The sequence below is a fragment of the Brevibacillus sp. AG genome (genome assembly GCF_028369215.1).
Taxonomy (GTDB): Bacteria; Bacillota; Bacilli; order Brevibacillales; family Brevibacillaceae; genus Brevibacillus; species Brevibacillus porteri.
Window position 1 is genome coordinate 115,344 of record NZ_JAQMYO010000006.1, and the last position, 112,466, is coordinate 227,809.

Consider the following 112,466-nt stretch of genomic DNA (forward strand, 5'->3'; position numbering starts at 1 on the left):
CATTGCGAATCCAGAGTCCTAAAAAGACTAGTGCTGCACTCAACAGAAACGGAACTCGCCAGCCCCAAGACATGAATTGATCATCGGGAAGCGCACTCATCAAAGAAATGGCCAACGTACCAAGCAGCATGCCGATGGTTACACCCATTTGCGGGATACTTCCAAAAAAGCCGCGTCTGCCTTTGCCGGAATACTCTACGGCGAGAAGCAATGCCCCTCCCCATTCACCGCCGATCCCCAAGCCTTGAATCAAGCGCATCAGAACGAGAAGAATCGGAGCCCAGATGCCAATGGCATTGTAATCAGGCAGCAAACCGATCAAGACGGTAGCGCCTCCCATCAGAGACAATGTCAAGACCAGTGTTTTTTTACGACCGATTTTGTCCCCGATATGACTGAAGATCACGCCACCCAATGGCCGGATGAAAAAGGGAAGACCAAATGACAGATAAGAGAGCAGTAAGCCTACACTTGGATCAGAAGAAGGAAAAAATAGCTTGTTGAATACGAGCGATGCCATGGTTCCATACAGAAAAAAGTCAAACCACTCAATGGAGCTGCCAATAAGGCTCGCGACCAACGCTTTGTTTTGAACCTTTTTGGAAACGCCCGCTTGTGTTTGTAATGCCATCGGGTAATCCTCCTTTGTTGGTAAATATTGAAGTGTCACTTCAATTTATGAGTGAAGTAGCACTTCAATTTTCAGGAATGAAGCGATTACAAATCTGATAATAATAAAGATTATAAAATGCAATACAATTTGCAGCAATAGTAAAAATGGATACTTATGCTAACTTTACAACTTTTTTCGAGAAAGAGTATGATAGACCTATCCTTTTTACGGCGAGGTATGCAAATGGAACCTACCATTGGTGTATTAATCAAATCGCTTCGTGTCGGCAAAAAGAAGACACTCAAACAAATTGCAGAAAAAACGCAGCTGTCGATCAGCTTTTTGTCCCAAGTAGAGCGTGGGAAGTCTTCTATTACGCTGGAGTCATTGAAAAAAATTTCAGAAGCCTTGGGAGTGAGCCCAGGCTATTTCTTTTCGGGTGAGTCGAGTGGAGGGAATGGGCAGGTACGCAGGGCGAGCAAAGAGCGATCTGGGCTTTTGCATGCGCCTTTTGTGTATGAGGACCTGTCCGGTGATTTGGAAAATCCGTCACTGGTACCGATTCTTGTCACGCTCTCACCGCATGGAGAAAAAGGCACGCCTTTTGTACATAAGGGTCAAGAGTTTATTTACGTCCTCGAGGGTGTGCTGACTCTTTTGCTGGGGGAAGAGGAGCATGATTTGTTCCCTGGCGACAGTATTCACATGGATTCATCCGTACCGCACAACTGGGTGAACCGTACAGGTGAAGTCACCCGATTCCTTTGTGTCAATTCGCATGACAGCGACATGATTCCGACCGCTCCTTATTAATTAACCGAGAGCGTTTAGCGAAGTCATGTTTTCTACTATAATAGAGGAACGCGTACAAAAGAGCGGTAAAGAGGTGAAAGTGTGCCCGTAGAGCCTAACTATTTTCAACAGTATCAGCATGCTGATATCGACGAATTAGCTGATGTCATTGGAGAACTTTTGCAAAATCCGATAACGGTTGAAGATGCCGATCATAAATTGATTGCTTACAGCTCACACGGAGAAAGCACAGATGAAGCGCGCTGGTCTACCATCATGGGGCGACGGGTACCGGAAAAAGTGCTGACGCGCCTCTGGAAGGACGGCGTATTCCAGGAGCTGTTAACGCAAGACGACCCCGTACATATCCCGGCCAAGGACGAAATTGGCTTGGGTAAGCGTGTGGCGATTGCTATTCGCAGAGGGAGCGACGTGCTCGGTTACATTTGGGCACAAGAGGTGAATCGACCGATTACCCGGGAAGATGATGAAATTCTTCGTCAGGCAGCACGCGTAGCCGTCTCGCGTCTCATTCAGCGGCAGGGAAAACGCAAGGCGGAGGAGCAGCGACGCAAGGAATTTCTGTGGGAGCTGTTGCTGGGGAATCACAGCAGTGAGGCTGTCATTCGCCAAAAAGCAGACACCTTGCAGATGCAGCTTCCGACCTCTTATTTAATTTGTATTATTGAAGCGGCAGGAGCGCGTCTGGACCAATACTTGTATCCGTTATTAATGCGTGACAAACTGCTCTGGGTTGTCGACGGCTCGCAAATCATCTTATTGATCGGTCTGTCCGAAGCGAAAAAAGACAAGAGTGACGTGCTCATTCGCAAGGTGGAACAGTTCCTCGCAGACTCGCTCGGCAAGCTCGAAGCACATGTCACGGAAGGACGCCAGGTGATTGCCGGGTACGGGAGAGATTACAAGTCTTATACGGATATTGTGAAAAGCTACAGGGAAGCGCTGCATGCGCTCAAGATCAAGAAGCTGTTTCCACAGGAAAATGAGGGGATTCACGGGTACCACGAGCTGGGGATTTATCGCTATCTACTACAACTGAAGCAGTGGGAAGAGGAGCAGGGCTATCAGAATGAACGGCTGGAAAAGCTCAGACAGTACGATCGCGACAACCAGACCACGCTCTTGACGACATTGGAGACGTTTTTGGATGCCGCTGGCAAAGTTAACAAGACAGCAGAGCGCCTGCATATCCACATTAATACGTTGAGCTACCGACTGAGACGAATTGAGGAGATCATGCGTGTCGATCTCGACAATATGAATCAGCGGGCTGCCTTATATTTAGAGTTGAAAATAGCCAAATTAGATGGGGAACAGTAGTTTGTTTGTGAATTTTCACAAATGAAAAGACGCTAAAATTAAAGGAATCTCCAAGGAGTATGCCGGAAGATACGCTGTACAATAATAGTAACCGCAAAGAAATTGGCGTTTCCAAGGAGGACATACTTATCATGATCGTTGGAATTCCAAAAGAAATTAAAAATAATGAGAACCGCGTAGCCATTACTCCAGCAGGTGTAGCTGCTCTGGTACAAAACGGACATTCGGTTCGTGTAGAAACAAGTGCAGGGCAAGGCAGCGGTTTTACCAATGAAGATTACAAGGCAGTAGGCGCTGAGATCGTAGAAACAGCAGCAGAGGCATGGGCGTCTGACATGGTGATGAAAGTAAAAGAACCACTCCCTGCTGAATATGGATTTTTCCGCGAGGGTCTGATTCTGTTCACGTATTTGCATCTTGCACCAGAGCCTGAATTGACTCGTGAATTGATCGATAAAAAAGTGATTGCAATCGCTTACGAAACCATCCAGCTCGACAATGGCGCACTGCCACTGTTGATGCCGATGTCTGAAGTAGCTGGGCGCATGTCCGTTCAAATCGGTGCGCAATTCTTGGAAAAGCAATACGGTGGAAAAGGCGTTCTGCTCGGTGGCGTACCTGGCGTACCAAAAGGCGAGGTAGTCGTAATCGGCGGCGGGATCGTAGGGACAAACGCAGCGAAAATGGCGCTTGGACTGGGTGCAAATGTAACGATTATCGATGTAAACGCAGACCGTCTGCGCCAACTGGATGACCTGTTCCAAGGCCGTGTTCAGACGTTGATGTCCAATTCCTTCAACATCGCAAACGCTGTGAAAAAAGCAGATTTGCTGGTAGGCGCTGTACTCATTCCAGGTGCTCGTGCTCCACGTCTGGTAACAGAAGATATGGTAAAAGACATGTCACCTGGTTCTGTGATCGTAGACGTTGCGATTGACCAAGGTGGATCGATTGAAACCGTAGATCGCATCACGACTCATGACAAGCCAACCTATGAGAAGCACGGTGTGATTCACTACGCGGTAGCCAACATGCCTGGTGCAGTCGCTCGTACATCTACATTGGCCCTGACCAACGTAACCGTTCCTTATGCGGTACAATTGGCGAACAAAGGCTACGCACAAGCAATTCGTGACAACAAAGCATTGGCAAAAGGCGTAAACGTCATCGACGGCAAAGTAGCTTACAAAGCTGTTGCTGATGCGCATAACCTGCCGTATGCTTCTATCGAAGAAGTTTTGCTGGTGAAAAACTAGCTTCTACGGTAAATAGAAAGAAGAAACTGCTTGTCCGTTCTTACGGCAAGCAGTTTTTTTCATTCATTCGGCCCAAGCGGGTCAGGGTATTTGGCCGAACCCATCTTCATTTTTCCAGAATCACTTAAGTACATATTCACCTGGATTTGGGCCAGGGAATCAGGTGTGAGCTTATTGCGCTTGCGTGTTTCGTATTTTCGCCAAGCCTGATAGTCTTTTTTAAACAAACGTTCCTCCAAGCTATACAGATCAATCCCTGCTTTGACTCCTTTTAGAAACGTCCCGCGAATTTGCTCGGCTACCTGTTCTTCGGAGTTTTTCCGTACGAAAGCAGGCGTAACCGCACTCATCATTTCACGAACGAACCCCTTTAGTCGGACATTGACCTGATAACGAGGATGCTCTCCAGTGGTAATCGGAGTAATGTCCAATTCAACATGCTCAATGCGCATTGTCGCTTTGGGAGTGTTGTTTTGTCGCACAATGAGGCCAGCAAATTTCGTGTCACTATTCATCCACCGAATCCCCATTAAATCACGATTGGGGAAGTAACCCTGCCAATTTCCACGATGAATAGCGTGGATGCCATCGATGGAGAGGCGAGAAATAAAATGATTATTTTCTTTCCAGGATCGCTCGTACAGCGTGATGTTTGGCAATAACACGGTGTTTGATGGCTCCCAAAAGCTCGAGATAAACCGAAAAAATTGGATCGGCTCGATAAACGAACGCTGCTCGTAAACATCCTTTGGCTGATGCAAGAGAGAGTCCAATGGAGAAAATCCGACCAAAGAATGAGAGCTTAACACTTTGTCAATCGGCTCCCGCGTTCCGAATACCCACTTGGTGTAACGAATCAGACCGTATCTGTTCATAATATCGTGGGAGGTGATGACGCCCTTTTTCAAGAGGCGCTCATGAAATACGAGGGAGGATACAAAGCCTAGAAACACAGGTACCTGTGCGTTTTTTTGCAGGTTATCAAAGGCAGACTGAAGTGTATTCCCTTTCCCAATCGAAATGGTCGCTGGTGGCGATTGAAGAGTGGTTGATGACTCCTGCTTCGCGACGGTAGACAGATCGGTGGATTGGGCGTACATAACATACTCATTGTTGACGTAATCAATGCCCATGGCAGATAAATAGCGAAGGTCCTGAATCGATTTCTGGTCCCAGCAGCCGCTAAGAAGAGTCGTTGCCAACAGCAGCATAGCAGAAGCAATCCGCATGCCCTTCATTTGTTATCGCCACCCTTAGCAGCTCTCGTCCGAAAAAAACTGGTCATGGACTTGAACAAGACAATGAACAGTGTGGACAAGGAGTTGGATGAACCCATCAAAATATACGATCTGCCAAAGGAGGTCAAGGTGGACAAGTAGTATACGATGGCAATCATCCCGAGGATAAAGCCGTACATACCAATGGTTGCGGAAAGGAAGAAAACGGTGAAACGAGCAACTGTTACCGCGCCGCTTAATGACTGATTGACCAGTGTGAAGGAGGCAACGACTGTAAGGGAGCCGATAAACAACATCGAAGGCGAAGTCAGGCCTGCACGAATGGAAGCATCCCCGATAATCAGTGCACCGACCAGTGCCAGTGTTTGCCCGACGTTTTTGGGCAGACGGGCGCCTGCCTCACGCAGAAACTCAAAAATGAACAAGATGAGAAATAGCTCCATCGGCGCGGAAAAGGGCAACCCTTTTCTTCCCTGCGTAACGGTTGCGAGTAATTGAAAAGGATATTGCTCTACATTATAGGCGGATAGTGCAATCCAGAAGCCAGGCAGAAAGATTGCGATCCAAAATCCACCTAGGCGCAGCATGCGTTCCAGCCATACATAGGTAACAGGGTACTGATCGTCTTCAGGAGATTTGATTAGTTCGAGTAAGGTTACAGGTGCCACGAGTGCCAAGGGTGAGCCGTCTACCAACACGACGACCTTACCTTGCAGCAGCATGTAAATGACATAGTCAGGGCGTCCAGTATAATCAACCAATGGAAACAGGGAGTGAGTGTTGTCGCTCAGTATCTTTTCCAGAATGGCGCTGTTCACAATTTTTTTTGAGGTACATTTGTGTATTCTCTCACGCATCATCTCTACCAGATCTTCAGATACCCCATCTGTGATATACATCATACCGATTCTTGTGCGCGAGCGCGTTCCGAGAATAAAAGGCTCATAGGCCAGAGTAATCGTTCGCATGCGCTTGCGAATGAGAGCAACGTTCGTGGAGAGATCCTCGACGAAGCCGTCCCGAGGACCTTTGATCGAAATCTCTGTATTGGATTCTTCAGGAGTGCGCTCTGGACGATTGGAGATGTCCCAGGCAAACGGAGGAGAGTCACCAATAAAAATCAGCAAATCTCCTGCAAACAGTCTCTCAACCCACAACTCTGGGTTCGTGAAGAGCGGGAAAAGAGGCAGAGAACGCAAATCACCAATAGCCAGGAATCGCTCCAATTGCGGCAATGCCGTATCTTGTAATTGACGAACGTCTGCCAGTCCTTCGCAATAAAGCATCAATACAGGCTGGTCCTCGGATGTGACCGTGCGCATAAAAACGACGTCCGCACAATGCGCGAATTTTTCCCGCAGTTCCTCTTCAAGGGTCATGGCCTATTCCCTCCTGTTTGGATGGCTTGCGTAAAGTAACCAGCATGAGTGCGAGAGTAATCACAACGATAATGGCTAAGTAAAGCGGATAGTATACGTGCGTCAGAAAGGATACAAACTGTATGTCACTGTAGGGGAGGCTGGTAAAGGCGATCATGCTTCCACCTAGAAATATCATCATGAAGTTGCGCTGTTTTCGGTTACGGATCGTGAGTAAATCTCCCAAGAGCAACAAGCAAATGGTGATGCGTATAAAAGCCCCAGCGAGCCATTGAAAAATGGAGAAAAACTCCATGTTCTCGATGTCTTTTCCAATTGTGAGCAGCCGCCATTGCTCAAATGCCGGAAAGCGTTGGCGCGCAGACTCCACAGGTCCAAATTCCGCAATAGCTCCTGTCAACGGACTGAGTGTCAGCACAAGCGTGATGCCGAGCATGACCAAAAAGTGTACGAGGCGCAATGGCTTACGTACGTGAGGTTGGAGCAATAGTAGCAGGAACATCTCTGAAATGCCGCCACCTACATAGAGCATCCCGTGAAAAAGAGGACGATACCCATGCTGGAAAAGTGGCATCAAAAGACTATAATTCTTTTTAGGAATATTGCCAAAAGCGACGAAAAATCCGAGCATAACCACGACGGGCAGCAAGATTCCTGCTGTGATTCCTACAGAGGTTATTCCACCAATTGCAGCGAGTATACATAGTCCCATTAAGGCTAAGGCGGTCACCCACTCTGGTGTTCGAGGCAAGTAGTTGACGGTCGTCCATGTCTGGGTATCGATCAGATTGGTTAGGGCCATCATGTACAGGCAGACCATGATGGGGATGAGTAACAGATGGCTGACGATTTTTCCAGAGCGTTGGGCGAGCCATTCATGCAAAGAACGTTGCTTCATATTTCGATTAACCACAAACAGCAAGTACGCCCAGAAGGAAAAAGGAATACCAGCAAGCAACACGCTCAACCAAGCATCTCTTCCGGCTTTACTCAATAAGAGGGGGATGACGGTTACGTGGTTCGTAATGCCGATCGTCAGCATCATCACCATAATGGCTTGACCAATCCCGATTTTTCCGTCCACTTTCATGAAGACTTATCCCCCTGTACGTGGTGGTGCTGTTAGGATTTGCCTGCTTGCTTGGAAATATGTATCAACGTATAAAGGTTACATCCGCCCGAAAAAGTATGGTATTCTACTATGAGGTAAAAAGGTAGAAACGGAGTAAGGAGTGCAGCCGATGTATCAGCTCATAAGAAAATATCTGTTCCAGCATGATGCGGAAGAGATTCATGAAAAGACAATTGGTGCCTTAAGGCTGGTGGAGGATTCTGCTCCAGGCAAAAGCATCCTGAAGATGATCTATCAGGTAAAAGACCAGCGGTTGGAGAATAAGCTGTGGGGAATGACGTTTCCGAATCCAGTCGGACTTGCAGCCGGTTTTGATAAAAATGCGGAAGTCTATCACGCGTTGGGTGCTCTTGGTTTTGGGTTTGTGGAAATCGGGACGTTGACACCGCAGGGGCAGCCAGGCAATCCGAAGCCGCGTTTGTTCCGATTGCCGGAACATCAAGCTGTCATTAACCGGATGGGCTTCAACAATCACGGTGCGTATTTGGCTTCCCAGCATTTGGTCGATTACGCATACTCAGATGTTCCGATTGGGATTAACATTGGGAAAAACAAAGTAACGCCGAATGAAGAGGCGGCCATCGACTATAGCAAATGTATGGACATGCTCTATGCATACGGTCACTATTTCGTCATTAACATCAGCTCTCCGAATACCCCGAATCTGCGTGACTTGCAGGAGACAGAGAGCTTGCGTCATTTGGTGCGTGCAGTAAGGGAAAAGGCAACCGAAATGGAAGCACGTTCCATCAAGAAAAAGCCGATTTTGCTGAAAGTAGCACCAGACATGTCGGATGAGCACATGCGCGATGTTGTTCACGCTGCTGTTGAAGAAGGCATTGCCGGAATTATCGCTACCAATACGACACTGTCACGCGAGGCGGTTTCCGGACATCGATTTGCCGAGGAAGCGGGCGGCTTGAGCGGAAGACCTCTTACGGAGCGTTCCACTGCTTGGGTGAAGGAGATTTATCAAGAAGTAGGAGACAAGGTACCCATCATCGGTGTCGGGGGCATTTATAACGGCGAAGACGCCTACGCGAAAATCCGAGCAGGAGCCAGTCTCGTTCAGGTGTATACGGGGATGATTTATCAAGGCCCAGGTATCGCCAAGCAAATTAACAAAAAGCTACTCAAGCTCATGCAGCGCGATGGTTTTAAACATATTAGTGAAGTAATTGGCGTAGACGCAAAAGAATAGATAGAACAAGTACGCATAGGTCGATGGCTCCGTTTGTAGAGGGTCATCGGCTTATGCGTTTTTGCTTATATTCTTCCGATTTATGTAGTGATCCGTTATAATGATGTGGGACAAACATGAATTGTCTGTCAACTCTATATGATCGGCGTTAGGTGCCTTTATGTGACGCATAAAGGGTAACAGGGAATCGGGTGAAAGTCCCGAGCGGTCCCGCCACTGTAACCAGGGAGCTCTCTTTGAGAAGGAAACCACTCATTTTCGTATGGGGAAGGACAAAGAGCGCATGGATCTGGAAGCCAGGAGACCTACCTAGTAGCCACACCCAGAAAACCTTCGCGGAAAGGAGCGGTGAATACGAGGCAATGAGGCTGTATAGTCAGTCTGTTGTTTTGTGTGCACATCTCGTCCATTGATGGATGGGATTTTTTTGTTTGTAGGAAAAGAACGAAAGTCAGTGAAGGAGGAAGGAACATGAATCGATCTCGTCTCGTATCTACTTGTTTGATGATCGCGGGCTTTGTCCTGTATTTCCTGCTCAATGAACCAGAGACAGGACATGCGATGCACATCATGGAAGGGTATTTGCCATTATCCTGGGCCTTATTTTGGTGGGCTGTCTTCTTGCCATTTTTTATTCTTGGGATTCGCTCGATTAACAAGATTGTAAAAGAACATCCCGAAATGAAGCTCCTTATTGGTGTTGCAGGAGCGTTTGCATTTGTTTTATCTGCACTGAAAATCCCTTCAGTTACAGGCAGCAGCTCTCACCCGACTGGAACGGGCCTTGGCGCCATTATGTTTGGGCCTTTTGCGATGTCTGTGTTAGGGAGCATGGTGCTCTTGTTTCAAGCCTTGCTTTTGGCACATGGAGGTTTGACTACGCTAGGGGCAAATGCTGTATCCATGGCAGTAGTAGGACCACTGGTGGCATACGGAATCTATCGGGTGATCATGAAAGTGCGCGGAAGCCAGCGTCTGGCTGTTTTTGCGGCGGCTGCCTTGGCTGACCTCGCTACCTATGTGGTGACTTCGATTCAACTGGCACTCGCATTTCCAGCTGAATCTGGTGGAGTGTTGGCCTCGTTTGCCAAATTTGCAGGAATTTTTGCATTCACGCAAGTTCCGCTCGCAATCAGTGAAGGTCTGTTGACCGTTCTTGTTTGGAACTGGTTGTTATCTTACAACGCAAAAGAGCTTACACAGCTTCGTTTGCTCAAACGGGAGGAATCGCTGTGAAAAAAGGATGGAACTGGCTATTACTCTTGGGGGTAATCGTACTGGCGATTGTCCCACTGTTGCTGGTGCAGGATTCGGAATTTGGCGGCGCAGACGGCGTGGCGGAGGAAGCGATTAAGGAAATTGCTCCGAACTACGAACCGTGGTTCCAGCCGCTGATAGAACCGCCAGGGGGAGAGACGGAGAGCCTATTGTTTGCGGTGCAGGCGGCGTTGGGAGCGGGAGTGGTTGGATACGCCGTGGGCTTGTACAAAGGTCGGTTGGATAAGCGGAAAAAATGAACGGGCTGCAGCTTGATTCTCTCTCTTATCAAAACAGGCTGAAACGTCTGCCGCCAGCTCATAAGCTCTTGCTGGCGAGTGCATTGTTACTGCTCGTCTTGGTGGGACATGTATGGATGCAGATGGCCGTCGTTGTTTGGATGACGGTATGGGTAGTGGTGTATGCCCGTATACCTGTCCGTATCTATTGTGCCTTTATGATCGTGTCGCTCTCGTTTTTCGCGGCGGGGCTCCCTGCCCTATTGGTAGAAGGGGCGAAAGCAGGCGAAGTACAGGTCCAGGTCGCGGCAGCATGGGAGTTGGGGTCGTATGTGCTCTATGTGCCGACGTCATCATTCAGTAAAGTTTGGATCTTATTTTGGCGTACCATGGCGAGCTTATCTTGCTTTGCCTTCATTTTGTTTACCGTGCCGTTTGCCGAAATCTTGCAGGTGTTTCGCCGACTTCGTATGCCTGTCCTTGTGACTGATTTATTAATGATCATGTATCGGTTTATTTTTGTGTTAATAACGATTTCTCACCAGCTCTGGATTGCCCAACGTTCGCGTGGAGGTCATCGCGGCTTCCGAGCGACGCTTCGGGATGCAGGGGTTCTCGTTGCGCAATTGTTTGTCAGAGCGATGCGCAAATACGAAGCCTTGCATAAAGGAATGGCGGCTAGAGGCTTCGGGGAGAGCATGCAGGTGCTCGCGTTTCATACCCATGCTCGTTCGCGACGTTATGAATGGGAGTCAATCGCAGGCTGTATGCTGCTGGTGCTGCTTGAGTGGTGGACAGGAGGTTGGTAGTTATGACATCACGGTTGTTGGAGTTCATTGATTTGCAGTACACCTATCCAGGAGGGCGGGGACCCGTCCTGTCTGGGCTGTCCTTATGGATTCCAGAGGGGAAAAAATGTGTCCTTTTGGGACGAAACGGCTGTGGGAAGTCTACCTTGTTCTTGCATGGGAACGGGATCATCGAGCCACAGCAGGGACAGGTGCTGTGGAAGGGGAAACCGCTAGTCTACAAACGAGCCGCACTGCAAGAAATGACGCAAAAGGTAGGCTTGGTCTTTCAAGATCCCGAGCATCAGCTGATCGCAAGTACGGTCGCAGAAGATATATCCTACGGTTTATGCAATCAGAATCTGCCTACGGAAGTCATCCGGGCAAAGGTAGAAAAAGTGCTGGATGCATTCGGATTGAGAGAGCTGGCAGAAGCTCCGATTCATCATTTGAGCCTGGGACAAAAACGGCGTCTGGCACTCGCGGGGGTCATGGTCATGGAGCCAGAGCTTTTGCTGTTGGACGAGCCTACTGCGTATCTGGATCGTTATCAGACTAAAAATTTGCTGCGGGAGCTCGATGCGATTCACCGGCAAGGAACGACTGTTTTGATGGCGACACATGATATGGATATCGCGTTTGAATGGGCAGAGTGGATTTGCATCATGGATGAAGGCAGGCTTGTTTTCGCGGGAGATCCGCAGGAGGCATTGGAAAATAGAACTATGCTGGAGAGTCTTCATCTGGGTATGCCGTTGCTCGTTGATGTGTGGGAGGCACTGCCTGAGCAGTGGAAGCGTGAACTTGGCGGAAATATTCCACGCTCGGTCGACGAGCTGCGAAAAATGCTCAGTGTTCAACGGGTGTGGTGAATGGAGTGGCGGCTTTCGGGCAAGCTAACCCCAAAAAGCCATGGAGGTACGCTGGTATGGAACAAGACTCTGTCATGAGTACATCGGTCCCGAATCACCAGGAAAAAGGAATTTCACGTAAGGTGAAGGATGAACTGATGTATCAAGTATTGGAGAAAGAGATGACTACCGTCGAGCAGGAAAAGAAGATAAAAGATGATTATTTAAAGGGAAAGGCGTAAGTTCGCGCCAAGAAGCCCTTCTCGCCACAATCAAGGCGTGAAGGGCTTTTTTCATGGAATGATCCCCGTACCCACCCTCGACCCTGCCGGAATTTTCAACATGAACCCTGTTGAAGGGGGAGGTGTTCGCCTTTTGCAGACAGACTACCGACTTCCATGCCTCTTACGTATGTAAAATTTGATTCTCGAAGAAAAAGTAAGAAGATTGTGCGGATTTTGTAGGGATATGTCCATTCATCACGAATAACGTAAAGAAGGCACTTACTTACAATGGGGGAAGTGATGAGGTTGTGATTTCAACTTTGAATAAGACGCTATGCGTTCAGCAACTCGTAGAAAAATTAAGAGACAAGCAGCTTCTTCATGTACCGATCGCTGATCTTCAAGAATCCAATAAAGCATTGTATGAATACGTCAATCAGCTCAATGACTCGATTGCGATCATTCCGACCACGATTAATTCTGTCATTACCGGCGTCATCCGCTTCCAGGAAGGGTACTTTATTACCTTGGGCATGCTCATTTGGAAAGACGCTAACAAAAAAGGGGCGTTCAAAGAAGGGACATTTCTTTTTTATAAGCATGACGCTCATGATTCGATTGAGGATTGCGTCCACATTACCAATTCCATCGAAAATCACAATCTGATGGAAAGCTTGTTCTTTGCGTGCTGCGAGAGCAAGGATGGCGATTCCGTACTTTCCTATTCGCATATCGAGCATGCGATTACATACGGAGAGCTGTATCGTGACATGAAGACCAAAATCAAAAAAGGGTTTGCGTAATCGCTGCAAAACGAGAGGCGGAAAAACTTTACATGACATGTTACGAGTGATATACTGCTATAAATTTTAAAAATTTCCAATTGAAGAGGAGTTTACCTATATCATGATGATGAAGAAGTAACGTCTTGCCATCCACCAGTTGGCCCGACCCCCTCCATGTAAATGGTTTTGTCTACCCACAAATAAAAACCACTTACAACAAAATGGAGGAATATCACGATGAGTAAACCTGAAATGAATGTTGCCTTAGTAATTGGTCCGGATACGGATCTGGACAGCCAAGCAATCCGGAATACACTTGAGTATTTTGGAGCGCGAGTCTTTACGTACTGGATTGGTCGACCGAGCGATTTGATTGATGTATTGAATGGTAGCGACCTCTACCCAAATACCGACATGATTGTTCTGAATTTCCATGGGGATGAGGGAAGCCTCATCATGCCAGAGCTGGGCGAGGACGTATACGAGGAAGGAGAACCAAAGGGTGATTTTGGTCCTGACGACGTTAGACGTTTTGCCAAGCTAGATGGAAAAATCGTGTTAGGTAACGGATGCTCGCTTGGTGATCCTGAATTAGCGAAGGCCTTTATGGACAGTGGTTGCCATACGTATATCGGGCCAGATGATTACCCGGACGGAAATTCTGCGCTGATGTTCGCCCTGCGCTTTTTCTACGAGGTAATTCAAAACAAGAAAAGCGTGGAAGAAGCTTTTCGAATCGCAAAAGCAACGGATGAAGAAACCGAGATGTATCAGCTTTATGTAAAAGAGTAATGTCAACGCAAAGGGAGCCTTTTTAAGGCTCTTTTTGCATTATTATGCCCGAAAAGATTCGTCTTTGTCGAGAAATGTCAGGTTGTTATTCTTGTTGAGAGGAATATTTTGAATTATGGTAGGGGGGATTCATTTTAGTTAAGGGGGTCCTTTTTCATTGATGAAAATGTCTTTTTTCATAGTGGCTTTCGCTATCATGTTGGCTGGATGTAGCTCCGGGCCATCAACGGATACGGCAGCAACACCAGCTTCACCTACACCAGAAGCGACTGCTCCTGCGGCGACGGAGAAAGCAACGATCACGAAGAGTGAATTTGAACAGATTGAAAATGGGATGAGCTTTGAGGAAGTAAAAAAAATAGTGGGCGGGGAAGGTGAACTGCTCGCTGAGGTTGGTAAAGCAGGAGAGGAAGGACACACGATCGTCTACATGTATGAGGGAGAAGGGACGATTGGAGCAAATGCGAATTTTTCTTTCCGAGGCGGAATTCTGCAAGTTAAATCGCAAATCGGACTGCAATAGGGTGAAAAAGGGCGTAGGCAAATGCTTGCGTCCTTTTTCTATTAGGTGAGTGTACAGGCAAATCATGAGAAATGTGCATACAGTAGGGTGTCTAAGGAAAGGGGGAGGCAGAATGGGTTTCTTTAATGGCTTTGATGACTTTGCTCTGATCCTAGTTCTGTTTGTTTTGCTTGTCATTGTCGGATGTGATTGTGATTAGGAAATGGGTTTAAGCAAAAGAGTAATGCAAAGGGACATACGATCCCTTTGCATTATTCATTTATGAAACGAGGTGAGAGTGAAAAGTGGCTAGACAAATGAATGGCTTTAGCCCTGAATTTGCAGATTGGCTGAAATCAAATAAGGTCTCGATCAGAAAGCTACAGAAAAATCCTGAATCCCTTGGGCAGTATTATCAAGAGTGGGCAAAAACGAGCCGTCGGCCGAGAAAAGAGTCTCGACCACCACGGCTTTCTAATCTAAATCTTGATATAGGCACAATCCTCAATGGTGTAAAAGTAGCAAACGAGGTATTCAAAACTTTCCAAGGAACGAATGGGATTGGAAGTATGTTTAGAAGGTTTATGTAGTGGAAATACGAACTGTGCCAGGATTTATTCCGCTAATCCCAACTCTTCATAAACCTTGCTTGATACAACACCGTTTGGCTTTAATTTTCGATCCCGTTGAAATTTCTTTAGAGCTGTAGTTGTCGAGGATCGAAACTTGCCATCGCATACCCCGTGAAAATAACCAGCGCTCTTTAATCGAGATTGGATGAGCTGTACATCTCCACCAACGTCGCCTTCCGCTAAATTTCTAGGATCATGGCTTGGGTCCCCTAATATATGCCCATAAATCGTTACTTTTGTTCCGAGTGGAGTCATCTTGAATAATTCGATTACGTCTTTGTTTCTCATACGAATACAACCGTGGCTCAAATGCTGGCCGATTGAATGAGGCTTGTTTGTGCCGTGGATGCCATATATTCCCCATGGGACGTTTAAACCCAGCCATCTCGGACCAAATGAGGGTCCCCAATCTTTTCCTTTTGCTATGATTTTATATTCTCCAACAGGTGTAGGTGTAGAGGGATTGCCAACTGCAACCACATAGGTTTTCAATACTTTCCCATGCTTTCGGATGATCAGCTGATGTTTTCTCGGATAGACCTCAATTGAATATATAGCTTGATCGCTTATGATTGGTAACGAGTGATCGGCGTAAGCCATTTTCTGACCGATAGCGGCTGACATGCTTATGGTCAGAAGAAGAATGGCAGACCCTTGTATGAGAGAGCGAGTTATCTTTTGAATCAACATAATCAATGCGCATCCCATCATCTGTTTTTAGCAATACGCTTTTAATTTGTGATGGGGAGTGGCCTTTTATTCGAATGCATAAGAAAGCCCTCCTCATCAGAGAAGGGCTTTTTCCTGCAACTTATAGGTCGTAATACAGCTCATACTCCTTTGGATTCACAGTCCGTTCCACTTGCTCAATCTCACCGCGTTTTTGTGCAATCCAACCTTCAATTACTTCTTTTGTAAAGACATCCCCTTCGAGCAAGAAGTCATGGTCTTGTTCAAGTGCGACAAGTGCTTCTGCGAGAGAGCCGGGAGCGCTCTTGATTTCGTGTTTTTCCGCATCGGACAAGTCGTAGATGTTTTTATCCAATGGTCCAAAGCCCAGTTCACGCGGGTCGAGCTTGCGCTTGATACCATCGAGGCCAGCCATCAGCATGGCAGCGAAAGCCAAGTACGGGTTAGCCGTAGAGTCCGGGGTGCGGAACTCAATACGGGACGCTTTTGGCGTAACGGCAGCAATCGGAATCCGAACGGCAGCAGAGCGATTTCCTTTGGAGAAGACCAAATTCACGGGTGCTTCGTAGCCGGGAACCAGACGCTTGAACGAGTTGGTGCTTGGGTTCGTCAAAGCGATCAGTGCAGGGGCGTGGTGCAAAATGCCACCAATGTAGTGCAGCGCAGTCTCACTTAGGTTTGCGTAACCGCCTTGCTCATGGAACAACGGGGTATCGCCGTTAAACAAGCTTTGGTGAACGTGCATCCCTGATCCGTTGTCTCCAACGATTGGTTTTGGCATGAAGGTAGCAGTTTTGCCGTGTTTGGCTGCTACGTTGCGCACGATATATTTGAACAGCAATAAATTGTCTGCTGTACGAGTCAGTGTATCAAAGCGGAAATTAATCTCACCTTGACCGGCTGTTGCCACCTCATGGTGATGGCGCTCTACATACATGCCGCATTTCGTCATCAACGTGCACATTTCATTGCGGATATCCATTTGGGAGTCGGTTGGTTGAACAGGGAAGTATCCACCCTTGTTGCGTACTTTGTAGCCGAGGTTTTGTCCTTCTTTACCTGTGTTCCAGAAAGCTTCTTCTGAATCGATGTGGAAGAAGGAGCCGGATGGACCAGAGGCATAGCGTACGTTGTCAAAGAGGAAGAACTCGGATTCTGGACCAAAGTAAGCAGCGGTAGCGAGGCCGGATTGTTGCAGATAGGCTTCGGCCTTGAGGGCAATGCCGCGAGGATCGCGTGTGTAGACGGTGTTGTCTGGATTGACGATGTTGCAGATGATATTCATGGTTTTGGCTTCTACGAATGGATCGATGAAGGCGGTTGCCGGATCGGGCATCGCTACCATGTCGCTTTCTTCAATGGACTTGTAGCCGATTAGACTGGAGCCGTCAAATGCGACGCCATTGCGGAAAGTTCCTTCATCTACCGCGTAGGCAGGAACGGTGACATGGTGTTGGCGGCCGAGCAGGTCAACGATGCGAAAATCTACATATTCCACTTTTTCTGTGTCAATTGTGGACAAGACTGTTTTCATATCCAACATGATTCACTCCATTCACGAATTAAAGTTATAAATTCATTATCAACGTTCGGTTTTTACTTGATTTCTATATTCCGAATTATATCGACAATTCATATTGTTCGTCAAGAGGTTTTCTTACGTTGAATGTCAGAATTTCTAACATTATATTGTGGGGTTTAGAAAATGGTTACTTTTTAATAAAATGTAGACAAACCATGACTTATAAACGCGGAGGCGATATTAGATGAAGGTTCTCGTACTGGGAGCGGGGGGCATTGGCGGTTATTTTGGTGGCAGGCTGGTTGAGTCGGGGGTAGATGTAACGTTTCTTGTGCGCGAACGTAGATACAAACAGCTGCAGGAGCGAGGCTTGCGCATTCAGAGCATTCATGGGGATTTGCTTTTGGAACAGCCACAACTGATTCAAGCAGGTGAGGAAGCAGGACCTTTTGATGTTGTGCTATTGTCCAACAAAGCTTACACGTTGGAAGATAGCATCGATGCCATCGCTCCGTACATAGGCGAGGACACGGTCGTCATTCCGCTATTGAATGGAATTGCGCATATGGAACTGTTGTGGGATCGTTTTGGTCGGGAGCGTGTGCTCGGGGGTCTTTGTTTCATTGAGACGACGCTGAATGCTGACGGAGATGTCGTGCAGACAAGTCCAATTCATGATACGGTTTTCGGGGAGTGGGAGGGCGGCAAAAGCGAGCGTGTAGAGCGGATCGAGCAAGCCTTTTCCAAGATCAACGGGACGATGCGTGCAAGCGCAAATATTCAACGGGAAGCCTGGCACAAATACTTGTTTATTGCGACGTTTTCCGGTATTACCACGCTGATGAATTCAGCTGTCGGTCCAATCCGGGAATCGGCTTGGGGCGTAGAGTTGACACGGCAACTCGCTGAGGAAATCGTTTCTGTCATGAACGCCTTGGAGGCACCGATCAAGCCAGATATCGTCGACAAGCAGATGGAGACTTTCCAGAATCAGCGTCCTCAAACGAAATCTTCGATGCTGCGTGATATGGAAAAAGGTCTTCCGGTGGAAGCGGATCATCTTCAAGGCTATCTCTTGGAGCGAGCGGAACAAAAAGGCTTGTCCACGCCGCTCTTAAAAGTTGTCTACAATAATCTGAAGGTTTACGAACAGAAGCGTGCAGGAGACAAATAAGGTATAATACGGGGTGAATGTCTTTCGCTCACGCATTATAAAAAGTAGGAGGGGTAAAGATGGAAGTCATCAAGATTTCCCCCCGTGGATATTGTTACGGTGTAGTGGATGCCATGGTTTTGGCACTGCGAACAGCGCAAAACTTTGACTTGCCCCGCCCGATTCACATTTTGGGCATGATCGTACACAATGCTCACGTCGTCGAGGCGTTTGAAAAACAAGGGATAAAAACATTGGATGGAGAGGATCGACTGGCTCTTTTGGATCAGGTCCATGAAGGAACGGTAATCTTCACTGCCCATGGCGTGTCTCCTGAGGTACGCAAGAAAGCGCGCGATAAAGGCTTGACCGTCGTCGACGCGACTTGCCCGGATGTAACGAAGACACATGATTTGATCCGTGAAAAAGTAGCAGAAGGCTACCATGTGCTCTACATCGGCAAAAAAGGACATCCAGAGCCAGAGGGTGCGATGGGGATCGCGCCGGATCACGTACATCTAGTTCAAAAGCTGGAAGAGCTGGACGCGCTCGATCTGCCGACAGACAAGCTGATCGTAACGAACCAGACGACCATGAGCCAATGGGATGTCAAACATCTGATGGACGCCATTCTTCAGCGTTTTCCAGGCGTGGAAGTGCATAATGAAATTTGTCTCGCAACACAGGTTCGTCAGGAAGCTGTAGCGGAGCAAGTTGGAGAGGCAGATTTGTGCCTCGTCGTAGGCGATCCGCGTAGCAACAACTCCAATCGTTTGGCACAGGTCTCAGAAGAAATCGCGAATGTTCCATCTTATCGTATCGCTGATTTGTCTGAGCTGGACATTGAATGGCTGCGTGGAAAGAAAAATGTGGCGGTTACTTCTGGTGCTTCGACGCCGACTCCACTGACGAAGGAAGTCATCTCCTTCCTGGAGCAGTTCGATGAATTCAATCCGGCTACATGGGAGAAAAAACGCACCGTCAACATGACGAAAATATTGCCAACGGTAAAATAAATAATAGAGGCATGCTCTGCGTTATGTTTTCTTACACGGTTAATGAACCTCAAAATAGGAGAGTTATATGCCAGAATCACTTTCCGGTTTAGGGCTGGGGGGCGCAAAAGGCAGATACCTAAGTCTTTGCGCCCTTTATCTTTTTATTTACTACGGGTTTGGCGCTTTTGCTCCGCTCATTACGCAATACTACGAATCCATCCATCTAACTGGGACCCAAATCGGTCTCATCAGTGCAGTCGCGCCGATTGTTTCCATTGTGGCACAGCCGATGTGGGGTATGATCTGTGATCGCTATCAAATTCGCAAAACTGTGCTGATTCTGACATTGATCATCACCGGCTTGGTGGGACTTCTCTTTACGGGTGTTTCCAGCTTTGTTTACGTATTTTTGCTCTACATACTGCTGTCGTTTTTTCAAAGTGCCGTTGTTCCCATCTCAGATAGCTTGGCTCTAGGCTATGCAAAGGGACATGGCATGCAGTTCGGCGACATTCGCTTGTGGGGAGCCATTGGCTTTGCATTAGCGGCATTCATCACAGGTCTTCTCGTTGAGCAGTGGGGGCCACATGCTCTTTTTTACTCGTTTTGCTTGGCGTTTCTGATTGCCATTCTGTTTCTTCAGAAGGTTCCGGAAGAAGTGACAGAGGCTTCGCGGTTTCGCGTCAGTATGCTTGCGGGGATCAGAGATTTGGCGCGAATTCCGCGATTTGCGTTGTTTTTGATCTCATCGTTCTGCATGATGGGCTCTGTAAACGCCAATAATATTTGGTTTTCCCTGTTTTATCAGGATATCGGAGGGACCATTGCCGGAATCGGTCTTGCCTTCTTGTTGTTTGCAGGCAGTGAGGCTCCTTTTATGAAACTGGCGGGTTATATTGTCCGCAGGTGGGGGCTGGAGTTGACACTCTTGCTATCTGCGATTTTTTGCGCGATGCGCTGGTTTTGGTATAGCTCAGCTCCGAGTACCACTGCCGTGATTGCCATGTTCTTTGTGCAAGGGATTTCAGTAGGCTTTTATTTGGCGACAGCAGCCCAATTTGTGCGCGAAAATACGCCCGCATCCCTTCAGGTGACGGCGTTAGCCATCTTCTTTTCAGTAGGAGGCGGGCTTGGTGCGATGTTTTGCAATTTGGTAGCAGGGTGGATCAAAGATTCGTTTTCGGTGCTAGCCATTTATTTGTTTTTTGGAATGATCACCGCGATCGGGATTATTCCTCTGCTCATGATAAAATTCGGACGGTGGAAGCAAATCTCACCAGACGAAGAAGTGCAGGCTAGTCAATGACGAGCATGCCTTGGAAGCCTGTTTCCGGATAGCCAGGTGCGTCTGATACGAAATGATACCGACCGCGTTTGTCGGCTGAAAACTGTAAAAGAGTCGATTGGGTCGGCTTTAGCTCTGTGGATGTAAGGTTCAGATCACGAATGGATAGATTGTGAGGGCGCGTATCGGTGTTGACGATCATCAACGAGACTCGCTCTCCTTCGTGAGCAGTCAATTGATTGGGCAAAAAGCCAGCGCTAGAAATCGTAACGGTATGTGTCCGTGTGGCGATCGCGTACGAAGCGGGCAGGCGATGGTGATGATGTGTCCAAAGTAGCGTTAATGTCACAGCCAAAGCGATGATTGGATAACGAAGCTGCCGATACCAGTGACGAGACATTTTGCTTTCAACTCCTTTGATGACCATAGCTTGGGAAGTTACTATTATCCTGTCCCCGGAGTGAAGGGGATAAACACTTTTTCCCTATTCGATTGATGTACTTTCCCTGTCATGCAAAATAAAAAAGACTGTTGATGATTGATTCAACAGCCTTTTTTTATTTTGTATTTTTTGTAACCTTTTGCTATTTCTTACGATTAATTAATGTTGAAAAAAATACGGGAGGATGTAAATGATGAAAAAGCTGAATAAAGTGATTTTTTCGGTAACAACTGCAACTCTACTTGCTACTACGCCAATCCATCTAACGAATAATGGTCAAGTACTGGCGGAGGAGAGCAAGGCAAAGGAGCTTACACCTGAATGGAAAGTGAAGGTAGAGCTTGCAATCCAAAAGGTAAAGGAAAGGCTGCCATATTTAGCCGATTTTTCTTACAGTACGCTTAAGATTTTAGAAAAAAATGATGGAACGAATCGTATAACCATCATCTTGCAAACGTCCAAGGAGAAGAAGGAACCGTCTTTTGAATTCGGTTTGGATAAACAAGGGAATCCCGATTGGTTTAGCTACAACGAGGAATTTCCCGAAGAAGGAAGGCCGAAGATTGAGCATGACAAGGTAGTCAGCAAAGCAACAGATTTTATGAAGCAATGGTACGGAGCAGATATGGGTGGCTTCAAATATAACCCTAATTATTCGGATCAAAATGAAGCTTTGTTTACGAAACAGGTAAACGGTCTTCCATATTTGAATGTGAATGTTAATCTAACCGTAAACAGCAAGGGGGAAGTCATATCGAAAGGGTCAGGCTTATATAATCTCGGGGGCGATGATGCACCAGCCCTCGAAGATTTGAAGTTTGCTGATCCTAAGGAAGCCATATCCAAGGATCAGGCTGAAAAAGCTTTCGCCAAACACCTGAAGCTCTTTTATTTGAAACAGCCAGTAGAGAGATGGGACGAGAAAACGAAGGAATACTTGTATGGCTCTCCTACCTTACGCTACAAATCGGAATTCTCGCAATTTATCGATGCCAAAACAGGCAAGGAAGTTCCTGATTATGATGGTTTTGGGAGTGCATATAATCCCATTGTCAGAGTGAATCCTGTCGGTAAGGAAGTAACCGTAAAGACGACAGAGGAAGCAGCAGCTATGTTCGCTGCTTTTGGGATCGAGAGCAAAGCTGAAAAAATAAAAGAAGGCATTTCTGAAGATACGAAAGGTAAGGAATATACACATGAAATCAATAAAGACTTTGAGGCTATCATTATAACGGAGGAAGAAACAGGACGATTCATGAGCTACGGTGTGGTTGACAAGAGAAGGGGAGAAAAAGAATCCCCTAAAGAAGATCCAAACGGAAAGAAATGGCTAACGCCAGAAGAATCGATGAAACTAGCTATTGCTGCGCTGGAAAAGTACGGACCAAAGCATTTAAAAGAAGTGATGCCGATTGGGACAGCAGAGTTTCGACAGAGAGGCGCTGAGCAGGGCTTCAAGTTTGTAAATGTGCACGAAGGGATTCCCGTTCTGGATGATGAGATTTATATCAGAATAGACCGTATCACGGGAGAGGTGGTAGGTCTGCGTATGGAGGATGTATCTTGGGAACCACTCATTCTGCCTGACCCCAAAAAGGCTGTATCACATGAGCAGGCGCTAAAGGAATACTTGAAAGTGCGTCCACTGGAGCTGCAATATTTCACACCGGATGCCGATATTGTGTCGGATAACCCAAACTATCAACCCATTCTGGCGTACAGAACAGCCATATCCCTAGACCACCGAGAAATTGATGCCCTAAATGGCAAATTTACTACTACAGGTGAAATTCATTACAATCCGTACTAAGACAGGAGGCTAACCCGTGCAGGAGGATATCGAGCAGCGGATTAGCGCGATCTATCATGCTCACTATCAGGACGTTTACTACTTTCTGCTCCATTTTACCGGCAACCAGAATGATGCCGAGGATTTGACGCAGGAGGTTTTTACGAGAGTGTTAAAAGGGCTCGCCGGATTTGATGGCAGAGTCACTCTGAAAACATGGCTCTTCTCCATTGCCAAGCATGCGGCGATCGACCAGCATCGCAAGCAGAAGGTCAAGTCCTTTTTCTCAGAAAACTGGCTGATGAAGCTGGCGACCAAGGAAGGGAGTCCGGAAAACGTCCTGACCAAGAGGGAAAACGTTCGTGAGCTGAAGCAAGCGATCCAAAAGCTAGCGCCCCATTATCGTCTGGTTCTGATTTTGCGCTGCATCGAGGAATACAGTGTCAAGGAGACGGCAGAAATCCTGGGTGTATCGGAATCCAAGGTGAAAGTAAACACCCATCGGGCATTAAAGCTGGTCAAAGAAATGATGGATGATACGGAGGAAGGGGGCTTTCTAAATGAGTGGGCTAGAGGATGAGAAGCTGACGGTCCAATTGCGAGGGTTAAGAAGGCAAGACCCCCCCCCTCGTCAGGAATTTGTCACCTATTTGGATCAGACGCTGGTTAAACAGGCAAGGCAGATGAAGCAGAGGAAAACAGTGGGCCGTATCTTGTCGATGGCAGGAGGTGCAGCTGCAACTGTCGTACTGGCTCTCTTGGTAGCTGTGCCTGACGGAAAAGAAGCACCAGAGGGGACCAGCAGTGTACGTACAGAGCAGCGTGCAGAGAATGCACCTTCACTGGCAAAAGAGAAGGACATACCGGAGAAAAGGAATATTCCTCTTGTTGCCGAGCAGCGGAAAATAAGCCAGGTGAAAGAACAGCCCAAACAGAAAGAACAGAGTGTCATTACGCAATCACAATCGCTCCCAAAAAGCCAAACACTGCCAAAAACGGCAACCACGGCAAGCAATACGCCAACGCTGTCTGTCGAGCAATATATGAAGCAGAAATTAGGCGATAAGAGTACGCAATATCAACTCGCTTCTAACCATCTGGAAAAAGATACGGCTGTTTTTCAACGCGTCATTAACGGTATACCGTTCGCCGACAGTGTCGTGAAGGTTCACTTGGAGTCAGATGGAACACCAGCGGGTATGGTCATTGAAGAGAATTTTGATGCAGAAGCGGATCTCTCGCTATTTCCCAATCCAGAAAAAGCAATTTCCAAAGAGGAAGCAGTACAAAGGCTGACAGCCAGTTTGAAGCAAGAAGAAGTAGCGACTTTTGCAGGCTATATCAACGCATTGAACGGGGAAGTCCTCGATCGTCGCTTTCAGAGCGTGGTAGCAACTGGTAGCTATAGCCTCATCCCGATTCAGGCACAAGGTAAGCTGCTCATGGCCAACTCAGATGAGGAGATAGCCACTCTGATCCAGAAAGAGTTCGGTGTACGTATCGGAGGGGATAACCGTCCATTATCAACAGAAGAACACGAATCGTACATGGAATATACGTGGAAAATGACAGATGCTACTTATCTCACTGCGAGGTTTGCGAAGAAATCTGGTCAACTGCTGGCGTATCGGATGAAAATAAATACGGAGTCACATACTTCCCCAGAGCTGTCCCAAGCAGAAGCAGCCCAAATCGGTGCCAAAAAACTGGCGTACTATTTGCCAAGACAAATCACACAGCTTGCAATGGAGGGCGCGGCGGTGGAAGACTCAGCAATTAGGCTAGACTTCATTGCCATTACACAAGGAGCAAGAGCGGAGAGTCTCAAGTATAAGGTTTGGGTGGATAGCACCAGCAGACAGGTAGTAGGCCTGGAAGGGAATTTTTCAGAGATAGGCGAGTCATCTACAGAGTCTAACAAGGGGAATAGTCCCTCACTGGAACTGCATTATGTTTGGCCGGAATTAAACGGAAAACAGACGCCAGCACCCTATCTGGTGTACCAGGTGAAACAATAAAACGACTGGGCTGCCTATTTGTTCAAGACCATCTCAACTTTTTGAGTGGTCTTGTTTTTTTGTGTGAGTAGAAGCAATTTAACACATATTACTTTGTCATACATAGTAATATGTGTTATGCTATAGTTGCGAGGTGAACGAGATGAGTGACAGCAGTATCAGCAGTGACATTATCCGCGGTCATATCGATACGATTATTCTCCGTGTCCTGTGTGACGGCGATAACTATGGATACGAAATCATCAAATCCATTTTCAAAAACAGCGGCGGGCGTTACGAACTGAAAGAGCCTTCCTTGTATACCAGTCTGAAAAGATTAGAGTCACACAAGCTGATCGCTTCGTACTGGGGAGATGAGAGCCAGGGGGGCAGACGCAAATATTATCAGGTGACAGAAGCAGGCAGAGAGGCGTACGAAAAAGCGCTGGCATCCTGGAAAGTCGCCAAAGAATTGATTGACCAGCTCATCGAAAGGCGGGAGGAAGTGTGATGGAGAATTTACAGCACTATGTCGATCAATTGTTTCAAAAATATAGAGGAAGTAAACAAATCGAGGAGCTCAAATGGGAAGTATTGAGCAATTTGGAGGCAAAGGTCGCCGACTTGGTTGCAGATGGGCTATCACTGGATGAAGCGGTGAAAAAAGCAAAGGCCAATCTCCCTTCGATTGATTCGATTGTCGGAGAACGCCGCAAAGTCTACATACTTCCACTCCTGCAAGAACTGTTGCAGCTCGGATTGCTGTACACACTCATTGCCTGGATTGTGACTATGCCACTGCGAATTTGGGGCATGGGTATCTTTTTGAACTATGGTCTGTTTGCGATTTGCATACTCATCGGAATCGTCTATTTGATTTTGCTGGGGATCAACCGACCGGCTTCCACGCAAAATTTGACCAGTATGAATGTCCGGTCTGCCTTTTTGCTGCGGAAAACGGGCTGGATGCTTTGGGCGCTTTATATTGTCGGGACACTCGTTTTTACGACTGCGCTCTATTTTGGGAGCCATCTATGGTTTTCAACGCCAGTGAATCTTACTGGACCGTATCAATTCGCTAACATTGCCGTAGCGTATGCGCTGCCTTTTCTCTCCATACTCATACCACTATGGCTCCACGCCATTCCGCGGCTGATTTTGAAATACGATGCAGGGGAAGGTGACATCATTGCGAAATAAAATGATTCTTGCCTTGGTTCTCATCGGGGTTGTCCTGTCCATGGTCATTCAGATCGTAATGATCCCGGAGAACGAAGCGCAATCCGAGCAATATCAATTAGCTCAGCAAAGCCCGCTGACTCACGATTTGGAATCCATTTTGCCATACAAAAACAAGTACATGGGCGCTACTTCGAATCTGGTCATGTTCAATCATCTGCCGTTGAGTCATCTCAAGCGCACCTTTCAGCTCCGTCCGGAGAAGTTTACGATTGAGATTCATTACGAGGACATGACGACCGATGTCGAGGCGAAATTGTTCAAGCAAGCGATGCTGTATAACTCCGTGTCAGCCTTTGCGCTGGTAGACAATTTGCAAACCGTAGAATATCGTTTTTCTGATACGACGATTGTTGCCACACGAGTTGCTATTCAAGGCCTCTTTGGTGAGGATTTGGCATCGCTTTTGACAAAAGAAAAATGGAGTACAAGCGTGCAGGACAAATTGCGGGATGACACGTTTGTAGAAGAAGGCGTAAAGGTTCTTACGAAAAAGTAAAAGGGGAAATGAGCAATGGTATCAGATACGGTAAAAAACCAGGTATTTGCCCGACTCGGTTGTCAGTCATCTGAAGCCAAACTCCTTGGAGGTTATAACCAGCACGTATTTGAGGTAAACCGCGGTGAAAAGCTTGTGGTCAAAATAGAAGAGGAGTCAGCCGCCTCTGAGCAAGGTGTCTTATCTGAATGTGAATGGTTGTCTTATATGCATGAACATGGGCTGCGTGTGGTGAGGCCATTACGCATCACAGCGGATACCTATCTCAACCGAATTTCAGAGGAATGCTTTTTTGTTGTCTATGAAAAGGTAGAGGGGGCTCACGTCAGTCCGCAAGACAAGGACGTGTGGAACCATACCTTGTTCGAACAATGGGGAGAGATGATGGGCAAGATGCACACTCTCGCCAAAACGTTTCAACCTGTTCATGAGCGGCCACAGTGGTTTGCGAATCGGTTGTTTGAAGAAGATAGCCGCAGTGTTGACCCGATCCTGTTGGAAAAGCTGCAACAATACCATCACGCGTTCAAAAGCCTTCCCGTCTCCGACGATCATTTTGGTTTAATCCATGGGGATTTGCATCATCACAATTTTTTGCGGAAAGAGGACGAGTTGACCCTTCTCGATTTTGGAGACAGCGAATACCATTGGTTTGCTTATGATATAGCGATTGCCGTTTATCATACAGCCCAGACAGTACCAAAGGGACCAGCGAGGAAAGAGTTTGTCCACTCCTTTTTCCAATCGTTTATGGAAGGCTATTCACGTGGTAATCCTACTACGGTGTTTCTCTCCCAGATTGATTTCTTCATAGATTACCGCCATCTCTTTTCCTATATCTATCACAGTGTTTATGCAGACATGAGCCAATTAACGGATCAACAGCGCAAGTATTTGGACGAAATGCGATTATCTTTACAGAAGGGAGAGTCTTACTTAGGCTTTCCATTAGAATAAAGAAAAAAGGGGCGAGCCTGGTACTCGTCCCTTTTGCATTTAGATAAATACATGTAGCAACAAATACGTAGCTGCAGCGAGCAAGGCAGATATCGGCAGCGTAATAAACCAGGTGATCACGATGCGTTTGGCGACGCCCCAATTGACGCTTTTCAGCCGTTTGGCTGCGCCGACCCCCATGATCCCGGAAGAGATGACATGGGTAGAGCTGACAGGCAATCCTAGCTGCGTAAAGGTAAAAATGATCGTGGACGAGGTGAGATCGGCAGTTGCACCATTGATTGGTTCGATTTTGGTGATTTTGCCCCCGACCGTCTTGATGATTTTCCAGCCTCCGACAGAGGTTCCCAAGCCCATCGCGAGGGCACAAATGAACTGCACCCAGAAAGGAATGGTGCTTGTATCTGCATGCAGGTCAGCGGCTACGAGAGCAAACACGATAATGCCCATCGCTTTTTGTGCGTCATTGGTTCCATGTGTAAAGGATTGTAGGGCCGCCGTGAAAATCTGAAAGAGGCGAAAACCCCGATTGACCTTGGTAGGGGGGATCATGATCCGACTAAAAATGAAATAAACCAAATTCATCATGAGGTAAGCAGCTACCAGCGCGATAACCGGTGACACAATGAGCGCCTGGAAGATTTTTAAAAAACCAGCCCAGTTGATTTGCGCGCTCCCGGCGGAAGCGAGGACTGCCCCTACGAGTGAGCCGATGAGAGCGTGAGATGAACTGCTGGGGATACCGTACCACCATGTAATCAAATTCCAAAGGATCGCAGACAGGAGAGCAGCCATGACCACAAGCACTCCGAATTCCAGCTTGGCTGGATCGGCGATATCTCCACCGATCGTTTTGGCGACCCCGGTAAATGTCAGGGCACCGATAAAGTTCATGATAGCTGCCAGACCAATGGCAATCTTTGGCGGGAGAGCTTTGGTGGATACGGTGGTTGCAATGGCATTGGCTGTATCGTGAAATCCGTTAATAAAGTCAAAGGAAACAGCCAGGATGATAACCGCAATAACTAGAGGAAGGCTCGTATGCATGAAAGTAGGTCTCCTTGGTTTAAGAGTTGCCCATGATCACAGATTCCATCGCATCCGCGACATCCTCACAATGATCCATGACATCTTCCAGCACTTCGTACACCTCTTTGAGCTGCATGATGTGAATTGGATCGCTCGAGGTTTTGAACAATTGCCGGATGCTCCCCCTCACCAATTCATCCCCTTCACTTTCCAAATCGTTAATGCGGATGATGTACTCCTTCATATCGGACAGCTTTTGCTTTTGGAGCAGCTCGATGGCGAGAAGAATTTGCTTGGTAGCGTCTTCGATGAGTTCCCCAAATCGCACCATCGTTTCATCTGCTTCCATAATGTCGTACATATAGAGCCTCGAAGCACAAAACTCCAATCCGTCCAGTACGTCATCCAGCTTGACGGCAAGGTCCAGGACGTCCTCACGCTCAATGGCGGTAATAAATGTCTTGTTGATTTGCACGATGATTTCATGGATGAGCTTGTCGCCTTTTGTTTCGTACTCTTTCATTTCTGTAGAAAAGGTTTTGACAGTCTCCAATGAAGTAATCTTGTATTCATTAAAATAGATCGCTGTTTGATGCACATTTTTCGCAATCTCATACAAGTCATCCAAGAGTGCGTCCGATTTGGTAAAAAGCATAAACAAACCTCCACTTCGAAAACCCGAATAGGAGTATTTTGAGTGGAGGAGGTGGGGATTATGCACTTTTTCACTAACTCTTTACGTCGTGAGTAATTGGGCTGCCATATAGACGGCCACTCCCCACATAATCACAGCGGAAACCATATTCAGGCCACGCTGCAATTTTCCAGACCGATCCAATCGACCTGCGGTACGACCAGCTACGGAAAGGCCGAAAAACCAGAGGCAGGATACGAGGATGCAGGCAATCGTAAAGCCCCATTTCTCTGTTCCGGTATAGCTAAGTGAGCTGGTGCCGATCACGCCGATCGTATCGAGAATTGCATGCGGGTTCAACAAAGAGACAGAGGCAGCAAACATGATTTGCTTTTTCGCGGAAAAGCGTTCTTTCTCTCCATCCTCCGTATTGGGACGGCTACGCCACGTTAAATATCCCATGTACATCAAAAAGACAAAGCCGACGACATATAGAACCGTTTTTAGCCATGTGACTGTCAATACAACCAAAGAGACTCCTAATACCGCCAATAAAATGAGCAGGGTATCACAGAGTGCCGCAGTCAGTACGACGGGCATGGCGCGAAGTAAGGTAGGTTGTAGAGCCCCTTGATTAAAAACGAAAACATTTTGTGCGCCGAGCGGTAAAATAAGTCCAAAAGCAAGCACAAAGCCGTGCAAAATCGCTTCCAGCATGATCATTTCCTCCCCGTTTCTCTCTGGATGCAAAGGCTATTTGCATTACTGTCATTATTCACGGTTGTGAATCTGTTGTCTCCAGCCAATTGGTTTACATCCAAACCAACCAATTTGTACAATGATAAGACGAGGAGGAATGTGCTTGTGTTGACGATAGACTGGAAGCCTGACAAATCATCTGACATACCGATCTACGCGCAGATCGTGGCTTATATCAAGGGGAAAATCGCAGGCGGTGAGTGGCCGATCAATAGTAAATTGCCAACACAAAGAGCGTTAGCGCAAGCCTTTGATGTAAACCGCAGCACGGTAGTGACGGCGTTGGAAGAGCTAAAAGCGGATGGCTTCATTGAAGCAACAGTGGGCAGTGGTTCCATCGTTAGCAACAATACGTGGTCCTTGCTGACGACCGCCCCTCCCCCGAATTGGCTGGGATACGTTCAGGCAGGGGCGCATCTACCCAACTCGCCGACGATTCAGGATATCAATCGTTATGAGCCAGACCCGAGGTACATTCGCCTGGGGACAGGTGAGCTGTCGCCTAGCTTGATTCCTGTTGCGGAGATGGAAGAGGTCATGGCTAGCTTGCAAGGCAAAATGACACATCTCGGATATTCGGAGCCAAAAGGGCTGTTACCTTTGCGCCAGGCGATCAGCAACCATTTGCGGAGCAGGGGGATTGAAGCTTCTCCAGCTTCTATTTTGGTCGTTTCGGGGGCCCTTCAAGCCTTGCAGTTGATATCGATTGGCATTCTTCACCGTGGATCTGCCATCTTGCTCGAACAGCCTTCGTATTTATTCTCTCTGCCTTTGTTTCAATCATCGGGAATGCGTCTGGTCGGTGTACCGATGGATGCGGAAGGAATCTCTCCCCAAGTGCTTACGAGACAAAAACAGGCGCATAACGCTGCCCTATTCTATACGATTTCGGCTTACCACAATCCGACGGGGATTAGCCTATCAGAGAATCGAAGGGAGGAAGTGCTGGTAGCATGCGAGCGGGAGAGACTGCCTGTGTTGGAAGACGATGTTTATGGAGAATTGTGGTTAGACGAACCGGGGCCATTGCCGTTGAAGGCGAGGGATCAGAGCGGGCTGGTCTTGTATTTGGGCAGCTTGTCCAAAACACTCAGTCCGGGGCTGCGGATTGGCTGGATTGTAGGGCCTGAGCCAGTCATTGAACGCCTCGCGGATGTGAAAATGCAGACGGACTACGGAGCGAGTGCTATTTCCCAATGGGTGGCGACAGAATGGCTCACAAGCGAGAGATATTACCGGCATCTGGATCAGCTAAGAGCGGCACTGCGACACAGAAGGGACAGGATGTGCGAATGGCTTACTCGCTGGTTTGACGATTTGGCAGATTGGCGTATACCACATGGCGGTTTTTATATTTGGCTTCGTCTGCATCAGGCGGTTTCGATGCGCAAGCTTTTTACGGAAGCATTGGCAAAAGGTGTCCTGTTAAATCCGGGCTTTGTTTATGATCAGACGGATAGTCATCATCTTCGCTTGTCCTATGTGTATGCAGAGGAAGCCGATATGGAAAAGGCGTTATTTGTCTTATCTCAGCTCCTCCGTGGCAAGGGTTAATGGAAAGAAGACACCTGCTTGGGCCAGGTGTCTTCTGCTATTTCAATGATAAGGGAACTGCGTGGAGTACCCGCTAAACTGCTGATAAGCTTGCTGCAGTTGTTGCTGTTCAGCAGCCTCCAGCTTGTACCATCCTTTTTGGAACATGAGATTGAAAGCATCGCGTGCTGACTGATGGGTTTCATTCAAAATTTGTACCATGTCATCATAAAGCTGCTGGTGGCTGGCTTCCCGAACGGCGACGTTAAAGTTATCCGTCAAATACTTGCACGTAGCCAGACAGTCGTTAAGGTAGTCACGATCGTTCATTTGTGGACCTTTTACTTGTGGCAGCTGACCGGATTGCGGATTGGCGATCTGGTTTTGGTTTGGCATCCCGATTCCTCCCTTATTGCATTTGATGTTGTGGCTGGGATTGCTGTTGCTGGGACTGTGTCTGCGGAATGGTCGCCATCACTGCGGTGTTGTTGTTTTGCAGGTGACTCAGTAGTTTTTGGTAGTGTCGCTGGTGCATTTGTCCTTGCTGCTCCAAACATTGCTTGACCTGGGGATCAGTAGCTTGTTGTGCGAAAGCATGCAGCTTTTTGAAAGCGATCAGTTCCCATGACAAAGCATCCTTGAGATAGCTCAAGTCCTTTGTCGTAATGACCTTAGGCGGTTCAGGAATTGGAGCTTGTGTAAAGGGTTTGGAAGGCAGGATGGATGGCATCGGGTTGCTCCTTTCAGATGGAATCATGTTTAGGATGAGCAATAAGTCAGGATGTAACCCCTGAGGATTGCAGCCAAAAAAATCCGGTCGCAAAGGACCGGATTAGGATAGCTCCAGCGAAGAAACGACGATGTCGATGCTTGCGGGAGCGATATTGAGACAATATTGAGCTTCTTTGTACAACGTAGATTGAAGGGCATGGATAAGTGCTGGAATATTTGTCATGTAAGGCAGTTGAAGAGCAATCGAAACCTGAAACCGAGGCAAATCCTCAAAGCTGGAGACGATCTTGACCACATGATGGACCTCGTCAAACTGGTCGCAGGTCGCTTCTACGATTTTTCGCAACACCTGGGGATGAATCATGATACGTCCGCCTGAAAACGGAGGATGTACTACGGTTGTTTCCCCAATCACTTCTTTTTTCGAGCTGAAAATCTGTTGGGCAGAGGAGATGAGGCGCTGGAGGAAATCTTTTTCTACCTCGACACGCGGAATTGGTATCGTGTGCTTGCCCATTGTTTCCCGCACGTAGCGGGCAGCCTCGATTTCCTGCGGAGGCTTGATGGATTCAATCGGGATGAAGTCCACCTGCAAAGGCAAATGCAGAGCTTCCACGATGCGACCAATCATCCGCTGAGAAGTTCCTAACACGAGTAGTCGGCTTGGTTGAATCTCGCCGAGACTTCGCCGTACTTCTTCAGCGTGCTCCTTATAATGAAAAATAGCTCGTTTTACCGCCTGAATTTTTGTCTTCTCATATTTGGCAGAGGTTCCGGCCACCTTGCGTCCCTGGTAAATCAGGATGCCATCATCAATAATGGCGTCGATGTTCATTCGGTGAGCAAGTTCTAATGCACTGGTGCTTTTTCCTGTTCCACTGGTGCCGTACAAGGCGTAAATTTCCATGGGACCTCCTTCGTCAATTTCTCGACTATGCTTGATCTTTTTTATTATACATGACAAGGAGGGGGGACAAAACGAATTTACTGGTATTGTGCCCCCATCTCCCGCGATCTTTCCGCAGCGCGCAGGATGGCTGCAGTGACGGCCTCCTGGAATTGATAGGCTTCCAATACTTCCAGTCCAGCCTGGGTCGTTCCACCCGGACTCGTTACTTTTTGGCGGAGAATAGAAGGCTCTTCGCGTGTATCGAGCAGCATATGTGCCGCGCCGATCACGGTTTGCAGCGTTAATTGGCGTGCCATTTCACGATCCAGTCCCGCTGTGGCACCTGCCCCCATCATAGCCTCTACCAAATAGTAAATATAAGCAGGACCGCTTCCAGACAATCCAGTAATGATGTCCAGCTCTTCCTCGGCGACTTCATATACGGTGCCAATTGCTTCGAAAAGTTTGGTAGCTAGCTCGCGGTGCTCTTCCTGGACAAAAGGATTCGCGCACAGTCCTGTAGCAGACAAACCAACCGCAGACGATGTATTGGGCATCGTGCGGATGATCGGGCACTCTGCACCGAGCCACTCTCCGATCAAGCTGGTGGAGACGCCAGCAACCACCGAAATGATCAATTGGTCCGAACGAACAACTCCACGCAAATCCTGCAAAGCCTCTGCTGCATCCTTCGGCTTGATGGCCAAAATCAAAATATCGGAAGAGCGGACTACCTCAAATTTGTCCTGAGTAGCAGTTACCCCGTAGTCATTTGCCAACTGTTCCAAACGCTCCATATTATTGCGGTTGGAGACGGTAATACGCTCAGAAGGGAGTAAGCCTTTCTTTACGATACCGGAAAGCATGGCCTCCACGATCGAGCCTGCACCGAGAAAACCGATCCGCCCTTCTGTAATCATTGTTGCTTGGTTACTCATGGTGATTCCCTCCCTTTGGACTATCGGATTTGGCCGTTTCCGCGTACGACATACTTGTAAGAAGTGAGCGCTGGCAAGCCCATTGGCCCGCGAGCGTGAAGCTTTTGCGTGCTGATGCCTATTTCGGCACCGAAGCCGAATTCTCCACCATCTGTAAAGCGGGTAGAGGCGTTGTGATAAACCGCTGTGGCATCGATCGCAGTCAAAAACTGACGGGCTGCGACTTCATCTTCCGTTACGATTGCCTCTGAATGGCCGGAAGTATGCGCTGTAATATGTTCAATGGCCTCGCTCAGGCTATCAACAGTGCGAACCGAAAGAATCAGCGCAGAGTATTCCGTATCCCAGTCTTCTGCCGTTGCATGGTGCAGTTGAGTGGAGAGGTCGGAATGCAGCTCTATCGTACGCTCACAAGCACGGAGCTCAACGCCCTTCGCCAGTAGCTTTTGGAGCAAGGCTCGTTGATTTTCCTGTGACCAACTGCTGTGCACAAGCAGTGTTTCAGCAGCATTGCATACGGCAGGTCGACTCGTTTTGGCATTGATCACGATGCTTTCAGCCATGTCATACTGAGCTGCTTCATCCACATAAATGTGGCAGTTTCCGACGCCTGTTTCGAGTACAGGTACGCTTGCGATTTGCAGAACTCGCTGGATCAGTCCTGCGCCACCCCGAGGGATGATGACATCGACGAGACCATTGGCGGTGCACAAATAATCGACAGAGGCATGTTCGGCAAAAGGCAAGTACTGCACCGTTTCTGCGTCAAGTCCGGTCGCAGTGAGCGCTTGACGAATGCTAGTCGTCAAAGCGAGATTGCTGTGAACAGCGCTGTGGCTGCCGCGCAAGACGATCGCATTTCCCGTTTTAATAGCGATAGCTGCTGCGTCAACGGTGACGTTCGGTCTGGCTTCGTACACCATTCCAATGACGCCGAGAGGGACGCGGATTTGTTCGATAAAAAGTCCGTTTGGACGTGTCCACGAGTCGATTCGTTCCCCGACCGGATCATCGAGGGATACCAGCTGCGCTAGACTATCCACGAGCTGTGCAATTCGCTTCGGCGTCAACAGGAGACGGTCCAGATAGGAAGCAGGCTGACCATTTGCTTCCGCGAGGGCGAGGTCCTTGGCGTTTTCTGAGAGAATGACGTCCTCATCAGCCAGCAGCTGGTTGCCGATTGCGACGAGCACCTGGTCTTTTTCTTTGCGAGAGAGTATTGCCATTTTTCGTGAGGCCTGTTTGGCCAGGCTCATTTGTGTATGCACTTTTTCCTTCAAGATTTCCATGGTTTCTCCAACTCCTTCTTTCTATCTACATGGATTCGTTTAGATGACAGGCGTCCATTCATCCCGATGTATAACAGTACCGCTGTGTCGCGTTACGTTATCAGGGGAAAGAAAATCACTTAACTGTGCTGCAGTAAATCTGCTGATACCGCGACCGATCAACGTACCCTCAAAGTAAACCTCGATAACCTCACCTTGCTCGAACATGCCGGATACATCGCGGACACCTGCCAAGAGCAAGCTTTTGCTTTTTTCCAAAATCGCTTCCGCTGCACCGCTATCAATCGTGATTTTTCCGCGGGTAGGGGAGTGAAGCGCAATCCATTGCTTGCGTGTAGGAACGCCGTTCGTTGCAGGTGCTTCTGGATGATAGTTGACATAGGTGCCATTCCCGTTGCCAGTAAGGACAGCCAACAAATCAGTGGTATTCGTCAATTTTCCGATAAAGCTCGGAATTCCTAATGATTGGGCGGTTTTTGCTGCGATCAGCTTGGAGCGCATACCGCCTGTTCCCAGTTGGGAAGCTCCGCCTGCAAGTGCCTCGATTTCGTCTGTCACACATTCGAGCCAGCCCATATGTTTGGCATCAGCATGATAACGTGGGTCTTTATCATACAAGCCATTCGTATCAGTCAGGATCGTGTACAAATCAGCATGGATGAGACCAGCGACGAGTGCGCCAAGCATATCATTGTCTCCGAAGGTCAATTCCGCTACGGATACCGTGTCGTTTTCGTTGATGATTGGCAAAATATTTTTATCCAAAAGCAGTGACAATGTGGAAAACGCGTGCTGATACCGTTCCTTGTGAGAAAAGTCACCGCGTGTCAGCAAAATTTGCGCCACGCTGAAGTTATGGGCGCCAAACATTTGCGTATAGGTCTGCATCAACAAGCTTTGCCCGATAGCTGCCGCTGCTTGCTTGGCTGCCAAGGATCGCGGTCGCTGCTGATAGCCGAGACTTTGATAGCCGCTGGCGACAGCTCCCGAGGAGACTAAGACAACCTGATGACCCGCTTCGCGCAATTGGCTGATAGCCGAGACGAGCAGAGACATTTTCGCCGGATCAACACCGCCTGTAGCTGCTGCAATCGAACTGCTTCCCACCTTTACTACCAAACGCAACTTCCCCTTTTTCATGCGTAAAACCCCCTTCTTGCATACAAAAAAGCCCTCTCGTCTCTTTGATAAGGACGAAAGGGCTTGATAACCTCACGCGGTACCACCTTATTTGACGTTTTGGACTGAAGACATACTTCAGCCAGAAACGCCCGGCTCTCTTTCTTTGATAACAGGTGAAAGAAACCTGTCCAGGTCTTCCCTGGATGCTCTGGGGTGGGTTCAAATCGATTCAAGGACGAAACCTCTCAGCCGGTGGATTTCGCTCTCTGGACCTGAAGGGCGGTTTTACTATTCCCCGTCATTGCCGCTCACTATGTGCTTATTAATTCACTATTATTCGCTTGGTCTGCAAGAAATGTCAAGAGGCTTATTGAAATTGTTCATTCCCATAAGCGCCCACCCGTGATTTGATTTCGAACCGTTTGGTCTTTTGATCGCGTACGAGTCGGTAGCGCAGCGTGCGGTCAGAAGCAAAGGAAGAATCGGTTACATCCTCCACGGTCACACTGAGTTCTCCATTGTTTTTTTGAACAGTCGTGTTTCGTACCGAGATCAGAGTCGGATAGTCGACGCGTGGGATTGCTACGTATACTTTTTCCTTCACCAGCTTGGTCGTCATGTTGTCGTACATGGCTTCTGCCAGTGGACGGCTCCAAAAACGGCCGAAGTACCCCGTTATCTTGTCTTTACTGTCGAAGCGCTCAGGCAATTCACGAAAGACGAGACCATCCTCAAACTCAGATTTGCCCTTCGCATTGTCCGCAGCAGCATAATATACATTTTCCAGCTGATGCTCGGCTTGCTTCAAAAAGAGGACCACATCCATTTTGTTATCGCCAAGCTTTTGGATGGCAGACTGCTTGGCAGGCTTACTCTGTGTTTTGGCCTTGTTTTTTGCCTGCTCCTGCTTTACTTGCGTCATGCATCCTGTGACGAGCAAAGAGAGAGCGAGAATAAACATCCAATTTTTCCAGTTGACTTTCATGGCACACCTCACTTGGAAGCAGTCGTTTTACGTTAGCGTGTGTGTCAAAAAAGACAAATAGCCCAGTTAATATATGGATAGGGGTTGTCTGACTCTCGGATTATGTCTATCATGGAGAGAGTTGGACAGATCGAACGATTGAGGTGGAATATATGTTTGGGTTTGGCAAAAAAGCAAAAAAGCCAGATGGTATTGATGTTTTGATAATCAAAACCGAGGAAGCGAAAAATCGCAACTTTTATCAGGTTGCTTTTCCGAGCGTGGTAGCGAATGATATTTTGTCCATGCTGCAAAAATTGGAGAAATCAAAAATGAACAAGCAAGAGTTCCTGGGGGAAATCGGCGGTTTCCGTATCGTAACCCACTTGGAAGCCTTGACTAGTTTTGAAGTTTTGGATGATGCAGATATGGAGGCGCAGCCGATACAGATTCAAGATTTTGCTAACATGCTTTTGCGTCGTTTGGAAGCGTTGGAGGAAAGTGGCAAGTTCGGCGAGAGCGAAGATTTAGCATTCATCATGGGTGAATTGACTATGCTGCGTGATGGCAGCTTTGTACCACAAGACTAAGAAGCTTTAACGAGGGCCGTTGGGATAACCGACGGCTCTTTTTCTTTTCCCGGAACTTTTCTTTGAACCATTCGTAATAAATGGAGTGGAAGTAAATTGGAAAAAATGTTGAAAACGGCGGGGGAGAGGGGAGACACAGCGATGATAGAACTTGTCAATGTGACGAAAAGCTACAACGGCATCATAAAAGCAGTTGATCAAATGAATCTCACAGTGCCCAAAGGAGAAATTTTTGGCTTCCTCGGACCAAATGGAGCTGGCAAGACAACCACGATCAAAATGATCACAGGGATCACACGTCCGGATCACGGTGAGATCACGATCAATGGAAAAAATATTCGATCCGAAGCACTGGAAGCAAAACGCCAATTCGGTTATGTACCGGATAGCCCTGATCTTTTTTTGCGCCTGAAAGGTCTGGAGTATGTCAGCTTCATGGCAGATATTTACGAGGTGCCTCAAGAGGTACGAGGAAAACGGATTTTGCAGTTGGCGGATCGCTTTGACATGAAGAACGCATTGGGGGATCCGATTCAGAGCTATTCGCACGGTATGCGTCAAAAAATCATGATCATGGGTGCGCTCATCCATCAGCCAGAAGTGTGGATTCTCGATGAGCCTTTGACTGGACTCGATCCCAAGTCATCCTTTACGTTAAAAGAAATGATGCGTGAACATGCGGATAGCGGTCGAAGCGTATTCTTTTCCACACACGTACTGGAGGTTGCTGAGAAGCTGTGCGATCGAGTCGGGATCATCAACAAAGGTAAAATTTTGTTCAGTGGAACCTTTGCTGAGCTGCGCGAGCATTTTCAGTCAGACGTATCACTGGAAAGCTTGTTCCTGGAGTTGACCAAGCATGAATAAAGTGCTGATTTTGACGAAGATGATGATGAAAAACGCGGAGCCAGCCTGGAGAGTGGAGAAAGGGAGTGGCTGGAAGACCGCTCTGTTACTCATTGTCATTGCACTAGGCGTTCTTCCCATGATGGCTTCGGCTGTACTGGTAATTTCTGAGTTGTATGACGGATTGGCGCTGATCGGACAGCAGGGGGCTTTACTCGGATTTGGCGTAGCCATGACGTCTCTTGTCATCTTATTATTCGGGATTTTGTATGTCTTGAGTGTTTTCTACTATTCCAAGGATGTTGAGCATTTGTTGCCGATGCCGCTTGCTCCAGGGCATATTCTCGGAGCCAAATTTACTCTTGCACTCGTGTATGAATATTATACAGCAGTGGTTTTCCTGGGGCCTCTGTTCATTACGTTTGGCGTGAAAAGCGGCGCAGGGATCATGTATTATCTACTAGCGATCCTTGTCTTTTTGGTTGTTCCTGTTTTGCCGCTTGTGCTGGCTGCTCTTGTCGTGATGCTGTTCATGCGTTTTACGAACGTCAAAAAATACAAAGAGCGCTTCCGTATCATTGGAGGGCTGATCGGGATTGGAATTGTCGTTGGTTTTCAAGCGCTGTTCCAACGTCAGTCTAGCGGAAGTGAATTTGGTATGGAGCAAATTCAGCAAATGCTGTTGACACAAGAAAATGGGCTGTTGGGCTTTGTCACTCAGCTGTTCCCTGGAAGTAATCTGGCTGCCCTTGCTTTAATAGACAGCGGTACTTGGGGTTCTCTCGGCTATCTGTTTGCTTTCCTTTTCGTGGCGATTACAGGTATAGCCGCCTTTCTCTACGCCGGAGCGTATCTCTACTTTTCGGGTGTGATGGGAATGAGTGAGTCAGTCGCCAAACGAAAAGAAGTTGTCGATACTGCATTTGCCAAGCTTGTCCAAAAACGTCCGGCTATGCTGGCATACGCGCTCAAGGAATGGAGAATGTTATGGCGGACACCGGCATTTCTGATGAACTGTACGTTATCCAGCATTCTGATTCCGATACTCATGTTGATCCCATTACTTAGCCGTCGTGACAGCGGGGAAATGATTTCATTCATTCAAACTGTCATGCAGAAAGGCTCGGTAGCGGGTATGAGCATAGCCATCGCCTTTGCTGCTTTTCTTATCATGGGTGCCATGAATAGCACCTCCGTAACTGCCATATCCAGAGAAGGACAGGGATTCTTTACGAACAAGCTACTGCCTATGCCATATCGCGACATCCTGTTGGCAAAGCTGTTCCCAGGATTGGTGCTAAGTGCAGTGAGTATGTTGCTGCTTCTTGCAGAGGCCGTATGGTTTTTACAGCTTTCGCCTGGCTTTATCATACTTGCCATCGTGAGTGGAATTCCGGGGCTGATTTTTATCAACATGGTCGGAATCTTGGTGGATTTACAGCTGCCTAAGCTGCGTTGGAGCTCCGAACAAGAGGCCATCAAGCAAAATCTCAATCCCCTTTTCCCGCTGGTACTAGGCCTTATGGCAGGAGGACTAGTCGTCCTCGCCAGTTTTTCGCTGGGGACATCTATGTTAGGGACCGCTCTTGGGATTATCGTCCTGTTCACTCTCATTAACATTTTCTTATATCGGTTGGTTGTTACCAAGGGACCAGGCTGGTTAGAGCAGATTGAAGGATAGTCAGCGCATAGAGAAAAAGGATATAATTGGGCCGCTATTACAAAGTGCGGCTCTTTTTCATTTGTTTTGAAAAAGTATAACGAAGTTCCGTTTTCATCCCGATACAAGAAAGGGAGAGATCAGACCCAGGAAAATAGACCAATATGGCAGGAATGGATGCTACTGGGGACGAATTCCAAAAAAAGGGAGTAAGGAAATGATCATGGAAAGAAAGGAGTCATCGTAAGTCATGGTAAAGCGTTTTGCTATCGTTTTTCTCTTGGCACTGCTAGTGGTGCAAAGCGTTTTTTCAGGGAGTGCGAATGCGGCTGCACCTGGCATGTATACGGACATACAGGAACATTGGGCGCGTGAACACATCAACAAAATGGCGGATCTGGGCATCGTAAAGAGGAAGGGATATCAGCCTTTTTACCCAAACAAGCCAATTACTCGAGGCGAAGCTTTGGCTATGCTGAATCGCGTATTTGAGACGGTATATGGACCGATAGAAAAGCCAGAACGCAAGCCAAACCTGGATCATCGCTATCTACTCCGGGGGGAAGTAGATCAACTGCTGAGCAATCTAAAGACCATGATGAAAATCGAAACAGACGATTTGGGCAAGTTTGATCCAGGAGACCGGATGCTGTACTATCTATATTTGGCTGAAACCGGACACCTGATGAAAAAGCAAGAGAAGGAAAATCCGAACTGGTGGATGTCCAGTGCCGGGATGCAGTGGCCATTGACGAAAGAAGAGGCCAGCTTGATGCTGTTTCATATGCTGGCACCCCAAAAATTCCGTACAGCCAATATTAAACCACAAGATACAGTCTCTTTCTTTAACAGCCATTACGAATGGAAGCGCGACCGATTCTATCGGGATACATATTCACCGTACCCACTGGCGATCCGCGAATTCAATCTGTTTCTCACGGACAAGACCTTTTCTCCGAACAAGATCCTGACGCGTGCAGAATACGTTGTCGTGATGGATCGACTGATTGATTATTACCGGATGGATGTAGCTTCGCAGTTCCGTGGTTCACCTGCGAATCAGCAGCATATCGCGCAAGTGTATTTACGAGCAGCGAATTTGGCGTACGAAACAAAAAATCAGAAGCAGCTGTCTGTGCTCTTTACAGACGATGCGCTCAAAAGCATGACAAAGCTGGAGCAAGTGCCCACATATAACGGACCAGTAAAAGTATCGGTCAAGGTAGACGAAAACAATTCGAAAACCCTCTGGGTGATTGCTCATTATCTAGACCCGAAAAACGGAGACTTCCAGATTGAATACCGATTGGAAGGAGACGCGTCCAACGCTTACGGACGCAAGATCACCACGCTGATTTACTCGCAAAAATAGCACAGAAAAAGGGGCACTGGACAACAGGGTGCCCCGTTTCTTTTTTTCTTACAAAGAAGCGACAAGAGACGATTGCAACTGACAGAATTTTCGATTACAATAAAAACTGAACGGTGATTCAGTTGGTGGGAGCGTAACATCTCCGGGCATGTAAGACAGCCAAAACGTGGGATGTCATTTTTTAACCCACATACTGAATGAGCATTCATTCAATAAGAGACATGTGCTGATGTACACAGGAATATCTATAGAGAAAGTAGAAGTTTTAAAAATGCTCCTCTAGTCTGAATATTAGGTATTCACTGTTGCGAGGCCATTCTTTTGACCATGAATAAGCCATGACTAGGTTTTTAAAAAGGAGGATTTGGAGATGGAACGCAAAATTCGCAAGGCGGCAGTTCTCGGTTCAGGCGTCATGGGCGCTGGGATCGCAGCACATTTAGCCAACGTCGGTATTCCCACTTATTTACTGGACATCGTGCCGCGTGAATTGACAGCAGATGAGAGTACAAAAGGACTTACTTTGTCTGATAGCGTGGTGAAAAATCGGATCGCACAAGCGGGCCGTGACCGACTTTTGAAGGAGAAGCCGGCGCCGCTCTACGATAAAAAGAACATCGACCTGATTACAGTTGGTAACTTCGAAGACCATCTTTCTTGCTTGAGCGAGGTCGATTGGATTATTGAGGTAGTCGTCGAGAATATCGAAGTGAAGAAAAGCGTCTTCGCTATGGTAGAAGCGCATCGCAAGCCAGGGACAATCGTGTCTTCCAATACGTCGGGTGTTTCTATCAACGAAATGGCAGAGGGACGCTCTGATGACTTCCGCAAGCATTTCCTCGGCACGCACTTTTTTAACCCACCGCGCTACTTGAAACTGTTGGAGCTGATCCCAGGTCTTGATACAGACCCGCAAGTCATCTCTTTCATGAAGCATTTTGGTGAGCATGTGCTCGGAAAAGGAATGGTCGTTTGCAAGGATACGCCTAACTTCATTGCGAATCGCATCGGTACATATGGATTGCAGGTTTCGATCCACGAAATGGTGCGACTGGGGCTTGGGGTAGATGAGGTAGATGCGTTGACAGGACCGGTCATCGGCCGTCCGAAGAGCGCTACGTTCCGCACACTCGATGTCGTCGGACTGGATACGTACGTACATGTGGCGGGTAACGTCAGGAACAAAAGCACGGATGAACAGGAGCGCTCGGTTTTTGAAGTGCCGGAGTTTGTTCTGCAAATGGTAGAGAAAAGATGGATTGGGCAAAAAGCTGGTCAAGGCTTTTTCAAGCAGGTGAAGACGGAGAAAGGGAAAGAGATCCTGGCACTGTCAGTTGACACGCTGGAATACCGTCCAAGTGTGAGGCCGAAGTTCCCTTCCCTCGAAACAGCTAAAACAGCCAAGACATTGCCTGAGAAGTTGAGAGCGCTCGCTTACGGCAAGGACAAGGGCAGTGAGTTTGTCTGGAGTGTCTTCAAAAAGGTATTGCTGTACTCTGCGGAAAAGGCTCATGAGATCGCGGACGATATCGTCTCTGTTGATCAGGCCATGAAGTGGGGCTTCGGCTGGGAGATGGGACCATTCGAAACATGGGATGCCATTGGTCTCGAAAAGTCAGTGGCAAGAATGCGTGAGGAAAACGAGAAGATTCCGGCACTCGTCGAGGAGCTGCTCGCGAGTGGGAAAACCTCCTTTTATCAACAAGAGCAAGGGAAGCGCAGCGTGTTTTCCATCGGAGGCACCTACAAGGATGTCGAAGAGAGCAAAGAAAACATCAACTTGGTAGCACTTAAGGAGCAAGGCAAGCTGATCAAGAAAAATGCGGGTGCCGCTTTGATCGATTTGGGCGATGGAGTCGCATGTCTGGAATTCACCTCTCCGCATAATGCGCTCGGTATGGATGTCTTGCACATGGCAAGTCAGGCCGCAGAGGAAGTGCAGAAGAACTTTGCCGGTCTGGTCATCGGTAATCAAGGCAAGAACTTCTGCGTCGGGATGAATCTCGCAATGGCGTTGATGGAAGCACAGGATGAGAACTGGCTGGAGCTCGATATGCTCGTCACGAACTTCCACAAAACAGCACGGGCACTGCGCTACATGCATCGTCCAGTCGTCGCAGCACCGTTCGGCATGACGCTGGGCGGCGGTGTCGAGGTGGCCTATCTCGCGGATCGTGTACAGGTATCGGCAGAGACTTACCTTGGACTGGTAGAAGTGGGAGTAGGACTTTTGCCTGGTGGCGGGGGAACGAAGGAGATGCTGTTCCGTGCAATGGAAAACGTTCCAGAGGGAGGCAGCGTGCCAGTTGATCCGTTCCCGTTCGTGGCGAAGGCGTTTGAAGCTATTGCCATGGCAAAGGTATCTACGAGTGGACAGGAAGCTATCAATCTGGGGTACCTGCGACCGACTGATCGCATCAGCGTGAATGCTGATCATCTGTTATACGATGCGAAGCAGCTGGTGCTCACGATGGACAAAGAGGGATACACGCCACCCGCGCCACGCAAAATTCGCGTCATCGGAGAAACGGGTTATGCGAACCTGCGCCAAAATATTTATGCCATGAAGAAGAGTGGATATATTTCCGAGCATGATGAGTTGATCGCAAGCAAAGTTGCTTATGTCATGTCCGGTGGTAACGTGCCAGCGGGTACAGAAGTGACAGAGAGCTACATTCTGGAGCTGGAAAAGCAAGCGTTCCTCGAACTGATCAAGACACCGAAAAGCCAGCAACGGATGCAGCACATGCTGACCAAAAACAAGCCTTTGCGTAACTAGGGAGAGGGAGGGATAACGATGAGAGAAGCAGTTATTGTCGCGGGCGCCCGCACCGCTATCGGTAAATCGAAAAAAGGAAGTCTCAAAGATTTTCACCCAGTCGATATGGGAGCCGCAGTTGTAAGCGACCTGTTGCGCCGCGTGCCACAGCTCGATCCGGCTGATATCGAGGATATCATCATAGGGACGGCTGTACCGGAAGCTGAGCAAGGCATGAATATGGCTCGCTTGATCGGACTGCGTGCCGGATTGCCGACCAATGTATCGGGAATCACGATCAATCGCTTTTGCTCCTCCGGTTTGCAGACGATTGCTTACGCTGCTCAGCAGATCATGGTCGGCAGTTCCGATGTGGTTGTCGCTGGCGGGGTGGAGAGCATGAGTCTTGTGCCGATGCTCGGTCACAAAATCGCACTTAATCCGACTCTGGTAGAAACGAAGCCGGAAGCGTACATGAGCATGGGCCATACGGCTGAAGAAGTAGCGAAGAGGTACAACATTTCTCGTGAGGATCAGGATGCTTTTGCTCTGCAAAGCCATCAGCGTGCGACAGCTGCGATAACTTCAGGAAAATTCCAGGATGAAATCGTACCATTGACAATCAAGCAGCATTTTGTAGATGAAGCTGGCAAGGTTCACGTCCAGGAACGTGTTTTTGACAAGGATGAAGGAGCGCGCTCGGACACGACGCTGGAGGCACTCGCCAAGCTCAGGCCGGTCTTTCATGTGCAAGGCAGCGTAACGGCAGGAAATTCCTCGCAAACGAGCGACGGCGCAGCGGCAGTTCTCGTGATGTCTGCCGAAAAAGCAGCCGAGCTGGGTGTCGAGCCGATGGCAAAGTTCCGTTCTTTTACGGTTGGCGGCGTAGACCCTGATGTCATGGGGATTGGCCCGGTTGTCGCGATTCCAAAAGCATTGAAACTAGCGGGAATCAGCTTGGAGGATGTCGATCTGTTTGAGTTAAATGAAGCTTTTGCTTCTCAATCGATTGCCGTCATTCGCGAGCTGGGACTCAATCCTGAAAAGGTCAATGTAAATGGTGGGGCAATCGCATTAGGGCATCCACTCGGTTGCAGTGGTGCCAAGCTGACCGTCCAGCTTTTGAACGAAATGAAGCGCAGAGGTGGCAAATACGGAGTCGTTACGATGTGTATCGGTGGTGGAATGGGAGCCGCTGGCGTTTTTGAGATGATCTAAATTTAAAATAAGGAGTGGGATAGTAATGGCAGAAACAAAAGATTTGATCCGCGGTGGAAGCTTTTTGATCGATGCAGGTTCAGCTGATGATGTATTCGTGCCAGAAGAATACACCGAAGAGCAAAAGATGATTGCCAAGACGACGGAGGATTTCGTCAATAATGAAGTTCGTCCTCATCTGGAAGAGCTTGAAAACCACCAATTTGATATTTCGGTTCGTCTGTTGAAGGAAGCAGGGGAGCTCGGTCTATTGGCAGGTGACGTTCCAGAGAAATACGAGGGACTGGGGCTGGATAAAGTCAGCACTGCACTCGTCACAGAGAAGTTCTCGCTGGCTCGCGGCTTTGCGCTCAGCTACGGCGCCCACGTCGGTATCGGGTCACTGCCGATCGTGTACTTTGGAAACGAAGAGCAAAAACAGCGCTACCTGCCTGATCTGGCATCTGGAAAACGAATCGCTGCCTACTGCCTGACAGAGCCTGGCTCTGGCTCAGATGCGCTGGGTGCGAAAACGACAGCGACTCTCTCCGCAGATGGCACGCACTATATTCTCAATGGAGAGAAGCAATGGATCACAAACGCTGGCTTTGCTGATGTATTTATCGTATACGCGAAAATCGATGGCGAGAAATTTACTGCCTTTATCGTCGAGCGGACATTCCCAGGTGTTTCGTTTGGGCCGGAAGAGAAGAAGATGGGGATCAAATGCTCCTCAACACGCACGGTCATTTTGCAAGATGTACCTGTGCCGGTAGACAATCTGCTAGGTGAGCCTGGAAGAGGTCACGTGATCGCGTTCAACATCTTGAACGTTGGTCGTTACAAGCTCGCGGTGGGCGCAGTCGGCTCCGCGAAAAAAGCGGTGGAACTCGCGTCGAACTACGCAAAAGAACGCAAGCAGTTCAAAACGCCAATTGCCAACTTTACTTTAATCAAAAACAAGCTGGCGAATATGGCAGTGAAAACGTATGTAGCTGAAAGCTCCGTCTATCGGACAGTGGGTCTGTTCGATACAGCACTGACTCGATTGGGTGAAAAAGCGGATGATGGCGCAGAGGTTGCGAAGGCGATTGCGGATTATGCGATCGAATGCTCGATCAATAAAGTATTTGCCACTGAGGTTTTGGATTACTGCGTGGACGAAGGCGTGCAAATCCATGGTGGATACGGCTTTATGTCCGAGTATGAGATCGAGAATATGTACCGTGACTCGCGGATTAACCGCATTTTCGAAGGAACGAACGAAATCAACCGCATGCTCATCCCGGATACGCTCGTGAAAAAGGCGATGAAAGGCGAACTGCCGCTCATGCAAGCAGCAGGCAGTCTGCAAGCAGAGCTGATGAGCTATTATCCAGAAGAGATTGAAGATGCACCTTTAGCTATGGAGAAGCATCTGATCAACATCACGCGCAAAATCATTTTGATGGTGGCTGGTTCTGCATTGATGAAATACCAACAAGCGATGTCCAAAGAACAGGAACTATTGGCATTCGCGGCTGACATGCTGATCGAGCTATATGCAATGGACAGCATCGTGAAGCGTACAGAGAAAGCATTGGCGGCAAATGGCATCGAAGCCGAGCAGCAAAAGCTGGAAATGACCGCTGTCTATGTGCATGAGGCATTCGATCGTATCGAAGGCTGGGCGAAGGAAGCATTGGCGGCAATGGAAGAGGGCGACGAGCTTCGTCTGCGCCTCTCGATCCTGAAAAAGCTGACCCGCCGCACGCCGATCAATACGGTGGCACTCAAACGTTCGATTGCGGATCGTGTGATCGAAGCGGGAGCATATGTGGTGTAGTTCTAAACAGTAAAGGGAAAAGACGCAAAGATCAAAGAGTGCTACTCAGGCTGTCGAGAAAATCGACAGCCTTTTTAATGTGACTCAGCGGAATTCCTATTACTTAAAAGGGAGGTTAGAAATAGGTGAAAAATCTAGAGTGAAATTCCGAAATAGTATATATAGGAAATAATGGAAAGGATGGAATGCTTTGCTCCCAGATCATCTGAATAGCCAATTACTATCCATGCTGGAACAACATCAGTTAAAAGAAAAACAAGATTTCATACTCGAGCATGCTGAGCCTTTCGTAAATATCGTTGTCGAGGAGGAAGAAAATTACGAGACGACCGGCAACAGTCGGATCGCTGGATACCCAGACTTGCCTCCCGAGCTCGAATGGCCTTGTGTCGATGATGACCATTACTATACATTTATTGCCCAATTCAATATGAGCGAGCTTCCCGCAGATACACTCGATTTCTTCCCCAAGCACGGAATGCTCTATTTCTTCCTTGGGTTGGATGACTCTGCCTCTGATATTGATCATCGAATCTTCTATTACGATGGAGATATGAGCCTTCTAAAACAGAGTCTCCCTCCAGAGGATAAGGAAGAAATCGCAAGTGCCGATCGTGATTTTACTAGTGTGAAAATATCCTTCGAGCCTGGTGTGACAGTGAAATTCGATAGTGATCTGGGGAATTATCTGTCTGAGCAAGACGAAGAGCTGTACGGTAAGCTTTACCACCATGATGACACTATATGGGGACAGGATGAAGCGTTTACCGAAGATTATAGCCTCAATGCTTATTTTTGTAGAAATGGGCTACAACGGCTCGTGTACCAGTACTACAGAACGGAGGAACAGGTCAGAGAGGAAGCGCAGAATATGCGAGAGATGGGTCATGAGTCTTACGCACAAGAGTTGGAGGAAACACTGCCTTTGTTGAATCAATACAAGAATGACGCGTCATTCTATCAGCAGCAAGCCGAGGATTGGCACCAGCTGTTCAAGCTTTCCTCTTTGAATGAGGCGGGTATGTATTGGTGGGATGTTGGGTATCTCCAGTTTTACATCAGCAAAAAGGATCTCGAAAAACGGATTTTTTCCAATACATATGCATGTATCGAATCCAGCTAGATTGAGTATGGGAAAGGGCTATTCCACTTTGAGGGAATAGCCCTTTCCCCGCTAGTTCCCAAGACTTTCTAGACAGTTAGAAGAGCAAAGCTCACGCTTTGCTCCTTTCCCATTCAACGCTCTTGCTTCACCTTCGAAATCCCGCCATCGAAAATCGTTACTTTGACGTTCACCGCCTCCAGAGAGGACGGGTTAAGCGGTAGCGTTTCATTTTGCTGCATTCGTTTCCATTCTTCCGGATATTTGCGATAAAGGGTGTGCCCCAGTTGAAGCGTGTCCATCTGTTGCTTCCGTCCTTTTTCGTATAGCCCCCGAATCTCCTCTTCGATTTTTTTCGCGGCTTCTTTCTCGATTTCCCGAACGGGGCTTATGTGATGGTATAGCGGTATGAAGCCCAGCAGCTCCACATCGATCTGAAACGAGACTTGATTGTCTCGCAGCAGCGGCTGTATCTTTACTTTTGGTTTTTGCAGGACGAGATTTGCCAGAGGTTGTTTGCCCTTTTTTACGGTCAGTAACGATCGATTGGTATGCTCGTCTAGCCAGCGCAATCCGAGCAGCTCAGAGCGCGGCCAGCAACCCTTGACCTCCTTGTTTTGCAGCATGCAGGCACCGGTTGTTTTAAGCTGGGGCAAAGGTTTGTTGTCCTCCGACCAGGTCTTTCTGTTAATGGAGAGCATTGGCAAATAGACGACCTTGTTGGGTTCATCTCTTTTCCTGACAAATTGAAACAGCTTCATCGGATAAATCGCCGAGTTTTGCTTGTGAAGATCCTGTGGATTGGACAATTGCGAGTAAATGGCAGGCTGGTTGAATACTTGCTTGGGCGTAAGAATATCCATCAGTGGTTCTTTGGTCACATACGTCCAGATGGTGTAACGAAATTCGTAAAACCGGTCGAGCTCATCGATGACTTGATCGAGAAGCGGGCGTTTCAATATCTGTTCACTGAGAACCAAGGAACGAATATGACTCCAAGTCATTTGCTCCTGATTCGTGGGATACAGACTAAAAAGGGCGCTCACAAAAGAATCGCCGCTTCCTTTTGCAATGGCCACCCCGCTTGCAGATCGTTCTCCTCCCGCTTCTTGTTTGGCGATGGTAGAGAAGCTCAGCAATTGGGCGTACACCTCGAATTTATTGTCAACATAATCGACCCCAAGTGCATTGACATAAAGCAGATTTTCAATTTCACGTGCGTTCCAGCAGCCACTTAGCAGGAGCGGGAGGAGGAGGATGACGGCCATTACACGGATGCGAGCCATATCAGGAGCCCTTCCTTTTCGAGGGATCATGCAGGAATTCAGGGCTTTTCTCTACTTTTCGCCATGGTGTACGGAACAGTGTTTTATACAAGTCAGGCCAAGAGGTCGGGGCAAGCGGCGACAAATAGTACAAGCCAAAGGAGCGCATGTTGGAAAAGAATAGAACCATTGCTAGAAGCGACATCATGAAGCCAAACATCCCGAGAAGGGAGCATAAGAGCAATATCCCGAACCGAAACAGGGTAACAGACGAGACGATATGTTGATTCGATAACGTAAAGGTAGCCATTACGGAAAGCGCGACAATGACAAGACTGCCTGTAGAGGTCAAACCGGCCGATATCGCTGCTTGTCCAACGATCAGGCCTCCAACAACGGACAGTGTTTGACCAATCGATAGAGGAAGGCGCAAACCAGCCTCTTTAAACAAATCAAACAAGAGCACCATGAGCAAAACTTCCAGTGCAGCTGGCAACGGAACGCCTTGTCGCGACTTCACAATGGTGGCAATCAAGGTGTAGGGAAGCTGTTCCTGATGATAGGTAATAAGCGCGACCCAAAGGCCGGGTAAAAAGAGCGCAATGATCACGCAGGCCATCCGCAGAATACGGACAAACACTACGGAAAAAACAGATGAGCTGGTATCCTCGGCAGCGTTTAGCAGCATGAAAAAGTTAACCGGGCCAATTAATGAAATAGGTGAGCCATCGATCAATATGGCAAATCGACCTTTTAAAAGAGCGTTCACTACATAATCGGGCCTTCCGGTGTACTGAAATTCTGGCAAAAGAGTAAAGGGGGATCGAGATAACCGTTCTTCTACTTGCATACCGCTTACAATGCCCTTGCTATCAAGCGAATCCATTCTGTCGTGAATTTCCTTCAACAAAATCGGATCGATTTGGTCTTGCAAATACAATAAACCAATGCGCGTATGTGTATGGCTCCCGACGATATACGGGACGAATTTTAGTTGATACGTCCGAAGCCTTTTGCGGATCAGACCCAGATTCGTATTGATTTCTTCCGTAAATCCATCGCGCGGGCCGCTAATCGATGCGTCGGTATTGGTTTCCTCAGGTTCGCGTCGGGGGGGATTTCCCGTCTCTACATAATAGGCAGTATGAAAGTCTTCAAACATCATCAACAAATTTCCGGAGAAAACGTGTCTGCATATCCAATCAACATTCGTCGGCTGTGTCAGCTCATTCATGAAAAAGAGCCGTTTTTCAAATAAATCCTCAGCATCTAGGATGTCTTCGTTCACAAAAAGCTGCACGAGCTGCGGCATCAAATACTCGCTGATCTGGTTCAAATCGCACATGCAGTCGGCGTAGATAAAATGCACGCGAGTGGGAGAGTGTCCTGGGCCGAGGGAGTGCGTATCTATGTATATGTCATTGCAGTCTTCAAACAAATCTCGAAATGCCTGTAGCGAAATCGAAGGCAATTCTTTAACGGTTGTTGCTGGCGTGTACCCTTTGACCTTGGCAAACCTACGATTCGTCATGTTGTTTCCTCCTAGAGGCGAAGGCTGTCAAGAGAGCAAAAACGATGGAAAGAGACAGGGCCAGTACGAAAAGACTGGGCAAAAGCTGTTTCGATAACAGGCTGTAAAATTGGATCGCACTTATGGGATAGCGGGAGAGGGCAGATGAGAAGAAAAAGAGCCCGATTAACCACCAAATCCGTTTCTTTCCATACGGAATCATCAGTATTTCGACAATCAGCAAAAGCGAGAGAGAAATGCGCGTAAAGGCACCGCTAAACCATTGGTATATGCTCAGGGTATCGAGATGCTCGATATATAGGCCAATATTGGCGAGTCGCCATTCCTCATAGGCAGGATAGCGCAATTTTCCGGCTTTATCCGGACCGAATTCTACAATAGCACCTAAGGTTGGCCCGAATGTGAGGCCAATCATGACAAACGCCAAAATGAAAAGTTGATAGTACGGCACTCTCGATTGAAGGTGATGCTGCATACATAACAGGAGGATCAGTTCGACAAAGCCTGTGCCCGCATACATCATTCCTCGTAAAACAGGGGCAATCCCGTTTTCCATCATAGGGAGGAGCAGACTGTAATCTTTGTTTGGAAAGTTAGTAGACATCACGAAAAATCCCAAAAGGACGACGAATGGCAAAAGTACAGAAGAGGTCATTGCGATGGAGCGGATTCCAAACATCGCGTTGACGAGACAAAGGACTGCAAACAAGATCGTATGTACCTCCAGCGGTGTCTCTGGAGCAAACGATAAATTGACCCACGTAATCGTATCGGTCATCGTCATGGTGGCGATTGTAAAGCAGTAGACACATGTCAGCAGCGCCAATACGAAATAAAGCGGGAAGCCGTACGTTTTTTTGATCCAGTAAAACAGATGCTCATTCTCTGTTTTTTTATAGACCGAATAGAGTAAACCAGTCCACAACAAGTAAAGCAGCCCAGCTAACAATACCGAGATCCAGGAGTCTCTTTTGGCCGAATCTAGCATCAACGGAATGACGATGACATGGTTCATCAATCCGTTAGTTAAAAGCAGCATGACGACGATTTGTGTAAAAGATAATCCGTTTTTCATGATTTCCCCGCCAAAGTAATCTCGTACTCCCAACAGTATTTGCAGGGCGTTGGGATTTATTCGATCGAGCGGCAGAATGTGCCAAGTCTCATGCATATTTTGGGAAGCTCTCACGAACGCTAATGGAACATACTTCGGAAAAGGGCGGGAGCTGTAGGAGATGGCGATGAGAGGGTGGCTGAGAAGAAAAAAGACATCTGTCAAAGACAGGATGAGCCACTCGAGTGAGCCTATCCGTGTTCGGGAGATCAGTGAGCGATTAAGTGATAACCTTGCGGAGCTGAATGCGATTTTCACGCTGACACCTGATTTGGTCATTCGGACGTTTGCTTGTCAGCATATAGAGGGCATGGTTACACTCGTCTACTTGAACGGCTTGGTTGACAAAAACTCGATTAACAACAATGTGCTTCGTCCACTTTTGTCACATCCAGCGGGTGAGAAATCGAGTATTTTTGACCTGTTATCTGTCGGAAAGGTATCAGTTGCCTACGACTTTCGGAAAGTAGAAACTGAGATTTTGCTTGGGAGCAGTCTTTTATTTATCGAGGGTCGAAAAGAAGTGCTTGTGATTGAAGCGAATGGATGGCCGCAGCGGGCGATAGAAGACCCGCAGTTGGAGGCTGCGCTGAAGGGCGGACACCAAGGGTTTGTCGAAACGGACACGCAGAACATTGCCCTCATTCGCCGCTATATTCCCAACCGTGAAATGAAAATAAAAGAAATGTGGTTAGGAGAACGAGGCCTTACCAAGCTCTCGATCATCTATTTGGCTGATGTGGCGAATCCAGAAATATTACAGGAGTTGGAAGATCGGCTCAAGAGCATCAAGGTTGACTCGATTCTCAATGCGTCCGAACTGGAGGAGTATATCGAGGATAATCCTTACTCTCTGTTTCCGCAGTTTTTGACTTCAGAACGGCCAGATACAGTTGCCTCTCATATCTTGCAAGGGAAGATTGCTGTCGTTGTCGATCGCTCTCCAAGCGTATTAATCGGTCCGGCTACTTTCGTTTCCTTTTTTCAAAATGTTGACGATTACGGTACGCGCTGGCCTGTCGCTACGTTCATCCGATTGCTTCGGTACTTGGCTTTCTTGATTGCTACTTTTTTGCCTGCGATTTATATTGCGGTGATTTCTTTCAATTATGAGGTGATCCCACTCGATTTGATTTTGTCAGTCGGAGAGTCCCGCGAAAAGGTTCCATTCCCTCCCCTGTTAGAGGCATTCATTATGGAGCTCACATTGGAAATGCTTCGGGAATCGGGAATTCGCTTGCCAGCGCCTATCGGACAAACAGTCGGTATCGTAGGGGGTATCGTGATCGGTCAAGCGGTCGTACAAGCGGGGATTGTGAGCAACATTATGGTGATCGTCGTTGCGTTTACAGCGATCTCATCGTTTATTATCCCGAACTACGATATGGCCTCGGCAGTCAGGCTAATTCGATTTTTGATGATGATACTTGCTGCGATGTTTGGGTTCGTTGGAATTATAGTGGGATTAATGACACTGATTGGCCATTTGATTACGCTGGAATCATTAGGTGTTCCTTATGGAAGCCCTCTTTCCCCTGTGCGTTTCGGAGATTGGAAAGATTTGTTTATCCGCCTGCCACTATGGAAAATGAAAGATCGTCCCCTGTCAGCCCACACGATTGAGGAGCAAAGGCAGGGGGATAATCGGCCAAGGGAGGACGGGTGATGAAAAAGTATACGTACAACCAATTGAGCGTTCTCCAGTACATTCTCCTCATTCATGGGGCACAAGTAGGGATCGGAGTATTGACGATTCCCAGAGAATTGGCGGAGAAGGCGAGCACCGATGGATGGATATCGCTTTTGATCGGATGGCTTGCGGCAACGTTAGTCAGTCTCATCATCACGAACATGATGAAGCAGTACCCGGAGAAGACGATTATCGATATATTTCCATTGATCTTGGGCAAGTGGCTCGGTCGTGTCGCTATTGCTTTGATGTCCATTTATTGTGGGATAGCGGCGTTCGTTTTGCTGATAAATGCCACGGGAATCATTAATGTGTGGCTCCTGTCTCAGACACCGGCCTATGTCGTCGTATTCCTTTTTGCTCTGCCGACCTATCTGGTTATCCAGGGAGGGGTTCGCGCGATTGGAAGGTACGCCGAGCTCGTGTTCTATCTTACACTTTGGATACCTTTTGTTCTCACGACAGCTTACCGAGAGGTTCATTGGTTAAACTTGCTGCCAGTAATTAAGGAGGGCTGGCACCCAATATGGGAAGCGAGCAAATCCACGGTGCTCTCATTTCTTGGATTTGAATTTGGTTATTTCGCCTACCCTTTTTTGCAAAAAAAGCAATATGCGTCTCTCGGCATTGTCATTGCGAATACATTGACGATGCTTGTGTATATATCTGTCATCATCGTTTGCTTTACTTATTTTAGCCCCGATGAAATCAAGGAGTATACATGGCCTACGCTCAATCTATGGAAAGCCATCGAGTTCCGTTTTTTGGAACGTGTCGATATTCTATTTCTCTCTAGTTATTTGTTTATATTGTCAACAACTGCATCTCCGTACATCTATTTTTGTGTCTTTTCATCCAGTCAGTTATTCGGCATGAAGGATCACCGCAAGCATTTGCGTCTGTTCCTTCTTTTGGTTCCAGTGGCGCTATGGTTATATACGCCATCCTTTATCGATCTGAAGAAAGCGTCACAAATTTGGAGCTATACAGGATTGTTCTTTGCTTATGCGCTTCCGTTACTGGCTTGGGGACCGATCAGGCTATCGAAACGAGCAGAAGGTGGGAAAAAAGCATGAGGGCATTTCAGATTCTGTTATGTAGCTTCCTGGTAATCATGTTGGCAGGATGCAAGGACCAGATCAATTTGGAGGATACTACTTTAACGCTGATGCTCGGAATCGATTTGAACGAAAAAAACGAGCTTCTCTATTTTATCTCAAGCCCCGTGTTCAATCGGGAGGCAAAGGAAAAATCTGAGCAATACGGTATCCGGTCATCTACAATTAGAGAGGCGAGAATGGGCTTTGATGAGCGAGTGACAGGCTTGACCCAGCCAGGCAAGATTCAGGTGCTTGTAATGGGGAAAAAGCTGCTGGCTCACCCGGACTGGTTTCGGTTGCTGGATGTCGTTTTTCGGGATGCAAAGTTCAGTGTCAACGCCCGCATGGCTGTGCTTGATGGTCCGTTGCATGAGTTGTTTGATTTTAAACCAAAGGACAAGCCTCGTCTGTCCATTCATGTAACAACGCTGATTGACACAGCCAATAACAGAAATCTGACGGTAAAGACGAGGGCGCAGGAGCTCCATCGGCAAATGTATGAAAAAGGGATGACGCCTTCCCTGACTGAGTTGAAGAAAGAAAAGAAGGCGGTCAAGGTAATGGGGACGGCTTTGTTAAAAGAAAATGGAACGTACGCAGGCTCGATAGAACCGCGGGATACGATTCTTTTGCAAATGTTGCTCCATGAAAAACAAGGGGAACTGTCTGTCACCATCCCGATTAAAGAGCCGAACGAACACAATCAAATTGTGAAAGACAGGATCAGTTTTTTTATCAAAGGCGTCCAAAAAAAAGTGAAAACATCCTATCAGAACGGTCGGTTTCATTTTGACGTTCATTTCAAATTGCGAGTGTCTATATCGGAGCGAATGTTTCCGTTCGACATGAAAAAGGACTACAAAAAGATGGAGCGAATGATCAGTGACGAGTTACAGAAGGATTACACGAAGTTAATCAAGAAATGCCAGGAAATCGGTGTAGACCCATTTGGGTTTGGTCTCTATGCGCGTGCCTATGAATATAAGGAATACAAAAAGGTAGAGGATGATTGGACGAAAGCCTTTTCCAATGCCACAGTTGAAATCAAGCCTGACGTATCGATTAAGGGAAATGGCGTCATAAAGTGAAGGGTGAAAGACAAAACCCCCTGGCAATCAGTAAATGCCAAGGGGTTCGTTATTAATAGATCGCTTCCCAGCCTGCAGGAGTGACGAACAGGCGAATCGCCTTGATTTTGCGGTCGTCCATCAGGGTGAAGTAGTGGCGGTAGTTCGGTGGTACGGAGATCAGATCGCCTGGCTCCAGCTCGACGTCGAAGTAGCGATCATCTTTGCCTTTGATGGCGAAAATACCGTGACCATCGACGCAAAAGCGGCACTCATCGTCTGTGTGGTGATGCTCGCCCTTGAATTTCACCAACAGCTCGTCGAGGTTAGGCGTTTTGTCAGAGAGGACGATAATGTCCGCTGTCAAGTAACCGCGACGTTGGCTGATCGCATCGATTTCCGGCTTGAAGGTGTCGAGAATCTCTTGTTTTTCCTCGTCTGTCGGGCTGTAGTTATCACGGTGCTTCGGATCAAGACGATCCACGCCCCATTTTTCGTAAATGATCTCTTGGGTGTCCAGGAAGGAGACAACTTCCTCGGGTGCTGAGATGTACTCATTGTTGTCGTGAAAACGAATTTGTGCCATCGTTTATTCCTCCTTAATTGGTGGTTGTAGTGGACACGACTGCTTGGCGCAATTGCAGCCAGCGGGCGTGATACTCGAATAGGAATTCAAAAGCTTCCAGGTGGCGCTTGGCCTCGAAGTCATTGCCGCCCCACGTGTAGATACCGTGGTTACGGATGAGTACACCGGGAACTTCTGGTGTGATCACTTTTTCAATTTCGGTAGCCAAGGTCGGAATATCGGCAAAGTTCTCAACAATCGGAACAGTAATGCGCGCGTTTTCTTCCCAGATTCCGAGTCCCTTGATCAGCTCTTGTCCTTGAATGGAGAAGGCTCGTTGTCCAAAGTACAGCTCGGAAATAAGGTTGTTCCACACAGTATGGACGTGGAAGCAAGCACCCGCCTTCGGGAACGATTTGTAGACGACGGCGTGGATGAGCGTTTCCGCGGAAGGCTTGAGCGTAGTTTCATCCACCGGACGCGAGTCTTGATCTACGACCAGATAATCTTCGGGAGACAGCTTGGTTTTGTCTTTGCCGCTTGCCGTTACGGCAAATTGCAAGGGATCGTTTTGTATTTTTATGGAGAGATTGCCACTGGTGCCGGGAAACCAGTCCCGGCGGGCAAATGTCAGCTTGGCGTCATCCAGACGGCGAAAGGCATCCAGACGTTGTTCGAGTGTTGCAGTCATGAATTAGACGACCTCCTGTTGGACTTGCTGTAAAATGCGAATCACATCGTGGAACGTAGCAAACTTGCTATGCGGCAATTGCAGCTCTTCCGCCTTGTCAGCGAGGAAGTGACGGGCAATCACATAGTCTGCGATTTTGGCTCCAGCCAAATCAGTGATGGAGTCGCCGATGACGATGCGGAAATGGGTTGCTGGATCGTAACGGCGGATGATTGTCGTCTTGCACATGCCGCAGCCGTTCGTGCAATGCTCATCGCACGCGTTGGGCCATGTAATGGTGATGCGCTCTCCGCTGAAATCACTGCCATTGCAGTAGATCGGTACATCGGTAAGATCGAAAGGTGCCAGGATAGGCTCCAGGAAAAAGTCGATGCCACCACTCGTGATCAACAGCTCAATGCCTTCTTCGCGGCAATAGCTCACGAATTCAGCAAATCCCGGGCGAATCGTCGCTTCTTGGACAATGAAATCGATAATGTCCTGGCGCAAGGAGGAGGGCAAGAGTTGAAACAGCTTACCTACCCCTTCTTGAACGCTTATTTTTTGCGAAAGGATTTGCTCCGTCAAGGCTTCCCACTCAGGGGGAGCAAACTTGCGGACAATCGCTACAATGTTGTCTTTTTCGGTAATCGTTCCGTCGAAATCGCAGAACAGGACGAGCTTCTTGCTCATCGTGCACCACCCCACTTTTCCAGGGCGATCGCCAGTTCTTGTGATTCCGCGGCAGCCTCTTCCAGTGTTCGGCCTGCGGTGACAGCCTCAATCGCGGCGACGAATGCTTTCGCTCCTGCGGTTGCTCCACCGGGATGACCGTGGATTCCGCCACCTGCATTGACAATTTGATCTAGACCAAAGTCTTGATAAAGCTGTGGAACCAGCCCAGGATGAATGCCGGCAGATGGAACCGGGAAGGAACGGCGTACACCATTCAGTGGGTCGGTCAAATGCTTGGCGAGCTGTAACGCTTCTGTCTTGTCCAAGGCGACGTTGCCATATGGAGATGGGAAGAGTACCAGATCTGCACCAGCTACGCGCATCAACGTTCCGAGCAGAAGCGGGGTGGCGATACCGTAGTCAGGTGATGGATAGTAAGCGCCTGCCAATGCTGGATGCGCCATGATCGGTACGTGTACATCGGGATCGGCTGCCAAACGGTGCAGGGCATCGAATCCAAAGGCCAGCACATTGAACAAGAGGCAGTCAGCACCTGCATCTACCGCACGTTTCGCTTTTTCGTTCAGCTCATGCACTGGTCCAGTCAGGTTGGCTGCATAAAGGACGGGCTTGCCTGTTTCGGCTTCTGTCTCTTGGGCGATCTGTTTGAATGCTTTGATCCGTTCGATAAAAGGAGCGCGGTCATCTGCAAAGAAGATTTCGTCATCTTTCACCAGATCGACTCCGCCCAAGGCTTGTGCCCGAAATTGCGTCTTCAGGTCATCGAAAGGAAGACCCAGGCACGATTTGAAAATGCTCATCAAGAGTGGACGGTTATGTGCTCCTAAACGTTCGCGCAGACCATCAATGCCGAACTTCGGTCCAGGAAAAGCCTGAAGGAATGAGTCAGGGAAAACGATGTCGACGAGCTTAATTTTGCCATCCATCGACAGTTTGCCGAATATTCCGGTCAACAAGGATGGAATGTCTGCTGTAAAATTGCGGGTCGGATAGCTGACGGTAATCAAACCGCGTGTTTCTCCGTTTTCCAGTGTCGCAAGCGGTGTCGCACTCACGGCTTCACCAAGATACGGCGTTAGCTCAGCTTGCTTGGCAAGCGGCAGGTCCGTCCAGGAACCGACTGTCATGCCGACAGCAATGGCTTGCGCTTTCTTGTTCAAGTCTTTTGCTTGTGTGAGATAGGTGACGAGGATACGTTGTTCACTCATGGTACGTCTCATCCTCCTTGAATGATTAAAAAAAGCCTCCCCATTGAGCGGGGAGGCGGTTGTCGACTATGAAAGCGTCTCGTCTCCTCTCATCTCTCGGGTCAGTAGCCGAAACGAGCCAAAGAGGCTCTATCTCGACTCTTATCCGTTGGAATTAGCACCGTTTCGCTATCCAAGGTACGCATCATCCGCGTACGATTCATGGTATAGCGCCGGTTGCCGGGCATCATAGGGCCAGTCCCTCAGCCAGCTCGCGATAAGAGTTATTCGTTTCCCCCATGATATGACGTTCATTGTCAGGAGTCAATCCTTGTTTTTGCAGTGAATGTGCAGCAGGTTATCAGAAAAATAAGACGAAGGTGAAACTATTTGGCACTTCCTTCGTGGTAAGGGATGAAGGGGTGTGAACGGCTTGGGAAAGTAGGTCTGGAGTATGTGTACCGGCTGCATGTAAACGATATTTACCGCTATCTTTTCCGGCTGACACAGGAAACCTTTTGTCGCGCCTACTCTTCCTTGGACGACTACCGTGGGGAAAAAGTACGGCCTTGGCTGTTTAAAACGGAGTGCGAATCTACAGAGCCGTCCTCACCGGACCTACCAAAGAACTGCTGAAGCTCAAGGCCGAAAAGTCGATAACAGCAGCGTTTCTAGGCAAGGTAGACTGGTGGAATTGGGAGCGACCTGCGGCATCGGTAACACAATACAGCTACTGATAGCAAGGTGCGAATTTTTGCACAAAAGGGTGTTGACATCGCGGAAGCGTTGGTTGTATGATTCAAACTAAATCAAAAACCGAATACGTTTTGGATACCTTATCCAGAGAAGGTGGAGGGACTGGCCCGATGATACCCGGCAACCGACATGACGCCATTCAGACGCGAGGAAGCGACTGATTGACAGGCGACATGCACGGTGCTAATTCCTGCAGAAACAAAAGTAGTCTGGAAGATAAGGGGGACATCAACACGGTTCTTACACGTGACGACAGCGACCTCTTTTCTTCGGGAAAAGAGGTCTTTTTATTGCTCCAGGTACTCAAACAAAACAAGTAGAGATAGAGGAAAAATACGTAGAGGGGAGTTTTGGAATCATGGCATATCGCGCATTGACTGAACAGGAAGCAGTGGAGTACGTAAAAGGAATACCAGGTCTTTTTAGCGAAGGAGCAGAGCTGACCAGCCGTGAAATCGGGGATGGCAATCTCAATCTGGTTTTTGACATTCAGGAGCTGGCAACCGGTAAGAGCGTCATTGTCAAACAAGCACTGCCTTTTGCCCGCGTCGTGGGAGAATCTTGGCCACTTACGATTGATCGGGCTCGTATCGAGAGCGAGGCACTCCGCATTCAGCACAAATACGTTCCAGACTTGGTGCCGCAGGTGTATCATTTCGATGGGGAACTTGCGTTGACTGTCATGGAAAACGTCGGGGACCACATCATCATGCGTAAAGGTCTGATCGAAGGAAAGCGGTACCCACTATTCGCGAAGCAAATTGGTCGTTTTCTCGCGCAAACCTTGTTCTTCACCTCCGATCTGGGCGCGCATCCGTACGATAAAAAAGCGCTAGTCGGAACATTCATAAATCCAGAATTATGCAAAATCACGGAAGATCTCGTCTTTACCGATCCGTATGAAAATGCGCCTACCAACGACTTCAACCCGTTGATTCGCCGGGAAGTCGAGGCGATCTGGAACAACAGGCCGCTGAAGCTGGAAATCGCCAAGCTGAAATACGATTTCCTTACGCGCTCGGAAGCGCTGCTGCATGGTGACTTGCATACGGGAAGTATTTTCATCACGGAAAACAGCTTGAAAGCAATCGATCCAGAGTTCGCTTACTACGGTCCAATCGGTTTTGACATCGGGGCGGTCATTGCCAATCTATTGCTCAACTACGCAGGACAGCACGGTTTGCAAAAAGATCAAGGAGAACGGGAAGCGTACCGCGAATACTTACTGGAAACGGTCGAGGATGTCTGGAATGAATTCGTTTCGCAATTCGTTCAGCTCTGGCACAAGCAAGCCAAAGAGCGCAGCGCCCATGTCGAGGGACTGTGGCAAAGCTACGTGAAGCGCTTGATTCAGGATACAGCAGGCTATGCCGGATGCAAAATCTTGCGCCGTGTCATCGGCTTGGCAGGCGTAGCGGACCTGAATGCCATTGAAGACGACCAGACTCGCGCAGAAGCAGAGCGTCTGGCTCTCTCGATTGGAGAAGCGCTGATTCTTGGTCGCGGCGGCATCGACGAATCGACAGATATCACGGACATCGTACGCACTGTGACCGAACGTTACTATCAGGAGGCTACAACAGTATGACAACCAGCACCCAATTGGCACCTGTTAAGTGGGAGAATGACGCATTGGTCTTGCTAGACCAGACGCGTCTGCCAGTAGAAACGATCTATTTGAACTTGACTACCTCCGAGCAAGTATGGGGTTCCATTCGTCGCTTGGAAGTACGAGGCGCACCGGCGATTGGCATGGCGGCGGCTTACGGGCTCTACCTTGGTATTCGTGGCAGTGAAGCGAGTAACTACGACGAGTTTTGGCAGGAACTGAACCAGCAGGCAGACTACCTGGGCTCTTCCCGTCCGACAGCCGTGAATCTGTTCTGGGCGTTGGATCGCATCAAAGCTCGTGTTGAAAAAGAAAGCGGAGCGTCGATTGCCGAGTTGAAGGCGGCTGTGCTCGATGAAGCACTGACGATTCAAAAGGAAGACGCTGAAGTATGCCGGACCATTGGAGAGCATCTGCTCACTCTGTTGCATGACGGTATGGGAATTCTCACGCACTGTAATCCAGGCGCATTGGCTACAGCAGCGTACGGTACGGCTACCGCTCCATTTTATTTGGCAAAGGAACGCGGCTGGAACCTGAAGGTGTACGCGGACGAAACCCGTCCTGTCCTGCAAGGCGCTCGTCTTACTGCATTTGAATTGCAGCAAGCAGGGATTGATGTGACGCTGATCTGCGACAACATGGCGGCGATGGTTATGTCCCAAGGTAAAGTAGAGGCTGTCATCGTGGGTACAGACCGCGTAGCAGCGAATGGCGATGTCGCCAACAAAATTGGTACGTATGGGGTAGCGGTATTGGCAAAAGCTCACGGCATTCCTTTTTACGTGGCAGCTCCTTTGTCCTCCGTCGATCTGGACACTCCGACAGGCGCAGATATTCCGATTGAAGAGCGACCAGCCGAGGAAATTACCCATGGCTTGGGCAAACAGGTAGCTCCAGACGATATTAAGGTGTACAATCCTGCGTTCGATGTAACGCCTGCGAAGTACATTACAGCGATCGTCACGGAGACAGGCATTTTCAAGCCGGAAGAGATCGGCAATAGCAAACCATAAATGAATGATTGATAAGCGTTCGCCCTGTTGTTACTGGCGGGCGCTTTTTTGCTCATTCTGGCGTTTTCCAGTAAAATATCCAAGAAAAGGGGAGATTCGTATGCAAACGATTCAACGGATAGCAATCAATGAAGATACATACTTGAAACAATTAGAATTAGCAGATGCTGAGGAGTTATTTTTGCTTACGGATTCGAACCGGGAGAATCTTATGGAATGGCTGCCGTGGCTGAATTATACGAAGAAGGTAGAGGATTCTCGCCAATTCATCCAAGCGACGATCCATCAGTACAACGATAATCGCGGCATCAACTACGGCATTTGGTACCAAGGACGTCTGGCTGGTACAGTCGGCGTACATACGGTGGATTGGATCAACAAAAAGACGTCTATTGGCTACTGGCTGGGTTCACAATTTCAAGGCAAAGGCCTGATGACAGAAGCAGTGGCGACCTACTTGGACGTATTGATCTTCGGGTCATGGGATTTGGAAAAAGTAACGATTCAGGCTGCTACGGAAAACGATAAGAGCAGATCGATTCCAGAACGATTAGGGTTTCAACTGGAAGGGATACTCCGCCGGAATGAATTCCTTTACGATCATTACGTGGATCATGCCACTTACAGCCTGCTAAAAGAGGAATGGCTTGACTGGAAAACCGATAAAAAATAGTAGATTGAACTGTATGCTTCGATTGACAATGAAAATTCTGTAAATTACGATGGTGAAGACAGATCAAGAGGGCTGCGTGTGATTCGCAAGCCCTTTTTTAGTCGTGCTGTTAGGTATGAATAAATAGAGGTGATTTACATGCAGACACTACGGCAATTATCTTGGTTTTTCCGTGCCTATTGGAAACGGTACGTCATTGGAATCTCTGTGTTGTTTATTATTGATGTCCTCATGCTTTGGCCGCCGAAATTAATCGGGGACACGGTGGATTCGATTCGCAACAGTTCCCTGACAAACGCTGACTTGACGCAAACAGTGGTCATCTTGCTCGTTTTGGGTGTTAGCTTGTATGGATTGCGGTTTCTCTGGCGGTTCTTGTTAAATGGGGGGGCCCTGATACTGGAGAGGACGTTGCGCGAGCGACTGTTTGCCCATTTGACGAGAATGACCCCGTCGTTTTTTCATCGCAAACGCAGTGGGGATCTGATGGCCGTCGCTACCAACGACATTCCTGCCATTGAACAAACAGCTAGTACAGGGGTGCTTACGCTTGTCGATGCGCTGTTCATGACCTTGTTAACGCTGGGCGTCATGGTGACCGCGATTGATTGGAAGCTGACACTGGCTGCACTGATCCCGATGCCGTTTTTGGCTTGGTCAACGGCGTACTATGGAAGGTTGCTGCATGAGCGCTTTTACTTAGCGCAGGAAGCCTTCGGAGAGATGAATGATCATGTTCAACAATCCGTATCGGGCGTTCGGGTATTGAGAGCATTTGTTCAGGAAAAGGCCGATATCGAGGCATATCGCCGGGTCAGTGAAAAAACGTTGGAGCGAAATGTGAGCGTTTCGCGGATCGACGCCCTGTTCGAGCCGACAATCGCGATTATTATTGGCTTCAGCTTTTTGATCGGGCTGGGCTATGGGACGTATTTGGTGTTCACCAGCGTCATCTCCTTAGGGGATTTGGTTGCGTTCAATTTATACTTGGGACTTTTAATTTGGCCGATGTTCGCCTTTGGTTGGCTAGTCAATGTGTTGCAGCGCGGTGGTGCTTCCCACAAGCGTTTTACAGAGCTAATGGTGGAGCAGCCAGATGTGGCGGAGGCAGCGAATCCGGTCACGAGCCAAATCGCCAATACCGTAGAAGCACGCCATTTTTCCTTTACGTATCCGGAGACTGACAAGCAGGCACTCACCGACATCTCGTTTCGTTTGGGTGAAGGAGAGACGCTTGGGATTGTCGGACGGACAGGAAGCGGCAAGTCGACGCTATGCCGTGCTTTATTGCATCAATATCAGATGAAGGAACAAGCTCTGTTTATCGGGGGCATCCCGATTGAGGGACTTGCTTTCGATACGCTGCGAGAAAAAATCGGCTATGTGCCTCAGGAGCATTTGCTGTTCTCACGGACGATTGCAGAAAATGTTACATTCGGGAAACCACAAGCGACGACCGAAGACGTGATGCATGCTTTGGAGCTTGCGGAGATGAAGAGAGATCTGGCGCAATTCAGAGATGGATTGCAAACCATGGTTGGAGAGAAGGGGGTCACCCTCTCCGGTGGGCAAAAACAGCGCATTTCCATTGCACGCGCTCTTTTGATGGATGCGGGTATCTTGATTCTCGACGATTCTTTATCGGCTGTGGATGCGCGGACCGAGGAGAGTATCCTGCGTCATCTGAGACAGGAGCGCGCAGATAAAACGACGATTATTACCGCTCATCGTCTGTCTGCCGTACAGCATGCACAACTGATTCTCGTGCTGGATGAGGGGCAGATCGTCGAGCGGGGGACACATGACGAGCTGATGCAGCGCAACGGCTGGTATGCAGAACAGTACCGTCGTCAGCAAATGGAACAGGATGTGGCTGGTTGAGAGAGGGGGAAAGCGTTTCATGAGCAAAGAAAATGTATGGGGGCGTTTGACCGAGTACGCCAGGCCATTTCAAAAGCAAATACTGGGAGCGCTGTTCCTGCTCTTGCTGGGAACGAGTGCAGAGTTGGCGGGTCCTTTTTTAGCCAAGGTCATCATTGATAATCACATCCTAGCGATCCAAAAGCCTTGGTATCAACTGGACGAAGTGCCACCACAAGCATCGGGGCAGGTCGCCTCACTGAACGGTACGAACTATATTCGTGAAGATGTCGCAGCAAAGACGGGTATTGCTTTGGATAGTATCCGTCAAAAAGAAGGAACCGTGCTGACAGAAGGCACGACCTATTACTTGGTTTCCGGCAAGGTGAATCCAAACACGGAGAAGCAATTCACCCCGATTACGCCAGAAAACGGCAGGGAACGCTTCGAGGTAACAACGAAGGATCAATCAGGTCAAAAGATGACCTCCACAGGCATTCGGCTGACCGTTGAGGAAGTCAAGGAGATGTATCAGGGGGATGTCCTGCCTATTGTCTGGCTGTCCGCAGGTTATGGAGCACTGATCTTGCTCTCAGCAGGATTCAATTACGTCCAGATTTTGTGGCTGCAAAAGATCGCGCAGCGCATCATTCAGCAAATGCGGATGAAGCTGTTTATCCATTTGCAAAAGCTCCCGGTTGCCTTTTTTGACAAAACGCCAGTGGGTGCGCTTGTCTCCCGTGTGAGCAATGATACAGAAGCCATTCGTGAGCTGTATGTGAGTGTACTCGCGACGTTTGTGCAGAATGGTCTTTATTTGATCGGAATCTTGATCGCGCTCTACATCTTGCAGCCTGAGCTCGCTCTCTTCTGCTTTTTGACGGTGCCAGTGCTCGTACTGTTAGTCTACGTGTATCAAAAGTACAGCTCTCGCTACTATGCGGTGATTCGAGCGAAGCTCGGTGATATGAATACAACGATCAATGAAATGATCCAGAACATGACGATCGTGCAGGCTTTTCGTCGGGAGAAAGGTGTGCAAAAGGAGTTTGCTGATGTAAATGAAGACTACTTCAAGGTGCGGATGAAAGAAATCAATCTCGAATCCTTGCTTTTGCGCCCAGCGGTAGATCTGATCTGGAAAATTTCCTTGACCCTGATCGTCTGGTATTACGGCTCGAGTTCCTTCCACAGTGCGATTTCCTTTGGTGCGCTTTTTGCTTTTGTTGATTACATGGGGCGTTTTTTCGAGCCGATCAACATGATCATGAATCGGTTGTCACAAATGCAGCAGGCGACCATTTCGGCGGGGCGCGTCTTCGAAATTATGGATGAGACCACGGAGAAGAAAGAAGCTGGTGCACAAATCGAGCGCCCGCGTGGAGAGGTTGTTTTTGATAGCGTATCTTTTGCTTATCAGGGTGACGATTACGTCTTAAAAAACGTCTCCTTTACGGCGCAGCCTGGTCAGACGATTGCACTGGTAGGGCACACTGGATCGGGAAAAAGCTCTTTGATGAATTTGCTGCTCGGGTTCTATCCGGTGACGAAAGGGAGCATTTTGATCGACGGGCAAGATATGAGACAGATTGATACGCACTCGCTGCGCAGTCATGTCGGACTGGTTTTGCAGGACCCGTTCTTGTTTACGGGAAGCATTGGATTCAATATTCGCATGTACAACGATACGATTACGGATGAAGAAGTGAAGCGGGCGGCAAAAGCTGTACGTGCTGACGAATTCATTTCCAAGCTGCCGAGCAGTTATGACGAACCAGTCGTAGAGCGAGGCATGACGCTATCGGCAGGCCAACGCCAACTGATCTCTTTTGCACGTGCATTGGCTGCTGATCCCGCGATGCTGATCTTGGATGAAGCAACGGCAAGCATTGACAGTGAAACAGAGCTAGCCATTCAGGAAGCGTTGCATGTACTATCAAAAGGTAGGACGACATTCATCATTGCCCATCGCTTGTCGACGATTCAGCACGCCGACCAGATTCTTGTTTTGTCCCGTGGAGAAATCATGGAGCGAGGTACACATGATGAACTCATGGTGAAAAATGGTCTTTATCAAAAAATGTATCAGCTTCAACAGGGGAGTGCTTCCGTAGAGAGTGCTTAGTAGGGAGCTAGGAAGGAGAAACAACACCATGTCACAGTCACGTTACACCTTTTGGGTGTTGATTTTGGTTGTCGGCATTGCGGGGTTAAGCCAAGGCTTGACGATCCCGATGCTGACGGTTTTATTGGAAAAACAAGGTGTTTCATCCGTGATGAACGGACTCAACGCCGCCGCCTTGTATATTGGGATGGTCATGGTCAATCCATTTTTGGAAATCCCACTGCGGCGCATTGGATACCGATCCACAATATTATGGGGGTTGCTGCTGGTGACGATCGCAACAGCGCTCATCCCGATGTTCAGCCATTTGGCGGTCTGGTTCGTATTACGTTTACTGATGGGAGTGGGCGATAGTGGTTTACATTACGCCAGCCAAATGTGGGTGACCAAGATCGCAGCCCCCGAGAATCGAGGACGCGATCTTTCCATTTACGGGCTGGCATATGGCGTGGGCTTTAGTATTGGTCCATTAGGCTTAAGCGTGCTCCATTTGGGGATTTGGGTACCATTTGGCGGCTTGCTCGTTCTGTATCTGATTGCCTTCTTATTATTATCCCGGATCAAAAATGAGTTCCCTGCACAGATCGAACAAACGGAAAAGAAGCAAAACAAATACGCATTTGTTTTGCGACTTGCTTGGCTGGCGCTGATTCCTTCGTTTTTGTTCGGATTCATGGAGACGTCACTCAACGGCAGTTTTCCCGTTTATGCCTTGCGTACTGGCTTGTCTGTTGAATGGGTTTCCTTGATCCTTCCGTCGTTTGTCGTGGGAAGTATTATTTTGCAGATGCCGCTGGGGGCATTGAGTGACCGTATAGGTCGCAAGCAGGTCATGCTCGCGTGTGCGCTTGTAGGGGGATTGGCCTTCTTCCTGTTCCCGTTTGCAGGTGAAAACGTATGGCTGATGATGCTGTTGTTGGCTATAGCTGGAGCGGCTGTCGGTTCCTTTTACTCGTTAGGTTTGGCTTTTTCGGCAGATATTTTACCAGCATCGATGGTTCCTACCGCAGGAATTATCGCGGGCGTCAATTTTGGTGTCGCCAGTATTTTGGCTCCGAATGTGAATGGCCTGCTGATGGACGTGTGGGAGCCGTGGACGATCTTTTGGCTGATGGGATCGCTGCTCATTGTTTTCGCGGCAGCTTGCCTGTTTTTCAAACAAAAGGCAACCCAAGAACAGACGTATTCGATGCCCTTGCAAAAACAGGGGTAAAACAAGGATGGATAAGCTTCGCCAAGCTTTTGGCGAGGCTTTTATTTTTTTGCCCAAAAAAGCATAAACGGGCATCAAGGAGGGAAGCGTATGAATAGTAAGTAGAACAGCATGATTGGAAGGGGTTACCCGATGCTGACACCATGCATTTTCAGAAGAGGCATTGCCTGGATCTTATTTTTCGTGCTCAGTCTGGTAATCATCCCGTTTTTCTCAGATGACGGCCAGGCTCCGACACCGTCTGCACCTGCACCTGCCACTACAAATGCAACTTCGCAGCCATAGCTTTGCCCTTGTGTTCACGAAAAAAAGACACGCCACTTACGAAGGCGTGTCTTTTTGCTGTAGTGTTAGCGGGTGACAAAATTTTGAGTGAAATATGGGCGGCCATCTTTGATCAGGATACCGACACCGAGCTGCTTGAAATTTGGAGAGAGCAAGTTTTGACGATGCCCTGCGGAGTTCATCCAGCTCATGTGGGCTTCGATCCCGTCTAGCTGTCCGTAGGCAATGTTTTCACCAGCTGCGCTGTAACGAATGCTGGCTTGCTTCAAACGATCAAACGGACTTCCCGTAGATGGGGAGGTATGGTTGAAAAAGTTATTCTGGGCCATGTCTTGGCTGTGTGCTCTGGCCACTGCTGCAACTTGTTCATCCCACGTGATAACGGGCAGCTTGGCACGTTGCCTTGCCACGTTGAGCAAGTCCAAATTTTGTTTCTCGTATGCGAGCGCTGCCTGCTTCATCTGTGCGTCTGTCAGTTTCGGCAGTTCAGGTAATTTCGTATAGGAAATGGGATACATCAAGCCAATCGCAATAGTGGCAAAATGCTCAGGAGTAGAGATGCGCACCCCTGCGACCTTATTTCCACCCAGCTGATCGATAGAGAAGGTGATCGCCTGATTGTTTTGGAGATAGGTCGGATGAGTAAGGGTATTTTTTTGGATACGCAGACTCGGGTTGATCGTCAGCGTATTTTGCGGTGCACCCCAGCTGTTTTGTAGGTCTTTTGTAGTAGAGCCAATCGTGATGCCATTCAGATTCAGCCTGGCTCCATTGGTAAACAACGTCACGACTTTGCCGTTTTGCATGCCGACTTGAATATAGTTGTTCAAATCTTGATTGTAAATCCACCATTCCACGCCCGTATGACTTGGATCAATGCGGGCAGGCTTGCCTACTGTTTGTTCTACCTGTGCTGTGCTCATTCCTAGCTGAAGGTTATAGACGACATTCGTTTTAACGGCTGCTGCTTGAGGGGCAGCAGATGCAGCTGAAACAGGAAGGACAGGGGCAACGTGGCCGAGCAGAGCCAGCGAAAGGCTCAGGGCGAGGATGCTGGTTACTTTCTGTTTTCGCATGTATCTTCCTCCTCGGTTGGATAGGATCTGCCTTGTTGGTAATGGTATCGGCAGGAAGCTCCTACAAAAATAGGGACCAAGGATGCAAAAATAAAACCCCCGCTATAGAGCGGAGGTTATGGTCGACGATCCCGGATGACATACGTTTTGGCGATCAGATCATGCCAGCCTTGCTTACGTGGGTGCCATGCAACCCATAGATAGCCCAGTCCGAATACGAGTGAAGCGACGAATTTGCCGATGACTTCTCGTAAAAATACCTGTCCGCCAGACAGATTGCCTCGCGCCTGTCTGGCACTGATGACACGGATGCCTATGATCAGCTTTCCCAAGGTTTGTCCGGTCCACCAGGTCAGCAAGATCATATAGAGGAGATCAAACAACGCCTCTACCAAATCGATGAAATGAAAAGAGGCGTATGGAACGGCAAAAAAACGTCGTAATGGATTGAAAATGAGGTAGCTAATGCCGATCAAGAACATCGAATCAAGGAGCGACGCCACCACACGAATCCAGAAGCCAGCATACAAATGTTGTGGTTGGGCTTCTGAATATGGATCAAGGGAATCAGGATCATGTGCTTTTTCTTCGTCGGGAAGCTGGTTCATAAGAAGCCACTCCTTTTTTGTTTTAACAGGCTAAGGCATGAACTGATACAGCAGGCGAGGTGAACTTTGGCGGTCCCATATTCGATTGAGACCAAGCGGATCAGGATTCGACCAATACTGCTTCATGCTGAATAACAGCTTGCTGATGGAGAGTTGGTCCGCATAGCGTATGACCATGGCTTCTTTTTCTCCAGACAAAGAGAGGGCATAGCGTGTCGCTTCCTCCAAATCGCCGAATTCATCGATGAGCCCCAAGCGTTTTGCTTGCTCACCGGAATAGACACGGCCGTCAGCGATTTCCAGCACGCGTTGACGGGAGAGGTTGCGGCCCTTGACGATGACGTCGACGAAATTGTTGTAGCTTTCGTTGACGAGTGTTTGGAAAATGTGCCGTTCTGGGTCCGTCAGTGGCCGGGCTGGACTGCCGATGTCCTTGAAGCGTCCGCTTTTGATCGCGTATTGATGTACACCTAGCTTGTTCGCAGCTTCACTATAGTTAAACAGATTGAAAATGACGCCGAGGCTGCCGGTTAGTGTGTTGGGATTGGCAAAAATCGCATCGCCTGTTGTGGCCAAGTAATAGCCGCCTGAGGCTGCTGTGGAACCCATGCTGACGACAATAGGAAGATTGCGAACCTGCTTGAGTCGCAGCAAGCGTCTGTGCAGTTCATCGGTAGCGACGACCTCTCCCCCTGGACTATCAATGCGAAGGACCACGGCTTTCACCATCTCATCCTCTTCAATTCGGCGTAGCTGTTCAGTCAATAGCTCCGTCATCGAAGGCAGCCCGGCGTTATTTTGTTGCCCCGAAATAACGCCGTTTACAAATAGCTGCACAATTTTGCTGTTGCCATAGCCCGATACCACATTTTCTTCCCAAGCGAACCCAGGATGGTCGACGAGATCTGTATAAGTCCCGTAAATACCCTCCACCAAAAGCCCTAATAGAAAAACGACCAGTACGATTACGAGCGCGACCCATTTTTTTCGATGCATGAAAACCACCTCACACTTAGCATGAGCCGTCGAGGGCAGAGTTACGCATAGGACTAGCACTGGAAAAAATGGGAATGAGGTAGGCTGATAGTAAATTCATGAAATCTTTTGACTATTGCGGTAAAATGAAATCACAAGAACTACAAGCTTGTTTTATCGCAATAGGGGGACAGACAAATGATTATACAGGTGTCGGATTTGACGAAGAACTACGGCGATCTGAAAGTGTTGAAAGGCATTACGACTCAGGTAGCAGAAAAGGAAGTAGTCTGTGTCATTGGTCCGTCTGGCTCGGGCAAGAGCACGTTTTTACGTTGCTTGAATCAGCTGGAGGAAATGAGCGGCGGAAGGATTGTCATCAACGGACATGATTTGTCAGACCCCAAGACCGATATTAATAAAGTCAGAGAAGAGGTCGGGATGGTCTTTCAGCGCTTTAATCTCTTTCCGCATAAAACGGTGCTGGAAAACGTCATGCTGGCCCCTGTAAAAGTGAAGAAAATGTCCCAGGAAGAAGCCCGCAAGCAAGGCTTGGTTCTCTTGCAGAAGGTGGGGCTCCAGGATAAGGCCGATGTGTATCCCGAGCGGCTGTCTGGCGGGCAGATGCAACGAGTCGCAATCGCAAGGGCGCTCGCCATGAATCCAAAGGTTATGCTGTTTGATGAGCCGACATCCGCCCTAGACCCGGAGCTGGTAGGAGAGGTGCTTGCCGTCATCAAAAATTTAGCCAAAGAAGGCATGACAATGGTAGTCGTTACACACGAAATGAATTTTGCCAAGGAAGTGGGCGACCGCATCATTTTTATGGATCAGGGTATCATCATGGCAGAAGGTCATCCCAGCGAGGTTTTTGGCAACAGCAGTAACGATCGCTTACGCTCGTTCTTGGGCAAGGTATTGGCGTAAAAAAAGGGCACCAGTTGCTTCGTTTCGTTTCATGAAAAACGAGGCACTGGTGCCGTATTATTTTGCTGCATCCAACAATTGACTGACCGTGACAAACCGATAGCCCTGCGAACGCAAATCCGTGATGAGCTCCCGAAGCGCAGCGACTGTTTGCCGTTGGTTCAGACCCCCATCATGAAACAGGATGATATCCCCGGAGGAGACATTGCTTTTGACGCTTTTGGCAATGACATTAGCCGTGCGTGCCAAAGACCAATCACGAGGATCAATGGACCAGTGAATGATGTCGTAGCCACTGGATTGAACCGCATTCATGACGTCATGTGTCAGGATGCCGTAGGGGGGACGGTAGTATTGCGCCAAAATGCCGGTCGTCTTCAAAATGGAGCGCTCTGCATGCTTGATGTCTTCGTACACTTCATGCTCGGTCAGCTTGTTCAGGTCAAAATGGTGGTAGCCGTGGTTGCCGATTTCATGCCCGGCCTTGTAAATCCACTGCATGACCTTTGGATGCTTGTCCACTTGTGAGCCAAGGACAAAAAACGTAGCGCGAACATTGTACTGGTGCAGCACCTCAAGAATTTTGGGCGTGTAGATAGCATCCGGCCCATCATCAAAAGTGAGGGCGACGACCTTTTTCTCTGTGTCGATTCTGTGGATCGGCTCATACGAAGGTAGTGTTTGCTGGGCAAAGGTAGGTAGGGTGCCGTAGCCAAGAAGGCAGGCGAAAAGCAAGGCGTACCGTATGCATTTGCGCATGAACAATCGCCTCCTTCTTCTGGGATGTGATTAGGTTCACCTCCTGCCAGGGAAAACATGCTACCAAAAGAAAACAGCGGTCAGAGTAGGTGGCGGTTATGTTAAAATGGAAGAACCGTACATAGGAGAGGAGAGAGTTTGGTGGAACTCCGCGGTATTTTGCAAGGACTAACACACGAGTACCATGGAGGGGACAAGCCGGTAGACTACTATTTGAATATCGGTGAAGATCGCCTTCCGCTTAATGAATGGCTGGGCAGTGAATTGACGATTTCGTTTTTGGGCGAAAAAAATTGCATTGCCTGTGGTCGCAAAACAAACAAGACGTTTAACAGCGGGTATTGCTATCCCTGTTTTACCAAACTGCCAGAAAATGACTTGTGCATCGTCAAGCCGCATGAATGTCATTTTGACTTGGGGACTTGCCGGGACGAGAGCTTCGGCGAGAGATATTGCATGATTCCTCATTTTGTCTATCTGGCAGTATCGAGTGATATAAAGGTAGGATTGACTCGCAAGCATAATGAATTGAGACGCTGGGTGGATCAAGGTGCGATTCGCGCGATTCCGATTGCGGAGCTTCCCACTCGTCGGATGGCTGGGGAGCTTGAATTCCATTTGAGTCAGTTTTTGCCGGACAAGACCAACTGGCGCAAAATGCTCAAGGGAGATGTGAAGGAAATTGACTTGCTCGCCATGCGTGACGAAGTGTACGGTCATTTTCCTGAACAGTTTAAAGCATTCCAATATCGCGAGGACGAATGGGTAGATATTGCCTATCCGATCTTGGAGTCACTAGATAAAATTAATTCCAAGACACTCGATAAAGAAGAACAGCTCGGCGGGCGATTGATCGGTGTGAAAGCACAGTATTTGATTTTTGACAATGGTGTATTCCAGACGAGAAAGCACGCTGGCTACCAAGTCGAGATCAAAGCAAAACCGTCTGCATAATGACGTGCAAACTCCTCACACTAGGACATGTGAAGGAGGATGGGCAGATGGATGAGCATATTGAGTATACCATGCCTTTAACCGGGACACTGGCTGAGGCTGAGGAAGACCAGAATGCCAAGCAATTAGGGGTGCCCTTCTCGCCGCTTTCGCAAATGTGGCAGGTAAATCCTGACCAGACGAATGAGAAAGATTATGCTAAGGCCGAGCGCACCGAATAACAGATACCACATGAGAAGGAAACGTATGACGACAGCCAGAAGAGAGGGACGGCTGTCGTATTTTGTTTGCTACACGTTTACCAATTCTTATACAATAAATAAATGACAGAAACGAAAAAGCGAGGAAATGAATATGACGACGAAAGCCTACCTATACAACAAATGTGATACATGCCGCAAAGCGAAAAAATGGCTCACGGATCAACATATTGGCTTCGAAGAAATTCCGATTGTTGATGCACCGCCGTCTAAAGAGGAGCTGCGTCAAATTTGGCAGACAAGCGGTCTCGATTTGCGCAAGTTTTTCAATGTGAGTGGTGTTCATTACCGCGAGCTCGGCTTGAAGGACAAGCTTCCTACAATGTCAGAGGATGAAATGCTTGAGCTGTTGGCTTCCAATGGCAAGCTGATCAAACGGCCTCTTATCGCAAGCGATCGTACGGTAACCCTTGGTTTCAAAGAAGAAGAGCTGGAGAAGGCTTGGGGAGGGAAGGCATGATGCGCCAACCTTCCAACAGACTGAACCATCTTTCCGCCGACATTTTTTCAGAGATGGAGGCTCGCAAAAGGGAAGTTGCCAAAACAAGAACGGTATACGACTTGAGCATCGGCAGTCCTGATCAGCAGCCTGACGAGAAGCTACTGCAAACGTTAATCTATGCCATCCAGCAACCAACTGCTTTTCGCTATCCATTGAGCGATGGAACGGCGGCCTTCCGAGAAGAGGTCGCCCGCTGGTATCAATATCGTTTTGGGGTGGAGCTGGCGCCTGATGGGGAGGTTCATTCCTTGATGGGGTCACAGGATGGTTTGGCTCACTTTGCTTTGGCATGGACCGATCCTGGAGATATCGTCCTCGTACCTGATCCTGGGTATCCAATCTACGAAGGCAGTGTTCATTTGGCGGGAGCGGTACCTTACCGGATGCCTCTGCGGGCAGAAAATGAATTTTTGCCAAAGCTGACAGACATTCCAGAGGAGATAGCGACTCGTGCAACGTTCATGATTCTGAACTATCCGAATAATCCGGTTTCCGCGGTCGCTACCCTTGCCTTTTTTGAAGAGGTCGTGGCTTTTGCCAAGCGTTTTGACATTATCGTGGTTCATGATTTGGCCTATTCGGAAATGGTGTTTGACGGCTACCAAGCGCCGAGCTTTTTGCAAGTGCCAGGAGCGAAGGAAGTAGGAATTGAATTTAATTCGTTTTCCAAGAGCTTCAACATGGCAGGTTGCCGGATCGCTTACGTTGTAGGGAATGCAGACATCATCAAGCCGCTTGCGATTGTCAAATCCAATATCGATTACGGCGTCTTTTTGCCTGTACAGCAAATGGCCATTGAGGCTTTGCGAAGGGATCGGGAATCGGGTGGGAAAAACACAGTCGCACCCGTTTACCAAGAACGGCGTGATGTGCTGCTAGGGGCATTGGCACAGGCAGGATGGAGCATTCCATCTCCCAAGGCGACCATGTTCGTCTGGGCAGCTGTACCGAACGGCTGGACGTCACGAGAGTTTGCCTTCGCTGTACTGGAGAAAGCCGGAGTCGTGGTCGTTCCGGGAAGTGCCTTCGGCGAAGAAGGAGAAGGGTATGTACGAATTGCTCTCGTTCAACCTCCCGAAATCTTGTTAGAGGCTGTGGCTGCCATCGATCAATCCGGGATTCTTCGCATGAAAACAAGTGTGTAGCGGTTGAAGTCAAAAAAGAGGGGATGAGCTTTCATGCGTTTGCACGAAGAAATGCCTGACTTTCCTGGGATTACAGAGTGGATCAACGGGCAAGTAACCAAAGCTGATTTGTTTGGAAGTCCTGTCTTGGTGCATATCTGGTCCGTCAGTTGTTACATGTGCAAGGAATCGATGCCAAGCATAAACGAATGGCGAGATCAATACGCTGCTAACGGTTTGAAAGTCATTGGAATTCATATGCCTCAATCGGAAAAAGATACAGACATCGAGATGATCAAGAAGGCGATTGCAGAACAACATTTGACACACCCTATTGCAATCGATAATGATAGAGGGACAGCCGATGCATTCCAGAATGAATACGTCCCCGCTTTTTATTTGTTTGACGAGGCTCTTCAGTTACGTCATTTTCAGGCAGGAGAGAAGGGTCTCCAACTGGTAAAAAAACGCTTGTTCAGAATTTTGGGGATCGAAGAGGAATCCTAGAATGTTCGTCTAATTATGTATGTGTAATGGATTGTACCCGATAGGAGGATATGTAAACGATGGAATTCCCGAAAAATCTACGTTACAGTGAAGAGCATGAGTGGGTGCGAGTAGAAGGAAACAAGGCGTACATCGGAATCACTTCTTTTGCTCAATCAGAGCTGGGTGACATCGTGTTTGTCGAATTGCCTGAGGTAGGCACGACAATCCAACAGGATGAGCCGTTTGGTAGCGTGGAATCGGTAAAAACCGTTTCTGAGCTGTACGCTCCTGTAACTGGTAAAGTAGTAGAAGTAAATGGCGAACTGGAAGATGCACCTGAACTGGTTAACTCCTCGCCATACGAGCAAGCATGGATGATCGTCGTCGAATTGTCTGATGCAGCTGGGCTGGACAAGCTGATGGATGCAGACAAATACGAAGCGATGGTAAAAGAATAGGAAACAAAAAAGCCGGGGCTTTTATGCTCCGGCTTTTCTTTATTTAGGGATGGACTACTCCAGCTTGAATGTTCGTACTGCATCATTTAGCTCTTCTGCCATTTTCGCTAGCATCGTTGCAGCCGAAGAGATTTCCTCCATGGAAGCGGTTTGTTCTTCCGCTGCTGCTGCAACTGTTTGAGAGTTGCCAGCTGATTGTTCTGCGATTTGTGTAATATGCGTTATTGCAGATACAATCGTTTGCATTTGCTGACTGATCTTGCTCATTTCTGTTGTCACTTCATTCATACGGTCGAGCAGCCCTGACGTGGAGCCAGTAATTTGCTCAAATGCATTTCCTGTTGAGCGAACGAGTGTCATGCCTTCTCCCAAAATAGAAGCGCCATGATTCATTGCCGCGATCGCTGAGCCTGTGTCCTGCTGAATCACGGTGACGATGTGACTGACTTGCTCAGCGGCAGAGCTGGACTGCTCGGCCAACTTGCGCACCTCGTCGGCTACAACTGCAAAGCCTCGTCCTTGTTCTCCGGCGCGAGCTGCTTCGATAGCGGCGTTCAGAGCGAGCAGGTTGGTTTGATTGGCGATCGTCGTGATGAGTGAGATCATTTCTCCAATCTCTTGGGAGCGCTGGCCTAGCGTATTGACGATGGTAGAGGTCTTGGCCATCTGGCTATGGATCACATCCATGTGCTCGACCGTTTTAGCTGCCATCTGATTGCCATCTGTGGCTTGGCGGTTCGCTTCTTGTGTAGAGAGATTTACATCCTCAATTCCTTTTTCCATCGCTTCAATGTGTACGGCAATCTCGTTGATGACTTCATAGCCTTGAACAGTCGCATCCACTTGCTGCTCAGTACCGTAGGCAATTTCTTGAACGGATTGAGCGATCTGCTCTGTTGCTTTGCTCGTCTGTTCCGCACTTGCCATCAATTGCTCAGACGTAGCAGCAACCTGTTGAGCGTTGAAGCTGACTTGACCCAGCGTTTCGCGCAAGGTTGCCGTCATGGAGTTGAAGCGATTTGCCATAACCCCTATCTCATCGGCTGTCTGAATATCCATGGAAGCAGTAAAATCGCCGTTGGAGAGGGCTTGCGACAGCTGGTTGGCTCGCTCGATTTGTTTGGTCAGGTATTTGCTGAAGGAATAAATGACAGCAATCATGATCAACAGACCGATCAGGCTCACCGTACAAAGCTCAAAGAACAAGTCATAGAGAGGATCTGCAATTTCTTTTTCTGGCATAACGAGAGCGATTGTCCAGTTTGTATCTCCGAGCTCTTGAAAATAAACACGATTGATGCCGTTTTCATCGTTAAACGTCTTCATGCCTGACTTCTCTTCTAGAAGAGAAGGACCTATTGCTGCCAAGGAAGCATTCTCGTCAGATTGAACGGAATGATTCATCAGCTTGTCTGATTGAGGATGAGCGAGGTATCTCCCTTTTTGATCCACCAAAAAGGCCCAACCTGTTTCGCCTACTTTTGTACTAGAGACGAGCTTTTCCACGTCAGTGAGGGTAATATCGTCTGTGGCCACACCCAGAAGCTTTTTATCCGGGGTGTAAAAAGGAGCGACTACCGTCACCATTGACACCTTGGAAATTTCGTCAAAGTACGGCTCTGAATAATCGCTTTTCTTTGTGGTCGTGATGCCGACCTTGTACCAGTCTTGATTTGGATAGTTATAGGAGTCGCTGCTGTATTCATCTGTAATGTTAACCTTGCCGTCAGTCTTTGCCCCGTATGTAGCAACGAGTTTTTTGTTCGGGTCAAAAGCGTAAGGTTCCATGAAAATTCCCATTCCAACCGTCGTGTCATTAATGAGAACGGTTTTGGACAGCAGGGAATTTAACTGCTCCAGCGAATTTGTAATAGGAGCCATTTCAATAAAGCGAGCCATACTCAGGGTTACCTTGCTGTGGGCTTCCAGTTGCTTTTCCACATTGCTGCCGACCATATCTAGTTGATAATTCATTTTGTCCTCAATTTCCTGGTTCAGTTGGTCGACAGAGAACCAGAAACCGATACCCACAACGAGCAAAAGTGTCAAGATAATGACAGGAAGGGTAATAGTCAGAGTCCGAGCACGAAGACTTTTGAAACGAAACATGAAACCGCTCTCCTTTTGAATTTTTGCTAAAACGATTATTATTCCTTATTATCGGATAGATTAAGACTATCTTGTATGATGGATTTAGGCAAATGAGGGAAAATATTCACGCTAGTCAGAAAATGTTGCAGAAATCAAAGTAAATCGAGTAAAATAGATAAACCAAATCTTTATGCGATTTCCTTCATTGGTATCATTTGCGGGTGGAGTGTTAATGGGTATATAAGCTACAATGCGGATACAGACAGAAGTTTCGACCAAGAAACGGACATGGACGTTTCATTTGGCGAATAGGGAGGGAGACTATATGAGTTTTTGTTGTGGTGCTGGAATGGTAGGTTCCGTAGGCTCAGTCCGTCATTATAAAACGCTTGTACACAATGTCCCCATCATGTTTTGTCCTGTATGTGACAGAATTGAGGTTCATCCCGGTATTGAGGGAGAATACGAAATTTTAGTAGAATATGCTCAGGGAGATCAGGCTCCAGAAGTGGATTTTGCTGACTTTGTGAGTGTTGACAATACATCCGAGTTGTTTGAGAATTGTACCATGACGGATGAAGCGGCCAGCTTCGCCGAAGTATTAAAGCAGCAGATCGATATTTCACTTGATCTGCTCGGAGTCGCCAAGGAGTTACAGGATGACGATTGGCGGGAAGCATTGATGATTCGTTTAAGACGGTTAAGTGAGCGATTGAAGCAGTACAATAAAAGAAAAGCTAATGTCGCACAAGAGCGCATGACCTGAGTTGACGTGGGAGGCAGTGTGAATGTTTCATTTGAAAGCCGTTCACCACATCGCATTGAATTGTAGTGATGTTGTGAAGGTAGCTCGTTTTTTTAAGGACATTTTGGAAGTCCCTATCCCGGAAGAGAATATGACGGAAGGAGCACCTGTCTACTTTCAAATTGGCACATACACACGGATCGGTCTTCATCCTCATGGCGGGGAAGCTGGGAAAGGCGGCGTAGGGCAGGTCGATCATCTCGCCTTCTCTGTGCAAAGCCGAGCTGAGCTGGACTATCTGGTCGATAAGCTGGAGGCAGAGAATATTTGCTATCGTGGCCCAATTACACAGCCTACTAGCTATAATTTGTATTTTGAGACACCCGATGGTCACCACCTTGAGGTGCGACTCGATAAAGACGAGTTTGATGAGTAGTGTTTCAGGAAGCATCTGCGTAAAGCGGATGCTTTTTTTATTTGCCATCTCACTACTGTGGTGCGGAAAAAGGGGTTGCGGTTGTGGATGTTTTTTTAGTTTTAGAAGGTTCCGATGAACAAACAAAGCTGGTGAGAAGAAAAAGCACAGGGCTCGTAGACCTTGACGAAGCCTCCCCAGTCGGAACTTAAAAAAGGGGACCACGCTTGTCGAACACTTCTTCCTTGAGAAACTTCCGCCCGTAGGGTGGCTTTGGCTCGACGGTCCCCTTTTTTAAGTGGAGACGGCCAGTGAATCCCCCTTGGCGTGTCAGAGTCAAGAGAACTGTGCTTTTTCTTCTCCTCCACTATGTTGACTCAAAGCCTTCTTTAAAGGTCTTTCTAAAATGTCGAGAAAAAGATGGCTCCCCTGACAACAGCCGACAGTGACTCTCATTCCTCGCCAAAGGATTCGACCTGACAGGCCACGAACCCAATTGGGAAGAGAGGGGTGGAATGCAGATGATCGGAATGGGCAGACTGCTTTTTGAACTGGGCGAGAGACTGCAAGGAAAAGCACACTTGCGATTCATAACAGCAGGATGGGAGCGCAGGATCGGAATTGTGGTCGATGATTCACCGTCACAGTGGCAATTGACGATAGCAAAAGGCGTTGCATCATGGGATGTGTGGACAGAAGAGCAGTCTGCCGATCTGATCATCAGGGGAGCGGAGAAACAAATGCACATGCTGTTTGGCGGCGATGAGCTCGTCTATGCGCTCGCCAAAGAAAAGGTGCAAATAGCAGGGCCATTGCGTGACCAATTGAAGCTCGATGCCATTTTGCGACTGACCTGTCGGTGAACTGTCTATTAGGGCAGTGTGATATAATAGGAAGAAACGGTTTTGGAGGAGGCGCTTTAATGTCTACTGTTAAGTCGTTGCAACAGACGGTTGCCGCACGTAAAGATGCTATTGCCGAAACATTCCGTCATCTGCATGAGAATCCGGAGATAAGCTGGAAGGAAGTAGAAACGACTCGTTATTTGGCCGAGCGCATGCGTGCCTTGGGACTGCGTGTTACGACTTTTGACGATTGTACAGGATTAGTGGCTGAATGGGGCGAAGGGAAGCCAGTTGTTGGCTTGCGCACAGATATCGATGCTCTCTGGCAAGAAGTGGGCGGTGAATGGCGCGCGAATCATTCCTGCGGTCATGACGCCCATATGACATTGATCGTGGAAACGGTAGAAGCATTGGTTGCCGCTGGATATCAACCGCCGGGAACGTTAAAAATTTTGTTCCAACCAGCAGAAGAAAAAGGAACGGGAGCATTGAAGCTGGTGGAGAAGGGTGTCGCCGATGACATCGATTATTTGTACGGTGTTCACTTAAGACCGATTCAGGAGATGGCAAATGGAACCGCGGGACCCGCTATTTACAATGGAGCAGCTATGTTCCTTTACGGAGAAATCACAGGAGTGGCTGCGCACGGAGCGAGACCGCATCTCGGGATCAATGCGATAGAAGTAGCGGGAGCCATTATTTCTGGACTCGGGCATATACATATCAATCCGATGGTGCCTGCTACCGTTAAAATGACCATGCTGCAAGCCGGGGGAGAGAGCTACAACATTATTCCGGACAAGGCGCGTTTTGCTCTCGATCTGCGAGCGCAGACGAATGAGGCGATGGAGACCCTCGAGAATCGCGTTCGTCAAATGATTAACGGAGTCGAGGAGTCTTTTCAGGCACGCATAGAGGTAGAGTCCGGTTCTCGCATGGTGGCGGCGGAGGTCGATGATCAAGCGAAGGCATTTATGGAGCAGGCGATCGTAGATGTGCTCGGTCAAGAGAATTTGCGAGCGGCTCCTGTCAGTCCGGGAGCGGAGGATTTCCACTACTATACGGTGGAGCGCCCTCATATCAAGGCGACGATGCTGGCTCTTGGATGTGATTTGGTGCCAGGGCTGCATCATCCGCTGATGCACTTTGACCGCTCTGCATTGGAAAAAGGTGTGGCGATTTTGTGTCAGACAGTCGTAAAAACGTTTGAAAATACGTAAATCTTTATGCCTTGTGAGAGCAACACTAAGGGAGTAAACTCTTGGTGTTGCTCTTTTTGTGGGGAAAATGTCTCTGTGTACTTCCCGTATAGTCGATAGACTGATTGGTTTGTGGACAAAATACTGCTGTTGGGGAATAATACGCATGAGGAGGGTTATTCACACATTCTCCATGAGAGATTATAAAATTATGTAGCTTATTTAGCTAAATGTGATATACTAATTACAAATCGAGCGACAATTAGAAAGTCACAATAAATGATACACATTTTGGGAAGGAGATCGTTCACACATGGAAACCAATACGGTTCAAAAGCTTACTGACATTCTTGGAGCTACAAAAGTGTATCATAACTTACCTGTAGCTAATCTTGTTGAGATGGCAGTGAAGCGTGGCGAAGGGATTTTGACCGATAAGGGGGCGCTCAATGCGCTAACAGGGAAGTTTACCGGCCGTTCGCCAAAGGACAAATTTGTGGTGGACGAAGCTTCCGTACACGATAAAATCAACTGGGGTCCGGTTAACCAACCAATCAGTACTGAAAAATTCCAAGCACTTCAACAAGACGTGCTCCAATACTTACAATCAAAAGATGAACTGTTTGTCTTCGATGGCTTTGCGGGTGCAGATACAACCTATCGCCTGCCAATCCGCGTAGTGAACGAATTCGCATGGCATAACCTGTTTGCACGTCAGCTGTTCATCCGTCCGTCCGAAGAAGAACTGGCTGCGCACGAATCAGAATTCACGGTTATTTATGCGCCTAATTTCAAGGCCAATCCTGCGGTACACGGAACAAACTCCGAGACCTTCATCGTGATGAGCTTTGAGCAAAAGACAGTATTGATCGGTGGCACTGAGTATGCTGGCGAAATGAAAAAGTCGATCTTCAGCGTCATGAACATGCTGCTTCCAGAGCGCAACGTACTCTCGATGCACTGCTCTGCGAACGTAGGTAAAGACGGTGACGTTGCCCTGTTCTTCGGTTTGTCCGGTACAGGAAAAACAACGCTGTCTGCTGACCCGGACCGCTTCTTGATCGGTGACGATGAGCACGGCTGGTCTGACAATGGCGTGTTCAATATCGAAGGCGGATGCTATGCAAAATGCGTCAAGCTGTCTGAAGAAGGCGAACCGCAAATCTGGAAAGCAATCCAGTTCGGTACCGTACTTGAAAATGTAGACGTAAACGAAGCGACTCGTGTAGCAGACTACGATAGCACCAAATATACAGAGAATACACGCGCTGCATACCCAGTGGAAGCAATTCCGGGTGCTGTGATTCCAGGCGTGGGCGGGCAACCAAATGTCATCGTCTTTTTGACAGCCGATTCGTTCGGTGTATTGCCTCCAATCTCCAAGCTGAATAAAGAGCAAGCCATGTATCACTTCCTGTCTGGCTACACCAGCAAAATGGCAGGTACAGAGCGTGGTGTAACTGCTCCGCAAACAGAGTTTTCTACTTGCTTCGGTTCTCCATTCTTGCCACTGCATCCTGTAGTATATGCAGAAATGCTCGGTAAGAAGATTGACGATCGCAAGGTTCAAGTATACCTGGTGAACACTGGTTGGACTGGTGGCCCGGTAGGTGTTGGGCAACGTATGAAGCTGTCCTACACGCGTGCGATGGTAACAGCAGCAGTGAACGGTGAGCTGGAAAAAGTAGACTATGTAGCTGACGAGATTTTCGGGGTACAAGTACCGACTTCTTGCCCGAACGTTCCTGCTGAAGTTCTGCAACCACGCAATACATGGGCAAACAAGGAAGAATACGACAAGCAAGCGGCTGATCTGGCTGCACGCTTCATTGAGAACTTCGAGAAAAAATTCCCGAATGCAGCAGATATTGCGAATGCGGGTCCTAAAGTAAAGTAATCGAACAAGAAAGAAACGGGTAGACAATAAGGTCTATCCGTTTTTTCTTCGTGAAAACAGAAAAAACCGTCAGTGACCGACGGTTTTTAGCTCATCCGTTACTTGCTGCCATCGAATACTTTCGAGGTATTGATTGGGACAACTTTTCCATTTGACTGACGGAAAAGAGTCAGGTAAGCTTCCCAAGGGAGCCCTTCAATAGTGTGATAGCGATACATAACGAGAAACTCCTGATCACTCATTCCTGTCAGATTGACATAACCTTTGGAAACGACCTCTTTCTCTGGTCCGCAATAGTACAAGCTGCCTTTTACATCGGAAGGGTCACAAGGAAGCGGCAAGGTGTCTTTTGCCTGCTGGACAATTGCTTCTGGAATGCTACTGCCAGCGCCTGAAAAACGGACAGCAGGGGTTTTATTGTCCCATTCCTGCTTTATGCCGAGTGCATTGGCAACAGTCGCTACAGGTGCATAAACGTTTCCATTATATATGAATGGTTCTGCTTTCGTTTTGACGACCTGGTCATTGACTATCAATTTAATGTTGGAGAAACGAGCAGGTATTTTCTCTGTGCCCGTTTTTGCGAAGACTGTGGTGCCACCTACAAGTAGTAAGACAATAGCGAGTCCAATAGCGAGTTTCTTGTTACTCTTTTTCAAAATGCTCCATCCCTTTCTAGGTATCCAGTGGTGTTTTTTGAAAAAATTACCTAGAATTTAGACGGAAACGTATGTCCAAAAGTTACATAGGGAAAAATGCTGCGGAAGCAACAATATTTAGGAAGGATTCATGAGCAAAAACGGACTTTCTAAATATAATGATATAAAAAATACAGATATGTTTCATTCCTTGATTTATAATTATTCTTATTATAAGATAGTTATTGAGAATGGATTGAGAATTTACCAACTCACTTTTGACGTGTATGGAGGGAATTCAGATGACAGCAGTACCGCATTTGCAAATAAAAAACCTTCGCGCCAAGATCGAGGACAAAGAGATCCTCAAAGGCCTGAATTTGGAGATCAAGGGCGGCGAAGTGCACGCGATCATGGGACCAAATGGTACCGGTAAATCGACATTGGCATCCACATTGATGGGTCACCCAAAATATGAGGTAACCGATGGCGAAGTGCTGATCAATGACGAAGACTTGTTGGAAATGGCAGTAGACGAGCGCGCACGTGCAGGTCTGTTCCTGGCGATGCAATACCCGTCCGAAATCAGCGGTGTAACTAACTCTGACTTCCTGCGCTCTGCGATCAACGCACGCCGTGGCGAAGGAAACGAAATCTCCCTGATGAAATTCATCCGTGAGATGGACAAAAAGATGAACACGCTGGAAATGGATGAGTCTTTCTCCCACCGTTACCTGAACGAAGGTTTCTCCGGTGGTGAGAAAAAGCGTAACGAGATTCTGCAAATGATGCTATTGGAGCCAGCTATCTGTATTCTGGATGAAATCGACTCCGGTTTGGACATCGACGCATTGAAAATCGTTGCAGCTGGTGTAAACGAAATGCGCTCCGCAGACCGCGGATTCTTGATTATTACGCACTACCAGCGTTTGCTGAACTATGTAAAGCCTGACTTCGTACACGTCATGATGCAAGGTCGTATCGTGAAGTCCGGTGGTCCTGAGCTTGCTGAACGCCTGGAGGCAGAAGGCTATGACTGGATCAAGGAAGAGCTCGGCATCGAGGACGAAACCGTAAACGCCAACGTGTAGGATGAAGGAGGCAGCAGTGAAATGAGTGTGGATGTACAGCTACGCTTCGATTCCGAGGCGATCACCCAGTACTCCAAAGCTAATCAGGAGCCTGCCTGGTTCCTGGAAAAGCGCCTCGCTGGACTGAAGGCGGCGGGAGAGCTGGCGCTCCCTGCCTTGGAGAAAACGAAGATTGATAAATGGAATACCGTTGATTTCGATCCGTTCCAAACCACTGCAAAGGTGGCAGCGGCGAATGAACTCAGCGATTTGGTAAAAGCACAAATCGATGTCGACAGCGTGAAAAACCTGTTGGTACAAAAAAATGCTTCTACCGTTTTTCAAGCAGTATCCGATGAGCTGAAGGCACAAGGCGTGATTTTCACGACGTTTGCTGATGCACTGCAAACACATGGCGATCTCGTGCAAAAATATTTGCTGAACGTAATCGCACTTGATGAGCACAAGCTGACTGCTCTGCATACGGCAGTTATGAATGGTGGCGTATTCCTCTACGTTCCGAAAAACGTGGAAGTAGATGTTCCACTGCAAGCTGTGTATGAAATCGCAGGCGACAACGCTCTGTTGGCTCCACATGTTTTGATCGTGGCAGAAGCGAACAGCAAAGTAACCTACGTGGATACATATGTATCTGGCGAAGGCAAAAGCATGGTTGCGAACAGCCTTGTTGAAGTATATGTAGGCGCGGGCGCATCTGTGCAAGTAGCTTCTGTACGTTCTCTGTCTGTAGACGTTCACGACTACAGCTTCCGTCGTGCAACCGTTGAGCGCGATGGAAAAATGGAATGGATTTTGGGTGAGATGAACGATGGCAATACCGTTGCCAACAATACCACCATCCTCAAGGGAACTGCTTCGATCGCAGAGACCAAATCCATTTCTGTAGGTACTGGTTCCCAACGCCAAAACCTCACTTCCCAAGTTCAGCATATCGGCACGCACACCGAGTCTGACATGGTGAGCAAGGCTGTTATGACGGATGAAGCAGTGAGTATCCTGAACGGTATCACGAAAATCGAAAAAGGCGCTGAAAAGGCAAACGGCGTACAGGCGGAAAACATCCTGATGCTGAGCGATAAATCTCGCGGTGATGCCAACCCGATCCTGTTGATCGACGAGGATGACGTTAAAGCGGGTCACGCAGCTTCGGTAGGACGTTTTAGTGAAGAGTCTATCTTCTACTTGATGTCCCGTGGTATTTCCCGTCAAGGCGCAGAACGTCTGATCATTCTCGGCTTCCTGGAGCCAGTTGTCGCTGAGATTCCAGTAGAAGAAGTGAAAAACAGACTCCGTCAGGCGCTTGAAAGGAAGTTAGGCTAATGAACGCCAAGGAGCTTCGGAAATATTTTCCCATCCTTGACCAGGAAGTAAACGGACATCCGCTCGTTTACTTGGACAATGGTGCAACCTCTCAAAAACCGATTCAGGTTATTGAGGCGATGGCTAAATACTACAGGGAGTATAACTCCAATGTGCACCGTGGCGTGCACACCTTGGGCAACATAGCGACAGATGGGTACGAGGGCGCGCGTGAAAAAGTTCGCGCCTTCATCAACGCCCGTGAAGCCGCAGAAATCGTCTTTACGCGTGGTACGACATCTGCTTGTAATACGGTAGCGTATGGCTATGCTCGCATGTTCCTTAAGCCGGGAGATGAAATCGTGACCACATTGGTGGAGCATCACGCCAATTTCATTCCTTGGCAGCAGGCAGCCAAGGCGACCGGAGCGACTTTTAAGTTCATTCCGCTGGCAGAGGACGGCACCGTTACTCTGGAAGCGGTTAAGGAAACGATTACGGACAATACCAAACTCGTTGCCATTCACCATGTTTCCAACGTATTGGGGGATACTACCCCAATCAAGGAAATTGCCCAAATCGCCCATCAGCATGGTGCACTTCTCTTTGTGGACGGAGCGCAGGGTGCTCCACACAAGAAAATCGACGTTCAGGATTTGGATTGCGATTTTTATACGTTTTCCGCGCACAAGATGGCTGGTCCGACAGGCGTAGGTGTCCTGTATGGCAAGCGTGAGGTGCTGGAGCGTGTGGAGCCGATGGAGTTCGGCGGAGAAATGATCGACTATGTGGATATGTACGACTCCACGTGGAAGGAGCTTCCTTGGAAATTTGAAGGAGGTACACCGATCATCGCAGGAGCTATCGGATTGGGAGCAGCGATTGACTTTTTAGAAGAGATCGGAATGGACAATATCGAGCGTCATGAAAAACATCTCGTGAAATACGCGATGGAACAAATGCGCGAGATTGAAGGACTGAAGATTTACGGCCCACAGCAGGATCGCAGCTGCTTAATTACATTCAACCTGGATACGGTACATCCGCATGATTTGGCGACGGTGCTCGACAGCTACGGAATCGCAGTTCGTGCCGGTCATCACTGCGCACAACCGCTGATGCGTTGGCTGAATGTGACGGCTACCGCTCGGGCAAGCTTCTATCTGTACAATACAGAAGAAGAAGTAGATGTGCTGATCGCGGGCTTGAAGAAGACGAAGGAGTATTTCGGCAATGTCTTCTCTTGATGATTTATACCGCCGCGTCATTATGGATCACTACCAGAAACCGCGCAACCGCGGGAAGCTGGAAGAATCCGAAGGTCTCATTGTAAATTTGAATAACCCGACCTGTGGCGACAGCATCTCGCTCTCCTTGAAAGTGGAGGATGGCAAGGTGGTAGATGCCAAGTTCCTCGGAGAAGGCTGCTCGATCAGCATGTCATCTGCATCAATGATGACGGATGCGATCAAAGGCAAACCAGTTGCTGAAGCACTGGAGCTGTCACAGAAATTCTCCGATATGATGCAAGGTAAAGATATCGATGACTCGATTGATCTTGGCGATATTGAAGCTTTGTCTGGTGTAGCCAAGTTCCCAGCACGAATCAAGTGCGCGACATTGGCTTGGAAAGCATTGGAGCAAGGCGTCAAACAGGCAGAGCAGGAATAGTGATGGGTAAGGGATATGAACACGAAGGAGTGAGCAACGATGGCTGTTAAAGGCCCAGAAATACAGGAGTATCAGTACGGTTTCCACGATAAAGACGTTTCCGTATTCCGTACGAAAAAGGGTTTGACCCGCGAGATCGTCGAAGAAATTTCGAAGATCAAGGATGAGCCAGCTTGGATGCTGGAATTCCGTTTGAAATCGCTGGACATCTTCAACAGCATGCCGATGCCAAAATGGGGCGGCGACCTGGATGACCTCGATTTTGACAGCATCACCTACTACGTAAAGCCTTCTGAAAAGCAAGGCCGTAGCTGGGATGAGGTACCAGAAGAAATCAAGGCAACCTTCGATAAGCTGGGTATTCCAGAAGCAGAGCAAAAATTCCTCGCTGGTGTATCTGCTCAGTACGAATCTGAGGTTGTTTACCACAACATGCAGGAAGACCTGGAAAAACTGGGTGTTCTCTTCTGCGACATGGATTCCGCAGTAAAACTGCACCCAGAAATCGTGAAGGAATACTTCGCGACAGTGATTCCTCCAGCAGACAACAAGTTTTCTGCACTGAACTCGGCAGTATGGTCAGGTGGCTCCTTCATTTACGTTCCAAAAGGCGTAAAAGTGGAAACTCCGCTGCAAGCATACTTCCGCATCAACTCCGAGAACATGGGTCAATTCGAGCGTACGCTGATCATCGCGGATGAAGATTCCTTCGTTCACTATGTAGAGGGCTGTACAGCTCCAATCTACAGCACGGATTCCTTGCACTCTGCTGTTGTAGAAATCATCGTAAAAGAACGCGCTCGTTGCCGTTATACCACGATCCAAAACTGGTCCAACAACGTATACAACCTCGTTACCAAACGTGCGGTTGCTTACGCGGATGCGAACATGGAATGGATCGATGGTAACATCGGTTCCAAGCTGACGATGAAATACCCAGCAGTTATCATGAAAGGACCTCGCGCAAAAGGTACTGTTCTTTCCATCGCAGTAGCAGGAAAAGGACAACACCAAGACGCAGGTGCGAAAATGATTCACTTGGCGCCAGATTGCACATCGACGATCATTTCCAAGTCGATCTCACGTGATGGCGGAAAAGTAACCTACCGTGGTCTGTCCCAGTTTGGACGCAAATCGGAAGGCTCCAAGTCCAACATCAAGTGCGATACGCTGATTCTGGATAAACTGTCCACGTCCGACACGATCCCGTACAACGAGATCATGAACGACAGCATCACGCTTGAGCACGAAGCGACAGTATCCAAAGTATCCGAGGATCAACTCTTCTACCTGATGAGCCGCGGTTTGTCAGAAGCAGAAGCTACTGAAATGATCGTAATGGGCTTCATCGAGCCATTCACGAAAGAGTTGCCGATGGAATACGCGGTAGAGATGAACCGTCTCATTAAGTTCGAGATGGAAGGCTCTATTGGATAATCGTTTTTTAACGGGTAAATACGTGTCTGATTCGTTCAGACACGTATTTTTTATTTGCCCCTGCTTTATTAGGGGAAACGCATAAGCCCTCTGGAGGTAATTCGCCGGAGGGCTGTTTTTACGAGGACGAACTAAATTTCCATAATAAGATCATAAATACCGACATCGGAATGACCCAAAGTAAAGGAATGGCGTTGAGTGCGTAACTCGTTTTGAATTTCAACTTGTGATAGTAGTACCAACTGCCCATCGCTGAGGCAAGTAGTACAAGCGGATACGATAGGATCGTATAGAACACCTCCGGCGCTCCAGTATCATATTCATCTTCAGGTAGAAGCACAATGGTAAAAATAACAGAAATTACCCAAGGCAATAAGAAAATGGCATATACGCTTTGACTAATAGAAAGGACGAGACAAGCTGTCTTGTTTTTCATAAGTGCCTGATTCCTCCTGAAAAGTGGAATTGCTATTAACAAGACGAGGGGGGAGGGAAAAAGGTAACAATATTCTAATTGTATGGGCTTTTTTGCGCGTGTTCAAACATGTACATTCGCTTCACACAATGATAAAATGTTCGTATATACAAGAAAATGCTGCCTAACATCATCGAAGTATGCCTACGTATCCAGGCATGCTTTTTTCGGGCGAGCACAACCATTTCACAAAGATGCAGTTGCTCTTCTATGAGCAGGCAGCCGTAGAGGTTTTCATACTTTTTGGAGCGGGGTTGCACATATGATAGTGGTAAAGCAATTAATGGATCATTGCCACCGCTTTTTTGGGAGTCAAGGTGAGCTGTATCAATCCGAGGATGCGGATATCCTGATTGCCGTCTATCCGGCTACACGCAATCGAGGTTGGTGGACGTATGCCACACTTGAGCTGCACAAGATGGGGGCAACGGAGTACCTCGTCTATTCTTATCAGTTTGAGCAGAGAATGATTACGCATTTGGCGAGAGTAGCGGCCCAGGTAATTCGTCAGTGGGAGAGTCAAACGACCCGCATGGAGTCTGGGAGCATCTTTTCGCTCGGGGATACAATCGTGGAAAAATCGGTTTTGAATCATATGGTACTGACCCCTGCCTATTATGAAGAGGCTGGACTTGAATATTATACAAACGGCAAGGACGTAATCAGGTTCATGATGCTTCATGCAATCGCGGATTCTGAAGCAAAGTTTTTGGAACAATATGGACTTATGGCATTACAGGAATGGTTAGCGCACTCCGGTGTCGATTCCCTGAATGTTACGCGTACGCCTGCCATCTGAGAAGGGAGCGAGCGAAATGTCAGCGATTCGCTTGAGAGTCACCGTAGTAGTGGAACACGAAGGGAAAGTCCTCCTCATCCGTGAGCAGACACAACGAGGCATCTTTTACAACCTGCCAGGGGGAATCGTAGAATATTTAGAAGCGATTCCAGATGCGGCGAAAAGAGAAGTGATGGAAGAGACCGGACTCCTCGTGGAAATGGAGCGATTGATCTGGATAGACGATCGGATCGATCAGGAAGGGAACGGCAAGCATACAGTCGGAGTGGGAGTTCTGGCGAAGCTCATTGGTGAAGAGACGAACCCTACGCCAGGTGGTATCGTCGATGAAGAAATCGAATGGGCTGGCTGGGTCACGCTAGACGAGTGGAAGCAACTGCCGAACGACCACAAGACACGCCCGGATCAAGTCAAGCAAGTCTTGTCTGATCCCACTTATCAACCGATGTACCTGGGAAATATGTTTAGCCGAGCAGAATAAAAATGAAAGACACCGCCCTTTTCTTAGTGAAGAGGAGCGGTGTTTTTTACTTACGCTTTTTGCTGAATGGAAGCCTTTCTTCCTTTTGCGACAGCCAACACGACAATGACAGCCGAAAGAACAGCGCCAAGTGTCAATGGCTCGGACAGGAGGAGCCAGGCTGCGATGATTGATAAAAAGGGTTGAAGGTATTGAATTTGACTGACCTTGGAGACGCCGCCGATTGCCAGTCCGTGATACCAGGCGAAAAAACCGAGAAACATACTGATTACGCTAATATAGCCAAAACCGATCCAGACAGGCCAAGTGGCTTGTTTTAAGTCAGCGAGCAGAGGACCGGAGAGCGGAACGACGAGAAAAGGAAAGGCAAAGATCAACGACCAACTGATGACCTGCCAACCGCCCATTGTCTTGGAGAGCTCACCGCCAACCGCGTATCCGATCGCCGCACTGATGACCGCCCCGAGCAAGGCGAGATCCGCCCATTGGAGGGCACCAAAGCCAGAACTGATCGCGTAGACGAGAATCGTTACACAGGCGATCGCACTAGAAATCCAATACTTTCGGGTAGGGCGTTCTCCTGAAAAAAATATAGCTGCGCCTGCCGTAGCCAATGGCAATAGTGCAATGATGACTGCGCCGTGCGTAGCAGGCACTCTCTCCATCGCCCATGACGAGAAAAACGGGAAGCCCGCTACTACGCCAGCAGATACAAGCAACAGTTTCTTGGTCTCTTGCCAGGTAGGAAACGGTACTCGTTTGATGCTGAGTACCAAAGCCGCTAGTACTGCTGCGATCAACGCTCGTCCCAACCCTGCCGAGAGGGGAAGAGAGCACGGTAACAACCACCTTCGTTACAGGCAAGGTCAAGCTGAAGCTAAGCACCCCGATGAAGCCATACAGCAAGCCCGTTTTCTCTGTATGCAGCTGCTCAGGAGTGGTTGACTGCTCTTTTTGTACGTCCTGCTTCTCGATCGGAAGCTGTCCGCTCATCCGAATCCCATCCTTTGTCGAAGTAAAGTTTCTGTTGTTCCATCTTAGAGGCGACCAAGCATAAACGGTAGAGCCAATTGGCAGCAGGAGCAGTAAGCCAATTTGTCGAAAGTGAAGAAAACAGCAAGTATGGGGGACGGATAGGGATGGAATGGAAGCCGGACAAAGACGCGGGAGTTCCGATCTATATGCAAATCGCCAAAGAGCTGGAACGACAGATTGTATTGGGAGTGCTGCCCCCTGGTACATCTCTGCCGCCAGAAAGAGTGTTGGCACGGCGCTTTGGCGTCAATCGTGGGACTGTATCGGCAGCGTATGAAGAATTGCGAGCCAAAGGTATATTACAATCGTGGCAAGGGAGCGGTACTTGGGTCAGTCGTGATCTATGGGGCGTCAAACAGATGCCAAACTGGTATACCTACACAAATGGTGGGGCATTCTTGCCAGCCTATCCACTCGCGAAACGAATACAGGATGCATGCTTCGATTCCTCGATCATCAATCTGGCAAAGGCAGAATTGGCGACGACGATGATCCCGTCATTGATCCCAACTACGGAGGGGGAAGAAAACGAGATCAAGCTTGAGCTGGGCTACGCGCATCCAAAGGGGGAGCCACGTCTGCGTGAGGCACTAGCTGTGCATTTGCACGAAAACTACGGCATTCACGCTTCTCCCGACGAAATTTTGGTGACGTCAGGAGCGCAGCAAGCACTGCATCTCAATTACACTATGTCTCTTGAATCCCGGAGACGCAATCGCAATGGAGGGACCCTCTTATTCGTATTCTCTTCCCTTATTCAGTTCAGCTGGCCTGCGTTTATTTCGCTTGCCGATGGATGAGGACGGTATTGTACCCGAGGCTGTCTACGACTTGCAGCGAGAACATCGCATTCGCATGGTTTTCGCGAACCCGACCTATCATAATCCAACCGGGACGATATTAAGCGAGGCACGGCGAGCCCAGTTGCTCGATGTTTGTCAGGAGCTGCGCTTGCCACTTGTGGAGGATGACGCTTACGGCGCACTGACACTGGCTGGAAGCCCTAGACCTCCCAAGCCGATCAAAGCCATCGACAAGACAGGTGCTGTTCTGTATGTCGGGAGCCTTTCGAAAACGATTGCGCCAGGCTTACGGATTGGGTGGCTGGTAGGACCAAGATCTGTCGTAGAAAGACTAGCCGATGCCAAGCAACAAATGGACTTTGGCACGAGCAGCGTCTCCCAGCAATTCGCCCGGCAATTCGTTGAGCGAGAGATCTGGAACAACCAGGAGGAGCGAATGTCTCGTTACTTGTTGGAACAGCAACAAGCGATAATACGTGCTATGCACAATCATCTCACCGATTACGCCGTATGGAATGAGCCGGGCGGCAGCTATCATATTTGGTGTCGGTTGCTTGCTCCCAGGGACGAAAAGGAATTGCTAGATGATGCGATTAGGGAAGGTGTCGTATTTACACCTGGTAGCGTCTATGGAGCGGAAGCGGGCTGGCTGCGACTGACCTATTCGTGGGAATGCCCGGAAAATATCGAGGAAGGAATTCGCCGTATCCAAAGAGTCCTTCAGCAGAAAAAGCGATAAGAAAAGGGATTATTTCCTTATTTATGAAACTAATTCCCATCTCACTCGTATGCACTATAGAGGCAATTTTAGAAAGGGGGGACAGTCGTGGGCGTACTTGAAACCGTCTACATGGTCTGCCTTGTACTTGGTCTAATCTACACGGTCATCTCGCTGTTATTTGGCGATACGCTCTCGGATTGGCTGGGACATCTGCATCTGCCTTTTGCACAGCCCATTTTGTTGGTCAGTGGCATGACTGCCTTTGGTGGAGCGGGGTATTTGCTATCTCGATACACTTCTATTGGTACGCTTGTCGTGTTGATGCTGGCTGCTGTCATTGGCATCGCTTTGGCTTTTGTCTCATACTTCCTGTGGGTAAAGCCGATGAGCCATGCGGAAAATTCCACGAGCTATTCCATGAGTCAACTAGGAGGAAAGCTGGGGGAAGTCGGGACAACGATCCCAGCAGAAGGACTGGGAGAAGTGCTGCTGCCGATGATTAGTGGAACTACTTACCATATGGCGGCGAGTCTTGAGGGCGAGATTATCCCGCAAGGAACCCGTGTCGTCGTGGTCGAGGTGCGTGACCATGTCTTGTATGTGATCCCCTTTTACACTGAATCTGGCGAAGGAGATGAGAAGTGATGGTAGATCCTGGTGTTTTGACGATAGTAGGTGTTGTCGTCGCAGTCTTTCTCGTTTTGGGAATTGCCTTTTGGGCCCGTTACAAAACAGTGGGTGCAGATGAAGCCATGATCGTGACGGGTAGCTATCTCGGCTCGAAAAATGTACTAAGTGACGAATCCGGCCGCAAAATGAAGATCGTCCGCGGAGGCGGCGCATTCATCCTCCCTATTTTTCAACAAGCAAACTTTCTGAGTCTTCTGTCTCATAAGCTGGATGTATCGACGCCAGAGGTGTACACCGAGCAGGGCGTTCCTGTCATGGCAGATGGCGTAGCGATCATCAAGGTAGGCGGCTCGATTGAAGATATCGCCACCGCATCCGAGCAATTTATGGGCAAGAGTGACGAGGCACTGCGCGGAGAGGCACAGGAGGTACTCGAAGGCTATTTGCGGGCAATCCTTGGCAGTATGACGGTAGAGGAAATTTACAAGAACCGTGAGCGATTCGCGCAAGAGGTGCAATCGGTAGCGACAAAGGATTTGAAGAAAATGGGGCTGTCCGTTGTCAGCTTCACGATCAAGGATGTCCGGGACAAAAACGGCTATTTAGCTGCCCTTGGAATACCGCAAATCGCTGCAGTGAAGCGAGATGCGACTATTTCGCAGGCTGATGCGGACAAAGAAGCGCGGATCAAGCAGGCACAGGCAGAGGAAGAGGCACGCAAGGCAGAGCTGTTGAAGGAAACGAACATTGCCGAAGCAGAAAAGGAAAAAGAGCTGAAGGTAGCGGCGTTTAAGCAAGAGCAGGACAAAGCGAAGGCGAGCGCGGACCAAGCCTACAAGCTGCAAGAAGCTGTCGCCAAACAGCAGGTTACAGAAGAAGAGATGAAGGTCGATCTCGTCCGCAAGCAGAAGGAAATCGAGCTGGAGGAAAAAGAAATTCTTCGCCGCGAAAAGCAATATGATGCGGAAGTGAAGAAAAAGGCCGACGCCGACCGCTACTCTGTGGAACAGGCGGCAGAAGCGGAAAAAGCGAAGAAGCTGAGAGAAGCAGACGCGATCAAGTACCGCATTGAAGCGGAAGCAAAAGCAAATGCGGAGCAGAAGCGTCTGGAAGGTTTGGCGATTGCCGAGGCTGAAAAAGCGCGTGGTAGCGCTGAGGCAGAAGTCACGCGCCTCAAGCTCGAAGCCGAGGCAGAAGGGAAAGAGAAGCTGGCTGAAGCATTTGAAAAATTCGGTCATGCGGCTGTACTCGATATTATTGCGAAAATGCTCCCTGAGCTGGCTGAGAAAATTGCCGAGCCAATAAAGGCGATCGACAAGGTAACGATCGTGGATGCAGGAGGCGGTCAGGGAGATGGCGTCAATCGTCTGAGCGGGAATGTTACGAAGCTGATGGCCCAACTGCCAGAGATGCTGAAAGACGTATCTGGTTTGGATATGAATAAGATGATCGCAGACTTTATGCAAAAGGGTGGTACCGTACCCACACAGCAACAGCCTGTACCCGTAAAAGTTCAGGTAGAGACGGATTCTGTTTTGGAGAACGAAAACAAATAATCAAACTGATCAGAGGAGAAGTGCCCCTTTATAGCGAGGGGCACTTTTTCGTGGGAAGAAAATCAAGGATAGTCTACCTGCTTGGCACGTCCATATCCTCTCAACAATTCGCTGACCGTTACGAATGTATACCCTCTATTTTTCAGTTCAGGCAATATTTGCTCGAGGGCTTGTACGGTCTGTCTGCGATTGCCTCCGTAATCGTGAAATAGCACGATGTCTCCATTCCGTGCGTTGTTCAAAACCTTGTTGACGATTTTTTTTACACCGGGATCGCTCCAATCACGTGTGTCTTGATGCCACGACCACATGATCAGGAGAAAACCGGCTTGCTTGGCTGTATCGACGACTTTCTCGTCATAATATCCTCCCGGAGGACGAAAGAGGGTGGGACGAACCCCTGTTGCCGAATAAATCGTCTCCTGCGTTTTTTGCACCTCTTCTAATAGTCGATTCGCTGACAGCTTTCGAATATCTGGATGACTGTAAGTGTGATTGGCAATCTCATGTTGATCATTCACGAGAGATTTGACGATTTCCGGGTACTGGCTCACACGATTTCCTACGACAAAAAAGGTAGATTTCGCTTGATACTGCTTCAACAGCGCTGCAATCTGCGGAGTGTATACCTGGTCAGGACCATCGTCAAAGGTAAGGGCAATCACCTTGCTCTCTGTCGGCACTTCCCAAACGATATCTCCTCTTGTTTCGTAATACTCGCGATTTTTTTCCCGGATTGCATTGGCTGTCTCGCTGAAGGAAGGAGCAAGAATGACAGCTAGCAAAAGTGGGAAAAAGAGGATATGCCTTTTCATTCGTTCACCTCTTTATCAGAGACTTTCCTGCTAGGTAGCTGTACACGATGATGTACTCCCCGTTACTATGCGACAAATCTTGATGATTATTCCTGATTGTCCTTATGGAAAAGACACTTGTTCTTTTTGTGCGGATAAATTAAGCTAGTAAAAGCATAAGACGTGAGAGTTAGATGGAGGAATCGATCATGAAGGTAGCAAAATTTGGGGGAACATCACTGGCGAATGCCGAGCAAATAAAAAAAGTATGCCAAATTGCATTGACGGATCGGGACAGACAATTCATTGTTGTATCGGCGCCTGGGAAACGGCATAAGGAAGACACGAAGGTTACTGATTTGTTAATTGCATATGCTGAGCGATTTTTGGCTGGAGAGCCTACAGAGGAAGCGAAACAAGCAATATTCTTGCGCTATCAGGAGATTGTGGCAGGTCTCGGGCTTTCTGCCGAGATTGGTGAAGCGATTGAAGTGGAGCTCGGGGAGGTTCTGGCAAACAAGGCGGGCTTGTCCAAGGAAAGATTCATGGATGCGGTCAAAGCTGCGGGAGAGGATACATGCGCCAAAATTGTCGCTCTTTACTTGCAGAGCTTGGGCGAGGTCGCGACCTACATCAATCCAAAGGATGCAGGAATGCTGGTTACGGATGAAGCAAGCAATGCTCATATCCTCCCTGAAGCGTATGCCAAGTTGGCGACATTGCGAGAGCGGGAGGGTATTGTCATTTTCCCTGGCTTCTTCGGCTATTCACGTTCCGGAGATCTGGTTACTTTTTCGCGCGGCGGCTCGGATATTACGGGATCGATTTTGGCTGCGGCGGTTCAGGCAGAGGTCTACGAGAATTTTACCGATGTCGATTCTGTGTATGTGGTCAATCCGAACCTGATTGCCGATCCGAAAAAGGTGACAGAGATTACGTACCGAGAGATGAGGGAGCTGTCTTATTCCGGTTTTAGTGTGTTCCACGAGGAAGCGTTGATTCCTGCGTATCAAGCAGATATACCCGTATGCATCAAGAATACGAATAATCCGTCTGCGCCTGGTACGATGATTGTGGCCGAGCGAGGATCTGCTACAAACAGGGTGTCGGGTATTGCAAGTGATAGCGGCTTTTGCAGCATTTACGTCAGCAAGTATTTGATGAACCGTGAAATTGGCTTTGGCCGCAAGCTGTTGCAAATTCTGGAGGAGGAAGAGCTTTCGTACGAGCATACTCCATCTGGAATTGATAACATTTCCGTCATTCTGCGAGAGCGCGATCTCACGGAAGAGAAGGAACAGCGGATTGTAGAACGCATCCGCCGAGAGCTGTTCGCTGATGATGTCGCTGTTCAGCATAGTCTTGCACTCGTCATGATTGTCGGGGAGGGCATGCGTCAATCTGTGGGGACAACAGCGAGAGCCACAGCTGCGTTGGCTGCTGCGAAAATCAATCTGGAAATGATCAATCAGGGGTCATCAGAAGTAAGCATGATGTTTGGGGTAAAAGCCGAAGAGGCAGATCGTGCTGTGATTGCTTTGTATCAAGAGTTTTTTGGAGCCGAGGAACCATTGGTTTCCTCATCGTCACAATCCACTTCTGTCAAGATGTAGTCGCGTGCTGCAAATGAGCCGCAACTTCCATCCTGTACCCATTGATAGACACGCCATTCTGGCTGTTCGGTTGCGAGTCCCACAATCCAATAGCTGAGCGTGGGATAATGCCAGCCAGCTATGTCGCGTGCAGAAGGGATTGGCGGCGTATGGGGATGTGTATGCAAGACCCCCAACCATTGAAGATTGTGCTTGCGGATGTGCTGCAAGGCTTGAAGAAATGTTTTCCCATCCCAAGCGAACACGTGCTTGTCGGGTGAGACGGGCATCGGTACACAGGCCGTAATCGTTGCTCCACGACCTGCGAGCAAAGCAGAATACTCATAAGGAAACGCCTCTTGTGCTTCGGCCAGGAGGCGTTTCGCTACTTTTTTCGTCAGGAATATTTTGTTATCCTTAATCGCAAAGGGTTCACCCAACCAAGCGGGATTTTTCATTCGGCTTCCGTCCTTCTTCTCTATTCGACCATGATTTGGAGGTTAGCATTCGATGACTACGATACAAGTGGGAGTTTGCGGCTGGGGCGATCAGCACGAATTGTACGTACAAGGTGTACGCAATCGAGACAAGCTGTCGGTATATGCCAGCCACTTTCCAATTGTAGAGGTGGATAGTTCTTTTTACGCTATTTTACCACAGCGAAATTACGAATCGTGGGTGAAGGATACACCTGAACGATTTGGCTTTATCGTCAAGCCTCATCAAGGGATGACGGGGCATCAACGGGGGGACGCTTCGGGAAGCAGACGGGAATTGTTTCGTCAGTTCGAAGAGAGCATTCAGCCGGTCGTGGAGGCTGGCAAGCTCAAAGCGTTACTGTTTCAGTTTCCGCCGTGGTTTGATTGTACCCGAGAGCATGTCCAGTATGTGACCGCTTGTCGCCAAGCCATGCAGGCGTATCCGTTTGCGGTTGAGTTTCGCCATCAAAGCTGGTTTGAATCACGGTATTCGGAGCGAACACTGGATTTCTTGCACAACATCGAAGCGACACATGTTGTATGTGATGAGCCACAAGTGGGAAAAGGCTCGGTCCCGATTGTTCCTGCCGTGACGAAGCCAACCTTGGCGTTGGTTCGCTTTCATGGGCGCAACAAAGCGGGCTGGCGAGATCCCGGAGAGGGACAAAATTGGCGGGATGTCCGTTATTTATATCGATACAGTGAGACAGAGCTTGCAGAATGGGTTGAACACATCAGACTGCTCGAACGGCAAGCGGATGAAGTCTGCATTTTGTTCAACAATAACTCTGGAGGAGATGCAGCAGCGAATGCGAAGCAGTTTTCGGAGATGCTTGGCCTTGCACCTACTGGTCTGAATCCTCGTCAGATGGACCTGTTCTCCACGTAGCAAGAAAGAAGGGGAGTTCATGCTTGTAGTAATTGCCATCTTATTTGTCATCATCGGAGTCTTGGCTGGCGTCATTGGCAGTATCGCGGGTCTGGGTGGTGGGATTTTTTTCGTGCCTGCTCTGTTGTATTTTGCGAACTGGTACATGCCTGGATCGATGAACCCGCAAGTAGCAGCGGCGACTTCGTTGATTGTGATTGCGGTAACCGCCCTTTCTTCTTCCCTTTCTTATCTCAAGCAAAATAAAGTAGATAAGCAGAGTGCCTTGCTCTTTTTTATCGGGAGTGCGCCGGGTGCTATTGTGGGCGTGTATCTTAATACATTACTAGCAGTGGGGGGCTTTTCGCTGCTGTTTGGCTTGTTTCAGCTCTCCATGTTCGTCGTATTGATGGTCAAAGACAAAATCAAACCACGCAGCATGGAGTGGGAAGTCCAACGCCACTTCATCGACAACGAAGGAAATGAATATGTGTACGGGTATAGCAAATGGTCCGTGATTACGATTGCCTTCTTTGTCGGGATTACCTCGTCGCTATTTGGCGTGGGTGGCGGCATCCTGATGGTTCCAGCCATGATCATTTTGTTTCGCTTTCCGCCACACATTGCTACCGCTACATCCATGCTGGTCATCTTTTTATCCGCGGTGGTTGGATCCATCACGAATATCTTCCACGACAACGTACACTGGCTGTATGCAGCGATGCTCGCGCCAGGAGCATGGGCGGGCGGAAAGCTCGGAGCGATTGTTGCCAGTAAAATGAAGGGGCGCACCATCGTGCTATTTTTGCGTGTTCTGATATTGGGAATTGCCATACAAATGATCGGAGAAGCGATTTTTGGATAATGAGACGAGAGGGAGGGGAAAGTCGTGGCTGACACCTGTACCTTACACATTTTGCATACGAATGACTTGCACAGCCATTTTGATACGATGCCGCGAATTGCAACCTGCCTGAGGAAGCACCGAGAAGAGTGGGAGGCCAGGGGAGAGCATGTGCTGACGGTCGATATTGGAGACCATATGGATCGAATGGATATCCGATCGGAAGCGAGCTTTGGGAAAAGTAACGTCGAGATCATGAACAGAAGCGGGATTCAATACGCGACGATTGGAAACAACGAAGGCATCACACTCCCAAAAGACAAGCTGAATGAACTGTACACAGATGCGCGTTTTGCGATCATTACAGGCAATCTGTTTGAACCGCCAACAAATTCTGTCCCGTCTTGGGCTGTACCATACGCCATTCATACCGTAGGCGAGCTGCGGTTGGCTATTTTGGGAATGACGATACCCTTTGGCCCTTCCTATCAAAGTATGGGATGGGAGATCAAGGAACCGATCCCGATTTTGCGTGAGCAGATTGCGGCACTGCGCTTGTCTGTGGATGTTGTCATTTTGCTATCGCATCTTGGCTATCAGACAGATTGTCTGCTGGCAAAGGAAATCGATGGGCTCGATATCATTTTGGGCGGACACTCTCACCGGACGCTGCCTCATGGAGAACGTATAGGCGGTACCTTAATCACACAAGCGGGGCGATTTGGCGAGTATGTCGGTCATGTAGAGCTCGTCTGGGACGGGATTCATAATGGCATCAAAGACGTGCGCGCAGAGCTTTTTCACACAGAACAGTACCAGTCAGACGAATCATTGAGCCAGTTCATTGAGAGTGAAAAAGTATGGGCAGAGAATCGTTTGTTTCAGCCGATTGTTCAATTGGAGCAAGACATGAACATGGGCTGGACGGAGGAGACCCCCTATGGTTCCTTCATCGCAGCGAGTATTCGTAAATGGACGGGTGCTGAGATTGGCATGGCAAATGGAGGGCTGTTACTTGCTGATTTGCCGCGGGGTAGCTTGTCCTTTGCCGATTTGCTGCACAGTATGCCTCACCCGATCAATGCCTGTGCGGTCACGATTACAGGCGAGCAGCTCACCACTGTTCTGGAGCAAGCGATTCAACCGGAAATGGTTCATCGGGAGCTGCGAGGGTACGGTTTTCGCGGCAAAATAGAAGGCTGGATGTGTGTGGACGGATTGCACATCCGATACAGTGAGGATGACCAACCGCAAATTATCCAGATTGAAGTCAACGGGCAACCGCTTGATCGCGAGCGTCTGTATCGAGTCGGGACGATCGACATGTTTATGTACAATCGCATGTTTCCCGATTTGCTGCTCGGCAGTGAGGTTACATTTTTCTTGCCCGAGATGCTGCGTGAAGTGCTCGCCACCACGATAAAGGATCAACAGATGCTGCAAAATGCGTTTCGTCCACGTTGGGAAAAGATATCGTCAACGTCAAAAAACCAATCGTAGAGACCGGTTTTTCGGGAATGCTATCGAAAAACGGGAGGAGACGAGTGATGCGCTTCATAGATGAAGTATACGAGCTGTACAGAGGACATTTTAATGGCGATGAAGAGGACATTACAGCAGTTGTCGTCGGCATTCTCGCGGAGCAGTCTCGGGATGATTTGCTGGATTTGGTCGAGGAAATGGACGAGGAAGAGCTGTTTCATATGCTCGCGACGTATATGATTGAAGTCATGAAACGAAAAGTCGCGATGGAGGATGAGCACTTTCCGACAAGCGTCATGCATTAACGTAAGATCAAGTTCGTGATCAAAAGATAACTTTTTGAACTACCTCTTAGAGACCTCACCTTTCTCTTCTGAATGTCATAGGATGGTAACGCCAACAGACAGGAGAGAAAAAGGAGGAATCTTGATGGTCGAGGTAGTGCCAATCCACTTTCCAGAGGGGACGGCTATTGCTGTCACCGTTCGATTGCCCAAGACGACGCTATTGGCTGTAACGACCGATCATGGCTACATTATGTGTGGAGCACTGGATGTGGGGCTCTTGAACGAGCGGTTAGCAGCGAGGGAAATTCTTGCCGGTCGTGCGGTAGGGGTCAAGACCATACAGGAATTGCTGGATGCGCCGCTGGAGTCTGTGACGACGACGGCGGAGCAGAAGGGGATTACGGCTGGTATGACTGGTCGGGATGCTGTTGTGAAAATGCTGTAAACAAAGAATGGTTTGCCCATAAGAAAAAACCTTTGTCCCATGACAAAGGTTTTTTAGTTTTTTCTGGCCTTGTTTACCAACGGGCTGATTGTTCTTCACAGATTCCGATCTTGCTTTGCACCGCAATGGTTTTTCCATCATCTGTTGAGATCGTCCCGTCGTAACGGCCGATTACTTGATGCAAAGTGGTTCGCACCAACGCAAAATTTTTGTGCTCGGTTCGAGCAAAGAGCGGCGTAAAGGTGAGGCGTACCGCAGAAGATTCTTCACTCGCAAGCGTCCAAGGGAGCATCCGATTGTCAGGATCGTAGGAAAAACGAATCTGTTCGCTCAGCTTGTAGAGGACACCATCAATCATCAAGCCATTTTCCGTCATACCCGTTCCGTCCGTCCAGCCTCTGCCAAAGTTAAAGCCTGCGACACCCTTCGCGTGACGGAAAGAGCAGGTCGTCCAGTTCCAACGAGTGTGGTATGGCCAAACGCCACGTCCAAAATCCAGACTGGCAAAGGTATTCTGCCGATCGAGCAAATAGGTTTTCTCGTTATAGGCAATAGTGCCGTGCACAGGCCGGGCCGTTTGCTTCGAAGTGAACTGAAAGCGCTCCGCACTCCACGGTATCACGACATTTAAGGATTCGGATGGCGGATCAATCACGATGTCGAGCGAGAGAGTTTTATCGCCGGGACATATGGCAGTCGCTTCTACGCTCGTTCCGCTGGCTCCTGGCTGAAAGGAGACAGAGAGCTTGCGACTCACAAAATGACAAGGCTCATCTACGGTGGCACCCAGTCGAATCCCTGCACCAAAAGGAACCGTTACGGCACTGTCCGCGGTCTCCCCTGTCGTTAGATCAATAAAATGGACAAAGACAATGCCAGCGTAATCCAGATTGACCATCGCAATCGACATCGCACATTCAGGCGCGGTGATAAACCAAAAATTCCATTTTTTCCGACGAAGCCAATGCCCGCTAAACTGGCAGTCATGCAACGGATAACGGGACCAACCAATCGCTTCGGGAAGCAAGCGGCCATCCTGATCACATAATGAAAGAGGCTGCGTTAATTCTTTTTCGATAAGCGACATACGATCATCTCCCTTGCAAACAAGGATTCTTCCAGACAAACTCGTCTCCAGTGTCTTTCCTCGGTAGACATAAAAAGAAAATCTAGAAAAAATTTCATGTAGAATCAAGTCGAATCACGCTATAATAGGGATACCCTGAGGAAAGGCGAAGGAAAGGAAATGCGACTGAAATCCATTCAAAAATGCCAGCCGGGTGATAAACTGGCTCGTTCCATCTATACAGAGAACGGAACGATTCTCGTTGGCGCTGGAGTAGAACTAACCCAACGAATGATAACTCGACTCAAAAACAAAAACGTGAACAGTCTCTACATCCAAGACAAGCGCACGGATGATATTATTGTGGAGACAGTCATTTCCGAAAATACTCGCAGACAAGCAATGTCCATTATTCACGATACATTCCGAACCGTTCATCAAGTCCCGGATAAATGGCAGCAGCTTTTTTCGGACAAGGGTTTGGGACGTAAGCTGCGGGATGTCATGCAAACCGTTGCGGATGAATTGAACAGTAGTGATTCAGCCATGAATTTATTGGCAGATGCTTGCGCCTTCGACAATTACATATTCACGCACTCATTTAACGTTGCCTTGTATAGCACAGCTCTCGCTATAAATACTGGCTGTTCGGAAAAAGATGTGTTGGAGATTAGTATTGGCGGTATGCTCCACGACATAGGAAAAATGCATATCCCAGACGACATTTTGCAAAAACCGGGCCGCCTTACGCAAGAAGAATTTGAAATCATGAAAAGACATACAGAGATCGGTTTTGAAATGCTGCGTCGTCAAGACGACATCCCATTGCTTGCAGCCCACTGTGCTTTTCAGCATCACGAGCGCTGGGATGGCTCCGGTTATCCGCGGCACTTGAAAAAAGAAGAGATTCATCCGTTTGGTCGCTTGATGGCAGTGGCCGATGTATTCGATGCTCTGACGTCGCATCGGGTATACCGTCGCGGAATGCTCCCTCATGAAGCGATGGAGGTGCTCTACTCCGGTTCAGGCAAACTGTTTGACCATGTGTATGTAGAGGCTTTGCGAAATACGATTGCACTCTACCCTGTTGGTCTGACCGTCAGCCTGAACAATGGTATGTCTGGTGTCGTCGTCGATTCGAACAAAGGAATGCCGAGCCGTCCGATCGTCAGAGTCCTGGTGGATGAAGAAGGTCGGGATGTCGAGCAACCCTATGAGTGTGACTTGTCCAAAATGCTGACGCTCATGATCATCGCCTGTGGCGATTTGGTATAATCAGAGCCAGTCTTTCTTTTTGAAAATGATAAACATCGTCGTGCCGATCGCCGCCATACTTCCCAGCACGATGTAGTAGCCATAGGGTGAATGCAGCTCAGGCATCACATCAAAGTTCATCCCGTATATACCGGTCACAATCGTCAACGGCATAAAAATCGTCGTCAAGGCGGTAAAAACACGCATAATATCGTTGGCTCTGCCAGCAAGCGCCGCTTGATACGCTTCGCGCAAGTTTCCGATGAGTTCGCGAAAAGCTTCAAAGCTCTCTACAATTTTGCTGGCATCCTCTACAATATCGCCAAAGTACTTCCGCAAATAAGGTTGAATCAGCGGGAGTTCTTTTTTATGTAGGGCGTCAATCAAATCCCGCTGGGGAACGAGCATTTTACGGGCGTACAAGATTTCACTGCGCAGCCCGATAATTTGATCCAGATGGGATTTTTTCGTGTGCATCAAAATTTGTTCTTCCAGGTTTTCAAGCAGGTCTTCAATTTTTTCTGTCACATCAAAATAACGATCGACAATTTGATCTACCAAGTAGTACAGAAACGCATCGGGCCGATTGACTTCTTTTTCTCGGATGATTGACAGCATGGTAGTGAATTCGGGGGCCTCCTGCTTCGTTACGGTGATAATGGTGCTGCTGCCCAAAAAAATATTGATCTCGCGTAAGAAGATATCATGATTGTGGAAGGTAATGCCATTGATGACCATAAAGTAATGATCATCGTAATGTTGCAGCTTGGGCCGCTGTTCTTCCTCGTCGATGCAGTCCTCGACAGCCAGATGATGCAGTCCGAACAGCGGCTGTAAAATATCCAAATCGAATGGTGCGGCATGAATCCAGTAAAACCCGTTCACAGGTGGAGTAGCAGCCTCTTCGACGTCTTCTATCTCAGTGATGATTCCGTTTTGTACGAGTCTGATCTTCATGATCGATTCTCCTGCTAGTGGATTCGGTTGCGGCGGGTAGACGGGGCCAGATCTGTGTGAGAATCAGTTCATAAGCAGAACGAAGTGCTCGGCGGCTAGGCGGAGCCTGTGATGCACGCTGTTGCTTGGGAGTCGTCATGCCAATTCGCCTCCTCGATAAAAGTCTTCATCCTATACGTATGAACGTCAACTCGTCCTTTTTCCCGCTGCGGCTAACTGTGGTAATTCCCTTGATTCGTACACATGCGCACCTGCCAGTCCAAGAGAGGCGATGTGATGCATGGCTCCTGCGACATCTGTTGCAGTGACAGGTTGATAGGCGCGTAACGGTCCGATCCAGAGAAACGAGAGTGAGTGTGATAGCTTCGCACCGAGCTCTTCCGATCGCCGGTGTTCCTGTCGCGGGCCCAGTAAAAGGGAAGGGTGGAACAAATGCAGACTCGGAAGCGCCAACTCGCGCAGTGCTTCCTCCAGCTCACCTTTTACACGATTATAGAAAAAGACGGATCGGCTATTTGCGCCGATTGCTGTGATGATGAGAAACTGGCTGGCTCCTTCTTCTTTTGCCAATCGAGCAATTTCGAGCGGGTACTGATAATCCACTGTGCGAAAACCCTCACGACTACCAGCCTTTTTCATGGTTGTCCCCAAGCAGCAAAAGATGTCTGCTCCTTCTAAAAACTGTCGGCAATCCCCCAACTGACGAAAGTCAATGACGACTGTCTGCAAGCGAGGATGTGTGAAAGGGAGCGCGTTGCGGACGACAGCGATGATTTTTCCATATGCGTCATCTTTTAAGAGATGTTGTAGCAATGCACGGCCGACGAGTCCGGTCGCTCCAAATAATACCGCACGTTTCATTGCCATAGTGTTCCTCACTTTCTGCGATCCCTCTCTCTTATTTTACCGTTTCGAACGGTTTGACCAAAGCCATTTTTTGCATACTACAGGTAAGCTGAACAGATGAAAAGGTGGATGTATCGATATGTGGACAAACAAGAGGGTAGGTATGATTGGCTGTTTCGTATGGATGTTGACAGGAGCCGGGTGGGGACAAGGCGCTCTTGCCTTGGAGGGGAGAGACGTACAGCCTCCTCCAACTGTGTTCGAGCAAATCCAGATCAAACGGCAGGATGTGACAGGCGATGGTCGGCCGGATTTCGTTACGTTGCTAGGAAAGAGGTTTGCGGCAGACAGTCCTTACTTCGAGCACCTAAAAATCATGGTTCAAGATCCCGTTGCGAAAAAAACAACCTTTTTTACAACACCGTATGGCGCTTATCAGCCGGAGATGTTCTTTTGTGATTTTACTGGCGGGGGTGTGCAACAAATTTTACTTCAGGCGCCGACTGGGGGTAGTGCAGGGACGTCTGAGTTTTATTTGTTCGCAGACAAGGACAATAAGCCGGCGATTCTGCCTGTTCCTCAGCCCTTGACGATTTCGGGCTCCTACCAGGATCATTACAAAGCGTCATTGACGATCAAGGAGACGGGGGAGACTGTCGTTCTGGATTTGTCACATCGCAAAAAAATCTATGAAGAAAATGGGGTATACAAGAACGGGAAGCTAGTTTCTTCAGTAGAGGTCATGCCTAACACGTTCAGCGTACTCATGCCCATCGATGAGAATCGTGATGGTATTTGTGAATTAAAAGGAGAACAAAGAGTCAGCGGTGTAGCCAACGCCGATACGATCGCGTATGTGGAGTCGTACTGGAAGTGGGACAAGACAAGCTGGAAGCTGCAACGGGCAGTCGTGAGGAAAGCGGAATGTAGGTGTTTGCTAGGCTCAAACAACCGCCCATAGCCCATGTGGGCGGTTTACACCCGTTTGCAAAGGGGTATATAATTGAAAGGATATTCCAGAGTTATATGTACTCGGATAAAAGGAGTTCAGGCTATGAGCACATGTCCGTTTTCCACCTTTTTTGGATTGAAAGGGAAAGGAAAAAGTGAATCTTTTTTTCAGGGGGTGAAGGAAAAGGGGGAAGTGCACATTGGAGGGAAAAGTACCCTCGCGAAGCAACTAGCAATGATCAATTTGACCGAAGAAGAATTGGCCATTGTGAAAGCACTTCAGCCACTTATCATTCAAAATATTGACGCTATTGTCGACTATTTTTATACCAGTATTGAAAAAGAACCGCTTTTAATGAAGATTGTAAACCAAAACAGTACGATTGAACGGTTGAAATTAACGTTGAACCGCCATATCTGCGAAATGTTTAGCGGACGCATCGACAGCGCTTACATTGAACAGCGCAGTAGAATTGCTGTTATTCATATGCGAATAGGCTTGGAACCAAAATGGTACTTGAGTGCATTTCAAAACATGATGGTTTCCTTGATTGATCTCTTGCATAAAAATATCGCGGACAAGGACGAATTCGTACAAGCCCTCACGGCCGTCACGAAGATTCTCAGCATCGAACAGCAAATTGTGCTGGAGGAATACGAAAACGAGCATGAAAAGGCGCGGCGAGCGGAACAAGACAAAAAGGACGAGCTGCGAATCCTCCTGACCAATTCTGCGCATGAGCTGGCAGCGGTCTCAGAAGAAAACAGCGCGTCTGTTGTACAATTGACAGAACAGTCGAGAGAAGTGCTTCGTTTTGCTGAAAATGGCACGGGCTTTTCCACGAAAGCACAAGACCTGTCCCGTGAAGGCAAAGAAAAGCTGGAAAAACAACAGGAACAAATGTGCTTGATTCAGAGCAGCGTCAAGCAAATCTCGGAAGAAATGAACGCGATGGAGAAAAACGCAGAAAAAATCCAAGGGATTGTAGAGGTCGTGACGGCAATTGCTGAGCAGACGAATCTCTTGGCGCTAAATGCTGCGATTGAAGCAGCACGTGCGGGTGAACAGGGACGCGGATTTGCCGTCGTAGCCGATGAGGTACGCAAGCTGGCAGAACAGACCAAAAAGTCGGTTTTCGGTGTGCGTGAGCTGATCGAGAAGACGAACCAACAGACAGTGGTCCTCTCGTCTGTCGTGGTAGAAATTCAGGCGCTGGTCCAATCGAGCACTGCGGTAGTAAACGAGACGAATGCCTTTTTTGAAGGAATCATGAGCGCTGTCTCAGACAGTAAAGAACAGAGCTCACGGATTCAGCGGGAGCTGGAAAACTTCTTCAAAGTCATGGAAGATATGAACCAAGCGGTGGCACAGGTAGCCAGCTCTGCGGATGAGCTATCGGAAATAACAGAAAACCTGTAAAAGATAGTAAGTTTTTCAGTTCAAAGGGAACAATAGTGACGGCAATTACGCAATGGAGGACTGTAGACGTTTACGGAAACAACCGGACTTTGTCCATTGTTGCGAATGGCGTGGATTTCCCCAGGCTCTACAAAATAGTATTCACCCGTACTGACATGAGTGGTTTGTGCTCGTTGTACTTCATTTTCATTATTCGTTTGGACATAAATCATATTCGTTAGCGTGCCTGAGACTACCAATTCCCATCCAAAAGAGTCACCGTGATTATGGGGAATGGATTCCTGATCTGTCGGTAGATGGATCAAGACAACCTCTACATGTGGCGTGGAGAATAATACTTTGCGTCCATAGGGCAGGTTTAGTGGCTCTGGGATGTATGGACCGAGTTGTTCCATGCACGGAGACAGGGAAATGAGAGCGTGTCTAAGCTGGGCAGGAGTAGGTGAAACGAGGGACCCAAATGCTTGTTCCAGACGTTCCAGATTCATAAAAAACCTCCCAAACGAAAGTCATACTCCCTACACCATATGATCAAATTTCAAGAGTAGTGATAGCCTGAGCTTGTCCAAAAGGGAATTATTTACCATTATTATTACATTGTAAATCAACAGGATTACTTGAATTTAGGGCGCTTTTAAAGAAAAAGCGTCCTTTTTTGTGCTATCGACAATCTGCTGACCCACCACCTATTATGGAAGTACGGCAACAAATGCCGTACAGGACGATTTGGGGAACGTCCCCCTTCCGATTGTTTCGAGTAACATAAGCTTTTTTTGATTTTCATTCAAGAGGAGGCATGCGCATGTCAACTGCCATAATCAGTGTACGCACCCACTAGAGGGGGGCGTTGATTCAAACCACCTGTCATGATCGGGAGGTTTGGATGTAGATGAATAAGAAATGGTATTTGTATGTCAATGCATTGTCATCCTTAGGATCACGGATGAATTTGATCGCGTGTAGCGCGTTGATTTTTACATTTGAACATAGTGCTTATTGGATGACGGCTTTTTTCGTTGCAAGACAGCTAGGGGGGATGCTGTTTAGTCCCCTGGCAGGCATGTTGGCTGATCGAATGGACAGAAGGCGTACCATGATCGTAAGCGACCTGGGGGCCGGTCTTGCTATTTTGGCCATCGCATTTTATCCGACACCGTATGTATTAATCGCAGCGGCTTTTCTCAATGGAATGCTGTATACGCTGTTTCATATTAGCTTTCAGGCATCCTTGCCACAAATATTTGGGAGTGAGCAACTGGTTCAGGTCAATGGATTAAAGGTCAGGCTGGAGTCATTGGTAGGCATCATGGGCTTCATGCTGGGAGGATGGCTGACAGATTACTATGGTTATACGATTGTGATCGCTTTGGATGCTGCCAGCTTTCTTTTCTCTGCATGGATTTTGATGAAACTTCGTTGGGAGGAGAAGGGGGACAATGCGTTAGCTACGTCATCTGACGCGGATATCAGAGGAAAAGCAGCGAGTGGCTTTCGTGTCACCCTTCGTTATTTGAGGGAAACACCCGTGCTTCTGACGATTAGTCTATTAGCTTTTCTCGTATCGCTGAGTACATCTGCGTATAATTACGGGTTGCCTTTTTTGGCGGATCAGTTGCACGGTAGTGACGCTACCTTGCACGGATTAATGTGGACGGCGATGAGCGTCGGTGGTTTGATTGGCTCCTATGTGGCAGTTCGTTTGCAGGTGAAGCTGGTGAATGGGATGCTCGTTGCTTATGCTGTTTTTTCCGTGGGGATTGTAGGTGCATTCGCGGCAAACCATGCTGTGTCTGTGCTATTGCTCTTGATTTTCGCGGGTCTATTTTCCGGCGCAGCACAGGTTTATGAGAGCACACTTTTGCAACAAGCCCAAAATGAGCTGCGCGGCAAGGTGATGGGGGTGCAGGGGCTCTTGAGTCGAAGCGGGTACTTCGCAGGTTTTCTCATGGCTCCATTCTTGGCGGGTG

The 112,466-nt window shown here is 48.3% G+C and carries 116 protein-coding genes and 3 riboswitches (2 of these 119 cut by a window edge); of the genes, 77 read left to right on the top strand and 39 right to left on the bottom strand.

Features of this window, described 5'->3' with window-relative positions; genetic code table 11:
* On the bottom strand, positions 1-631 hold the 5' portion of the coding sequence (locus POF51_RS16815) for an MFS transporter (protein ID WP_069848930.1). It extends 671 nt beyond the left edge of the window; 631 of the gene's 1,302 nt are visible here — the first part of the coding sequence; its start codon is at positions 629-631; the stop codon falls past the left edge of the window.
* Positions 632-856: 225 nt separating this feature from the next.
* Between POF51_RS16815 and POF51_RS16820 the strand changes: the two genes are divergently transcribed.
* From POF51_RS16820 to ald, 3 genes are all read left to right on the top strand, one after another.
* Entirely contained in the window at positions 857-1,426 is a 570-nt protein-coding gene (locus POF51_RS16820) for a helix-turn-helix domain-containing protein (protein WP_069848928.1), read from the top strand.
* Positions 1,427-1,507: 81 nt separating this feature from the next.
* On the top strand, positions 1,508-2,746 hold the full coding sequence (locus POF51_RS16825) for a PucR family transcriptional regulator (protein ID WP_069848926.1): 1,239 nt from the start codon (positions 1,508-1,510) through the stop codon (positions 2,744-2,746).
* Between the two features lie 131 nt (positions 2,747-2,877).
* Positions 2,878-4,002: an alanine dehydrogenase gene (ald, locus tag POF51_RS16830; RefSeq protein ID WP_069849144.1), complete on the top strand. Its 1,125-nt coding sequence runs from the start codon at positions 2,878-2,880 to the stop codon at positions 4,000-4,002.
* A 59-nt stretch (positions 4,003-4,061) separates the two neighbouring features.
* Here ald and POF51_RS16835 read toward each other — a convergent pair whose 3' ends face one another.
* From POF51_RS16835 to POF51_RS16845, 3 genes are read right to left on the bottom strand one after another with little or no spacing between them, the layout of a single operon-like run.
* The gene (locus tag POF51_RS16835; RefSeq protein WP_069848923.1) at positions 4,062-5,240 is read right to left on the bottom strand and encodes a Ger(x)C family spore germination protein; all 1,179 of its coding nucleotides are present in this window, start codon (positions 5,238-5,240) and stop codon (positions 4,062-4,064) included.
* Positions 5,237-6,619, bottom strand: a complete 1,383-nt coding sequence (locus POF51_RS16840; protein ID WP_069848921.1) for a spore germination protein — start codon at positions 6,617-6,619, stop codon at positions 5,237-5,239. The genes POF51_RS16835 and POF51_RS16840 overlap by 4 nt, the downstream gene beginning before the upstream one ends.
* On the bottom strand, positions 6,609-7,709 hold the full coding sequence (locus POF51_RS16845) for a GerAB/ArcD/ProY family transporter (protein ID WP_069848918.1): 1,101 nt from the start codon (positions 7,707-7,709) through the stop codon (positions 6,609-6,611). The genes POF51_RS16840 and POF51_RS16845 overlap by 11 nt, the downstream gene beginning before the upstream one ends.
* 151 nt (positions 7,710-7,860) lie before the next feature.
* Between POF51_RS16845 and POF51_RS16850 the strand changes: the two genes are divergently transcribed.
* From POF51_RS16850 to POF51_RS16900, 11 genes are all read left to right on the top strand, one after another.
* Positions 7,861-8,952 (top strand): quinone-dependent dihydroorotate dehydrogenase, encoded by a 1,092-nt coding sequence (locus POF51_RS16850; protein ID WP_069848916.1) that lies wholly within the window; start codon positions 7,861-7,863, stop codon positions 8,950-8,952.
* A 133-nt stretch (positions 8,953-9,085) separates the two neighbouring features.
* A riboswitch (cobalamin riboswitch) is annotated at positions 9,086-9,279 on the top strand.
* Positions 9,280-9,423: 144 nt separating this feature from the next.
* A complete protein-coding gene (locus POF51_RS16855; RefSeq protein WP_017251510.1) occupies positions 9,424-10,188 on the top strand; it encodes an energy-coupling factor ABC transporter permease in 765 nt (254 codons plus the stop codon).
* Positions 10,185-10,469 (top strand): energy-coupling factor ABC transporter substrate-binding protein, encoded by a 285-nt coding sequence (locus POF51_RS16860; RefSeq protein WP_007718520.1) that lies wholly within the window; start codon positions 10,185-10,187, stop codon positions 10,467-10,469. Before POF51_RS16855 ends, POF51_RS16860 begins: the two co-directional genes overlap by 4 nt.
* Positions 10,466-11,257: a cobalt ECF transporter T component CbiQ gene (gene cbiQ / locus POF51_RS16865; RefSeq protein ID WP_271755761.1), complete on the top strand. Its 792-nt coding sequence runs from the start codon at positions 10,466-10,468 to the stop codon at positions 11,255-11,257. The genes POF51_RS16860 and cbiQ overlap by 4 nt, the downstream gene beginning before the upstream one ends.
* Before the next feature lie 2 nt (positions 11,258-11,259).
* A complete protein-coding gene (locus tag POF51_RS16870) occupies positions 11,260-12,108 on the top strand; it encodes an energy-coupling factor ABC transporter ATP-binding protein (protein ID WP_069848912.1) in 849 nt (282 codons plus the stop codon).
* Between the two features lie 56 nt (positions 12,109-12,164).
* A complete protein-coding gene (locus POF51_RS16875; protein ID WP_167403227.1) occupies positions 12,165-12,329 on the top strand; it encodes a hypothetical protein in 165 nt (54 codons plus the stop codon).
* 290 nt (positions 12,330-12,619) lie between these two features.
* Positions 12,620-13,114: a hypothetical protein gene (locus POF51_RS16880; RefSeq protein WP_069848909.1), complete on the top strand. Its 495-nt coding sequence runs from the start codon at positions 12,620-12,622 to the stop codon at positions 13,112-13,114.
* 219 nt (positions 13,115-13,333) lie between these two features.
* Positions 13,334-13,888 (top strand): delta-aminolevulinic acid dehydratase, encoded by a 555-nt coding sequence (locus POF51_RS16885; RefSeq protein ID WP_069848907.1) that lies wholly within the window; start codon positions 13,334-13,336, stop codon positions 13,886-13,888.
* Between the two features lie 160 nt (positions 13,889-14,048).
* Positions 14,049-14,411, top strand: a complete 363-nt coding sequence (locus tag POF51_RS16890) for a hypothetical protein (protein WP_244521779.1) — start codon at positions 14,049-14,051, stop codon at positions 14,409-14,411.
* Between the two features lie 112 nt (positions 14,412-14,523).
* Positions 14,524-14,610 carry a sporulation protein YjcZ gene (yjcZ, locus tag POF51_RS16895; RefSeq protein ID WP_017251504.1) on the top strand — a complete coding sequence of 29 codons (87 nt, stop codon included), beginning with the start codon at positions 14,524-14,526 and terminating at the stop codon, positions 14,608-14,610.
* Between the two features lie 85 nt (positions 14,611-14,695).
* Positions 14,696-14,980, top strand: a complete 285-nt coding sequence (locus POF51_RS16900) for a hypothetical protein (RefSeq protein WP_244195729.1) — start codon at positions 14,696-14,698, stop codon at positions 14,978-14,980.
* A 24-nt stretch (positions 14,981-15,004) separates the two neighbouring features.
* Here the strand turns inward: POF51_RS16900 and POF51_RS16905 are convergent, their stop codons facing one another.
* Both POF51_RS16905 and glnA read right to left on the bottom strand, forming a co-directional pair.
* Positions 15,005-15,712, bottom strand: a complete 708-nt coding sequence (locus POF51_RS16905) for a L,D-transpeptidase family protein (RefSeq protein ID WP_069848901.1) — start codon at positions 15,710-15,712, stop codon at positions 15,005-15,007.
* 121 nt (positions 15,713-15,833) lie between these two features.
* On the bottom strand, positions 15,834-17,252 hold the full coding sequence (glnA, locus tag POF51_RS16910) for a type I glutamate--ammonia ligase (protein WP_069849142.1): 1,419 nt from the start codon (positions 17,250-17,252) through the stop codon (positions 15,834-15,836).
* A gap of 226 nt (positions 17,253-17,478) precedes the next feature.
* Here glnA and POF51_RS16915 point away from each other — a divergent pair, with 226 nt between their 5' ends.
* From POF51_RS16915 to POF51_RS16925, 3 genes are all read left to right on the top strand, one after another.
* Positions 17,479-18,408, top strand: coding sequence for a ketopantoate reductase family protein (locus tag POF51_RS16915; RefSeq protein WP_069848898.1), 930 nt, complete (start codon positions 17,479-17,481; stop codon positions 18,406-18,408).
* 59 nt (positions 18,409-18,467) lie between these two features.
* Positions 18,468-19,403 (top strand): 4-hydroxy-3-methylbut-2-enyl diphosphate reductase, encoded by a 936-nt coding sequence (locus tag POF51_RS16920; protein ID WP_271755763.1) that lies wholly within the window; start codon positions 18,468-18,470, stop codon positions 19,401-19,403.
* Positions 19,404-19,470: 67 nt separating this feature from the next.
* Positions 19,471-20,691 (top strand): MFS transporter, encoded by a 1,221-nt coding sequence (locus POF51_RS16925; RefSeq protein ID WP_069848896.1) that lies wholly within the window; start codon positions 19,471-19,473, stop codon positions 20,689-20,691.
* Here POF51_RS16925 and POF51_RS16930 read toward each other — a convergent pair.
* Positions 20,681-21,070 carry a cupredoxin domain-containing protein gene (locus POF51_RS16930; protein WP_069848893.1) on the bottom strand — a complete coding sequence of 130 codons (390 nt, stop codon included), beginning with the start codon at positions 21,068-21,070 and terminating at the stop codon, positions 20,681-20,683. The two genes, POF51_RS16925 and POF51_RS16930, sit on opposite strands and share 11 nt — an antisense overlap.
* A 232-nt stretch (positions 21,071-21,302) precedes the next feature.
* On the opposite strand from POF51_RS16930, the gene POF51_RS16935 reads away from it, so the two are divergent.
* The 7 genes from POF51_RS16935 (at position 21,303) to POF51_RS16965 (ending at position 27,593) form a co-directional block, all read left to right on the top strand.
* A complete protein-coding gene (locus POF51_RS16935) occupies positions 21,303-22,922 on the top strand; it encodes a YcdB/YcdC domain-containing protein (protein WP_069848891.1) in 1,620 nt (539 codons plus the stop codon).
* 16 nt (positions 22,923-22,938) lie between these two features.
* The gene (locus tag POF51_RS16940) at positions 22,939-23,481 is read left to right on the top strand and encodes an RNA polymerase sigma factor (RefSeq protein ID WP_015893149.1); all 543 of its coding nucleotides are present in this window, start codon (positions 22,939-22,941) and stop codon (positions 23,479-23,481) included.
* Positions 23,462-24,919 carry a hypothetical protein gene (locus POF51_RS16945; RefSeq protein ID WP_271755765.1) on the top strand — a complete coding sequence of 486 codons (1,458 nt, stop codon included), beginning with the start codon at positions 23,462-23,464 and terminating at the stop codon, positions 24,917-24,919. The genes POF51_RS16940 and POF51_RS16945 overlap by 20 nt, the downstream gene beginning before the upstream one ends.
* A gap of 142 nt (positions 24,920-25,061) precedes the next feature.
* Positions 25,062-25,409, top strand: coding sequence for a PadR family transcriptional regulator (locus POF51_RS16950; protein WP_106834425.1), 348 nt, complete (start codon positions 25,062-25,064; stop codon positions 25,407-25,409).
* Positions 25,409-26,098 carry a permease prefix domain 1-containing protein gene (locus POF51_RS16955; RefSeq protein ID WP_271755767.1) on the top strand — a complete coding sequence of 230 codons (690 nt, stop codon included), beginning with the start codon at positions 25,409-25,411 and terminating at the stop codon, positions 26,096-26,098. The genes POF51_RS16950 and POF51_RS16955 overlap by 1 nt, the downstream gene beginning before the upstream one ends.
* Positions 26,079-26,636, top strand: coding sequence for a DUF4825 domain-containing protein (locus POF51_RS16960; RefSeq protein ID WP_271755768.1), 558 nt, complete (start codon positions 26,079-26,081; stop codon positions 26,634-26,636). The genes POF51_RS16955 and POF51_RS16960 overlap by 20 nt, the downstream gene beginning before the upstream one ends.
* A 15-nt stretch (positions 26,637-26,651) precedes the next feature.
* A complete protein-coding gene (locus tag POF51_RS16965; protein ID WP_271755770.1) occupies positions 26,652-27,593 on the top strand; it encodes a phosphotransferase enzyme family protein in 942 nt (313 codons plus the stop codon).
* A 39-nt stretch (positions 27,594-27,632) separates the two neighbouring features.
* Here POF51_RS16965 and POF51_RS16970 read toward each other — a convergent pair whose 3' ends face one another.
* The 3 genes from POF51_RS16970 to POF51_RS16980 all read right to left on the bottom strand — a co-directional run bounded on the left by POF51_RS16970 (position 27,633) and on the right by POF51_RS16980 (position 29,973).
* Positions 27,633-28,640 carry an inorganic phosphate transporter gene (locus POF51_RS16970; protein WP_271755772.1) on the bottom strand — a complete coding sequence of 336 codons (1,008 nt, stop codon included), beginning with the start codon at positions 28,638-28,640 and terminating at the stop codon, positions 27,633-27,635.
* 19 nt (positions 28,641-28,659) lie between these two features.
* Positions 28,660-29,277, bottom strand: coding sequence for a DUF47 domain-containing protein (locus tag POF51_RS16975; RefSeq protein WP_271755773.1), 618 nt, complete (start codon positions 29,275-29,277; stop codon positions 28,660-28,662).
* Positions 29,278-29,358: 81 nt separating this feature from the next.
* On the bottom strand, positions 29,359-29,973 hold the full coding sequence (locus POF51_RS16980; protein ID WP_271755775.1) for a LysE/ArgO family amino acid transporter: 615 nt from the start codon (positions 29,971-29,973) through the stop codon (positions 29,359-29,361).
* Positions 29,974-30,120: 147 nt separating this feature from the next.
* On the opposite strand from POF51_RS16980, the gene POF51_RS16985 reads away from it, so the two are divergent.
* Positions 30,121-31,569, top strand: a complete 1,449-nt coding sequence (locus POF51_RS16985; protein WP_069848880.1) for an aminotransferase-like domain-containing protein — start codon at positions 30,121-30,123, stop codon at positions 31,567-31,569.
* 42 nt (positions 31,570-31,611) lie between these two features.
* Here the strand turns inward: POF51_RS16985 and POF51_RS16990 are convergent, their stop codons facing one another.
* The 7 genes from POF51_RS16990 to POF51_RS17020 form a co-directional block, all read right to left on the bottom strand.
* Positions 31,612-31,944, bottom strand: coding sequence for a spore coat protein (locus tag POF51_RS16990; RefSeq protein WP_017251484.1), 333 nt, complete (start codon positions 31,942-31,944; stop codon positions 31,612-31,614).
* A 13-nt stretch (positions 31,945-31,957) separates the two neighbouring features.
* Positions 31,958-32,278 (bottom strand): ferritin-like domain-containing protein, encoded by a 321-nt coding sequence (locus POF51_RS16995; protein WP_069848878.1) that lies wholly within the window; start codon positions 32,276-32,278, stop codon positions 31,958-31,960.
* Between the two features lie 102 nt (positions 32,279-32,380).
* Entirely contained in the window at positions 32,381-33,187 is an 807-nt protein-coding gene (locus POF51_RS17000) for a hypothetical protein (RefSeq protein WP_017251483.1), read from the bottom strand.
* A 77-nt stretch (positions 33,188-33,264) separates the two neighbouring features.
* Positions 33,265-34,107 carry a pyrroline-5-carboxylate reductase gene (gene proC / locus POF51_RS17005; protein ID WP_271755776.1) on the bottom strand — a complete coding sequence of 281 codons (843 nt, stop codon included), beginning with the start codon at positions 34,105-34,107 and terminating at the stop codon, positions 33,265-33,267.
* Between the two features lie 20 nt (positions 34,108-34,127).
* Complete coding sequence (locus POF51_RS17010; protein WP_069848874.1) at positions 34,128-35,396, bottom strand: glutamate-5-semialdehyde dehydrogenase; 1,269 nt, start codon at positions 35,394-35,396, stop codon at positions 34,128-34,130.
* 39 nt (positions 35,397-35,435) lie between these two features.
* Positions 35,436-36,536, bottom strand: coding sequence for a glutamate 5-kinase (gene proB / locus POF51_RS17015; RefSeq protein ID WP_069848871.1), 1,101 nt, complete (start codon positions 36,534-36,536; stop codon positions 35,436-35,438).
* 349 nt (positions 36,537-36,885) lie between these two features.
* Complete coding sequence (locus tag POF51_RS17020) at positions 36,886-37,503, bottom strand: hypothetical protein (RefSeq protein WP_069848869.1); 618 nt, start codon at positions 37,501-37,503, stop codon at positions 36,886-36,888.
* Between the two features lie 152 nt (positions 37,504-37,655).
* Between POF51_RS17020 and POF51_RS17025 the strand changes: the two genes are divergently transcribed.
* The 8 genes from POF51_RS17025 (at position 37,656) to POF51_RS17060 (ending at position 48,853) form a co-directional block, all read left to right on the top strand.
* Entirely contained in the window at positions 37,656-38,072 is a 417-nt protein-coding gene (locus tag POF51_RS17025) for a hypothetical protein (protein WP_017251477.1), read from the top strand.
* A 141-nt stretch (positions 38,073-38,213) separates the two neighbouring features.
* A complete protein-coding gene (locus POF51_RS17030) occupies positions 38,214-38,939 on the top strand; it encodes an ABC transporter ATP-binding protein (protein ID WP_069849140.1) in 726 nt (241 codons plus the stop codon).
* Positions 38,932-40,599 carry a putative ABC transporter permease subunit gene (locus tag POF51_RS17035; protein ID WP_069848867.1) on the top strand — a complete coding sequence of 556 codons (1,668 nt, stop codon included), beginning with the start codon at positions 38,932-38,934 and terminating at the stop codon, positions 40,597-40,599. Before POF51_RS17030 ends, POF51_RS17035 begins: the two co-directional genes overlap by 8 nt.
* 229 nt (positions 40,600-40,828) lie before the next feature.
* Positions 40,829-41,950 carry an S-layer homology domain-containing protein gene (locus tag POF51_RS17040; RefSeq protein ID WP_069848865.1) on the top strand — a complete coding sequence of 374 codons (1,122 nt, stop codon included), beginning with the start codon at positions 40,829-40,831 and terminating at the stop codon, positions 41,948-41,950.
* A gap of 370 nt (positions 41,951-42,320) precedes the next feature.
* Positions 42,321-44,729: a 3-hydroxyacyl-CoA dehydrogenase/enoyl-CoA hydratase family protein gene (locus tag POF51_RS17045; protein ID WP_069848862.1), complete on the top strand. Its 2,409-nt coding sequence runs from the start codon at positions 42,321-42,323 to the stop codon at positions 44,727-44,729.
* Between the two features lie 18 nt (positions 44,730-44,747).
* Positions 44,748-45,926 carry an acetyl-CoA C-acetyltransferase gene (locus POF51_RS17050; RefSeq protein WP_069848860.1) on the top strand — a complete coding sequence of 393 codons (1,179 nt, stop codon included), beginning with the start codon at positions 44,748-44,750 and terminating at the stop codon, positions 45,924-45,926.
* Positions 45,927-45,951: 25 nt separating this feature from the next.
* Positions 45,952-47,730 carry an acyl-CoA dehydrogenase family protein gene (locus tag POF51_RS17055; protein WP_271755777.1) on the top strand — a complete coding sequence of 593 codons (1,779 nt, stop codon included), beginning with the start codon at positions 45,952-45,954 and terminating at the stop codon, positions 47,728-47,730.
* 190 nt (positions 47,731-47,920) lie between these two features.
* Positions 47,921-48,853 (top strand): DUF1963 domain-containing protein, encoded by a 933-nt coding sequence (locus tag POF51_RS17060; RefSeq protein WP_083261667.1) that lies wholly within the window; start codon positions 47,921-47,923, stop codon positions 48,851-48,853.
* 113 nt (positions 48,854-48,966) lie between these two features.
* On the opposite strand, the gene POF51_RS17065 is transcribed toward POF51_RS17060, so the two are convergent.
* From POF51_RS17065 to POF51_RS17075, 3 genes are read right to left on the bottom strand one after another with little or no spacing between them, the layout of a single operon-like run.
* Entirely contained in the window at positions 48,967-50,118 is a 1,152-nt protein-coding gene (locus POF51_RS17065; protein ID WP_069848857.1) for a Ger(x)C family spore germination protein, read from the bottom strand.
* A 1-nt stretch (position 50,119) separates the two neighbouring features.
* Positions 50,120-51,628 (bottom strand): spore germination protein, encoded by a 1,509-nt coding sequence (locus POF51_RS17070; RefSeq protein ID WP_069848856.1) that lies wholly within the window; start codon positions 51,626-51,628, stop codon positions 50,120-50,122.
* Positions 51,615-52,799: an endospore germination permease gene (locus POF51_RS17075; RefSeq protein ID WP_083261666.1), complete on the bottom strand. Its 1,185-nt coding sequence runs from the start codon at positions 52,797-52,799 to the stop codon at positions 51,615-51,617. Before POF51_RS17075 ends, POF51_RS17070 begins: the two co-directional genes overlap by 14 nt.
* Before the next feature lie 64 nt (positions 52,800-52,863).
* Between POF51_RS17075 and POF51_RS17080 the strand changes: the two genes are divergently transcribed.
* The 3 genes from POF51_RS17080 to POF51_RS17090 are packed head-to-tail and all read left to right on the top strand — an operon-like array spanning position 52,864 to position 56,620.
* Positions 52,864-54,408, top strand: coding sequence for a spore germination protein (locus tag POF51_RS17080; protein WP_069848854.1), 1,545 nt, complete (start codon positions 52,864-52,866; stop codon positions 54,406-54,408).
* Positions 54,408-55,508 carry a GerAB/ArcD/ProY family transporter gene (locus tag POF51_RS17085; protein WP_069848852.1) on the top strand — a complete coding sequence of 367 codons (1,101 nt, stop codon included), beginning with the start codon at positions 54,408-54,410 and terminating at the stop codon, positions 55,506-55,508. Before POF51_RS17080 ends, POF51_RS17085 begins: the two co-directional genes overlap by 1 nt.
* Entirely contained in the window at positions 55,505-56,620 is a 1,116-nt protein-coding gene (locus POF51_RS17090; RefSeq protein ID WP_069848849.1) for a Ger(x)C family spore germination protein, read from the top strand. Before POF51_RS17085 ends, POF51_RS17090 begins: the two co-directional genes overlap by 4 nt.
* A gap of 52 nt (positions 56,621-56,672) precedes the next feature.
* Here the strand turns inward: POF51_RS17090 and POF51_RS17095 are convergent, their stop codons facing one another.
* From POF51_RS17095 to POF51_RS17110, 4 genes are read right to left on the bottom strand one after another with little or no spacing between them, the layout of a single operon-like run.
* Positions 56,673-57,185 (bottom strand): 1,2-dihydroxy-3-keto-5-methylthiopentene dioxygenase, encoded by a 513-nt coding sequence (locus POF51_RS17095; protein WP_017251464.1) that lies wholly within the window; start codon positions 57,183-57,185, stop codon positions 56,673-56,675.
* Positions 57,186-57,198: 13 nt separating this feature from the next.
* Positions 57,199-57,855 carry a methylthioribulose 1-phosphate dehydratase gene (locus POF51_RS17100; protein WP_069848847.1) on the bottom strand — a complete coding sequence of 219 codons (657 nt, stop codon included), beginning with the start codon at positions 57,853-57,855 and terminating at the stop codon, positions 57,199-57,201.
* Between the two features lie 3 nt (positions 57,856-57,858).
* Positions 57,859-58,527, bottom strand: a complete 669-nt coding sequence (locus tag POF51_RS17105; RefSeq protein WP_069848844.1) for a 2-hydroxy-3-keto-5-methylthiopentenyl-1-phosphate phosphatase — start codon at positions 58,525-58,527, stop codon at positions 57,859-57,861.
* Positions 58,524-59,738, bottom strand: a complete 1,215-nt coding sequence (locus POF51_RS17110; RefSeq protein ID WP_069848842.1) for a 2,3-diketo-5-methylthiopentyl-1-phosphate enolase — start codon at positions 59,736-59,738, stop codon at positions 58,524-58,526. The genes POF51_RS17105 and POF51_RS17110 overlap by 4 nt, the downstream gene beginning before the upstream one ends.
* Before the next feature lie 86 nt (positions 59,739-59,824).
* Positions 59,825-60,001, bottom strand: a riboswitch (SAM riboswitch).
* A gap of 303 nt (positions 60,002-60,304) precedes the next feature.
* Here POF51_RS17110 and POF51_RS17115 point away from each other — a divergent pair.
* The 8 genes from POF51_RS17115 to POF51_RS17150 all read left to right on the top strand — a co-directional run bounded on the left by POF51_RS17115 (position 60,305) and on the right by POF51_RS17150 (position 69,254).
* Positions 60,305-60,454, top strand: coding sequence for an anti-sigma factor C-terminal domain-containing protein (locus POF51_RS17115; RefSeq protein ID WP_244521778.1), 150 nt, complete (start codon positions 60,305-60,307; stop codon positions 60,452-60,454).
* A 96-nt stretch (positions 60,455-60,550) separates the two neighbouring features.
* Positions 60,551-60,696: riboswitch (SAM riboswitch) on the top strand.
* 135 nt (positions 60,697-60,831) lie between these two features.
* The gene (mtnK, locus tag POF51_RS17120) at positions 60,832-62,061 is read left to right on the top strand and encodes an S-methyl-5-thioribose kinase (RefSeq protein WP_069848840.1); all 1,230 of its coding nucleotides are present in this window, start codon (positions 60,832-60,834) and stop codon (positions 62,059-62,061) included.
* Positions 62,058-63,098, top strand: a complete 1,041-nt coding sequence (gene mtnA, locus POF51_RS17125; RefSeq protein ID WP_017251457.1) for an S-methyl-5-thioribose-1-phosphate isomerase — start codon at positions 62,058-62,060, stop codon at positions 63,096-63,098. Before mtnK ends, mtnA begins: the two co-directional genes overlap by 4 nt.
* A 100-nt stretch (positions 63,099-63,198) precedes the next feature.
* Positions 63,199-63,771: a GNAT family N-acetyltransferase gene (locus POF51_RS17130; RefSeq protein WP_069848838.1), complete on the top strand. Its 573-nt coding sequence runs from the start codon at positions 63,199-63,201 to the stop codon at positions 63,769-63,771.
* 138 nt (positions 63,772-63,909) lie between these two features.
* Entirely contained in the window at positions 63,910-65,652 is a 1,743-nt protein-coding gene (locus POF51_RS17135) for an ABC transporter ATP-binding protein (protein WP_069848836.1), read from the top strand.
* Positions 65,653-65,671: 19 nt separating this feature from the next.
* Positions 65,672-67,756, top strand: a complete 2,085-nt coding sequence (locus POF51_RS17140) for an ABC transporter ATP-binding protein (protein WP_069848834.1) — start codon at positions 65,672-65,674, stop codon at positions 67,754-67,756.
* 28 nt (positions 67,757-67,784) lie between these two features.
* Positions 67,785-68,969, top strand: a complete 1,185-nt coding sequence (locus POF51_RS17145; RefSeq protein WP_069848831.1) for an MFS transporter — start codon at positions 67,785-67,787, stop codon at positions 68,967-68,969.
* A 132-nt stretch (positions 68,970-69,101) separates the two neighbouring features.
* On the top strand, positions 69,102-69,254 hold the full coding sequence (locus tag POF51_RS17150; RefSeq protein ID WP_017251452.1) for a hypothetical protein: 153 nt from the start codon (positions 69,102-69,104) through the stop codon (positions 69,252-69,254).
* Positions 69,255-69,319: 65 nt separating this feature from the next.
* Here POF51_RS17150 and POF51_RS17155 read toward each other — a convergent pair whose 3' ends face one another.
* From POF51_RS17155 to sppA, 3 genes are all read right to left on the bottom strand, one after another.
* Complete coding sequence (locus tag POF51_RS17155; protein WP_069848828.1) at positions 69,320-70,330, bottom strand: CAP-associated domain-containing protein; 1,011 nt, start codon at positions 70,328-70,330, stop codon at positions 69,320-69,322.
* Between the two features lie 116 nt (positions 70,331-70,446).
* Entirely contained in the window at positions 70,447-70,938 is a 492-nt protein-coding gene (locus POF51_RS17160; protein WP_069848826.1) for an RDD family protein, read from the bottom strand.
* Between the two features lie 30 nt (positions 70,939-70,968).
* Positions 70,969-71,934 (bottom strand): signal peptide peptidase SppA, encoded by a 966-nt coding sequence (gene sppA / locus POF51_RS17165; RefSeq protein WP_017251450.1) that lies wholly within the window; start codon positions 71,932-71,934, stop codon positions 70,969-70,971.
* Positions 71,935-72,111: 177 nt separating this feature from the next.
* On the opposite strand from sppA, the gene POF51_RS17170 reads away from it, so the two are divergent.
* Positions 72,112-72,840, top strand: a complete 729-nt coding sequence (locus POF51_RS17170) for an amino acid ABC transporter ATP-binding protein (protein WP_083261665.1) — start codon at positions 72,112-72,114, stop codon at positions 72,838-72,840.
* A 57-nt stretch (positions 72,841-72,897) separates the two neighbouring features.
* Here the strand turns inward: POF51_RS17170 and POF51_RS17175 are convergent, their stop codons facing one another.
* Positions 72,898-73,599 carry a polysaccharide deacetylase family protein gene (locus POF51_RS17175; RefSeq protein ID WP_017251448.1) on the bottom strand — a complete coding sequence of 234 codons (702 nt, stop codon included), beginning with the start codon at positions 73,597-73,599 and terminating at the stop codon, positions 72,898-72,900.
* Positions 73,600-73,740: 141 nt separating this feature from the next.
* On the opposite strand from POF51_RS17175, the gene POF51_RS17180 reads away from it, so the two are divergent.
* The 6 genes from POF51_RS17180 (at position 73,741) to gcvH (ending at position 77,386) form a co-directional block, all read left to right on the top strand.
* On the top strand, positions 73,741-74,553 hold the full coding sequence (locus tag POF51_RS17180; RefSeq protein WP_017251447.1) for a DUF2797 domain-containing protein: 813 nt from the start codon (positions 73,741-73,743) through the stop codon (positions 74,551-74,553).
* Between the two features lie 47 nt (positions 74,554-74,600).
* A complete protein-coding gene (locus POF51_RS17185) occupies positions 74,601-74,774 on the top strand; it encodes a hypothetical protein (RefSeq protein WP_170831600.1) in 174 nt (57 codons plus the stop codon).
* Positions 74,775-74,907: 133 nt separating this feature from the next.
* Positions 74,908-75,273, top strand: a complete 366-nt coding sequence (locus POF51_RS17190; RefSeq protein WP_026043314.1) for an arsenate reductase family protein — start codon at positions 74,908-74,910, stop codon at positions 75,271-75,273.
* Complete coding sequence (locus tag POF51_RS17195; RefSeq protein ID WP_069848823.1) at positions 75,270-76,460, top strand: aminotransferase class I/II-fold pyridoxal phosphate-dependent enzyme; 1,191 nt, start codon at positions 75,270-75,272, stop codon at positions 76,458-76,460. The genes POF51_RS17190 and POF51_RS17195 overlap by 4 nt, the downstream gene beginning before the upstream one ends.
* A 33-nt stretch (positions 76,461-76,493) precedes the next feature.
* Entirely contained in the window at positions 76,494-76,946 is a 453-nt protein-coding gene (locus POF51_RS17200; protein WP_069848821.1) for a redoxin domain-containing protein, read from the top strand.
* Between the two features lie 59 nt (positions 76,947-77,005).
* Complete coding sequence (gene gcvH, locus POF51_RS17205; RefSeq protein ID WP_017251442.1) at positions 77,006-77,386, top strand: glycine cleavage system protein GcvH; 381 nt, start codon at positions 77,006-77,008, stop codon at positions 77,384-77,386.
* A gap of 54 nt (positions 77,387-77,440) precedes the next feature.
* Here the strand turns inward: gcvH and POF51_RS17210 are convergent, their stop codons facing one another.
* Positions 77,441-79,495 (bottom strand): methyl-accepting chemotaxis protein, encoded by a 2,055-nt coding sequence (locus POF51_RS17210; RefSeq protein ID WP_069848819.1) that lies wholly within the window; start codon positions 79,493-79,495, stop codon positions 77,441-77,443.
* 307 nt (positions 79,496-79,802) lie between these two features.
* On the opposite strand from POF51_RS17210, the gene POF51_RS17215 reads away from it, so the two are divergent.
* The 5 genes from POF51_RS17215 to pckA all read left to right on the top strand — a co-directional run bounded on the left by POF51_RS17215 (position 79,803) and on the right by pckA (position 84,578).
* On the top strand, positions 79,803-80,243 hold the full coding sequence (locus tag POF51_RS17215; RefSeq protein WP_017251440.1) for a hypothetical protein: 441 nt from the start codon (positions 79,803-79,805) through the stop codon (positions 80,241-80,243).
* A gap of 22 nt (positions 80,244-80,265) precedes the next feature.
* Positions 80,266-80,658 (top strand): VOC family protein, encoded by a 393-nt coding sequence (locus POF51_RS17220; RefSeq protein ID WP_007726371.1) that lies wholly within the window; start codon positions 80,266-80,268, stop codon positions 80,656-80,658.
* Positions 80,659-81,152: 494 nt separating this feature from the next.
* Positions 81,153-81,500: an SCP2 sterol-binding domain-containing protein gene (locus POF51_RS17225; protein ID WP_244195727.1), complete on the top strand. Its 348-nt coding sequence runs from the start codon at positions 81,153-81,155 to the stop codon at positions 81,498-81,500.
* A 59-nt stretch (positions 81,501-81,559) separates the two neighbouring features.
* Entirely contained in the window at positions 81,560-82,702 is a 1,143-nt protein-coding gene (locus POF51_RS17230; RefSeq protein ID WP_069848817.1) for a M20 peptidase aminoacylase family protein, read from the top strand.
* 292 nt (positions 82,703-82,994) lie between these two features.
* Positions 82,995-84,578 (top strand): phosphoenolpyruvate carboxykinase (ATP), encoded by a 1,584-nt coding sequence (gene pckA, locus POF51_RS17235; protein WP_069848814.1) that lies wholly within the window; start codon positions 82,995-82,997, stop codon positions 84,576-84,578.
* Positions 84,579-84,676: 98 nt separating this feature from the next.
* Here pckA and POF51_RS17240 read toward each other — a convergent pair whose 3' ends face one another.
* A complete protein-coding gene (locus POF51_RS17240) occupies positions 84,677-85,237 on the bottom strand; it encodes a stalk domain-containing protein (RefSeq protein ID WP_069848812.1) in 561 nt (186 codons plus the stop codon).
* Between the two features lie 281 nt (positions 85,238-85,518).
* On the opposite strand from POF51_RS17240, the gene sufC reads away from it, so the two are divergent.
* From sufC to sufB, 5 genes are read left to right on the top strand one after another with little or no spacing between them, the layout of a single operon-like run.
* Positions 85,519-86,307, top strand: coding sequence for a Fe-S cluster assembly ATPase SufC (sufC, locus tag POF51_RS17245; protein WP_017251436.1), 789 nt, complete (start codon positions 85,519-85,521; stop codon positions 86,305-86,307).
* 21 nt (positions 86,308-86,328) lie between these two features.
* A complete protein-coding gene (gene sufD / locus POF51_RS17250; protein ID WP_069848810.1) occupies positions 86,329-87,627 on the top strand; it encodes a Fe-S cluster assembly protein SufD in 1,299 nt (432 codons plus the stop codon).
* Positions 87,627-88,853: a cysteine desulfurase gene (locus POF51_RS17255; RefSeq protein WP_017251434.1), complete on the top strand. Its 1,227-nt coding sequence runs from the start codon at positions 87,627-87,629 to the stop codon at positions 88,851-88,853. The genes sufD and POF51_RS17255 overlap by 1 nt, the downstream gene beginning before the upstream one ends.
* Entirely contained in the window at positions 88,840-89,277 is a 438-nt protein-coding gene (gene sufU / locus POF51_RS17260) for a Fe-S cluster assembly sulfur transfer protein SufU (protein ID WP_069848808.1), read from the top strand. Before POF51_RS17255 ends, sufU begins: the two co-directional genes overlap by 14 nt.
* Positions 89,278-89,316: 39 nt before the next feature.
* Positions 89,317-90,714 carry a Fe-S cluster assembly protein SufB gene (gene sufB / locus POF51_RS17265; RefSeq protein ID WP_017251432.1) on the top strand — a complete coding sequence of 466 codons (1,398 nt, stop codon included), beginning with the start codon at positions 89,317-89,319 and terminating at the stop codon, positions 90,712-90,714.
* A 118-nt stretch (positions 90,715-90,832) separates the two neighbouring features.
* Here the strand turns inward: sufB and POF51_RS17270 are convergent, their stop codons facing one another.
* Positions 90,833-91,150, bottom strand: coding sequence for a hypothetical protein (locus tag POF51_RS17270; RefSeq protein ID WP_069848805.1), 318 nt, complete (start codon positions 91,148-91,150; stop codon positions 90,833-90,835).
* 301 nt (positions 91,151-91,451) lie between these two features.
* Between POF51_RS17270 and POF51_RS17275 the strand changes: the two genes are divergently transcribed.
* Positions 91,452-91,988: a suppressor of fused domain protein gene (locus POF51_RS17275; protein ID WP_069848803.1), complete on the top strand. Its 537-nt coding sequence runs from the start codon at positions 91,452-91,454 to the stop codon at positions 91,986-91,988.
* A 16-nt stretch (positions 91,989-92,004) separates the two neighbouring features.
* Positions 92,005-92,469, top strand: coding sequence for an NUDIX domain-containing protein (locus tag POF51_RS17280; RefSeq protein WP_026043313.1), 465 nt, complete (start codon positions 92,005-92,007; stop codon positions 92,467-92,469).
* Positions 92,470-92,519: 50 nt separating this feature from the next.
* Here the strand turns inward: POF51_RS17280 and POF51_RS17285 are convergent, their stop codons facing one another.
* Positions 92,520-93,269, bottom strand: a complete 750-nt coding sequence (locus tag POF51_RS17285) for a DMT family transporter (protein WP_244521777.1) — start codon at positions 93,267-93,269, stop codon at positions 92,520-92,522.
* Between the two features lie 339 nt (positions 93,270-93,608).
* On the opposite strand from POF51_RS17285, the gene POF51_RS17290 reads away from it, so the two are divergent.
* From POF51_RS17290 to POF51_RS17305, 4 genes are all read left to right on the top strand, one after another.
* Positions 93,609-94,304, top strand: coding sequence for a GntR family transcriptional regulator (locus POF51_RS17290; protein ID WP_244521776.1), 696 nt, complete (start codon positions 93,609-93,611; stop codon positions 94,302-94,304).
* A complete protein-coding gene (locus tag POF51_RS17295; RefSeq protein WP_244521775.1) occupies positions 94,225-95,046 on the top strand; it encodes an aminotransferase-like domain-containing protein in 822 nt (273 codons plus the stop codon). The genes POF51_RS17290 and POF51_RS17295 overlap by 80 nt, the downstream gene beginning before the upstream one ends.
* An 87-nt stretch (positions 95,047-95,133) precedes the next feature.
* Positions 95,134-95,673 carry an NfeD family protein gene (locus tag POF51_RS17300; RefSeq protein ID WP_069848800.1) on the top strand — a complete coding sequence of 180 codons (540 nt, stop codon included), beginning with the start codon at positions 95,134-95,136 and terminating at the stop codon, positions 95,671-95,673.
* Positions 95,673-97,214, top strand: coding sequence for a flotillin family protein (locus POF51_RS17305; protein WP_017251413.1), 1,542 nt, complete (start codon positions 95,673-95,675; stop codon positions 97,212-97,214). Before POF51_RS17300 ends, POF51_RS17305 begins: the two co-directional genes overlap by 1 nt.
* Positions 97,215-97,276: 62 nt before the next feature.
* Here POF51_RS17305 and POF51_RS17310 read toward each other — a convergent pair whose 3' ends face one another.
* Entirely contained in the window at positions 97,277-98,029 is a 753-nt protein-coding gene (locus POF51_RS17310) for a polysaccharide deacetylase family protein (RefSeq protein WP_069848798.1), read from the bottom strand.
* 188 nt (positions 98,030-98,217) lie between these two features.
* Here POF51_RS17310 and POF51_RS17315 point away from each other — a divergent pair, with 188 nt between their 5' ends.
* Positions 98,218-99,621: an aspartate kinase gene (locus POF51_RS17315; protein WP_069848796.1), complete on the top strand. Its 1,404-nt coding sequence runs from the start codon at positions 98,218-98,220 to the stop codon at positions 99,619-99,621.
* Here POF51_RS17315 and POF51_RS17320 read toward each other — a convergent pair.
* A complete protein-coding gene (locus tag POF51_RS17320; RefSeq protein WP_069848794.1) occupies positions 99,552-100,058 on the bottom strand; it encodes a M67 family metallopeptidase in 507 nt (168 codons plus the stop codon). The genes POF51_RS17315 and POF51_RS17320 overlap by 70 nt on opposite strands.
* Positions 100,059-100,110: 52 nt before the next feature.
* Here POF51_RS17320 and POF51_RS17325 point away from each other — a divergent pair, with 52 nt between their 5' ends.
* From POF51_RS17325 to POF51_RS17345, 5 genes are all read left to right on the top strand, one after another.
* The gene (locus POF51_RS17325) at positions 100,111-100,968 is read left to right on the top strand and encodes a DUF72 domain-containing protein (protein WP_069848792.1); all 858 of its coding nucleotides are present in this window, start codon (positions 100,111-100,113) and stop codon (positions 100,966-100,968) included.
* Positions 100,969-100,987: 19 nt separating this feature from the next.
* The gene (locus POF51_RS17330) at positions 100,988-101,812 is read left to right on the top strand and encodes a sulfite exporter TauE/SafE family protein (protein ID WP_017251408.1); all 825 of its coding nucleotides are present in this window, start codon (positions 100,988-100,990) and stop codon (positions 101,810-101,812) included.
* A 24-nt stretch (positions 101,813-101,836) separates the two neighbouring features.
* On the top strand, positions 101,837-103,291 hold the full coding sequence (locus POF51_RS17335) for a bifunctional metallophosphatase/5'-nucleotidase (RefSeq protein WP_271755782.1): 1,455 nt from the start codon (positions 101,837-101,839) through the stop codon (positions 103,289-103,291).
* A 47-nt stretch (positions 103,292-103,338) separates the two neighbouring features.
* Positions 103,339-103,578 carry a DUF6154 family protein gene (locus tag POF51_RS17340; protein WP_007715645.1) on the top strand — a complete coding sequence of 80 codons (240 nt, stop codon included), beginning with the start codon at positions 103,339-103,341 and terminating at the stop codon, positions 103,576-103,578.
* Positions 103,579-103,702: 124 nt separating this feature from the next.
* Complete coding sequence (locus POF51_RS17345) at positions 103,703-104,005, top strand: YunC family protein (RefSeq protein ID WP_017251406.1); 303 nt, start codon at positions 103,703-103,705, stop codon at positions 104,003-104,005.
* 73 nt (positions 104,006-104,078) lie between these two features.
* Here the strand turns inward: POF51_RS17345 and POF51_RS17350 are convergent, their stop codons facing one another.
* Positions 104,079-105,092, bottom strand: a complete 1,014-nt coding sequence (locus tag POF51_RS17350) for a DUF2804 domain-containing protein (RefSeq protein ID WP_069848787.1) — start codon at positions 105,090-105,092, stop codon at positions 104,079-104,081.
* A gap of 159 nt (positions 105,093-105,251) precedes the next feature.
* Between POF51_RS17350 and POF51_RS17355 the strand changes: the two genes are divergently transcribed.
* A complete protein-coding gene (locus POF51_RS17355) occupies positions 105,252-106,346 on the top strand; it encodes an HD-GYP domain-containing protein (RefSeq protein ID WP_271755785.1) in 1,095 nt (364 codons plus the stop codon).
* Here POF51_RS17355 and corA read toward each other — a convergent pair whose 3' ends face one another.
* The 3 genes from corA to POF51_RS17370 are packed head-to-tail and all read right to left on the bottom strand — an operon-like array spanning position 106,347 to position 108,149.
* On the bottom strand, positions 106,347-107,282 hold the full coding sequence (corA, locus tag POF51_RS17360) for a magnesium/cobalt transporter CorA (RefSeq protein WP_069848781.1): 936 nt from the start codon (positions 107,280-107,282) through the stop codon (positions 106,347-106,349).
* On the bottom strand, positions 107,245-107,421 hold the full coding sequence (locus tag POF51_RS17365) for a hypothetical protein (protein ID WP_158265744.1): 177 nt from the start codon (positions 107,419-107,421) through the stop codon (positions 107,245-107,247). Before POF51_RS17365 ends, corA begins: the two co-directional genes overlap by 38 nt.
* Before the next feature lie 47 nt (positions 107,422-107,468).
* Positions 107,469-108,149, bottom strand: coding sequence for an NAD(P)H-binding protein (locus tag POF51_RS17370; RefSeq protein ID WP_069848779.1), 681 nt, complete (start codon positions 108,147-108,149; stop codon positions 107,469-107,471).
* Between the two features lie 118 nt (positions 108,150-108,267).
* Between POF51_RS17370 and POF51_RS17375 the strand changes: the two genes are divergently transcribed.
* Positions 108,268-109,089: a hypothetical protein gene (locus tag POF51_RS17375; RefSeq protein ID WP_069848777.1), complete on the top strand. Its 822-nt coding sequence runs from the start codon at positions 108,268-108,270 to the stop codon at positions 109,087-109,089.
* A 93-nt stretch (positions 109,090-109,182) separates the two neighbouring features.
* Positions 109,183-110,499 carry a globin-coupled sensor protein gene (locus POF51_RS17380; RefSeq protein WP_069848775.1) on the top strand — a complete coding sequence of 439 codons (1,317 nt, stop codon included), beginning with the start codon at positions 109,183-109,185 and terminating at the stop codon, positions 110,497-110,499.
* A gap of 20 nt (positions 110,500-110,519) precedes the next feature.
* Here the strand turns inward: POF51_RS17380 and POF51_RS17385 are convergent, their stop codons facing one another.
* A complete protein-coding gene (locus POF51_RS17385; RefSeq protein ID WP_017251399.1) occupies positions 110,520-110,987 on the bottom strand; it encodes a cysteine dioxygenase in 468 nt (155 codons plus the stop codon).
* 401 nt (positions 110,988-111,388) lie between these two features.
* On the opposite strand from POF51_RS17385, the gene POF51_RS17390 reads away from it, so the two are divergent.
* Positions 111,389-112,466: the 5' portion of an MFS transporter gene (locus POF51_RS17390; protein ID WP_069848773.1), read on the top strand. Its footprint extends 113 nt past the window's final position; 1,078 of the gene's 1,191 nt are visible here — the first part of the coding sequence; it begins with the start codon at positions 111,389-111,391; its stop codon lies beyond the right edge, outside the window.

What these genes read in the sequence shown, in the direction of transcription:
- POF51_RS16820 (WP_069848928.1), top strand. Translation starts at nt 857, where the DNA reads ATGGAACCTACCATTGGTGTATTAATCAAATCGCTTCGTGTCGGCAAA.
- ald (WP_069849144.1), top strand. Translation starts at nt 2,878, where the DNA reads ATGATCGTTGGAATTCCAAAAGAAATTAAAAATAATGAGAACCGCGTA.
- POF51_RS16835 (WP_069848923.1), bottom strand. Translation starts at nt 5,240, where the DNA reads ATGAAGGGCATGCGGATTGCTTCTGCTATGCTGCTGTTGGCAACGACT.
- POF51_RS16840 (WP_069848921.1), bottom strand. Translation starts at nt 6,619, where the DNA reads ATGACCCTTGAAGAGGAACTGCGGGAAAAATTCGCGCATTGTGCGGAC.
- POF51_RS16845 (WP_069848918.1), bottom strand. Translation starts at nt 7,709, where the DNA reads ATGAAAGTGGACGGAAAAATCGGGATTGGTCAAGCCATTATGGTGATG.
- POF51_RS16850 (WP_069848916.1), top strand. Translation starts at nt 7,861, where the DNA reads ATGTATCAGCTCATAAGAAAATATCTGTTCCAGCATGATGCGGAAGAG.
- POF51_RS16855 (WP_017251510.1), top strand. Translation starts at nt 9,424, where the DNA reads ATGAATCGATCTCGTCTCGTATCTACTTGTTTGATGATCGCGGGCTTT.
- cbiQ (WP_271755761.1), top strand. Translation starts at nt 10,466, where the DNA reads ATGAACGGGCTGCAGCTTGATTCTCTCTCTTATCAAAACAGGCTGAAA.
- POF51_RS16870 (WP_069848912.1), top strand. Translation starts at nt 11,260, where the DNA reads ATGACATCACGGTTGTTGGAGTTCATTGATTTGCAGTACACCTATCCA.
- POF51_RS16875 (WP_167403227.1), top strand. Translation starts at nt 12,165, where the DNA reads ATGGAACAAGACTCTGTCATGAGTACATCGGTCCCGAATCACCAGGAA.
- POF51_RS16885 (WP_069848907.1), top strand. Translation starts at nt 13,334, where the DNA reads ATGAGTAAACCTGAAATGAATGTTGCCTTAGTAATTGGTCCGGATACG.
- POF51_RS16890 (WP_244521779.1), top strand. Translation starts at nt 14,049, where the DNA reads ATGAAAATGTCTTTTTTCATAGTGGCTTTCGCTATCATGTTGGCTGGA.
- yjcZ (WP_017251504.1), top strand. Translation starts at nt 14,524, where the DNA reads ATGGGTTTCTTTAATGGCTTTGATGACTTTGCTCTGATCCTAGTTCTG.
- POF51_RS16905 (WP_069848901.1), bottom strand. Translation starts at nt 15,712, where the DNA reads ATGTTGATTCAAAAGATAACTCGCTCTCTCATACAAGGGTCTGCCATT.
- POF51_RS16915 (WP_069848898.1), top strand. Translation starts at nt 17,479, where the DNA reads ATGAAGGTTCTCGTACTGGGAGCGGGGGGCATTGGCGGTTATTTTGGT.
- POF51_RS16920 (WP_271755763.1), top strand. Translation starts at nt 18,468, where the DNA reads ATGGAAGTCATCAAGATTTCCCCCCGTGGATATTGTTACGGTGTAGTG.
- POF51_RS16925 (WP_069848896.1), top strand. Translation starts at nt 19,471, where the DNA reads ATGCCAGAATCACTTTCCGGTTTAGGGCTGGGGGGCGCAAAAGGCAGA.
- POF51_RS16930 (WP_069848893.1), bottom strand. Translation starts at nt 21,070, where the DNA reads ATGTCTCGTCACTGGTATCGGCAGCTTCGTTATCCAATCATCGCTTTG.
- POF51_RS16935 (WP_069848891.1), top strand. Translation starts at nt 21,303, where the DNA reads ATGATGAAAAAGCTGAATAAAGTGATTTTTTCGGTAACAACTGCAACT.
- POF51_RS16945 (WP_271755765.1), top strand. Translation starts at nt 23,462, where the DNA reads ATGAGTGGGCTAGAGGATGAGAAGCTGACGGTCCAATTGCGAGGGTTA.
- POF51_RS16950 (WP_106834425.1), top strand. Translation starts at nt 25,062, where the DNA reads ATGAGTGACAGCAGTATCAGCAGTGACATTATCCGCGGTCATATCGAT.
- POF51_RS16955 (WP_271755767.1), top strand. Translation starts at nt 25,409, where the DNA reads ATGGAGAATTTACAGCACTATGTCGATCAATTGTTTCAAAAATATAGA.
- POF51_RS16965 (WP_271755770.1), top strand. Translation starts at nt 26,652, where the DNA reads ATGGTATCAGATACGGTAAAAAACCAGGTATTTGCCCGACTCGGTTGT.
- POF51_RS16970 (WP_271755772.1), bottom strand. Translation starts at nt 28,640, where the DNA reads ATGCATACGAGCCTTCCTCTAGTTATTGCGGTTATCATCCTGGCTGTT.
- POF51_RS16975 (WP_271755773.1), bottom strand. Translation starts at nt 29,277, where the DNA reads ATGCTTTTTACCAAATCGGACGCACTCTTGGATGACTTGTATGAGATT.
- POF51_RS16980 (WP_271755775.1), bottom strand. Translation starts at nt 29,973, where the DNA reads ATGCTGGAAGCGATTTTGCACGGCTTTGTGCTTGCTTTTGGACTTATT.
- POF51_RS16990 (WP_017251484.1), bottom strand. Translation starts at nt 31,944, where the DNA reads ATGCCAAACCAAAACCAGATCGCCAATCCGCAATCCGGTCAGCTGCCA.
- POF51_RS16995 (WP_069848878.1), bottom strand. Translation starts at nt 32,278, where the DNA reads ATGCCATCCATCCTGCCTTCCAAACCCTTTACACAAGCTCCAATTCCT.
- POF51_RS17000 (WP_017251483.1), bottom strand. Translation starts at nt 33,187, where the DNA reads ATGGAAATTTACGCCTTGTACGGCACCAGTGGAACAGGAAAAAGCACC.
- proC (WP_271755776.1), bottom strand. Translation starts at nt 34,107, where the DNA reads ATGAGTAACCAAGCAACAATGATTACAGAAGGGCGGATCGGTTTTCTC.
- POF51_RS17010 (WP_069848874.1), bottom strand. Translation starts at nt 35,396, where the DNA reads ATGGAAATCTTGAAGGAAAAAGTGCATACACAAATGAGCCTGGCCAAA.
- proB (WP_069848871.1), bottom strand. Translation starts at nt 36,536, where the DNA reads ATGAAAAAGGGGAAGTTGCGTTTGGTAGTAAAGGTGGGAAGCAGTTCG.
- POF51_RS17020 (WP_069848869.1), bottom strand. Translation starts at nt 37,503, where the DNA reads ATGAAAGTCAACTGGAAAAATTGGATGTTTATTCTCGCTCTCTCTTTG.
- POF51_RS17025 (WP_017251477.1), top strand. Translation starts at nt 37,656, where the DNA reads ATGTTTGGGTTTGGCAAAAAAGCAAAAAAGCCAGATGGTATTGATGTT.
- POF51_RS17030 (WP_069849140.1), top strand. Translation starts at nt 38,214, where the DNA reads ATGATAGAACTTGTCAATGTGACGAAAAGCTACAACGGCATCATAAAA.
- POF51_RS17035 (WP_069848867.1), top strand. Translation starts at nt 38,932, where the DNA reads ATGAATAAAGTGCTGATTTTGACGAAGATGATGATGAAAAACGCGGAG.
- POF51_RS17040 (WP_069848865.1), top strand. Translation starts at nt 40,829, where the DNA reads ATGGTAAAGCGTTTTGCTATCGTTTTTCTCTTGGCACTGCTAGTGGTG.
- POF51_RS17045 (WP_069848862.1), top strand. Translation starts at nt 42,321, where the DNA reads ATGGAACGCAAAATTCGCAAGGCGGCAGTTCTCGGTTCAGGCGTCATG.
- POF51_RS17050 (WP_069848860.1), top strand. Translation starts at nt 44,748, where the DNA reads ATGAGAGAAGCAGTTATTGTCGCGGGCGCCCGCACCGCTATCGGTAAA.
- POF51_RS17055 (WP_271755777.1), top strand. Translation starts at nt 45,952, where the DNA reads ATGGCAGAAACAAAAGATTTGATCCGCGGTGGAAGCTTTTTGATCGAT.
- POF51_RS17065 (WP_069848857.1), bottom strand. Translation starts at nt 50,118, where the DNA reads ATGGCTCGCATCCGTGTAATGGCCGTCATCCTCCTCCTCCCGCTCCTG.
- POF51_RS17070 (WP_069848856.1), bottom strand. Translation starts at nt 51,628, where the DNA reads ATGACGAATCGTAGGTTTGCCAAGGTCAAAGGGTACACGCCAGCAACA.
- POF51_RS17075 (WP_083261666.1), bottom strand. Translation starts at nt 52,799, where the DNA reads ATGCATGAGACTTGGCACATTCTGCCGCTCGATCGAATAAATCCCAAC.
- POF51_RS17080 (WP_069848854.1), top strand. Translation starts at nt 52,864, where the DNA reads ATGGCGATGAGAGGGTGGCTGAGAAGAAAAAAGACATCTGTCAAAGAC.
- POF51_RS17085 (WP_069848852.1), top strand. Translation starts at nt 54,408, where the DNA reads ATGAAAAAGTATACGTACAACCAATTGAGCGTTCTCCAGTACATTCTC.
- POF51_RS17090 (WP_069848849.1), top strand. Translation starts at nt 55,505, where the DNA reads ATGAGGGCATTTCAGATTCTGTTATGTAGCTTCCTGGTAATCATGTTG.
- POF51_RS17095 (WP_017251464.1), bottom strand. Translation starts at nt 57,185, where the DNA reads ATGGCACAAATTCGTTTTCACGACAACAATGAGTACATCTCAGCACCC.
- POF51_RS17100 (WP_069848847.1), bottom strand. Translation starts at nt 57,855, where the DNA reads ATGACTGCAACACTCGAACAACGTCTGGATGCCTTTCGCCGTCTGGAT.
- POF51_RS17105 (WP_069848844.1), bottom strand. Translation starts at nt 58,527, where the DNA reads ATGAGCAAGAAGCTCGTCCTGTTCTGCGATTTCGACGGAACGATTACC.
- POF51_RS17110 (WP_069848842.1), bottom strand. Translation starts at nt 59,738, where the DNA reads ATGAGTGAACAACGTATCCTCGTCACCTATCTCACACAAGCAAAAGAC.
- mtnK (WP_069848840.1), top strand. Translation starts at nt 60,832, where the DNA reads ATGGCATATCGCGCATTGACTGAACAGGAAGCAGTGGAGTACGTAAAA.
- mtnA (WP_017251457.1), top strand. Translation starts at nt 62,058, where the DNA reads ATGACAACCAGCACCCAATTGGCACCTGTTAAGTGGGAGAATGACGCA.
- POF51_RS17130 (WP_069848838.1), top strand. Translation starts at nt 63,199, where the DNA reads ATGCAAACGATTCAACGGATAGCAATCAATGAAGATACATACTTGAAA.
- POF51_RS17135 (WP_069848836.1), top strand. Translation starts at nt 63,910, where the DNA reads ATGCAGACACTACGGCAATTATCTTGGTTTTTCCGTGCCTATTGGAAA.
- POF51_RS17140 (WP_069848834.1), top strand. Translation starts at nt 65,672, where the DNA reads ATGAGCAAAGAAAATGTATGGGGGCGTTTGACCGAGTACGCCAGGCCA.
- POF51_RS17145 (WP_069848831.1), top strand. Translation starts at nt 67,785, where the DNA reads ATGTCACAGTCACGTTACACCTTTTGGGTGTTGATTTTGGTTGTCGGC.
- POF51_RS17150 (WP_017251452.1), top strand. Translation starts at nt 69,102, where the DNA reads ATGCTGACACCATGCATTTTCAGAAGAGGCATTGCCTGGATCTTATTT.
- POF51_RS17155 (WP_069848828.1), bottom strand. Translation starts at nt 70,330, where the DNA reads ATGCGAAAACAGAAAGTAACCAGCATCCTCGCCCTGAGCCTTTCGCTG.
- POF51_RS17160 (WP_069848826.1), bottom strand. Translation starts at nt 70,938, where the DNA reads ATGAACCAGCTTCCCGACGAAGAAAAAGCACATGATCCTGATTCCCTT.
- sppA (WP_017251450.1), bottom strand. Translation starts at nt 71,934, where the DNA reads ATGCATCGAAAAAAATGGGTCGCGCTCGTAATCGTACTGGTCGTTTTT.
- POF51_RS17170 (WP_083261665.1), top strand. Translation starts at nt 72,112, where the DNA reads ATGATTATACAGGTGTCGGATTTGACGAAGAACTACGGCGATCTGAAA.
- POF51_RS17175 (WP_017251448.1), bottom strand. Translation starts at nt 73,599, where the DNA reads ATGCGCAAATGCATACGGTACGCCTTGCTTTTCGCCTGCCTTCTTGGC.
- POF51_RS17185 (WP_170831600.1), top strand. Translation starts at nt 74,601, where the DNA reads ATGGATGAGCATATTGAGTATACCATGCCTTTAACCGGGACACTGGCT.
- POF51_RS17190 (WP_026043314.1), top strand. Translation starts at nt 74,908, where the DNA reads ATGACGACGAAAGCCTACCTATACAACAAATGTGATACATGCCGCAAA.
- POF51_RS17195 (WP_069848823.1), top strand. Translation starts at nt 75,270, where the DNA reads ATGATGCGCCAACCTTCCAACAGACTGAACCATCTTTCCGCCGACATT.
- POF51_RS17200 (WP_069848821.1), top strand. Translation starts at nt 76,494, where the DNA reads ATGCGTTTGCACGAAGAAATGCCTGACTTTCCTGGGATTACAGAGTGG.
- gcvH (WP_017251442.1), top strand. Translation starts at nt 77,006, where the DNA reads ATGGAATTCCCGAAAAATCTACGTTACAGTGAAGAGCATGAGTGGGTG.
- POF51_RS17210 (WP_069848819.1), bottom strand. Translation starts at nt 79,495, where the DNA reads ATGTTTCGTTTCAAAAGTCTTCGTGCTCGGACTCTGACTATTACCCTT.
- POF51_RS17215 (WP_017251440.1), top strand. Translation starts at nt 79,803, where the DNA reads ATGAGTTTTTGTTGTGGTGCTGGAATGGTAGGTTCCGTAGGCTCAGTC.
- POF51_RS17220 (WP_007726371.1), top strand. Translation starts at nt 80,266, where the DNA reads ATGTTTCATTTGAAAGCCGTTCACCACATCGCATTGAATTGTAGTGAT.
- POF51_RS17225 (WP_244195727.1), top strand. Translation starts at nt 81,153, where the DNA reads ATGCAGATGATCGGAATGGGCAGACTGCTTTTTGAACTGGGCGAGAGA.
- POF51_RS17230 (WP_069848817.1), top strand. Translation starts at nt 81,560, where the DNA reads ATGTCTACTGTTAAGTCGTTGCAACAGACGGTTGCCGCACGTAAAGAT.
- pckA (WP_069848814.1), top strand. Translation starts at nt 82,995, where the DNA reads ATGGAAACCAATACGGTTCAAAAGCTTACTGACATTCTTGGAGCTACA.
- sufC (WP_017251436.1), top strand. Translation starts at nt 85,519, where the DNA reads ATGACAGCAGTACCGCATTTGCAAATAAAAAACCTTCGCGCCAAGATC.
- sufD (WP_069848810.1), top strand. Translation starts at nt 86,329, where the DNA reads ATGAGTGTGGATGTACAGCTACGCTTCGATTCCGAGGCGATCACCCAG.
- POF51_RS17255 (WP_017251434.1), top strand. Translation starts at nt 87,627, where the DNA reads ATGAACGCCAAGGAGCTTCGGAAATATTTTCCCATCCTTGACCAGGAA.
- sufU (WP_069848808.1), top strand. Translation starts at nt 88,840, where the DNA reads ATGTCTTCTCTTGATGATTTATACCGCCGCGTCATTATGGATCACTAC.
- sufB (WP_017251432.1), top strand. Translation starts at nt 89,317, where the DNA reads ATGGCTGTTAAAGGCCCAGAAATACAGGAGTATCAGTACGGTTTCCAC.
- POF51_RS17270 (WP_069848805.1), bottom strand. Translation starts at nt 91,150, where the DNA reads ATGAAAAACAAGACAGCTTGTCTCGTCCTTTCTATTAGTCAAAGCGTA.
- POF51_RS17275 (WP_069848803.1), top strand. Translation starts at nt 91,452, where the DNA reads ATGATAGTGGTAAAGCAATTAATGGATCATTGCCACCGCTTTTTTGGG.
- POF51_RS17280 (WP_026043313.1), top strand. Translation starts at nt 92,005, where the DNA reads ATGTCAGCGATTCGCTTGAGAGTCACCGTAGTAGTGGAACACGAAGGG.
- POF51_RS17290 (WP_244521776.1), top strand. Translation starts at nt 93,609, where the DNA reads ATGGAATGGAAGCCGGACAAAGACGCGGGAGTTCCGATCTATATGCAA.
- POF51_RS17295 (WP_244521775.1), top strand. Translation starts at nt 94,225, where the DNA reads ATGGAGGGACCCTCTTATTCGTATTCTCTTCCCTTATTCAGTTCAGCT.
- POF51_RS17305 (WP_017251413.1), top strand. Translation starts at nt 95,673, where the DNA reads ATGGTAGATCCTGGTGTTTTGACGATAGTAGGTGTTGTCGTCGCAGTC.
- POF51_RS17310 (WP_069848798.1), bottom strand. Translation starts at nt 98,029, where the DNA reads ATGAAAAGGCATATCCTCTTTTTCCCACTTTTGCTAGCTGTCATTCTT.
- POF51_RS17315 (WP_069848796.1), top strand. Translation starts at nt 98,218, where the DNA reads ATGAAGGTAGCAAAATTTGGGGGAACATCACTGGCGAATGCCGAGCAA.
- POF51_RS17320 (WP_069848794.1), bottom strand. Translation starts at nt 100,058, where the DNA reads ATGAAAAATCCCGCTTGGTTGGGTGAACCCTTTGCGATTAAGGATAAC.
- POF51_RS17325 (WP_069848792.1), top strand. Translation starts at nt 100,111, where the DNA reads ATGACTACGATACAAGTGGGAGTTTGCGGCTGGGGCGATCAGCACGAA.
- POF51_RS17330 (WP_017251408.1), top strand. Translation starts at nt 100,988, where the DNA reads ATGCTTGTAGTAATTGCCATCTTATTTGTCATCATCGGAGTCTTGGCT.
- POF51_RS17340 (WP_007715645.1), top strand. Translation starts at nt 103,339, where the DNA reads ATGCGCTTCATAGATGAAGTATACGAGCTGTACAGAGGACATTTTAAT.
- POF51_RS17345 (WP_017251406.1), top strand. Translation starts at nt 103,703, where the DNA reads ATGGTCGAGGTAGTGCCAATCCACTTTCCAGAGGGGACGGCTATTGCT.
- POF51_RS17350 (WP_069848787.1), bottom strand. Translation starts at nt 105,092, where the DNA reads ATGTCGCTTATCGAAAAAGAATTAACGCAGCCTCTTTCATTATGTGAT.
- POF51_RS17355 (WP_271755785.1), top strand. Translation starts at nt 105,252, where the DNA reads ATGCGACTGAAATCCATTCAAAAATGCCAGCCGGGTGATAAACTGGCT.
- corA (WP_069848781.1), bottom strand. Translation starts at nt 107,282, where the DNA reads ATGAAGATCAGACTCGTACAAAACGGAATCATCACTGAGATAGAAGAC.
- POF51_RS17365 (WP_158265744.1), bottom strand. Translation starts at nt 107,421, where the DNA reads ATGACGACTCCCAAGCAACAGCGTGCATCACAGGCTCCGCCTAGCCGC.
- POF51_RS17370 (WP_069848779.1), bottom strand. Translation starts at nt 108,149, where the DNA reads ATGGCAATGAAACGTGCGGTATTATTTGGAGCGACCGGACTCGTCGGC.
- POF51_RS17375 (WP_069848777.1), top strand. Translation starts at nt 108,268, where the DNA reads ATGTGGACAAACAAGAGGGTAGGTATGATTGGCTGTTTCGTATGGATG.
- POF51_RS17380 (WP_069848775.1), top strand. Translation starts at nt 109,183, where the DNA reads ATGAGCACATGTCCGTTTTCCACCTTTTTTGGATTGAAAGGGAAAGGA.
- POF51_RS17385 (WP_017251399.1), bottom strand. Translation starts at nt 110,987, where the DNA reads ATGAATCTGGAACGTCTGGAACAAGCATTTGGGTCCCTCGTTTCACCT.